General features: G+C 39.5%; 107 protein-coding genes, 2 tRNA genes and 3 pseudogenes (2 of these 112 only partly in view). 62 read left to right on the top strand and 50 right to left on the bottom strand.

All coding sequences use genetic code 11. From position 1 onward, the window contains the following. A protein-coding gene (locus ACRWQN_RS11895; protein ID WP_434937908.1) for a hypothetical protein crosses the window boundary here: on the bottom strand, positions 1 to 154 show its 5' end (the start). It extends 638 nt beyond the left edge of the window; 154 of the gene's 792 nt are visible here — the first part of the coding sequence; its start codon is at positions 152 to 154; its stop codon lies off the left edge, out of view. A gap of 382 nt (positions 155 to 536) precedes the next feature. On the opposite strand from ACRWQN_RS11895, the gene ACRWQN_RS11890 reads away from it, so the two are divergent. The 4 genes from ACRWQN_RS11890 to ACRWQN_RS11875 all read left to right on the top strand — a co-directional run bounded on the left by ACRWQN_RS11890 (position 537) and on the right by ACRWQN_RS11875 (position 3,679). Next, positions 537 to 1,517, top strand: a complete 981-nt coding sequence (locus ACRWQN_RS11890; RefSeq protein ID WP_434926267.1) for a permease — start codon at positions 537 to 539, stop codon at positions 1,515 to 1,517. A gap of 10 nt (positions 1,518 to 1,527) precedes the next feature. Then, positions 1,528 to 1,764: a thioredoxin family protein gene (locus tag ACRWQN_RS11885; protein WP_434937906.1), complete on the top strand. Its 237-nt coding sequence runs from the start codon at positions 1,528 to 1,530 to the stop codon at positions 1,762 to 1,764. Between the two features lie 183 nt (positions 1,765 to 1,947). Continuing rightward, positions 1,948 to 2,913: an alpha/beta fold hydrolase gene (locus ACRWQN_RS11880; protein WP_434937904.1), complete on the top strand. Its 966-nt coding sequence runs from the start codon at positions 1,948 to 1,950 to the stop codon at positions 2,911 to 2,913. Between the two features lie 79 nt (positions 2,914 to 2,992). Continuing rightward, a complete protein-coding gene (locus ACRWQN_RS11875; RefSeq protein ID WP_434937903.1) occupies positions 2,993 to 3,679 on the top strand; it encodes a pseudouridine synthase in 687 nt (228 codons plus the stop codon). A 127-nt stretch (positions 3,680 to 3,806) separates the two neighbouring features. Here ACRWQN_RS11875 and ACRWQN_RS11870 read toward each other — a convergent pair whose 3' ends face one another. Both ACRWQN_RS11870 and ACRWQN_RS11865 read right to left on the bottom strand, forming a co-directional pair. After that, positions 3,807 to 6,047, bottom strand: a complete 2,241-nt coding sequence (locus tag ACRWQN_RS11870; RefSeq protein ID WP_434937901.1) for a peptidase U32 family protein — start codon at positions 6,045 to 6,047, stop codon at positions 3,807 to 3,809. Positions 6,048 to 6,332: 285 nt separating this feature from the next. After that, complete coding sequence (locus ACRWQN_RS11865) at positions 6,333 to 7,922, bottom strand: ABC-F family ATPase (protein WP_434937899.1); 1,590 nt, start codon at positions 7,920 to 7,922, stop codon at positions 6,333 to 6,335. A 381-nt stretch (positions 7,923 to 8,303) separates the two neighbouring features. Between ACRWQN_RS11865 and ACRWQN_RS11860 the strand changes: the two genes are divergently transcribed. Together ACRWQN_RS11860 and ACRWQN_RS11855 are read left to right on the top strand one after the other, a co-directional pair. Beyond that, complete coding sequence (locus tag ACRWQN_RS11860) at positions 8,304 to 8,885, top strand: GNAT family N-acetyltransferase (protein WP_434937897.1); 582 nt, start codon at positions 8,304 to 8,306, stop codon at positions 8,883 to 8,885. Positions 8,886 to 8,945: 60 nt separating this feature from the next. Then, positions 8,946 to 9,188 carry a DUF3624 domain-containing protein gene (locus tag ACRWQN_RS11855; RefSeq protein WP_434937895.1) on the top strand — a complete coding sequence of 81 codons (243 nt, stop codon included), beginning with the start codon at positions 8,946 to 8,948 and terminating at the stop codon, positions 9,186 to 9,188. A gap of 156 nt (positions 9,189 to 9,344) precedes the next feature. On the opposite strand, the gene ACRWQN_RS11850 is transcribed toward ACRWQN_RS11855, so the two are convergent. After that, on the bottom strand, positions 9,345 to 9,848 hold the full coding sequence (locus ACRWQN_RS11850) for a DUF2062 domain-containing protein (RefSeq protein ID WP_434926259.1): 504 nt from the start codon (positions 9,846 to 9,848) through the stop codon (positions 9,345 to 9,347). Positions 9,849 to 9,879: 31 nt separating this feature from the next. On the opposite strand from ACRWQN_RS11850, the gene ACRWQN_RS11845 reads away from it, so the two are divergent. The 6 genes from ACRWQN_RS11845 (at position 9,880) to ACRWQN_RS11820 (ending at position 16,033) form a co-directional block, all read left to right on the top strand. Further along, positions 9,880 to 12,552, top strand: a complete 2,673-nt coding sequence (locus tag ACRWQN_RS11845; protein ID WP_434937894.1) for a ComEC/Rec2 family competence protein — start codon at positions 9,880 to 9,882, stop codon at positions 12,550 to 12,552. 36 nt (positions 12,553 to 12,588) lie between these two features. After that, positions 12,589 to 14,391: a lipid A export permease/ATP-binding protein MsbA gene (msbA, locus tag ACRWQN_RS11840; RefSeq protein WP_434937892.1), complete on the top strand. Its 1,803-nt coding sequence runs from the start codon at positions 12,589 to 12,591 to the stop codon at positions 14,389 to 14,391. Positions 14,392 to 14,403: 12 nt separating this feature from the next. Further along, entirely contained in the window at positions 14,404 to 15,447 is a 1,044-nt protein-coding gene (lpxK, locus tag ACRWQN_RS11835) for a tetraacyldisaccharide 4'-kinase (RefSeq protein WP_434937890.1), read from the top strand. Beyond that, a complete protein-coding gene (locus ACRWQN_RS11830) occupies positions 15,448 to 15,627 on the top strand; it encodes a Trm112 family protein (RefSeq protein WP_434937888.1) in 180 nt (59 codons plus the stop codon). A 226-nt stretch (positions 15,628 to 15,853) separates the two neighbouring features. Next, positions 15,854 to 15,930, top strand: a tRNA-Val gene (locus tag ACRWQN_RS11825). A 26-nt stretch (positions 15,931 to 15,956) separates the two neighbouring features. Further along, positions 15,957 to 16,033, top strand: a tRNA-Val gene (locus tag ACRWQN_RS11820). 153 nt (positions 16,034 to 16,186) lie between these two features. Here the strand turns inward: ACRWQN_RS11820 and ACRWQN_RS11815 are convergent. The 7 genes and pseudogenes from ACRWQN_RS11815 to betI all read right to left on the bottom strand — a co-directional run bounded on the left by ACRWQN_RS11815 (position 16,187) and on the right by betI (position 23,676). Then, positions 16,187 to 16,876, bottom strand: a complete 690-nt coding sequence (locus tag ACRWQN_RS11815) for an RES family NAD+ phosphorylase (protein WP_434937886.1) — start codon at positions 16,874 to 16,876, stop codon at positions 16,187 to 16,189. Beyond that, positions 16,876 to 17,286: an antitoxin Xre-like helix-turn-helix domain-containing protein gene (locus tag ACRWQN_RS11810; protein WP_434937885.1), complete on the bottom strand. Its 411-nt coding sequence runs from the start codon at positions 17,284 to 17,286 to the stop codon at positions 16,876 to 16,878. Before ACRWQN_RS11810 ends, ACRWQN_RS11815 begins: the two co-directional genes overlap by 1 nt. Positions 17,287 to 17,716: 430 nt before the next feature. Continuing rightward, positions 17,717 to 18,425 (bottom strand): annotated as a pseudogene (locus ACRWQN_RS11805) (TorF family putative porin). Positions 18,426 to 18,449: 24 nt separating this feature from the next. Further along, positions 18,450 to 19,667: a BCCT family transporter gene (locus ACRWQN_RS11800; protein WP_434926251.1), complete on the bottom strand. Its 1,218-nt coding sequence runs from the start codon at positions 19,665 to 19,667 to the stop codon at positions 18,450 to 18,452. A 237-nt stretch (positions 19,668 to 19,904) separates the two neighbouring features. Next, positions 19,905 to 21,599, bottom strand: coding sequence for a choline dehydrogenase (gene betA / locus ACRWQN_RS11795; RefSeq protein ID WP_434937883.1), 1,695 nt, complete (start codon positions 21,597 to 21,599; stop codon positions 19,905 to 19,907). 14 nt (positions 21,600 to 21,613) lie between these two features. Next, positions 21,614 to 23,080 (bottom strand): betaine-aldehyde dehydrogenase, encoded by a 1,467-nt coding sequence (betB, locus tag ACRWQN_RS11790; protein ID WP_434937881.1) that lies wholly within the window; start codon positions 23,078 to 23,080, stop codon positions 21,614 to 21,616. Beyond that, positions 23,068 to 23,676, bottom strand: a complete 609-nt coding sequence (betI, locus tag ACRWQN_RS11785) for a transcriptional regulator BetI (protein WP_434937879.1) — start codon at positions 23,674 to 23,676, stop codon at positions 23,068 to 23,070. The genes betB and betI overlap by 13 nt, the downstream gene beginning before the upstream one ends. Before the next feature lie 594 nt (positions 23,677 to 24,270). On the opposite strand from betI, the gene ACRWQN_RS11780 reads away from it, so the two are divergent. Then, positions 24,271 to 24,477 (top strand): hypothetical protein, encoded by a 207-nt coding sequence (locus tag ACRWQN_RS11780; RefSeq protein WP_434937877.1) that lies wholly within the window; start codon positions 24,271 to 24,273, stop codon positions 24,475 to 24,477. A 100-nt stretch (positions 24,478 to 24,577) separates the two neighbouring features. On the opposite strand, the gene ACRWQN_RS11775 is transcribed toward ACRWQN_RS11780, so the two are convergent. Beyond that, positions 24,578 to 25,939, bottom strand: coding sequence for an MATE family efflux transporter (locus ACRWQN_RS11775; protein ID WP_434926247.1), 1,362 nt, complete (start codon positions 25,937 to 25,939; stop codon positions 24,578 to 24,580). Positions 25,940 to 25,970: 31 nt separating this feature from the next. Between ACRWQN_RS11775 and ACRWQN_RS11770 the strand changes: the two genes are divergently transcribed. Beyond that, positions 25,971 to 26,585, top strand: coding sequence for a riboflavin synthase subunit alpha (locus ACRWQN_RS11770; protein ID WP_434937876.1), 615 nt, complete (start codon positions 25,971 to 25,973; stop codon positions 26,583 to 26,585). Positions 26,586 to 26,610: 25 nt separating this feature from the next. Here the strand turns inward: ACRWQN_RS11770 and ACRWQN_RS11765 are convergent, their stop codons facing one another. After that, entirely contained in the window at positions 26,611 to 26,811 is a 201-nt protein-coding gene (locus tag ACRWQN_RS11765; RefSeq protein WP_434926245.1) for a CPXCG motif-containing cysteine-rich protein, read from the bottom strand. 287 nt (positions 26,812 to 27,098) lie between these two features. Between ACRWQN_RS11765 and thrS the strand changes: the two genes are divergently transcribed. The 12 genes and pseudogenes from thrS to rnd all read left to right on the top strand — a co-directional run bounded on the left by thrS (position 27,099) and on the right by rnd (position 39,703). After that, complete coding sequence (gene thrS / locus ACRWQN_RS11760; RefSeq protein ID WP_434926244.1) at positions 27,099 to 29,027, top strand: threonine--tRNA ligase; 1,929 nt, start codon at positions 27,099 to 27,101, stop codon at positions 29,025 to 29,027. 3 nt (positions 29,028 to 29,030) lie between these two features. Further along, entirely contained in the window at positions 29,031 to 29,573 is a 543-nt protein-coding gene (gene infC / locus ACRWQN_RS11755) for a translation initiation factor IF-3 (RefSeq protein ID WP_264177979.1), read from the top strand. An 84-nt stretch (positions 29,574 to 29,657) separates the two neighbouring features. Beyond that, positions 29,658 to 29,852, top strand: coding sequence for a 50S ribosomal protein L35 (gene rpmI, locus ACRWQN_RS11750; RefSeq protein ID WP_055023949.1), 195 nt, complete (start codon positions 29,658 to 29,660; stop codon positions 29,850 to 29,852). A gap of 18 nt (positions 29,853 to 29,870) precedes the next feature. Next, positions 29,871 to 30,231: pseudogene (gene rplT / locus ACRWQN_RS11745) on the top strand (50S ribosomal protein L20). Positions 30,232 to 30,645: 414 nt separating this feature from the next. Next, the gene (locus tag ACRWQN_RS11740) at positions 30,646 to 32,601 is read left to right on the top strand and encodes an ATP-dependent DNA helicase (protein ID WP_434937874.1); all 1,956 of its coding nucleotides are present in this window, start codon (positions 30,646 to 30,648) and stop codon (positions 32,599 to 32,601) included. Between the two features lie 43 nt (positions 32,602 to 32,644). Then, a complete protein-coding gene (gene tsaB / locus ACRWQN_RS11735; protein WP_434937872.1) occupies positions 32,645 to 33,352 on the top strand; it encodes a tRNA (adenosine(37)-N6)-threonylcarbamoyltransferase complex dimerization subunit type 1 TsaB in 708 nt (235 codons plus the stop codon). Positions 33,353 to 33,555: 203 nt separating this feature from the next. Then, complete coding sequence (locus tag ACRWQN_RS11730) at positions 33,556 to 33,996, top strand: hypothetical protein (protein ID WP_434937871.1); 441 nt, start codon at positions 33,556 to 33,558, stop codon at positions 33,994 to 33,996. A 164-nt stretch (positions 33,997 to 34,160) separates the two neighbouring features. After that, positions 34,161 to 34,859, top strand: coding sequence for a M50 family metallopeptidase (locus ACRWQN_RS11725; RefSeq protein ID WP_434931800.1), 699 nt, complete (start codon positions 34,161 to 34,163; stop codon positions 34,857 to 34,859). Continuing rightward, entirely contained in the window at positions 34,856 to 35,704 is an 849-nt protein-coding gene (locus ACRWQN_RS11720) for a class I SAM-dependent methyltransferase (protein ID WP_434937869.1), read from the top strand. Before ACRWQN_RS11725 ends, ACRWQN_RS11720 begins: the two co-directional genes overlap by 4 nt. A gap of 57 nt (positions 35,705 to 35,761) precedes the next feature. Next, positions 35,762 to 36,631, top strand: a complete 870-nt coding sequence (locus tag ACRWQN_RS11715; protein WP_434937867.1) for an alpha/beta hydrolase — start codon at positions 35,762 to 35,764, stop codon at positions 36,629 to 36,631. Positions 36,632 to 36,846: 215 nt separating this feature from the next. Then, positions 36,847 to 38,520 (top strand): long-chain-fatty-acid--CoA ligase FadD, encoded by a 1,674-nt coding sequence (fadD, locus tag ACRWQN_RS11710; protein ID WP_434937865.1) that lies wholly within the window; start codon positions 36,847 to 36,849, stop codon positions 38,518 to 38,520. A 64-nt stretch (positions 38,521 to 38,584) separates the two neighbouring features. Next, entirely contained in the window at positions 38,585 to 39,703 is a 1,119-nt protein-coding gene (gene rnd / locus ACRWQN_RS11705) for a ribonuclease D (protein ID WP_434937864.1), read from the top strand. Between the two features lie 126 nt (positions 39,704 to 39,829). Here rnd and minE read toward each other — a convergent pair whose 3' ends face one another. From minE to minC, 3 genes are read right to left on the bottom strand one after another with little or no spacing between them, the layout of a single operon-like run. Further along, a complete protein-coding gene (gene minE / locus ACRWQN_RS11700; RefSeq protein ID WP_434926236.1) occupies positions 39,830 to 40,090 on the bottom strand; it encodes a cell division topological specificity factor MinE in 261 nt (86 codons plus the stop codon). 2 nt (positions 40,091 to 40,092) lie between these two features. Then, positions 40,093 to 40,902 (bottom strand): septum site-determining protein MinD, encoded by an 810-nt coding sequence (gene minD / locus ACRWQN_RS11695; protein ID WP_226415632.1) that lies wholly within the window; start codon positions 40,900 to 40,902, stop codon positions 40,093 to 40,095. 24 nt (positions 40,903 to 40,926) lie between these two features. Continuing rightward, positions 40,927 to 41,592: a septum site-determining protein MinC gene (minC, locus tag ACRWQN_RS11690; RefSeq protein WP_434926235.1), complete on the bottom strand. Its 666-nt coding sequence runs from the start codon at positions 41,590 to 41,592 to the stop codon at positions 40,927 to 40,929. A 120-nt stretch (positions 41,593 to 41,712) separates the two neighbouring features. Between minC and ACRWQN_RS11685 the strand changes: the two genes are divergently transcribed. Together ACRWQN_RS11685 and ACRWQN_RS11680 are read left to right on the top strand one after the other, a co-directional pair. After that, positions 41,713 to 41,994: a YcgL domain-containing protein gene (locus ACRWQN_RS11685; RefSeq protein WP_434926234.1), complete on the top strand. Its 282-nt coding sequence runs from the start codon at positions 41,713 to 41,715 to the stop codon at positions 41,992 to 41,994. Between the two features lie 71 nt (positions 41,995 to 42,065). Further along, a complete protein-coding gene (locus tag ACRWQN_RS11680; RefSeq protein ID WP_434937862.1) occupies positions 42,066 to 42,506 on the top strand; it encodes a YcgN family cysteine cluster protein in 441 nt (146 codons plus the stop codon). 75 nt (positions 42,507 to 42,581) lie between these two features. On the opposite strand, the gene dsbB is transcribed toward ACRWQN_RS11680, so the two are convergent. Together dsbB and nhaB are read right to left on the bottom strand one after the other, a co-directional pair. Next, on the bottom strand, positions 42,582 to 43,100 hold the full coding sequence (dsbB, locus tag ACRWQN_RS11675) for a disulfide bond formation protein DsbB (protein ID WP_434926232.1): 519 nt from the start codon (positions 43,098 to 43,100) through the stop codon (positions 42,582 to 42,584). A 117-nt stretch (positions 43,101 to 43,217) separates the two neighbouring features. Next, positions 43,218 to 44,807, bottom strand: coding sequence for a sodium/proton antiporter NhaB (nhaB, locus tag ACRWQN_RS11670; protein ID WP_434926231.1), 1,590 nt, complete (start codon positions 44,805 to 44,807; stop codon positions 43,218 to 43,220). Positions 44,808 to 45,289: 482 nt separating this feature from the next. Here nhaB and fadR point away from each other — a divergent pair, with 482 nt between their 5' ends. Next, positions 45,290 to 46,009 carry a fatty acid metabolism transcriptional regulator FadR gene (gene fadR / locus ACRWQN_RS11665; RefSeq protein ID WP_226415640.1) on the top strand — a complete coding sequence of 240 codons (720 nt, stop codon included), beginning with the start codon at positions 45,290 to 45,292 and terminating at the stop codon, positions 46,007 to 46,009. Positions 46,010 to 46,073: 64 nt separating this feature from the next. Here the strand turns inward: fadR and ACRWQN_RS11660 are convergent, their stop codons facing one another. The 4 genes from ACRWQN_RS11660 to ACRWQN_RS11645 form a co-directional block, all read right to left on the bottom strand. After that, the gene (locus ACRWQN_RS11660) at positions 46,074 to 46,268 is read right to left on the bottom strand and encodes a DUF2986 domain-containing protein (protein ID WP_434937861.1); all 195 of its coding nucleotides are present in this window, start codon (positions 46,266 to 46,268) and stop codon (positions 46,074 to 46,076) included. Between the two features lie 89 nt (positions 46,269 to 46,357). Beyond that, a complete protein-coding gene (locus ACRWQN_RS11655) occupies positions 46,358 to 46,807 on the bottom strand; it encodes a hypothetical protein (protein ID WP_434931807.1) in 450 nt (149 codons plus the stop codon). A gap of 77 nt (positions 46,808 to 46,884) precedes the next feature. Further along, positions 46,885 to 47,247, bottom strand: coding sequence for a glutathione S-transferase N-terminal domain-containing protein (locus ACRWQN_RS11650; protein ID WP_434937859.1), 363 nt, complete (start codon positions 47,245 to 47,247; stop codon positions 46,885 to 46,887). A 107-nt stretch (positions 47,248 to 47,354) separates the two neighbouring features. Beyond that, positions 47,355 to 50,387, bottom strand: a complete 3,033-nt coding sequence (locus ACRWQN_RS11645) for a DUF748 domain-containing protein (RefSeq protein ID WP_434937857.1) — start codon at positions 50,385 to 50,387, stop codon at positions 47,355 to 47,357. A gap of 216 nt (positions 50,388 to 50,603) precedes the next feature. Here ACRWQN_RS11645 and ACRWQN_RS11640 point away from each other — a divergent pair, with 216 nt between their 5' ends. The 4 genes from ACRWQN_RS11640 (at position 50,604) to ACRWQN_RS11625 (ending at position 52,418) form a co-directional block, all read left to right on the top strand. Then, positions 50,604 to 50,975, top strand: coding sequence for a GNAT family N-acetyltransferase (locus ACRWQN_RS11640; RefSeq protein WP_434926226.1), 372 nt, complete (start codon positions 50,604 to 50,606; stop codon positions 50,973 to 50,975). Between the two features lie 72 nt (positions 50,976 to 51,047). After that, positions 51,048 to 51,746 carry a DUF445 domain-containing protein gene (locus tag ACRWQN_RS11635; protein ID WP_434937855.1) on the top strand — a complete coding sequence of 233 codons (699 nt, stop codon included), beginning with the start codon at positions 51,048 to 51,050 and terminating at the stop codon, positions 51,744 to 51,746. Between the two features lie 124 nt (positions 51,747 to 51,870). Beyond that, positions 51,871 to 52,218 (top strand): VOC family protein, encoded by a 348-nt coding sequence (locus ACRWQN_RS11630; RefSeq protein ID WP_434937853.1) that lies wholly within the window; start codon positions 51,871 to 51,873, stop codon positions 52,216 to 52,218. Positions 52,219 to 52,223: 5 nt separating this feature from the next. After that, complete coding sequence (locus ACRWQN_RS11625; protein WP_434937851.1) at positions 52,224 to 52,418, top strand: DUF1289 domain-containing protein; 195 nt, start codon at positions 52,224 to 52,226, stop codon at positions 52,416 to 52,418. An 82-nt stretch (positions 52,419 to 52,500) separates the two neighbouring features. On the opposite strand, the gene ACRWQN_RS11620 is transcribed toward ACRWQN_RS11625, so the two are convergent. Beyond that, positions 52,501 to 53,733: a uracil-xanthine permease family protein gene (locus tag ACRWQN_RS11620; protein ID WP_434937849.1), complete on the bottom strand. Its 1,233-nt coding sequence runs from the start codon at positions 53,731 to 53,733 to the stop codon at positions 52,501 to 52,503. Positions 53,734 to 53,904: 171 nt separating this feature from the next. Between ACRWQN_RS11620 and ACRWQN_RS11615 the strand changes: the two genes are divergently transcribed. The 3 genes from ACRWQN_RS11615 to hda all read left to right on the top strand — a co-directional run bounded on the left by ACRWQN_RS11615 (position 53,905) and on the right by hda (position 55,781). Then, the gene (locus ACRWQN_RS11615; protein WP_434937847.1) at positions 53,905 to 54,093 is read left to right on the top strand and encodes a DUF2066 domain-containing protein; all 189 of its coding nucleotides are present in this window, start codon (positions 53,905 to 53,907) and stop codon (positions 54,091 to 54,093) included. Positions 54,094 to 54,100: 7 nt separating this feature from the next. Beyond that, positions 54,101 to 54,994 (top strand): DUF2066 domain-containing protein, encoded by an 894-nt coding sequence (locus ACRWQN_RS11610; RefSeq protein WP_434940648.1) that lies wholly within the window; start codon positions 54,101 to 54,103, stop codon positions 54,992 to 54,994. A gap of 76 nt (positions 54,995 to 55,070) precedes the next feature. Next, a complete protein-coding gene (gene hda, locus ACRWQN_RS11605; RefSeq protein WP_434926220.1) occupies positions 55,071 to 55,781 on the top strand; it encodes a DnaA inactivator Hda in 711 nt (236 codons plus the stop codon). Positions 55,782 to 55,871: 90 nt separating this feature from the next. On the opposite strand, the gene ACRWQN_RS11600 is transcribed toward hda, so the two are convergent. The 4 genes from ACRWQN_RS11600 to ACRWQN_RS11585 all read right to left on the bottom strand — a co-directional run bounded on the left by ACRWQN_RS11600 (position 55,872) and on the right by ACRWQN_RS11585 (position 60,170). After that, positions 55,872 to 57,803, bottom strand: a complete 1,932-nt coding sequence (locus ACRWQN_RS11600; protein ID WP_434937846.1) for a hypothetical protein — start codon at positions 57,801 to 57,803, stop codon at positions 55,872 to 55,874. A 143-nt stretch (positions 57,804 to 57,946) separates the two neighbouring features. Then, on the bottom strand, positions 57,947 to 58,327 hold the full coding sequence (locus ACRWQN_RS11595) for a DUF2069 domain-containing protein (protein ID WP_434931816.1): 381 nt from the start codon (positions 58,325 to 58,327) through the stop codon (positions 57,947 to 57,949). A 7-nt stretch (positions 58,328 to 58,334) separates the two neighbouring features. After that, positions 58,335 to 58,688: an arsenate reductase (glutaredoxin) gene (arsC, locus tag ACRWQN_RS11590; protein WP_434926217.1), complete on the bottom strand. Its 354-nt coding sequence runs from the start codon at positions 58,686 to 58,688 to the stop codon at positions 58,335 to 58,337. A gap of 33 nt (positions 58,689 to 58,721) precedes the next feature. Continuing rightward, positions 58,722 to 60,170, bottom strand: coding sequence for a M48 family metalloprotease (locus ACRWQN_RS11585; protein WP_434940647.1), 1,449 nt, complete (start codon positions 60,168 to 60,170; stop codon positions 58,722 to 58,724). Between the two features lie 158 nt (positions 60,171 to 60,328). Here ACRWQN_RS11585 and ACRWQN_RS11580 point away from each other — a divergent pair, with 158 nt between their 5' ends. Then, positions 60,329 to 60,544 (top strand): sulfurtransferase TusA family protein, encoded by a 216-nt coding sequence (locus ACRWQN_RS11580; protein ID WP_226415655.1) that lies wholly within the window; start codon positions 60,329 to 60,331, stop codon positions 60,542 to 60,544. A gap of 44 nt (positions 60,545 to 60,588) precedes the next feature. Then, entirely contained in the window at positions 60,589 to 61,665 is a 1,077-nt protein-coding gene (locus ACRWQN_RS11575; RefSeq protein WP_226415656.1) for an AI-2E family transporter, read from the top strand. A gap of 24 nt (positions 61,666 to 61,689) precedes the next feature. Here ACRWQN_RS11575 and ACRWQN_RS11570 read toward each other — a convergent pair whose 3' ends face one another. From ACRWQN_RS11570 to ggt, 7 genes are all read right to left on the bottom strand, one after another. Further along, the gene (locus ACRWQN_RS11570; protein WP_226415657.1) at positions 61,690 to 61,953 is read right to left on the bottom strand and encodes a Rho-binding antiterminator; all 264 of its coding nucleotides are present in this window, start codon (positions 61,951 to 61,953) and stop codon (positions 61,690 to 61,692) included. Positions 61,954 to 61,981: 28 nt separating this feature from the next. Beyond that, a complete protein-coding gene (locus ACRWQN_RS11565; protein ID WP_434937844.1) occupies positions 61,982 to 62,563 on the bottom strand; it encodes a histidine phosphatase family protein in 582 nt (193 codons plus the stop codon). Positions 62,564 to 62,830: 267 nt separating this feature from the next. Then, positions 62,831 to 64,885 (bottom strand): bifunctional 2',3'-cyclic-nucleotide 2'-phosphodiesterase/3'-nucleotidase, encoded by a 2,055-nt coding sequence (locus ACRWQN_RS11560; protein WP_434937842.1) that lies wholly within the window; start codon positions 64,883 to 64,885, stop codon positions 62,831 to 62,833. A 374-nt stretch (positions 64,886 to 65,259) separates the two neighbouring features. Continuing rightward, positions 65,260 to 65,655 (bottom strand): phosphate ABC transporter substrate-binding protein, encoded by a 396-nt coding sequence (locus ACRWQN_RS11555; protein WP_434926213.1) that lies wholly within the window; start codon positions 65,653 to 65,655, stop codon positions 65,260 to 65,262. Positions 65,656 to 65,667: 12 nt separating this feature from the next. Further along, positions 65,668 to 66,855, bottom strand: a complete 1,188-nt coding sequence (locus ACRWQN_RS11550; RefSeq protein ID WP_434937841.1) for a hypothetical protein — start codon at positions 66,853 to 66,855, stop codon at positions 65,668 to 65,670. Positions 66,856 to 66,962: 107 nt separating this feature from the next. Then, positions 66,963 to 68,579 carry a methyl-accepting chemotaxis protein gene (locus ACRWQN_RS11545; protein WP_434937839.1) on the bottom strand — a complete coding sequence of 539 codons (1,617 nt, stop codon included), beginning with the start codon at positions 68,577 to 68,579 and terminating at the stop codon, positions 66,963 to 66,965. A 314-nt stretch (positions 68,580 to 68,893) separates the two neighbouring features. After that, positions 68,894 to 70,588 carry a gamma-glutamyltransferase gene (gene ggt / locus ACRWQN_RS11540; protein WP_434940646.1) on the bottom strand — a complete coding sequence of 565 codons (1,695 nt, stop codon included), beginning with the start codon at positions 70,586 to 70,588 and terminating at the stop codon, positions 68,894 to 68,896. A gap of 159 nt (positions 70,589 to 70,747) precedes the next feature. Between ggt and ACRWQN_RS11535 the strand changes: the two genes are divergently transcribed. Then, the gene (locus ACRWQN_RS11535) at positions 70,748 to 71,911 is read left to right on the top strand and encodes a GNAT family N-acetyltransferase (RefSeq protein WP_434937837.1); all 1,164 of its coding nucleotides are present in this window, start codon (positions 70,748 to 70,750) and stop codon (positions 71,909 to 71,911) included. Between the two features lie 5 nt (positions 71,912 to 71,916). On the opposite strand, the gene ACRWQN_RS11530 is transcribed toward ACRWQN_RS11535, so the two are convergent. The 3 genes from ACRWQN_RS11530 to ACRWQN_RS11520 form a co-directional block, all read right to left on the bottom strand. Continuing rightward, entirely contained in the window at positions 71,917 to 72,534 is a 618-nt protein-coding gene (locus tag ACRWQN_RS11530; RefSeq protein WP_434926209.1) for a LysE family translocator, read from the bottom strand. 102 nt (positions 72,535 to 72,636) lie between these two features. Continuing rightward, positions 72,637 to 73,677: a 4-hydroxyphenylpyruvate dioxygenase gene (hppD, locus tag ACRWQN_RS11525; RefSeq protein ID WP_434937836.1), complete on the bottom strand. Its 1,041-nt coding sequence runs from the start codon at positions 73,675 to 73,677 to the stop codon at positions 72,637 to 72,639. Positions 73,678 to 73,756: 79 nt separating this feature from the next. Beyond that, the gene (locus ACRWQN_RS11520) at positions 73,757 to 74,917 is read right to left on the bottom strand and encodes a homogentisate 1,2-dioxygenase (RefSeq protein ID WP_434937834.1); all 1,161 of its coding nucleotides are present in this window, start codon (positions 74,915 to 74,917) and stop codon (positions 73,757 to 73,759) included. Positions 74,918 to 75,151: 234 nt separating this feature from the next. On the opposite strand from ACRWQN_RS11520, the gene ACRWQN_RS11515 reads away from it, so the two are divergent. Beyond that, positions 75,152 to 76,081 (top strand): LysR family transcriptional regulator, encoded by a 930-nt coding sequence (locus ACRWQN_RS11515; protein ID WP_434937832.1) that lies wholly within the window; start codon positions 75,152 to 75,154, stop codon positions 76,079 to 76,081. Between the two features lie 109 nt (positions 76,082 to 76,190). After that, positions 76,191 to 76,946: a TIGR00266 family protein gene (locus ACRWQN_RS11510; RefSeq protein ID WP_434937831.1), complete on the top strand. Its 756-nt coding sequence runs from the start codon at positions 76,191 to 76,193 to the stop codon at positions 76,944 to 76,946. Between the two features lie 156 nt (positions 76,947 to 77,102). Here ACRWQN_RS11510 and ACRWQN_RS11505 read toward each other — a convergent pair whose 3' ends face one another. Beyond that, entirely contained in the window at positions 77,103 to 77,570 is a 468-nt protein-coding gene (locus ACRWQN_RS11505) for an EVE domain-containing protein (protein ID WP_434937829.1), read from the bottom strand. Between the two features lie 141 nt (positions 77,571 to 77,711). Between ACRWQN_RS11505 and ACRWQN_RS11500 the strand changes: the two genes are divergently transcribed. Then, complete coding sequence (locus tag ACRWQN_RS11500) at positions 77,712 to 78,476, top strand: substrate-binding periplasmic protein (protein ID WP_434937827.1); 765 nt, start codon at positions 77,712 to 77,714, stop codon at positions 78,474 to 78,476. Positions 78,477 to 78,478: 2 nt separating this feature from the next. Here ACRWQN_RS11500 and ACRWQN_RS11495 read toward each other — a convergent pair whose 3' ends face one another. Further along, entirely contained in the window at positions 78,479 to 78,892 is a 414-nt protein-coding gene (locus ACRWQN_RS11495; RefSeq protein WP_434937826.1) for a YccF domain-containing protein, read from the bottom strand. A 203-nt stretch (positions 78,893 to 79,095) separates the two neighbouring features. Here ACRWQN_RS11495 and ACRWQN_RS11490 point away from each other — a divergent pair, with 203 nt between their 5' ends. Beyond that, positions 79,096 to 80,073 (top strand): 1-aminocyclopropane-1-carboxylate deaminase/D-cysteine desulfhydrase, encoded by a 978-nt coding sequence (locus ACRWQN_RS11490; RefSeq protein WP_434937825.1) that lies wholly within the window; start codon positions 79,096 to 79,098, stop codon positions 80,071 to 80,073. A 986-nt stretch (positions 80,074 to 81,059) separates the two neighbouring features. Here the strand turns inward: ACRWQN_RS11490 and ACRWQN_RS11485 are convergent. The 3 genes from ACRWQN_RS11485 to ACRWQN_RS11475 all read right to left on the bottom strand — a co-directional run bounded on the left by ACRWQN_RS11485 (position 81,060) and on the right by ACRWQN_RS11475 (position 83,165). Next, on the bottom strand, positions 81,060 to 81,737 hold the full coding sequence (locus tag ACRWQN_RS11485; protein ID WP_434937823.1) for a ChrR family anti-sigma-E factor: 678 nt from the start codon (positions 81,735 to 81,737) through the stop codon (positions 81,060 to 81,062). After that, the gene (locus tag ACRWQN_RS11480; protein WP_434937821.1) at positions 81,730 to 82,380 is read right to left on the bottom strand and encodes a sigma-70 family RNA polymerase sigma factor; all 651 of its coding nucleotides are present in this window, start codon (positions 82,378 to 82,380) and stop codon (positions 81,730 to 81,732) included. Before ACRWQN_RS11480 ends, ACRWQN_RS11485 begins: the two co-directional genes overlap by 8 nt. 197 nt (positions 82,381 to 82,577) lie before the next feature. Then, complete coding sequence (locus tag ACRWQN_RS11475) at positions 82,578 to 83,165, bottom strand: LON peptidase substrate-binding domain-containing protein (protein WP_434926200.1); 588 nt, start codon at positions 83,163 to 83,165, stop codon at positions 82,578 to 82,580. Positions 83,166 to 83,611: 446 nt separating this feature from the next. Here ACRWQN_RS11475 and ACRWQN_RS11470 point away from each other — a divergent pair, with 446 nt between their 5' ends. Beyond that, a complete protein-coding gene (locus tag ACRWQN_RS11470; protein ID WP_434937820.1) occupies positions 83,612 to 84,553 on the top strand; it encodes a chemotaxis protein CheV in 942 nt (313 codons plus the stop codon). Between the two features lie 40 nt (positions 84,554 to 84,593). Here ACRWQN_RS11470 and ACRWQN_RS11465 read toward each other — a convergent pair whose 3' ends face one another. The 3 genes from ACRWQN_RS11465 to ACRWQN_RS11455 form a co-directional block, all read right to left on the bottom strand. Next, positions 84,594 to 84,776, bottom strand: coding sequence for a DUF6435 family protein (locus tag ACRWQN_RS11465; protein ID WP_226415683.1), 183 nt, complete (start codon positions 84,774 to 84,776; stop codon positions 84,594 to 84,596). Positions 84,777 to 84,969: 193 nt separating this feature from the next. Beyond that, positions 84,970 to 85,626 (bottom strand): hypothetical protein, encoded by a 657-nt coding sequence (locus ACRWQN_RS11460; RefSeq protein WP_434926198.1) that lies wholly within the window; start codon positions 85,624 to 85,626, stop codon positions 84,970 to 84,972. 69 nt (positions 85,627 to 85,695) lie between these two features. Beyond that, positions 85,696 to 86,055: a DUF2750 domain-containing protein gene (locus tag ACRWQN_RS11455; RefSeq protein ID WP_226415686.1), complete on the bottom strand. Its 360-nt coding sequence runs from the start codon at positions 86,053 to 86,055 to the stop codon at positions 85,696 to 85,698. Between the two features lie 221 nt (positions 86,056 to 86,276). Between ACRWQN_RS11455 and ACRWQN_RS11450 the strand changes: the two genes are divergently transcribed. The 6 genes from ACRWQN_RS11450 (at position 86,277) to ACRWQN_RS11425 (ending at position 91,807) form a co-directional block, all read left to right on the top strand. Next, positions 86,277 to 87,485, top strand: a complete 1,209-nt coding sequence (locus tag ACRWQN_RS11450) for a lytic murein transglycosylase (RefSeq protein WP_434940645.1) — start codon at positions 86,277 to 86,279, stop codon at positions 87,483 to 87,485. A gap of 90 nt (positions 87,486 to 87,575) precedes the next feature. Continuing rightward, positions 87,576 to 88,058, top strand: coding sequence for an FKBP-type peptidyl-prolyl cis-trans isomerase (locus ACRWQN_RS11445; RefSeq protein ID WP_434937818.1), 483 nt, complete (start codon positions 87,576 to 87,578; stop codon positions 88,056 to 88,058). A gap of 60 nt (positions 88,059 to 88,118) precedes the next feature. Then, positions 88,119 to 88,346, top strand: a complete 228-nt coding sequence (locus tag ACRWQN_RS11440) for a DUF3389 domain-containing protein (RefSeq protein WP_226415690.1) — start codon at positions 88,119 to 88,121, stop codon at positions 88,344 to 88,346. Between the two features lie 39 nt (positions 88,347 to 88,385). After that, positions 88,386 to 89,057: an alpha/beta hydrolase gene (locus ACRWQN_RS11435; protein ID WP_434926196.1), complete on the top strand. Its 672-nt coding sequence runs from the start codon at positions 88,386 to 88,388 to the stop codon at positions 89,055 to 89,057. A gap of 333 nt (positions 89,058 to 89,390) precedes the next feature. Then, entirely contained in the window at positions 89,391 to 91,097 is a 1,707-nt protein-coding gene (gene ushA / locus ACRWQN_RS11430) for a bifunctional UDP-sugar hydrolase/5'-nucleotidase UshA (RefSeq protein ID WP_434926195.1), read from the top strand. A gap of 260 nt (positions 91,098 to 91,357) precedes the next feature. Further along, positions 91,358 to 91,807, top strand: a complete 450-nt coding sequence (locus ACRWQN_RS11425) for an Hsp20 family protein (RefSeq protein WP_226415693.1) — start codon at positions 91,358 to 91,360, stop codon at positions 91,805 to 91,807. 146 nt (positions 91,808 to 91,953) lie between these two features. On the opposite strand, the gene soxR is transcribed toward ACRWQN_RS11425, so the two are convergent. Continuing rightward, positions 91,954 to 92,400, bottom strand: a complete 447-nt coding sequence (gene soxR, locus ACRWQN_RS11420) for a redox-sensitive transcriptional activator SoxR (protein ID WP_434937816.1) — start codon at positions 92,398 to 92,400, stop codon at positions 91,954 to 91,956. A 120-nt stretch (positions 92,401 to 92,520) separates the two neighbouring features. Here soxR and ACRWQN_RS11415 point away from each other — a divergent pair, with 120 nt between their 5' ends. Both ACRWQN_RS11415 and ACRWQN_RS11410 read left to right on the top strand, forming a co-directional pair. Further along, entirely contained in the window at positions 92,521 to 92,940 is a 420-nt protein-coding gene (locus ACRWQN_RS11415; protein ID WP_434929047.1) for a VOC family protein, read from the top strand. A gap of 322 nt (positions 92,941 to 93,262) precedes the next feature. Further along, the gene (locus tag ACRWQN_RS11410; RefSeq protein ID WP_226415696.1) at positions 93,263 to 93,760 is read left to right on the top strand and encodes a fasciclin domain-containing protein; all 498 of its coding nucleotides are present in this window, start codon (positions 93,263 to 93,265) and stop codon (positions 93,758 to 93,760) included. 156 nt (positions 93,761 to 93,916) lie between these two features. Here the strand turns inward: ACRWQN_RS11410 and ACRWQN_RS11405 are convergent, their stop codons facing one another. The 4 genes from ACRWQN_RS11405 to sppA all read right to left on the bottom strand — a co-directional run bounded on the left by ACRWQN_RS11405 (position 93,917) and on the right by sppA (position 98,574). Then, a complete protein-coding gene (locus tag ACRWQN_RS11405; protein WP_434937815.1) occupies positions 93,917 to 94,759 on the bottom strand; it encodes a hypothetical protein in 843 nt (280 codons plus the stop codon). Between the two features lie 292 nt (positions 94,760 to 95,051). Further along, positions 95,052 to 95,303 (bottom strand): TIGR03643 family protein, encoded by a 252-nt coding sequence (locus ACRWQN_RS11400; RefSeq protein ID WP_434937813.1) that lies wholly within the window; start codon positions 95,301 to 95,303, stop codon positions 95,052 to 95,054. Positions 95,304 to 95,593: 290 nt separating this feature from the next. Then, positions 95,594 to 96,607: an asparaginase gene (gene ansA, locus ACRWQN_RS11395; RefSeq protein WP_434937812.1), complete on the bottom strand. Its 1,014-nt coding sequence runs from the start codon at positions 96,605 to 96,607 to the stop codon at positions 95,594 to 95,596. Positions 96,608 to 96,732: 125 nt separating this feature from the next. Further along, complete coding sequence (gene sppA / locus ACRWQN_RS11390; protein ID WP_434937811.1) at positions 96,733 to 98,574, bottom strand: signal peptide peptidase SppA; 1,842 nt, start codon at positions 98,572 to 98,574, stop codon at positions 96,733 to 96,735. 163 nt (positions 98,575 to 98,737) lie between these two features. Here sppA and ACRWQN_RS11385 point away from each other — a divergent pair, with 163 nt between their 5' ends. The 10 genes and pseudogenes from ACRWQN_RS11385 to glgC all read left to right on the top strand — a co-directional run. Beyond that, positions 98,738 to 100,753, top strand: coding sequence for an FAD-dependent oxidoreductase (locus tag ACRWQN_RS11385; RefSeq protein WP_434937810.1), 2,016 nt, complete (start codon positions 98,738 to 98,740; stop codon positions 100,751 to 100,753). A gap of 318 nt (positions 100,754 to 101,071) precedes the next feature. Continuing rightward, positions 101,072 to 102,062: pseudogene (locus ACRWQN_RS11380) on the top strand (transposase). A 426-nt stretch (positions 102,063 to 102,488) separates the two neighbouring features. Beyond that, complete coding sequence (locus ACRWQN_RS11375) at positions 102,489 to 103,019, top strand: hypothetical protein (RefSeq protein ID WP_434937808.1); 531 nt, start codon at positions 102,489 to 102,491, stop codon at positions 103,017 to 103,019. A gap of 57 nt (positions 103,020 to 103,076) precedes the next feature. Next, positions 103,077 to 103,466: a hypothetical protein gene (locus ACRWQN_RS11370; RefSeq protein WP_434937806.1), complete on the top strand. Its 390-nt coding sequence runs from the start codon at positions 103,077 to 103,079 to the stop codon at positions 103,464 to 103,466. A 12-nt stretch (positions 103,467 to 103,478) separates the two neighbouring features. Next, a complete protein-coding gene (locus ACRWQN_RS11365) occupies positions 103,479 to 104,462 on the top strand; it encodes a hypothetical protein (RefSeq protein ID WP_434937804.1) in 984 nt (327 codons plus the stop codon). A gap of 516 nt (positions 104,463 to 104,978) precedes the next feature. Continuing rightward, positions 104,979 to 107,342, top strand: a complete 2,364-nt coding sequence (malQ, locus tag ACRWQN_RS11360) for a 4-alpha-glucanotransferase (RefSeq protein WP_434937802.1) — start codon at positions 104,979 to 104,981, stop codon at positions 107,340 to 107,342. A 60-nt stretch (positions 107,343 to 107,402) separates the two neighbouring features. Next, entirely contained in the window at positions 107,403 to 109,718 is a 2,316-nt protein-coding gene (glgB, locus tag ACRWQN_RS11355; protein WP_434937800.1) for a 1,4-alpha-glucan branching protein GlgB, read from the top strand. A 154-nt stretch (positions 109,719 to 109,872) separates the two neighbouring features. Then, on the top strand, positions 109,873 to 111,981 hold the full coding sequence (gene glgX / locus ACRWQN_RS11350; RefSeq protein WP_434940644.1) for a glycogen debranching protein GlgX: 2,109 nt from the start codon (positions 109,873 to 109,875) through the stop codon (positions 111,979 to 111,981). Beyond that, positions 111,968 to 114,547: a glycogen/starch/alpha-glucan phosphorylase gene (locus ACRWQN_RS11345; RefSeq protein WP_434937798.1), complete on the top strand. Its 2,580-nt coding sequence runs from the start codon at positions 111,968 to 111,970 to the stop codon at positions 114,545 to 114,547. Before glgX ends, ACRWQN_RS11345 begins: the two co-directional genes overlap by 14 nt. 102 nt (positions 114,548 to 114,649) lie before the next feature. Further along, positions 114,650 to 115,343 carry the 5' portion of a glucose-1-phosphate adenylyltransferase gene (gene glgC, locus ACRWQN_RS11340; RefSeq protein ID WP_434931841.1) on the top strand. 572 nt of this gene lie beyond the right edge of the window, so 694 of the gene's 1,266 nt are visible here — the first part of the coding sequence; the start codon lies at positions 114,650 to 114,652; its stop codon lies beyond the right edge, outside the window.

Below are 115,343 nucleotides of genomic sequence, written 5' to 3'. Positions count from 1 at the left end.
AAAGCAGGCCTATTTCATTTTTACTATCAATTACGTAAGGCGGCATATAGTGATAGGTATACAGTGATATATCTTGGCGTGTGTGTTTGCTTGTGGATGTTTCTCCCCACGCACTAAAACAGCTTAATAGTGTTATTAGTAAAATAAGTTTCAATCTGCACTCCTTTCCAGGTTGAGTTATTTACATCAATTTATCATTTCATCACATAAATCAAGCTCAAAAACCAAGCAATCCTATGCCTTGTTTTATACTAGCCTATGGTAACCAAGTTAGCACATTCTAATGTTGTAATTAAACCAAGATATTTTCATAAACAACACTGTTAATCTCTAAAATGCGATCCCTAATACATAATCTATTTAGTATTGTTGCTATATCCAAGTAACAAGATAAGCATAAGTGACTTACTAATAGGCTCATTAGGTCTTATCATTATCAATATTAGTTTCTTTGCATAATAAATGCTCAACATACCAGTGTTTGGTTTAAACGTTTTACGACTGAATTGACCTTTAAATGTGTATTGAGAGGTTTTATGTTATCCCTATTTACCACATTAGCTGATTGGCTAGTATTTTCAGTATTGGGTTTGGTTCCCGGAACTAAACTCGGCGATGCGATTCAGTTTTTTATTGAAGACACCACTAAGATATTCTTCCTGCTAGTATTGATGATTTACGTCATAGCGTTGATCCGTGCTTCACTCAATATTAACCGGGTACGTGATTATTTAGCCTCAAAAAATAAATTTATGGGTTATTTAATGGGTTCAACATTCGGCGCTATCACCCCTTTTTGTTCCTGCTCCAGCATACCGATTTTTCTGGGATTCACCTCCGCAGGAATACCTGTAGGTATTACCATGTCGTTTCTCATCACGTCACCGCTTATAAACGAAGTAGCAGTTCTATTGTTGTTAAGTTTAGTTGGATGGCAAATAACTGTTATTTATATCCTAGTAGGTATGGCAATAGGGATTGCAGCGGGGATGTTTCTTGATCTCATTCGGGCTGAAAAAATGTTACAGCCATTTGCACTTAAGGCATATCAAACCGCAAATCAGCCAGATAGCCCTCAGAAAACTCATACTAAGTTGACGTTTAAAGCACGGCACGATTTTGCCAAAGCGGAGTTGTTAGATATTTTAACTCGGGTATGGAAATGGGTTTTTATTGGGGTAGGATTAGGCGCAGCTTTACATGGTTTTGTCCCTGACTTGTGGTTTGCTGCCAATTTAGGTAGCGGCCAATGGTGGTCTGTGCCCATGGCGGTGTTAGCTGGCATTCCTCTGTATTCAAATGCAACTGGGATTATTCCAGTTATGGAAAGTTTAATCATTAAAGGGCTTCCGCTTGGTACAACATTAGCATTCTGTATGAGTACCGTTGCAGCAAGCTTTCCTGAATTTATCTTGTTAAAGCAAGTCATGACCTGGAAGTTACTGACTATCATTTTTATGCTTTTACTCGTTTCATTCACCCTTGTTGGGTGGATAATTAATGTTATTTATATTTAATGGGGGCCTTATGAAAAAAATAGAAGTGCTTGGCAGCGGATGTGCAAAATGTGTCAAAACGGCAGCATTAATTCAGGCAGTTGCAGATGATTGTGGCGTGACAGTTAGCGTGGTTAAAGAGCCAAGTCTTGAGGTATTACTTAAACATAATGTAATGAGTACGCCCGCGGTTGTAATAGATAATCAATTAGTGCACACAGGGTCTATACCGGATAGAGACGCGGTTCAGAAATGGTTGCTGAAATAGACTCTGGGTAATGGCAGCCATAAATGGATTTACAAAGCTATATGCAGGATTATATCTGACGAATGGGTGAGTTCGTCTCCGTATCAGGCTTAATGTTTTATTTATCTTATACTTGCGTCTTTAATGGTTCCATCAGTAGAATGTCAAATCTACAACGGGTTCATTATTAAGTCGGAGTTTTCATTGAGGTTAATATTAAAATTAGTCAGCAGTCTTTTACTGTTGTTTATCATTTTTTCGACTATTTATTTTTTAGTTAATCGTGTGCCTGACCGTTCTGTCGAGCAACTTAAGCCACAATGGGCACAAACTCCGTCACAGTTTATTGAAATCACCGGTATGCAGGTACACTTGCGGGATGAAGGGCCACGTGATGATGCGATACCCATAGTGTTACTTCATGGTACAAGCTCATCGCTTCACACCTGGGATGGCTGGTCTAATGCGTTAAAAGATCATCATAGAGTTATTCGTTTTGACTTACCCGCCTTTGGGTTAACAGGCCCTGCTTTAGACAGCAATTACAGTATTGAAAGTTATTCCCGTATTGTTATTGAGGTGCTTGATAAGCTCGAGGTCGACCGTGCTATTTTGGTTGGTAATTCTTTAGGAGGGTATGTGTCGTGGGCTACGGCTGTCTTTTATCCTGATCGCGTTGCTCAGTTGGTGTTGATAGATTCCAGTGGATATCCATTTCAACCCGAGTCTATCCCCATAGGCTTTAGAATTGCTAGCACGCCGATTTTAAATAAACTCATGCAACAAGTGCTACCAAGGGGACTTGTCGAAAGCAGTGTTAAAAATGTTTATGGTAATCCTGAGCTGGTCACCCCAGAACTAGTGGAGCGATATTTTGATCTTACTACCCGAGAAGGCAATAGGCAGGCCTTAGCCGAGCTGATGCCAAAACTCCGTTCCGGGCAGCTAGCATCGCGACTATCTGAGCTTAAACTGCCCACTCTGATTATTTGGGGCGAGCAAGATAGGCTTATTCCGCCTGAAATTGCAGACCAATTTCACCACGACATTGTTGGTAGCCAACTAGTGCGCTTTAACGAACTTGGTCATGTTCCTCAGGAAGAAGACCCGCTTAAAACCGTTAATGCTTTCAAAGCCTTTTTAGCGCAACAAACAAAAGTGAATCGTTGAATATAAGTCGTTTTTTCATTTGTTGTTTGTCATGACTATGAATTTAATAATGCATTAATGTTAACAGGGTAGATGTTTTATGCGGCTAGATAAATTTGTACTTAAAAGTACATTATTTACTAAAGCTCAAGTTATAGATCAAATTAGTCTTGGAAATATCAGGGTTAATGGTGTGGTGAATACTGACATGACTAGCCAGGTGCATGAAAATAACCTGATTCAATTAAATGGGCAGACGCTTACCACAAGGCCATTCCGTTATATGTTGATGCATAAACAGGCTGACACCATTTGTTCTAATGCTGATGGCCATTATCCTTCGTTACTTAATAGCATCGATGTTGCCCATAAAGACGAGCTGCATATCGCAGGACGCCTAGATGCCGACACCACAGGGCTTGTGTTGATAACCGATGATGGACGTTGGTCATATAATATTACTCGACCAGAGTGTGTTTGCCGTAAAGTGTATCGAGTGCAGTTAGCTAAACCTATTAACCATGATGCAATAGACTTGTTTAAAATAGGCTTATTGTTGCAAGGTGAAAGTAAACCTACATTACCTGCCGAACTGGTTATTATGAGTGATACTGAGGTGCTGCTATCGATTACAGAAGGGCGATATCATCAAGTTAAAAGGATGTTCTTTGCCATAGGCAATCGCGTTAACGGCTTACATCGTCAACAAGTAGGTGAAGTGATGCTTGATATGCCAGTTGGCCAGTGGCGAGACTTAACAGCAGACGAAGTGAGTTCGTTTCAATAAGAAAATCAAGATAAAATACAGCTAAATAAAATGTTAAAAAGGCTTTACCTGTGGAAGGTAAAGCCTTTTTGTTGAGCGGTGTAGTCATTATCAAATTGAGGTTAATACGAATAATATTAACCGGTTACTATAACCCTTGTTGGTATTGGGCATTGGTTGAAATGGTGACTAACTGCTTAAGGCTCGTTTTCGATTCAGTAATACCTTTCAGCACGTTTTCAAAATGGCTGACTAATTCCACTTTATCTATTTTAGCTTTAGAGCCTGAGCCTATATCGGTTAAGTCGATAAAGAACTCATCAAACAAATGCGATAAGTCTTCAACCGCGTCAATATTTAAAAATTGTTCGTGGTTATAAATACTTGGGTAACCGCCTTTTTGTTTATCAACCGCAAATGAAATGCCTTTTACATTGGTGATCGTAGTGGCTTTTTCACATTTCAGCATACAGCCATCTTCAATACTGGGCTTGTTACAGCCAACCGTTTGCTGGAAAAAGCACTGTCTGCTAGTCATCATCAAAATAGGGTGGTAAATACTGTAAAGCATTTTAAAGTTTTTTGGTCTAGCAATATTCTTAATTTGGTTGCGGTTTATTTCATTTGAAATAAATGCGCCAGCGCAATTCAGTCTTTCTTGTAGGGTTAGCAAAGCATAAGAGTTGGTGGTATTGAGAAACGGCCCAGCAATCCATTCAATCCCCATATTGGTTGCAATAAATGCCACGCCGGTATTGTTACTGACTATGCGTTTAGGTTTTACGGTTTCTAATAATCTAACGGATTCAAGGTAATCCTTACCAATTAATACTGCCGGAAACCACGGAATTAACCTTGGATTACGTAAAAATATATCAATGTACTTATTGTCATTAACTTTAAAGCTTTCAGGCAACTTAAAGTAAATGTCAGCGTCTGTGACATCACACAAATCAACATCTTTTTCATCGCAAATAAGCAATGACAATGTTGGCTGGCTATTTAATTTGGGGTAATGGGTTAATGCCGGTAAGCTTACCGCGCCTATGTATTGTCTTTTTGTCAGCTTGAACAACAGTTGATTTTTCATCTGCGTTAGTTGGCTAAAAGGAATGCTTAAGTCACTCTCTAACCCATCAAAATTAAACGGTAATAACTCAAATTCACTTTGCTTAAGACTTTTAAAGCGTTTTACTATTGCCGCTTCGTCAATACGAGAATCTGTTGCTAATGTCAGTGTTACTGAAGATTGAATTTCAACTGTGGTGTCTTTTGTGACAGCAGTAATGGTTAAGGGCTCGTTTAGCTTACCTGAGAAATGCAGTGACAAGCTGACTTTTTCAATGCTGAGTTGGCTGACCTTATCGGCTACCAGTGAAACGATGGCATCTTTGTCTGATGACAGTGTTTGCTGCGCCTCTTGAATTTGCACCACTGAAATGGCATTACTTTTATCATTGGCATGCTTAAAGCTGTTATCGCGCGGATTGTCGATAAACATGTCTTTAGTCAAGTTGCCCTTCAAAAAAGAGTTAGTAAAGTCGCGGTTAAACACTTTATAAAGATTTGAGTCATCTGACAGCAATTTGCCTGATTCCACAAATCTATCAATTTGCTTACGCCAGCTATCCACTACCGTATGGACATATTGCGCGCCTTTAATACGGCCCTCAATTTTTAATGAGTCAACTCCGGCGTCCACTAACTCAGGCAAGTCAAAATAAGCTGAATTATCTTTGAGGTTTAGTGGAAACTTATTGCCCGCAGCAGTAATGTCATATTCATCACGACACGCTTGGCTACAGCGGCCACGGTTGCCTGAGTTGCCCACACTGACTGAACTTGAATAGCACTGGCCTGAAAATGCAATACATAATGCACCGTGCACGAAGACTTCGGTTAATACATCTAAATCGTGTGCGTATCGGGTGAGGCTTTTTATTTCAGCCAGATTCATTTCGCGCGACAAATTAACCCGTGTTGCGCCCACTTTGGCTAAAAAGCCAATTTGGCCTTCATTGTGAGTGGTTAATTGTGTTGACGCATGGATAAGTAAGCTAGGGAAGTGTTTGTTGACTAGGTGAAACAAAGCCAAATCTTGAACAATAATGCCATCTATGCCGGTATTAACCAGTTGATTCAGTAATTTAACCAAAGTCGGTATTTCATTTTCAAGGATCACGACATTCATGGTCAAAAAAACTTCGCATTGATATCGATGGGCTAGGGAAATAACACCAAGAAGATCATCAAACGTAAGGTTAGCGGCGCGATTTCGTGCGTTAAAGGTTTCTAAACCACAATATACCGCGTTCGCGCCAGCAATGATTGCTGCTTTAATTGCGTCAACATCGCCGCCTGGTGCGAGTAATTCGATTTTTCTAGTCATGATACTTTCGCTATTTGGGTTAATGTTGCTTAAAAGAAACAGGCGTTAAAGCCAAATTAGGTGCCGACTCTTTTTATTCTTTATTGATTTTGTTGGTCTTGTTCTGCCTACAGCAAAACGGTTAATCAATATGAATCATCAATACGAGTAGGTATTCAGTGTTTACTTATCAAAACGGGAAGACTAAACGTTAGGGTAAATAAAAAGGCCTTCATTAATATTGTGATTCTTATCCCATAGCTGGATATCACAATGAAGGCCTTAATTTACGGTGTCAATTCCTGCTTACAACGGCGGTTGACTTGCAAGGTACTCATCAAATGTACCGTGGAAGTTAACCAATTTTTTATCTTTTACGTCAATAATGCGTGTTGCAAGTGATGACACAAACTCACGGTCATGGCTGACAAATATCAATGTGCCTTCAAATAATTTCAACGCTTGGTTCAGCGCTTCAATTGCTTCCATATCCATGTGGTTAGTTGGCTCGTCCATGATCAATACGTTAACGTCCATCATCATTAACTTACCGAATAACAGACGATTTTTTTCACCACCAGAACAGTTGCGCACTTTCTTGTTCGCGTCATCTTCAGTGAATAATAAACGACCCAACATGCCACGTACCATAAGGTCGTTGTGCTTAGGTGTACGCCATAATGACATCCAGTCAAATAAAGTCATGTCATTGTCAAAATCTGCGCTACTGTCCTGCGGACAATAACCAATGGCAGCATTTTCTGACCATTTAATCCGGCCATGGTTATGTTTAATTTCTTCAACTAAACAACGCAGTAGTGTTGTTTTACCCACGCCGTTTTCACCAATAATAGCCAGTTTTGAACCTGCGTCTAAAATAAGATCGCCATGTTCAAATAATACCTCATCAAAACCGTGCCCAAGCTCTTCTAACACTAATGCTTGGCGATGTAGTTTTTTACATTCAGTAAAGCGTATAGACGGGGTAATACGGCTTGATGATTTAACATCATCAAGTTTAATTTTGTCCATTTTCTTAGCGCGAGAACTGGCTTGTTTGGCTTTGGAAGCATTAGCGCCAAAGCGGTTAACGAAGTCCTGTAACTCTTCAATCTCAGCGCTCTTTTTCGCATTACCAGCCAGAAGCTGTTCACGCAATAAACTTGATTGTGCGAGGAAGTACTCATAATTACCAGGGTAAATCCGCATTTCGCCATAATCGATGTCTGCCATGTGGGTACAAACAGAGTTTAAAAAGTGTCTGTCATGGGAAATAATAATCATGGTGCATTTGCGTTTGTTTAATTCGTTAGCAAGCCAACTAATGGTATGAATGTCCAAGTTGTTGGTGGGTTCGTCAAGTAGCAGTATGTCGGGGTTGGCAAATAATGCTTGTGCTAATAACACTCGCAATTTCCAACCTGGGGCAACCTGTGCCATCAAGCCATAGTGAAACGACTCTTCAATGCCTGCTTCTAACAGGATTTCGCCAGCGCGACTTTCAGCGCTATAACCGTCCATTTCTGCAAATTGGCTTTCTAAGTCACCGACGCGCATGCCGTCTTCATCACTCATTTCTGCCTGGGAATAAATGCTGTCACGTTCTTGTTTCACTTTCCAAAGTGCCACATCGCCCATGATAACCGCGTCAACCACGCTAAAGTTTTCGAAAGCGAATTGGTTCTGGTTCAAGGTGCCTACTTTTAAGCCTGGCGAAATTGAAACATTGCCTGATGTTGGAGCCAGTTCACCACTGAGAATTTTCATGAATGTGGATTTGCCACAACCATTAGCACCAATCAAGCCATAACGATTGCCGTGGCCAAATTGCGCCGAAATGTTTTCAAACAACGGCTCTGGGCCAAACTGCATAGTAATATTTGCGGTAGAAATCAAAACATGTATCCAATTGAGTAATTACAGAATATTGATCGACAAAAAAGCGATAATCGGCTTTAGTGAGAATAAGACTGACTTGGGTGTATTAGTAGGCGCCGAATTATACAGGGAAGTAGTCAATTGTCGATTTATAATGCGATCTAGTTTGCATTATGAGGATGTGTTTTGCGGTTTATTTGTTTTATTGAATAATATATTTGCGATAAATTAACAATGGTTGAACTATCAGCTGAATACTTAGAGGTAACCTAGTTAAACAAAGCCGGATGTTACTGATTAATAATGCCGTGTGATTCAATATTTATAGTGAGATTAATCCATTTCTGTTAGCGTTTAATCTTGTACAATTTAACCTCAAATAAGCCTAAGTAGCACGTCATGTCTAAAAATACCTTGCCTAAATCAGTCATTGCTAAGATTAGTGCCCCAAGTCTTTTATCTGAACGCTTTGTTATCCGCTGCTTCATAACGTCTGATTTAGTGGTTTTTTCTGAATATCGAAATGTTGTCGACATCGCCAAATATCAAAGTTGGACTGCATACAGTTTAGATGATGCTAAGCAGCTACTAGCACAAACGGATTACACTGATTTCGCTGTGCCAGGTAATTGGTATCAATTGGCGATTGCTGATCCATTAACCGATCAAATACTGGGTGACTTAGCGGTACATTTCATTGATGAACGACAAGTTGAAGTGGGCTTTACCGTTGCGCCACAACACCAGAACCAAGGTTTGGCAACACAAGCATTACAGGGGTTACTAGAGTATTTATTTACTGAGTTGAGGCTACATCGTGTTATTGCAATTACTGATTGTTTAAATAAAGCCAGTATAGCAGTGTTAGAAAAAGCTAATTTTCGACAAGAAGGCCATTTTAAGCAAAATGTGATGTTTAAAGGGAAGTGGGGCGATGAATACCTATATGCCATGCTAGCAAGTGAATTTAGTCATTGTTAAGAAAATTGGGTTATTATCTTCTTTTGGGCTCATTAACAGAATCACTTAATAAGAAATAACATGGCTTGCAATCAATGTGATGAATCAATTTTTATACAAAAACTGGGGCGATGCTTCAGGTGCATGGCACAGTTAACGTCACTATCTGTGATCGGCTGGCCGTTATGGTGGTGGTTTTATGCAGAACAGCCAACTAAGGTAGAATCGATAGGGTTACTTTTTTTCTGTTCAGCTTTCAGTGCGTTATTGCTACTGCATCTTCTTTTTCTAGCTTACTATGAAATTAAAAAGCGCATCACGTGAATTGCTGATAAATAGGCTTAAAAGCTGGTAATATTGGATGTTTGCTTGTGTCATCATATCAGCTTGATATCTGTTTTTAACTCAGCTTATTGCAATAGAAAATGTCAATAACTCAGTACTAAAAGTAAACTCAAAAATAAAATGGCAATGTAAAGCTTATTTGCGTTTTTGCCATTTAAATAGTATCGAATATTTCCATAAACTATTAATAATCAAATAACCAATTGCAGCAAAAACCACGCCTAATACAAAGCAGCCGAGTAAAAAGGGTGGGCCAATTGTCGATATCGATGTTTCTACCCATTGCCAACTTGCTTCAAATTCAAAGGGCAACTTTTCAACCCCGAGTAATTTCACGCCTAATAAATAAGCCATATAGAACATAAATGGCATGGTGATAGGGTTAGTTATCCATACTAATGCCACTGCTAACGGAATATTAACGTTAAATAAAATGGCTAACCCAGCAGCAGCAACCATTTGAAATGGCATAGGCATCCAGCCAATAAATAACCCTACCGCAAAAGCCCCTGGGGCTGATTTACGATTTAATACCCACAAATTGGGTTTATCCAATAATTTACCAAACACCCGCAAATATTTATGCTTTTTCAGTGTTTTTGGATCAGGCATAAATTTTTGTATGAATTTTTTTGGCATCTTAAGTGATTACTGTCTTTACTAGTACCCTATGAATCGATTTATTTTCGGCTTCTGTATCAGTAGCCTCATTGGATTACTTTGGCCTGTAATCCCATCGCTATGGTGTTTACCTATTTGGTTACTCTTGGCTTTGGTCTGCCTTTTCAAAGCACCTAGATTAAGTGGTGCTTTTTTTGCTATTTTTTGGATAAGTATCTATTTCTATTCGTTAGACTTTCAGCCAGAAGTTACACCAAAAACTAACAAAACCTTTACAGCGGAGATAGTATCACTAGTAAATCATAACCGCGACTGGATAAGCATTGATGTGCGTGTAATTGAACCAAAATTAACCAATATTAATATATCTGGTTTATTTAAAACCATAACAGGCGATCAAATTTACCGTTTAACTTGGCAACAAGCGCCAAAAGTAGAGCTAGGTCAAATATGGCAGTTTGATTCAAAATTAAAGCCTATTACCAGCATAGCTAATCAAGGCGGTTTTAATCAGCAAAGGTATTATATTAATCGCCATATTGTCGCAAAAGGGCGAGTTAAACAGGCTGATTTGTTATCGTATCAGCCGTCTTTGCGCCAGCGTTGGTTAACTGAGTTTGCAGCCATTACCCCCAAGATAGCCAATGGTGATCTGCTACTGGCACTACTGTTTGGTGATAAAAGCCAAATATCTGATCAGCGGTGGCAGCAATTACGTCAAACGGGTACCGGCCATTTAATTGCCATTTCTGGATTACACCTGTCAGTGGTGTTTGGTTTAATATTCGGCTTGTGCTTTGTAATACTAACCCGGGTTAAGCTGGCGCAAATAGCTATGGCCAAAGTTAACTTGCAGTTCGGTATGTTCGCTGTTTATTTAGCATTAACTTTGGCAGTATTGTCAGCATTGGGTTACGCCTATCTTGCCGGCTTCGCTGTTGCCACTCAGCGGGCTTTGTTTATGCTGATATTCTTGGTACTGTTTAGCCTGTTAAAACAGCATCACAGTGTCTGGCAACGACTAATGTATGCCTTGGCAGGAGTGTTGTTTATTGACCCTTTATCAATGCTTAGCGCAGGTTTTTGGCTATCTTTTATTGCACTGGCCATTATCTTGCGCTTTGTTGATACCTCAGTAAGTCATGCTAAAAAAGTATCCACAGATCATCATTGGCGACAAAAAGTGACAGGCTATATTGGGTCCCTGTGGTCAATTCAGTGGCGATTAGCCTTAGGTCTAGGGTTATTGCAAGCACTGTTATTTGGCACGTTATCGATTCACAGTATCTGGATAAACCTCATTGTTGTGCCCTGGTTTAGTATATTGGTGATCCCCATTGTATTGGGTAGTTTTATAGTCTGGTTGGTGTTGAGCCCCTTAATACATTCCGGCGGTCTAGCGAGTCTATTTCAGTTTTCAAGCGCCAATGAACTTAGCTTCGATAGTGTTTTATTTATTGTAGCAGACAAACTACTCGCCCCTTTTAGTCAGCTATTAACTTGGTCTAGTGACTTTAGTCATAATGTTGTTTACGTCAGTGAGTCATGGGTTGTGGCGGGTATGTTTAGTTTGCTGGGATGGACATTACTGCTGACATTTCGCTGGTCATTTAGCCATTTACTTACTCATTCATTTAATGGCAGTAAATCAATATTCAATCAACCCGGTCAATCAAATAAGATGGCTAAAATTAATCATCATGGGATCATATTACTCACCGCTTTAGTAATGAACTTGCCATTAATACAATTGGCTATTAGCAAAATGTCGCAGATGGATAATAAAGGCGATCAAAGTCAGGTTTTTACCTTAAATGGACCAATTTATCTTCATGTACTAGATGTAGCACAAGGTTCTGCCATCGTACTTCAACAACAACACCGAGCCATGATTTATGATACCGGCGCAGCCTTTGGTGACTTTAGTTATGCTGAACGGGCAATATTGCCTTTTCTACAGGCCAGGGGCATTACCCAGTTAGATTATATTGTCATAAGCCACCATGATAATGACCACAGTGGCGGGTTAATACCGATGATAAGGGCATTTCCCAACACCCACTTGATTGCTGATAATGGCAAGGCATTAATCAATCGAGCGGCTGACCTGGTTAACATTAATATCAGTGATTGCCATTCAGCATCATGGCAATGGGGAAGGGTACAAATATCCACTTTGTCAGATCATTTAGGCTCAGATAAAGATAACAATCAATCCTGCGTAATCATGCTAAATATCGAATTTGAGAATGATCACCTTCAAACTGTTGAACAAGGTGCAGACCATCTTGGTAAAGGTGAACTAATGAATATACTTCTACCCGAATTAACCGCGAAGGCTTTTGCTGTATTGCTGACGGGTGATATTGAGGCGAAAAGAGAGCAAAGTTTAATATCAAACAAGCAACAGATAGATGCTGATATTGTGTTTGTGCCGCACCATGGCAGCCGTACTTCATCTACCGACACTTTTATTGATGCCGTGTCACCACAATTAGCCATAGTGAATGCGGGTTTTAATAATCAATACGGATTTCCTAAATCTGATGTGATGGCGCGTTATCAACAGCGGGGGATAAAGACTCTTATCAGCGGAGAACAGGGACAAATTAGTATCAAGTTTAAACACACTGGTTATCAAATAAGCACTTATCGCAACGATTTAGCGCCATTTTGGTATAACCGTTTGTTTAGATTTGGCCAGATAGTTAAAGCAGAGTAGAATGTCGCTTATGTTTGTCAGTTAAGAATTATATAAATGTCGTCATACTCTGATAATGAAATGTGGAGCGTTTTTAAACGCTTAATGATTTATGTTTTACCGATGAAAGCTATGTTTATTATGGCGGTATTGGCCTTGCTTACCTATGGCGCGGTTGATGCTGGTTTTATTGCGTTTATTAAACCTTTTATTGACCAAGGTTTTGCCTCATCAGCGACTACCGCCGCCGGAGTTGAAATACCCTCCCACGGTGGTTTTAATACCGACAATGACATTATGCGAATGGCACCTTTTGTGGTGATCGGCATGTTTACTTTGCGCGGTTTGGCTAACTTTGTGTCGACCTATTGTGTGTCTTACATGAGCGCTCAACTTATCATGGACATGCGTCAACAGGTTTTTGAGCACTACCTACATTTACCAGTCAGTTACATTGACCGCGAAAACAGTGGCAACCTTATTTCTCGTGTCACCTTTGATACCGAGCAAATTGCCAGAGCATCAGGCAGTGCGCTTATTTCGATTGTTCGAGACTCAATGACAGTTATCGGCATGTTAGCCATCATGTTTTATTTCTCGTGGAAATTGTCTCTGTGTATCTTGGTAATTGGCCCCGTTATGGGCATTGTTATCAGTGTGGTCAGTAAACGTTTTCGTAAAGTGTCTAAGCAAATTCAATCCGCAATGGGCGGAGTAACAGCCACAACCGAACAAATGATCAAAGGCCATAAAAACGTGCTGTCATTTGGTGGTCAAAAAACTGAAATGGCGCGTTTCTTTAAAGTGAATGACAGTAATCGTCATCAAAATATGAAGCTAGCAGTGGCGCAGTCAGTTAGCCAACCGTTAATTATGGTCATTGGCTCATTCGCATTAGCATTTGTGTTGTATGCTGCCAGTTGGGACAGCATGAAGGCAGAGCTAACGGCCGGTACCTTCACCGCCATTTTAGGTGCAATGATGGCCATGTTACAGCCAATTAAAAACTTAACCCGCGTCAATGCTGAATTTCAGCGTGGTATTGCAGCCTGTACCACCATTTTTGAATTATTAGATACCCCAGTAGAACCCGATACCGGCACCCATAGCGTTGATCGTGTTAAAGGACATTTACAATTTAATAGCGTCAGCTTTAGCTACCCAGAACAAGACAGAAAAGCCCTAGATCAAATTGAGTTTGATGTTAAACCGGGCAAAACCGTCGCTCTAGTTGGCCGTTCTGGTTCTGGTAAATCGACTATCGCTAATTTGATCACCCGTTTTTATGGCGGTTTATCAAATGGTGATATTTTACTCGATGGCACCAGCATTTATGATTACCAATTAAAAAGTCTTCGTAATCAAGTGGCATTGGTGTCTCAGCAAGTCACTTTATTCAATGACACAATAGCTAACAATATAGCCTATGCCTACCCTGGTGAAGCTACCCGTGAGCAAATAGAACAAGCTGCAGAGCTTGCTTACGCCATGGAGTTTATCAACACCTTGCCCGATGGGTTAGATACTCAGGTAGGGGAGAATGGGGTGTTGTTATCTGGCGGTCAGCGTCAGCGTATCGCTATTGCCCGTGCCATGTTACGTGATGCACCGGTATTGATTTTAGATGAAGCAACCTCGGCGTTGGACACTGAATCAGAAAAAGCGATTCAAAAAGGTTTAGATAACTTACGCCATAACCGAACCTCAGTGGTTATCGCGCATCGTTTATCAACCATTGAATCGGCCGATGAAATATTGGTTATCGATCAAGGTAAAGTTATCGAGCGTGGCGTACATAAAGATTTGATTACCCAAAACGGGGTGTATGCCAACTTGTATCAAATGCAATTTAGCAGCTAGGTTTTTACCTCAATGCAAAAATGGATAAATCAAATTTGGTATCAAGGCCACTGGGCAAGGTGGCTTTTACTGCCGTTGTCGGCGTTGTTTGCTGTTATTAGCCATATGAGACGCTCGCTGTTCACATTTAGCATCAAAAAAGTCACCCAACTGCCAGTGCCTGTCATTGTTGTTGGTAATATTACTGCTGGTGGTAGTGGTAAAACCCCAACAGTGATTTATCTAATTAACTTACTACGAGCCAATGGTTTAAAACCTGGCGTTGTAAGTCGTGGTTACGGGGCGAGTATTGATGGTGTAATCAGTGTCACTCAGTCAAGCAAAGCCGTTGATGTGGGTGATGAGCCATTAATGATTGTCAATCGTACCCATGTACCTATGGTGGTTGGCAGTCAACGCGTGTTAGCTGCGCAAACGTTATTAGCTGACTTTGATGTTGATGTGATCATTTGTGATGATGGCTTGCAGCATTACGCATTAGGGCGTGATATTGAAATCGCCCTAGTAGATGGTGCACGTCGTTATGGTAATCAATGTTTACTGCCAGCAGGACCATTAAGAGAAGGCTTGTGGCGTTTAGATAATATCGACTGGATTATCAATAATGGTGGTCCGCTATTAGCAAAGACTCAAGGGCCTGAAGAACAGCTGATGCAATTAGTGCCAGCGCCATTATGTAGGGTTAAACCACAGTCGTTTGATAAAGCCTTAGTCCCATACTTGTTTGATACAGAGGCATCAATCATTGAACAACCTATTGTGGCCATAGCAGGTATTGGTAATCCACAACGTTTTTTTGATAGTTTGATTCAACAAGGTTATCAACTTAGGCAGACAGTGGCTTTTGCCGACCATCAAGCTTACGATCAACAACAGCTGATTGAGCTATCAACACAAACCCCCTTGCTAATGACCGAAAAAGATGCGGTTAAATGTCGCGATTTTGCATTACAAAACTGGTGGTATTTACCGGTAAATGCGAAGCTAAGTGAACAATTTGATATTCAGTTTATGAGTCGAGTGACTCAACTTATTCAACTTAAAAAGGAAATCTAAATGGCTTTTGATAAAAAGTTACTTGATATTGTCGCTTGCCCTGTGTGCAAAGGTAAACTGGAATTTGACAAAGAAGACCAACAGCTAATTTGTAAGTTTGATAAAATTGCCTATCCGATTAATGATGGTATTCCAGTTTTACTGGAGAATCGTGCTACGCCATTGGTGGCAATAGATTAAACTTGATATTAGATTTAATCATTTACTCCCCAATATGATCGCTGAGTTTTAACATTTAGATAAAAAGTCCAGGGGGAGCTAGGTTCACATGGCTAGGACTTTTTGTCATTAAATCGGCAAGTTGCACAGCAAATCACCATTTAGCCATGTTATGGTAATTTTTACTTGCAAGCGTTAGCCAACGCCCTTACTATGGCGACCGCTTTGTTAGGAAATCAAAGTCAGTACACCCGTAGCTCAGTTGGTTAGAGCACTACCTTGACATGGTAGGGGTCGGTGGTTCGAGTCCACTCGGGTGTACCAATTTAATCTTATCCAATTTCCAATATACACCCGTAGCTCAGTTGGTTAGAGCACTACCTTGACATGGTAGGGGTCGGTGGTTCGAGTCCACTCGGGTGTACCATATCTTGTTTATCCTTTCCTCTCTATCTGTAATAAAGTCCCTTGTTTTAAACTATACCAATAGTTTGTTACCACTTTTAAGCGTTATGTTTTTTATGCTGCAACTTTCGATGTGATTATTTATTTGCCACTTAACTCTAGTCATTCAAAGTGATTAAGGCGCGGATATTAGTCTCACTGCGTCGATCGATGAACCGCCCCAAACGTATTCGTAATGTGATGATTGTACAATCTCTTCGACGCATCTTGGAGTGAATAGCGCGTAGCAAGCCGTTAATGGGTTTCTTACCGGCGTATAATGAATGCCTTCAATTGCAGATTTTCGCTGCTGTGCTCCAAACTGCTGTGCTTCGCTATAATTTGTTTGGTGGTAAATCGACGACTTTGACATGGCTTCTAAACTTATCACTGTGCTGTCAGTTAATTCGGCGCTAAATACACAACGTAAGCCTCGCATGATAATCGTGTCATAATGAACCCCTTTGATAGCCATTAGCATCTTTTGTTGATGATATTTGGTTTCTGCAATTGCTGTGTCCATATCATCGGCAAGATAAAGTACCCCGAACGAACCATTAGAGAAACGACTGCCATCTTTATTGATGTGGGTAAAAGGGGCTGTGGCGTATGAGCAGCCATTAATACCAAAAGGTATATCTGCTTTGTTAACCAAATCAATATGGCCAAGCTGAACCAGTAACCTTGGGTTGGTTAGACTTTGTAATGTAAAAATAGTATCAAAATCTTCCACAGAAGCGACATCATCAAACATCGAAATGGGTGGGAATTTTGAATTGATAAGTCTATATGCAACCTGATGCTCAACGGTTGATATTGTAGTCATTACCAACCACCACTTCGCATGCTATCGACACGGCTAAAGACTTCATGCAGTTCAGGAAAGCCTCCACCTTTTATTATATCCAGCGGTCTACGCCCCTCAAAATAGGGATTGGCGTTTTCCATCTGCATAAAGCCATATACGTTTTCAGGATTGGAGAAATACATTCTAAGTGCTGCGTGAATGTTCAGTATGTAACTAATGCGTGTTAGCTGATCTTTGTCGAGCACGAATTTCGCCTCTGGTTTTTTAAATGCAAAGTAAGAAGAGCGAGGTAAACGTAAAATATTGAGCATATCTTTTGGTGCACAGCCCCATTTTTCTAGAATAGTTACAGCGGCACTAAAACCCACTTTTGAGGTCTTTGCCTCTGCAAAATCAATGTTTGATGTATTGGTATTGTGTGCAGTCATAACAATTACTCTCCGTTTTACATTTAAGCTAGAGTGATAACAGGTTTTAATGTTAGCTATATTAGTATTGCATGGGTCTTATTTTAGACCTAAATAGATTTTTAGTCCAATTTGAGACCGAGGTTGTTATTGGCAAGTATCCTGATGCGATTGAGTTTGTAGAGTCTAAATGAGGTGAACACTGGTAAAAATGGCCCTAGGGAAGAAATTTTTTGTAAAAGAGTCGTAGATGGTACTAAAGCCCGTATAAACAAACTTGAACATGTGCTTGAAGGCAGAGAAGTTGAATGGGCATATAAGATAATTAAGGTAGAATTATGACTTACTGATACTTAATTGATATTTATGTATCTGATAAATATAAAAAAGCAGAATAATGTCATAAACATTATTCTGCTAACTATGATGTTAGCTAAGTCGTATTAAAGACTTATAGCGCGAAAGTACGTGATACAGAGATCACTGCGCGGGTATCACTTGCATCACTATCTAGGCTGGTATCTTCTACTGCTAGGTTAAAGTCGAAACCTTCCCAGCTTGTCATGTATTCTGCACGATAATGGTTGTAAGAAGCATCGTTAGCCCCATGCCCATTTGTCTTCATCTTGCGATGTTGAACGGTCAAAGCTGACACGAATATCATGACCTTCAGCAACTGTAAAAGTATGCGCCGCCATTATGATGTAATGACCTGCATCAACACCAAAATAATCCCATGTGTACCAAAAGTTTAATTCACTTTGCCCCAGCGATGATGCATAACCAAACTTGGTATATAGCTCTGGGTAGTAATATTCATCAGAGGCGTCATCACCATGATAGGTGTAATAAGCAAGACCAGCATCGATAGATAATTTATCTGTTAGCTCGTAATATTTACCTGCGTAAAAATCAAGTTCTAACCAAGTGTCATCCGCGTCACCAAAGTCTACATTTGATGCCCAAGAACCCACATACCAACCATCATCCGCTGCATAGTCTAGGCTAGCTTGCAATGCCGGGCCGCTATCCGTTTGGCTAACACCGTTAAAAGTATAATCAGACGTTGCATTAACTGTGGTGCTTAACTCTCCAGCCATTACTGAGGTTGGTAAAGCGAATAAACTTAATAGTGCTAATTTTTTTATTGTGGTGTTCATCATCATTCCTTTTTCATTATTGATTTAGTCTAACAACTCGATCTTATTGAAATCGATTTTATTATCTTTTGGAGAGAGTTCTATTGCTCCTACTTTGCGGTAGTTAGATTTTAAGATGTAAAGGAAACAGCTTAGTATTAAGCCTATGGCAAGCGCGCCTACCCATTGGATCTCTAAAAAGTCTAGTTTGAATAGTAAGGTTAAGCAACTTAGCAGCACAATATTTCCGATGATGTAAGTCAGTTTACCAAAACGCTCAACCGTTAGGTTTAAGTTGTCTGTATATAATCGGACTAGCGAATCGAGTGAGTTGATCACAAATGTGATGCCCACAATTACCATAGCAAGGTTGTAGAAGCCTGATGTATCGATTCCGTTAGAGCTGTAGTAGTAAAGCACTGTGAACCAAATTGCGATGGGTATTGAAGGGAATACCATCATAGCAATTAATACTTGATAGGTTTTCATTCCACCAACAAAACGTGAAGTAAATTGGCCAATCATGATGCTCCATGCAAACCACCAAAACAGGTAGAACTCATGGTAGTCATTAAACGGCAGCACAAAGTGATGTATGTTACCGAAGTAGTCGCCAATTAATGCAAAGGTGGTAAAGAATTCACCCACACTTGAGTCATCTGATAAAAAGGCGCCAGACCACATCACGGCAATCAAACCAAAGAATAACCAAGTGCTAGCTAGGCTAAGGTAACGAACATATCGGATGCTGGTGCTAGAATAAACTGCTGCAGCGATAACCAAAAATACGATGAGATAGAAGCTGCTTACAATGGATTCACCGTCACCTAATTGTGGTAAATACCAAGGTAAATTGGTCAATAATAAGTAGGCAGTAAAGGCACAAGTCCCGATAATGACAAGGTTATTGATAAATTTAATCAGCGGAATTTCAAAATATTTTACTCTTGGCTCAATTACGCAAAAGTAAAAACAGGTTAAAAAGTAAAAAGCCCAAATCAAGCAGGCCCAAAAACCAAACTCAATTGCCAGCGGATTACTAAAACTATATTCCGGACTAGTGGCTAAATCGGCATATCCTGCAAACTCAGTTAACGGGAACATGATTAAGCCAACATCAAGCCCTGAGGTGAATAAAATCGCAATAAAGGTAAATTTTCGCACCGGCGTGACACCAATGCACTGCATGTTACCCCAACGATAAATCACAAACGCGATAGCGGCAAAAGTAAATAAAATGCCTATTGATAACCAGGTCGTCATTATTTGACTCCTGAATAAAGGGTGTGTGCAAACATAGTGTTGGCTCCTTGTTGTATGTTTTTAATGCCATAGAACAATTTTTAAAGGCTAAATGCCCTCAAGCCTTAAGTATCGTACTGACGATAGTTAAACCCTGATAGATTGATCTTGGCTAAATTGGCCATTTACAAAAAACGTAGGTTGGCCATCAACCTGTTATAGGTGGTCATTAATTCATACCCATTAACTTAATAAGTATTAATTAATTGGCCGCTTAGGTGCTTGTAAGCGTTGTGATGTTTGCCACTTTTCGGCTAGCGTCACTTTTGCCATACTTGGTGCCAGTGGCGTGTTGCCTAAAATCAAATCGGCAGCACGCTCGGCAACCATGATGGTCGGTGAGTTCAAATTCCCATTAGGAATGGTTGGGAAAATAGATGAGTCAACGACTCTTAAACCGTTAATACCGTGAACTTTTGTTTCTGAATCAACCACGGCCATCTCATCTTCGCCCATTTTGCATGAGCAAGAAGGGTGGTAGGCACTTTCAACTGAACGTCTGACAAAACGGTCAATTTCTTCATCGGTCTGTATTGCAAGGCCTGGTTGGATTTCTTCACCACGGTATTCATCTAAGCCCGGTTGGTTAATAATCTCACGGGTTAAGCGAACGCATGCTCTAAAGCCTTCTATATCATCTTGATGTGATAAGTAATTGAACTGAATTTGTGGTGCAACCTTGGCATCATTTGATACCACGGTTACCGCGCCAAGGCTTTTAGGCTTGTTGTGACCGATATGTACTTGGAAACCATGACCTGCAAAGGCTTCTTTACCGTCGTAGCGCATAGCTGCGGGTAAGAAATGATATTGTAGATCCGGCCACTCTAAACCGGCTTTTGAGCGGATAAATCCACACGATTCAAAATGGTTAGTAGCACCTAAACCCGATTTATTTAAAATCCAACGAGCACCAATAAACAGTTTGTTTAACGGATCAATTTTGCCATTAAGCGTAATCGGCTTTAAGCACTTAAATTGGAAGTAAAACTCTAAGTGATCCTGCAGGTTTTGACCTACACCGGGTAATTGATGAACTTGCTCAATACCTGCACTGGCTAAAGTACTTGCATCGCCAATACCGGACAGTTGCAAAATATGCGGTGAACCAATTGAACCTGCCGATAACACCACTTCTTTATTGCAGTTAACATCAATTAACTCGCCTTTACGTTCGTAACGCACGCCGACAGCGGTTTTACCTTGCATAATCACTTTATGCACAAGCGCATGAGTGATCACGGTTAAATTCGGGCGTTTCATTGCTGGGCGAAGGTACGCATTTGCCGTAGACCAACGTACGCCGTTTTTAACTGTCATGTGCATTGGGCCAAAGCCTTCTTGCTGACTGGCATTGTAATCACTCGTCGCTAGGTAGCCGGCATCGACACCTGCATCCACAAACGCTTGATATAACGGGTTTTTCATTTCATTACCGTTATTAACCGCTAATGGGCCTTTATCACCGCGATAAACATTACCGCCAAAAGACCATGTTTCAGCTTTTTTAAAGTAAGGCAGACAGTGAGCGTAATCCCAGTCTTTTGCACCTTGTTGTTGCCACTCGTCAAAGTCACGAGCATGACCACGTACGTAAACCATGCCATTAATTGATGATGAACCGCCTAACACTTTACCACGCGGGCAATGCATGCGGCGATTATCTAAATGGGGCTCAGCTTGTGTTTCAAACTGCCATGCATACTTTTTAGTATTCATCGGAATTGAAAGGGCGGTTGGCATTTGGATAAAAATGCTTTTGTCGCTACCACCGGTTTCAAGTATCAGGACTTTATTGGCTGGATTTTCCGTTAAGCGGTTGGCTAATACACAACCTGCGCTACCGGCACCAACAATAATATAATCGTATTCGTGAGATATTTGCGTAGACATTAATTGGGTCACTCCTAAAATGGGCTTTCAAGTGACTGCATACCAACGTAAACAGCTTTAATTTGGGTGTATGCTTTTAATGTTTCAGAGCCATTCTCACGACCAATACCAGACATCTTGTAACCACCAACCGGCATTTCTGCAGGAGAAGCACCATAAGCATTTATCCAACAAATACCGGCTTGCATTTGATGAATAACCCGATGTGCACGGGTAATGTCTTGCGTAAATACACCTGCCGCTAAGCCTAGGTGAGTGCTATTGGCACGTTTAACGACTTCATCTTCATCAGCAAAGGTAAAGACTGACATCACAGGGCCAAATATTTCTTCTTTTGAAATCGTCATCTCATCAGTGCAATCTGTAAATACAGTCGGCGCCACAAAGAAACCATTCGGTGCATTGTCAGGTGTTAATGCTGTTCCGCCTGTTAATAAGGTGGCACCTTCTTTTTTGCCGATTTCAATGTAGTCGAGTACTTTTTGTTGATGATCGCGTGAAATCAATGCACCAAAATTGGTGTCAGGGTGCATTGGGTCACCGCAAATGATGTTTTGCTCAGTACGTTCTTTTAAGCGTTGGATAAAGCGCGGATAAATATCTTGCTGCACAAATACGCGAGTACCGTTGGTACACACTTCACCTTGAGTATAAAAGTTAGCTAACATCGCGGCTGATACCGCATTTTCAACATCGGCATCATTAAAGATAATCAATGGCGATTTTCCGCCAAGCTCCATGGTCACTTCTTTTAGTGAGCCTGCCGCAGCGGCCATGACTTTTTTACCGGTACCTACTTCACCGGTAAATGACACTTTAGCGATATCTTCATTGGTGGTTAGCCATGCGCCAACATTACCGTCACCTTGAACTACGTTAAACACGCCATCTGGCACACCCGCTTGAGTGAATATTTCAGCTAAACGCATTGCGCCGCGAGGTGTTTCTTCTGAAGGTTTGAAAATCATTACATTGCCGCATGCAAGTGCCGGGGCTGCTTTCCAACAAGCAATTTGTAACGGGTAGTTCCATGCGCCAATACCAGCACAAATACCTAATGGCTCACGGCGAGTATAATAAAAATCCGCTCCAACAGGCTGTTGATTGCCTTCAATACTTGGGGCGAGACCTGCAAAAAACTCTATAGAGTCGGCGCCAGTGACGATATCGACAACCGAAGCTTCTTGCCATGGTTTACCTGTATCCAATACTTCGCCTGCAGCAAGTTCATCATTGTGCTCACGTAGTAGGGCAACGGCTTTTAATAAAATACGGCTACGTTCTATAGGCGTCATCGCCGACCAAACAGCAAAACCTGCTTTGGCACTTTCTATAGCAGCTTTTTGCACAGACTCGGTTGCCACTTCAACTAAATAACTGACTTCGCCAGTAGCAGGGTTGATAACCTGGAAGGTTTCGCCACTGCCATTTGCAATGTACTTACCGTGAACATAATTTTGATAGGTGATTAACGCTGACATTCAATTTCTCCGTGTTGCACGATCACAGCCTCGATAAAGGCTTTAGATAAAATTTGGGCTTGTTTAAAATCTTCTGTAGGGGTGTGGCTTAGCGCGCTGCGTAACCAAAAACCGTCAATAATTGCTGCGGTTTGCTTTGCTGCATTAATGGCTGCCATATTTGGCAATAATTGTTTGAACGAAAAAAGCAGGTTGCTATATAAGCGTTGGCTATTAATGTGTTGAAGTCTTGCCAGTCCCGGATCGTGCATTGCTTGAGACCAAAAGCTTAACCATGTTTTTGCCGCGGCGTTTGAACGTTGTAAATCGGTGAAATTGGCTTCAACTATCATTAATAATCTTGCCGTTGGGGTTAAGGTTTTACCTGATGTCCTTGCCAGTAATGATTGCTTTAACTCTTCAAGTAAGAATTTTTGAGTTGCTTCAATCAACCCTTGTTTACCACCAAAGTAATGGCTAATAATGCCTGATGACATTCCAGCTATGCCACTAATGGTATTAATGGTGGTTTTTTGCAATCCAAAACGTTCAACCGACATTAATGTCGCTTCAATTAGCTGTTGTTGTCGCGCACTTTTCATAACAGGTCTTGGCATTAATGATTTCCTTTTTTAATCCAGCTAATCATTGATTGAACGTTCAATTAATAACGATCCTAATGATTAGAGCACTAACTATCAAGTTTTTATTTGATTTAGATCACATTAAACTATTTGATCTGTCGTTAGGTTTTTAGTTATTTTTTTATATAGGCTGTTGTTATTGATAAAGTAAATTTTCACATCTGACATGTGATTGACTAATTTACGTCAATGATAAAAGATTTGTACTGAAAGCATTGTTGATGATGAATTTAAGTGGTATCTGCTATTCGAATTGATTTCTAGTTAAATTGATAACCTGAACTAATAACATTGCAATAATCGTAAAAGCGCGACAAAGACAGCTAACCATAGATTGCAGAGGTATGTTTTTGACAGTATTGCTTCGATAAAATACGTAGAGCAACTTGAAAGGTGAAATTTTGAATGCTTGGGATAAATTATGTGATCACATTAAAGTGAATTACGTCTTTTAAATATCAGCTATCGCGACAATTGAAATATTATGTTGATTATTGAACAAGCAAAACCTGTAGACCCGAACTCGGATAAACACATTCACCAAAATAAGATAACCAGGATAATAAGATGGGTAGTGATGCAATGATCATGTGGAGCGTATTATTTGGTGCGATTGGAATGGGGTATTTTGTTTATGGTAAACGCCAACAAGCAATTGTTCCGTTATGTATGGGTATGGCTTTAATGGTCTATCCGTTCTTTGTTGCCAGTGTGACGAGCTTAGTTATAGTCGGTATGGTGTTAGTTGCAATACCGTTTTTTGTGCGCCGCTAATTTTATATATTCATAGGCTAATGAAGATAAAATTTATTATTTCTTTACGCCGTTCACTCGAACAGGTTGAATGAGCGGCGTAGATTTATTCGTTTTAAACTTAATCTATTTCAACAAAAATAATGCCTTTTCGTTGAATGTAACTCAATCGCCAGCCAAAGAGAATAGCGGCAGAGGTAAGCCCTGCAATCAGTCCAATCCAGAATCCATGCGCACCTATCGCGGGAACAATATAGTCGGTATAGGCTAATACATATCCTAATGTCATGCCGATAAACCAATATGAAAAAAGGGTAATGTAGAAGGCACTGCGAGTGTCTTTGTAACCCCGTAGTGCTCCCGCCGCCACAACCTGAATAGAGTCCGATATTTGGTATAAGGCTGCCATTAACATCAAGCTTCCGGCTAACGCGACAACTTCAGGATTATCATTATATAGTAGAGCTATTTCGTGTCTAAATACGACGGTTGAAATAGCGGTTAACAGCGCGAGAGATAAGGACAGTCCTAAGGCGACATAAGTGACTAGTTGCGCTATATCGGTTCTTTCTCGACCAAGATAATACCCAATGCGAATAGATGCAGCGATACCAATCGACAAAGGCAACATGAATACTATAGATGAAAAATTTAACGCTATTTGATGACTTGCTACTACATTAGCGCCCATTGGCGCTAAAAATAATGCAATAACCGCGAATAGGCTTACTTCAAAGAACAACGCCATTGCAATTGGGAATCCCAATTTAGTCATTGACTTCATGGTGGACCATTTAGGGGCATAAAACTGTTTAAAGGGGGCAATATCAATAAACTTTTTATCAACAAGCATATAGATGGTCATAGCAATTAACATTGCCCAAAATACCATAGCGGTTGCTATTCCACAGCCAGCACCACCCATTGCTGGAATGCCAAAGCCTCCATAAATAAAGATATAGTTTGCTGGAATGTTGACCGCCAAGCCAACAAAGCCAATCACCATAGTCGGTAAAGTATAAGATATGCCTTCACTGCAACCGCGAAGCACTTGATATAACGCAAATGCAGGTGCGCCCCAGAGAATGCCATCAATATATCCGACCGTTAAGCGATGCAGCTGTGGTTCTAAATCCATTAGGTCTAATATATAGCTAGAAGAGGCTAAAAATAACATCACACCTAGGGCACCTATTATGGCAATATAGCCAGCTTGAAACAGTAAGTTTGGGATTACCTTTTGGTTATCGGCGCCATGATGCTGTGAAAATACCGGTGTGAAGGCCATTAATAGGCCTTGAACAAATAAGATGGCCGGTAGCCATAAACTGGTGCCGACTGCAACAGCCGCCATATCAACCGCGCTGACTCGTCCTGCCATGACTGTATCAATAAAACCCATCATAGTTTGAGTCACTTGGGCGATTAATATCGGCAAGGCGAGTTGTATTAAGCGCTTGGCTTGAAAGCCGGTGTTGTTCATATTAAGCCTATTAATAAACGAGAGTTACTTTATGTTTACAGGAATTGTACAAGCCACATGTGAAGTGGTATCGGTTCAACAGCAAGCTGGATTGAAACGTTTTGAAATTGCGTTAAAGCCTGAATTGCTTACCGGATTACAAACAGGAGCCAGTGTTGCAACCAATGGTGTTTGTTTAACGGTTACTAAGATATCGAATGATAAGGTTTTTTTTGATGTAATGGAAGAATCATTAGGCCTAACTAATCTAGATAAAGTACAGCGGGGCGACCTAGTTAACATTGAGCGCTCGTTAACCTTTGGCAGTGAAATTGGCGGGCACATTTTATCGGGCCATATTCATACGCAAGCTGAAGTGGTATCTGTTAGTGATACCGCCGAGCATTATGATATTGAGTTAGCGTTAGATGCAAAGTGGAAAAACTATGTGTTTTATAAAGGCTTTGTCGCGGTTAATGGCTGTAGCTTAACAGTAGGGCAATTGACTGAGCGTGGTTTTAAATTGCACCTTATTCCAGAAACACTGAGATTAACTAATATCAAAGCCCACCAAGTCGGCGATAAAATGAATATTGAAATTGACAGTCAAACTCAAGTTATTGTTGATACGGTTGAGCGCATTTTAGCTAAAAAGCAACAGGGTTAGTTTCGTGCGACAACCAAGCCAAGTACTAATAAATTTGCTCATCATCTGAATCAATAAATAATTGAATGGTCCGCCTGCTGTCATCTAAATGCATTTTAATATGGATAGGGTTACAGCAGATTCGACAATCATCATAATATTCTTGATCGCCACAACTCGTATCAATGGTTACATGTTGATGCTGACCACAATGTGGACAGCTTATTAAACGTGACAACAATCTCATATCTTGTACTCCAGTGATGGAATTTAACGCATTTACTGTGCTTGATTAAATATAGCCCTATTTTAGTTATACCGCATTGAGTGTAATGCATGAGTTTATTCAGTTTTGGCAGTATAGAAAGCCGTTAAAGGTTGATCCATTACTATGTTGTCACATACAATCGAGCGCTACATTTTTGGGTAACTAAGACTCTTGTACTGTCTTTATTTCAAAAATGTGTTCATAACTTTTATTCACTATTTACCAAGTGGCCCTACGTGTGGGTCACCACTGGACAAGGAATTTTCATGCCTATTATTACATTGCCTGATGGCAGCAAACGTGAGTTTGCTAATCCCGTATCTACCCTTGATGTTGCTGCAGACATCGGCCCAGGTTTAGCAAAAGCCTGTATCGCTGGCCGTGTTAACGGTGAACTAAAAGATGCTTGCGATTTAATTTTTACCGATGCGGATTTATCTATCATCACGGCTAAAGATGAAGAAGGTGTTGAAATTCTTCGCCATTCTTGTGCGCATTTATTAGGTCATGCTATCAAGCAACTGTGGCCTCAAACCAAAATGGCCATTGGTCCTGTTATCGATAACGGTTTTTACTATGATATCGATTTAGAGCACAAGCTTACCCAAGATGATATAGATGCGTTAGAAAAACGTATGCTGGAATTAGCAAAAACAAACTATGACGTGGTAAAGCGTGTAGTGTCTTGGCAAGAAGCCCGTGATGCATTCAGTGCGCGTGGTGAAGAATACAAAATTGCCATCTTAGATGAAAACATCAGCAAAGATGCTACGCCTGCACTTTATGATCATGAAGAATACATCGACATGTGTCGTGGTCCGCACGTGCCGAACATGCGTTTTTGTCAACACTTTAAGTTAATGAGTGTTGCTGGTGCTTATTGGCGCGGTAATTCTGATAACAAGATGTTACAACGCGTTTACGGTACGGCCTGGGCAGATAAAAAAGCCCTTAAAACGCACCTTACACGATTAGAAGAAGCGGCTAAACGCGACCACCGTAAAATCGGTAAGCAATTAGATCTTTACCATATGCAAGAAGAAGCGCCAGGCATGGTGTTTTGGCACAATGATGGTTGGAGCATATTTTTAGAACTCGAAAAGTTTATCCGTCAAAAGCTAGGTCAATACACTTATCAAGAAGTGAAAGGCCCACTAATGATGGATCGCGTGTTATGGGAGCGTTCAGGCCACTGGGATAAATACTCAGAAGCTATGTTTACGACTAATAGCGAAAGTCGTGAATATGCCATTAAGCCGATGAACTGTCCTGGTCACGTGCAAATTTTTAATCAAGGCTTAAAGTCATACCGTGACTTGCCATTGCGTATGGCTGAGTTTGGTTGTTGTCATCGTAATGAACCATCGGGTTCACTGCATGGCTTGATGCGCGTGCGAGGCTTTACCCAAGATGATGCCCATGTGTTCTGTACTGACGATCAAGTGCAAACAGAAGTGAGTGCATGTATTCAAATGGTATATGACACATATGGCACATTTGGTTTTGAAAATATTGTCGTCAAATTATCCACTCGCCCTGAAAAGCGTATTGGTGATGACGATATGTGGGATCGTGCTGAAGAAGCGTTAAAGCAAGCGCTTAAAGCTAATAATATCAAATATGAGATATTACCAGGCGAAGGTGCTTTCTACGGTCCTAAGATTGAATTTACTTTACATGATTGTTTAGATCGCGCTTGGCAGTGTGGTACTGTACAATTAGATTATGCGTTACCGACTCGTTTAGGCGCAACATATGTTGCAGAAGACAATAGTCGCCAAACGCCGGTAATGATACATCGTGCCATTCTTGGCTCATTAGAACGTTTCATCGGTATCTTGATTGAAGAGTATGCTGGTAAATTCCCAACATGGCTTGCACCTATGCAAGTAGTTGTGATGAATATTACTGACAAACAGTCTGAATATGCAGAAGAAATTGTAAAAAACTTCAAAAAACAGGGCATTCGTGCATCTTTTGACTTGAGGAATGAGAAGATAGGCTTTAAAATACGCGAACACACCTTAAGACGTGTGCCTTATTTGTTGGTCGTAGGTGATCAAGAAGTTGAGAATAAGGAAGTTGCGGTGCGTACACGTGATGGTATTGATTTAGGTAAGCTTAAAATCGAAGATTTTGCTACCATGATACATCAACAGATTTCGCTCCGTAGTCTAAAATTGTTGGAGGAATAGGTCATAAAGATCAAAAGAACAGCAGGGCGACAACCAGCGCCTAATAGAATCAATGATGAAATCACCGGTGTTCCTGAAGTCCGTTTATCGGACATAGATGGTGAGCCCATTGGTATCGTTAGCATTAAAGAAGCTCAAAGCGTCGCGGATGAAGCAGGGGTAGACCTTGTTGAAATCAGTCCAAACGCTGAGCCTCCAGTTTGTCGCATAATGGACTACGGTAAGTTCCTTTTTGATAAAGCGAAAGCGCAAAAGGAACAAAAGAAGAAGCAGAAGCAGGTTCAGGTTAAGGAAATAAAATTCCGTCCTGGAACTGATATAAACGACTATCAGGTAAAACTACGCAACCTGATTCGTTTTCTAGAAGATGGGGACAAAGCGAAAATTACGCTGCGTTTCCGTGGTCGCGAAATGGCACACCAAAACCTAGGTATGGATCTTTTGAACCGTATCAAGGCTGATTTGGAAGAGTATGCGGTTGTTGAATCTTTCCCGAAAATGGAAGGTAGACAAGCAATTATGGTGCTAGCACCTAAAAAGAAATAGTAGGGCAAACTAAAAGTAGCAAAAGTCTCTTGAGGCTTTTGCTCGCCTTACGTTTATTAAATATCCCAATGCGGAGTTTTAGAAATGCCTAAAATGAAAACAGACAAGGGTGTGCAAAAGCGCTTCAGAAAAACCGCTAATGGTTTCAAGCGCAAACAAGCACACTTACGTCATATTTTGACCAAGAAGAGCACTAAGCGTAAACGTCACTTACGTGCAAAATGTTTAGTCGCCAAGTCTGATGTGCCAGCAATTGCACGTCAACTACCATACGCTTAATTAAAGGAGCAATGAACAATGCCTAGAGTTAAGCGTGGTGTAACCGCTCGTGCTCGTCACAAGAAAGTACTTAAACTAGCTAAAGGTTATTATGGCGCTCGTAGCCGTACTTTCCGTGTTGCTGTTCAAGCAGTAACTAAAGCTGGTCAATATGCTTACCGTGACCGCTCGTCAAAAGAAACGTCAATTCCGTCAATTATGGATTGCACGTATCAATGCGGCTTCTCGTCAAAATGGTCTGTCTTATAGCCGTTTCATTAACGGTTTGAAAAAGGCGTCTATCGAAATCGATCGTAAGATTTTGGCTGACATCGCTGTATTCGACAAAGTTGTTTTTACAATTTTAGTTGAAAAAGCAAAAGAAGCTTTAACTAAGTAATTAGTTAATCGGCTTTGAAAAAGGAACCTTAGGGTTCCTTTTTTTATGATTTTTTTTGATAAGATTTAGAATCATTGATATAAATTAGCCAATAATTTAGTTATCGATTGTGAAAAAAGGGACCGCTAGTTGCATTGTTTATACTCCAGCAGAGTTAATTGGTTGGATTAATCATTATTTATCAGCATAATAGTCAAGTCTGTAAACAGTGTTATTTAAAGCTTTCAGACCATCTTATTTGTCGTTTATCCAGTTAATTTTCTATTCACTGAAGCTTAGTCAACTATACGCCGTAATTGCTAAATCTTGGGTCGGTATTAATAGATTAAATATGTATCATGGCTGGGTTGACCATCTGCTTGCTAGATTTGATGTATTTAAACTAAAATTACACTATGAGTAACTACTAAAACTGTGAAATCGAACACGTCTCAAATTCCGCATAAGCTAGCGAGTCTAACCACATTGGTTGCCGCTGAATTTAGTGTAGGCGGTTCATTATCCCGTCATGTGCATCAGTACCGAAGCCGTCAAACCCAGACTGATATGGCGATAGCTGTAAGTGAAGCTATCGCAAAAAAAATCAACTTAATTTTGGAGGCTGGCACTGGCGTTGGGAAAACCTTTGCTTATCTTATTCCTGCGTTATTAAGTGGCAAACAAGTCGTTGTAAGCACTGGCAGTAAAAACCTGCAAGAACAACTATTTTTAAAAGATCTTCCTGCATTGTTAACTATGTTAGATATTCAACCAAGAATTGCTTTGCTTAAGGGCCGCAATAACTACTTATGTCAATTACGCTTAGATAACCAAATGCAGCATGCCAGTCAGTATCGGGAGCAGGCTTTAGATGACTTACTTAAAATAAATCAGTGGGCGGTACTCAGTAAAGATGGTGATATAGGTAATCTAACGTCAGTGTCTGAAAATTCAACCATGATCTCAAGCATTGTCAGTACCAAAGAAAGCTGTACCGGCAAGAAGTGTCATTTTTATGACGTGTGTTTTACCCGCAAAGCACGTGTAAAAGCCATGGAAGCAAAGCTGGTCGTGGTAAATCATCATTTATTTTTTGCCGACAGATTACTCAAAGATACTGGTTTTGCTGAGCTGCTTCCAGATCCTGATGTTGTCATCTTTGACGAAGCTCATTTAGTGCCCGATATTTGTATCAGTTATTTTGGTAGTCATATCAGTAGCCGTGAAATCGATAAGCTGTTAAACAGTTTAGTCACTATACACAAACAAAAAATTCGTGACAGCATTCAGATTGAACACTTTGCTAACCGCTCAATCATGCAACTAGCTCAGTGGCATAATGAGATGTTTGACAGTGGTAAAACTGATTGGCGTCAGGTGTTATCGACTAAAGCACTTATTGTTAGTGCTTGGGCATTACATCAATCATTAACCGAATTAAGTGAATTGCTGAGACACCACTTAGGCCGCGATGATGATTTAGATAATGCTTTTGAACAAATCCACGAATTGAATGATAGATTAAAAATATTTTTCGAATGCCAAGATACCCAAGCGGCTTACAGTGTTGAATATGGGCCACGGTTTATCTCACTTCGATCGTCGCCTATTAATGTCGCTAAACAATGTGAGCAATTATTTGACCCTAAGACGAGTTGGATTTTTACCTCGGCAACATTACAAGTTAACCGTCAGTTATCTCATTTTGCAAAAGAACTCGGGCTACAGAAAGCGACTCAGGTTATTTTAGACAGTCCATTTGATTATCCAAACCAAGCGATGTTCTGTGTGCCACGGCATTTGGGCAAAGTAGGGCAAACTCAGCATAGCGCCAAACAATTGGTAGAAGTGTGTGTTAAAGCCATTAATGCTGCGCAAGGGCGCACCTTTATTTTGTTCACCAGTCACAGCATGTTAGAACAAGTTGCTAGTTTATTGCGTAGCCAAGTGAGTTACCCATTACTGGTACAAGGCCAGGGCAGTAAGCAAAGCTTATTGAATAAATTCCGTCAATTGGGTAATGCTGTGCTACTCGGTACCGGCAGTTTTTGGGAAGGAGTTGATGTTCGAGGTAAATTGCTGAGCTGCGTAATCATCGATAAGTTGCCTTTTGTGTCGCCTGATGATGCTTTATATCGAGCAAGAGCCGCTAGCGCAGAACGACAAGGACTTGATCCTTTTACGACTATTTCATTACCCCAAGCTGTTATTGCATTAAAGCAAGGTGTCGGCCGGCTTATTCGTGATGAGAAAGACCATGGTGTGTTGATTTTATGTGATAATCGCATTGTTAATCGCCCTTATGGACAAGCTTTTATTAATTCATTGCCGCCAATGCATCGTACCCGTGATTTAGATACCGCATTGCACTTTTTAAAACAAATCCCATAAGTTATCATAGCGACCTAATTTCTGTTCCACATTGGTTGTAAACATGACATTTCACACTCCACTGCGTGTTCTTGCGCTTGATACCTGCACCGAGTCTTGCTCTGCAGCATTGACTATTGATGGTAAGGTTTACGCTCGCACAGTCGATGCACCGCGTGAGCACAGTCAACGTATATTGCCAATGGTAGATGAATTACTAAAAGAAGCTCAAGTGAAGCTGGCCGATATTGATGTCATTGCTTATGGTCGTGGACCTGGCAGTTTTACCGGCATTCGTATTTGTACCAGTATGACCCAAGGTTTAGCCCTGGGAACCGATTTACCGGTTATCGGTATTTCGACATTAGCTGCCATGGCACAAATGGCAATTACGACTTTTCATGCTGAGCAAGTATTTTGTACTATTGATGCACGTATGAACGAAGTGTACGTGGGGCAATTTGTTGCAAAAGAGGGCATAGCGACCTTGGTTGGTATTGAGCATGTTTGTTCACCGCAAGAGGTTGAGCTGCATTTGGACGGCAGTAAAGCGATTGTCGCCTGTGGAACTGGTTTTGAAGTGTATCCTGCGTTACTTAAGTTAGCAGATAATATTCAATTGCAAGATGAGCTTAAATACCCTGATGCCAAAGCAATGCTCACTTTAGCTGAATATGGCGTTAGCCAACATCAACATACTAGTGTGGATGAACTTGCCCCAGTGTATATCCGAGATAAAGTGACCTGGAAGAAGCTACCGGGTAGAGAGTAATATTAAAAATGATCCTAATGGCATAAAGTAATAACTTTGCTAAACTGTTTAATGCTAAAAGCAGTTTAAGTTTTATGAAAAGTTTGCCATTGGCAATAACTTGTTGGCTAAGTTATAGTCGATTATATTTTATTTTAATGTTAAGTATTATACTACACTGTAGCTAAGCATTGCAGATATAAGTACTGTCGAGATAAGCATAAATGCAGATAAATCAGTCATCGGTTCATCAAACAGCAAGTCAACAAGGCTTTAAAACGTCTTTGAGTCAGGCCGTTGCCGGTAATCGTCCGCTAGAGTCAGTGACTGATATTAACTCAATCAATTCCAGTCAAACCGTTAAAAATAATATCCTTTTAGGCCAACCCTCAGCCAATGACATCCAAATTGATGTCGAAGCATCTGCATTAAGTCAGCAAGAAAGAGAACAAACAGTTGAGAATTCAGGCTTGTTTGAGTTTAAAGGCAATACGCAGCTTTTTGACCATACAACCATTTCTGTGTCTAATAGCCAACAAAATAAAGTCGAATATGATGCTGATAAACAGACTAATCGTAGTGCAATAAATGTCTATCTGATGACCCAGCATTCAGCAAAACGAGATGAAATTCAACAGATGGTAGGTATTGATCTTTACGCTTAATTTATCTATTGGTGTTGATCTATTTGATTATTATTTTAGCTCTTTCCTACTTCTTTTAGTGTCTTATTACGACAACATTGTATCTTAATGTTTTACAAGCATTCCCTCCTGCTGACAATTCTGATTTACTAACGTCAATTATTCTATAAATAATCTCAATATTAATGACCCATTTTAATCATAATAGCTTATCAGCTTCATCATCTGGCATTCCTAGTCGAGGCCGTTTTGTGCTGGAACTGATAGTTGCCTTTTTATTAACAAGGCTGCCCTTTATTAGCGTGCCGTTTAAATGGTTTGAAAGTTATTTCCATGAATTGTCGCACGGGATAGCGACCATAATGTCGGGTGGGATGGTCAACTCTATTCAGCTTTTTCCTAATGGCGCAGGTCTTTGCTATAGCCAAGGAGGTAATGCGATATTTATTGCATTTGCAGGCTATTTGGGTGCGGCGCTTTGGGGTTACTTGATTTTCTTACTAGCCACATGGCGAGATGGCATCAGATTTACTTTGTCTTTATTGGCCTTTACTATTTTAGCGTCAATTATATTGTGGGCGAGGGACTTGTTGAGCATTGCTATTTTATTATGTTTAACTGGACTTATTTTGTTACCACTTAAATTAAAAAATAGTCGTCCTTTAAATAGTTTACTGCGTATATTAGGATTGATGATAATCCTCAATGCCATGGCAAGTCCCATGGTGTTATTTGGTTTGGCAGGTCAGGGCGATGCAGCAGCATTAGCGCAAATGACTTGGATCCCCGCTTGGATTTGGGTTGTTATTTGGTTAGTGGTGAGCTGTGGTATGTTATGGCTCAGTTGGCAAAAAGTTGATTCAATAAAAAGGAATGTGAAATGAAACGTAAAATAGCACTCGCGATAGCGATTAGCTTTGCAACTGTTGGAATGTATTCAACCGTATTGGTTACTCCAGCACAGGCAGAAGAAGTTAAAGTGAATGATGCCTTGGCCGCTGCGGTATCAAGTGATTTTAGAACAGCGTCCAATAAGTTAAGAGATAGCGCCCGTAACCCAGCTGAAACACTTGCTTTTTTTGATGTAAAAGCTGATCAAACTGTTATTGAACTTTGGCCCGGTGGTGGTTGGTATGCTGAGATCCTTGCGCCTTACTTAGCCAAAAATGGTCAGTACGTTGCAGCCAACTTTGAAACAAAACCTGCGGAAGAAAATCGTCAGACTGAATATTATAAATCAGCGGGTTTAAAGTTTGAAAAGTGGGTAGCAGATAATAAAGCATCTGTCGGTAATGTGCAGTTTGTGACGTTAAGCCCGCCTGAAAAATTTAACTTAGGTAAAGATAATTCAGCTGATCATGTGCTGACATTCAGAAACCTACATAACTGGGCAATGAAAGGGCAATTAGAAGGTGTGTTTAATGCAGCTTATGCTGTGTTAAAAGACGGCGGCACTTTCGGCGTGGTTGAGCATAGAGCTAATGTTGGTATGGCAGCGGAAAGTGGCTATATGGAACAAAATCAAATGGTTGAATTAGCTAAAAAATCGGGTTTTGAATTGCTAGCAAGTTCAGAAATAAATGCTAATGCCAAAGACACAAAAGATTATCCTAAAGGGGTGTGGACATTACCCCCACGTCTTGCAATGGGTGATGAAGATAAGCAAAAATATATCGATATCGGTGAAAGTGACCGTATGACATTAAAGTTTATTAAAAAAGCGAAGTAAATTATGTCATTAAATGAGCCAAAGTGCTGTTTCAGAGCAGTGGAGCAAGGTCAGCCAATGACATTCGCTTTGGCCCATTTAACCTTATCGGCTATGCGATATGGCCATGCTGACAAGCCAATTATTTTGGCCTGCCACGGTTGGTTAGATAATTTAAACAGTTTTATACCCTTGGCAGAGTCTTTTTTACAATCAGATTTAGCCATTCATTACCAACTTATTACTTTTGATTGGCCTGGACACGGCTTTTCAGACCACCGTCCAGGGCTATATCCGTTACATTGGATTGACTATTTGTATGATTTGCATGCGCTTATTAATTTTATTCAGCCTGATCCAAATCAATCAATAATTCTTTTAGGTCATTCCCTTGGCGGTATTGTTGCAAGTGCCTACAACGCCAGTTTTCCCCAGCGTATATCCCAATTAATTCTTATCGAAGCACTTTCCCCTTTATTTGAAGATGTTAATAATAACGCATCAAGAATAAGTCGTAGTTTCAGTCAACATACTCATTTACTGACTAAGCCATTTCAAGCTAACACAAAAGGATATTCGTCAATTGACATCGTGGTGAAAGCGAGACAACAACTGACCGGGATGGACCCAGTTTGGTGTCAACTTATTGCAAAAAGAAATCTCGAGTTTATTGATGAACTTTACTATTGGCGAAGTGATCCGCGGTTAAAATTAGATTCTGTGTATAGAATGAGTTTTGAACAAGTCGATGCATTAATGAGCCAAAGCACTACTGATACCTTGTTAGTGCTAGGGAAAACTGGTTTTAAGCAGTTAAAATCAGCTCAAGTGCAGGCTAAAAAATGGTTTAAGCATCTTGAAATCGCAGAAATAGACGGCGATCATCATCTGCATATGGGTAATGCTGTTGGATTATGCTTATTAATTCGAGCATTTATTCTAAAATAAATGTTAATGAAGCTTAAAGCGCTATTATTTTTGTGCCAATTATGTGATTATGTTCAAAATTAAAACGCTTGTATGATTTTAGGTATAGGCGATAACAATAACAACGCGTTGACTGATTATTGCCATATCATAACAATAGCCAATAACAGGAAAACGTTTTTAGCCACTGACGGGGAATGCACGTCTTAGCACAGTGGCCATTATAGGAGACACACGTGGACCAGCCTTGGATTAATCACCTCCCAGCCAATGTACCGGCTGAGATAGACCCGGATCAATTTCCTTCATTGGTTGCCATGTTTGAAAGCGCTGTAGCGAAATACGCTGATCAGCCTGCTTTTATTAACATGGGTGCAACCATGACTTATCGAAAGCTTGAAGAAAGAAGTCGCGCTTTTGCCGCTTATTTACAAAATGAACTGAAGCTTGAAAAAGGCGATCGAGTGGCATTAATGATGCCAAATCTACTCCAATACCCGATAGCACTATTTGGTGTATTGCGTGCTGGTATGGTAGTAGTTAATGTTAATCCTCTTTACACTCCAAGAGAACTTAAGCACCAATTAATAGATTCTGGTGCTAAAGCCATCGTTGTTGTATCTAACTTTGCCAAAACGCTAGAAGAAGTTGTTGATCAAACTGCAGTGGAGTCTGTGATAATTACTGGCTTAGGCGACCAACTTAGTGCGCCAAAACGGACTTTAGTTAATTTTGTAGTCAAGTATATTAAAAAAATGGTGCCTAAGTATCATTTACCACACGCACTTTCATTTCGAGACAGCTTATCTAAAGGGCGGCGATTACAATACGTCAAACCAGGTGTTAGCGGTGATGATTTAGCCTTTTTACAATATACCGGTGGCACAACTGGGGTATCTAAAGGTGCAATGTTAAGCCACCGAAATGTTGTTGCTAACGTTTTACAGGCAAATGGCGCATACTCGCCGGCATTAGATGATGGTAAAGAGTTTGTTGTTACTGCTTTACCGCTTTATCATATTTTTGCATTAACGGTAAATTGCTTATTATTTTTACATAAAGGCAGTCAAAATTTATTAATCACCAACCCAAGAGATATTCCAGCATTTGTTGGTGAGCTTAAAAAATATCCCTTTACGGCATTAACTGGCGTTAACACCTTATTTAATGCCTTAGTTAATAATGACGACTTCAAAAACTTAGATTTTAGCGGCCTAAAACTGTCAATTGGCGGTGGTATGGCGGTACAAAGAGCCGTTGCTGACAAATGGCAAGCGATTACCAAAACTCGTTTACTGGAAGGATATGGATTAACGGAAGCTTCACCTCTAGTGACTTGTTGTCCGTATAACTTAGAAGGTTATAACGGCTCCATTGGTTTTCCTGCGCCATCGACATTTATTCAAGTGCGTGACGATGATGGTAAAGTATTAGCTCAAGGTCAAACCGGTGAGCTTTTTGCTAAAGGGCCGCAAGTGATGCAAGGTTACTGGCAGCGTCCTGAAGAGACCGCCAAAGTAATTGATAAAGACGGTTGGTTAGCTACTGGCGATATTGGTTATATGGATGAAAAGGGCTTTTTCTTCATAGTCGATCGTAAAAAAGACATGATTTTAGTCTCTGGCTTTAACGTATTTCCAAATGAGATTGAAGAGGTTGTAGCACTTCATCCAAAAGTACTTGAAGTTGCTGCTGTCGGTGTTGCCAATGATGCTAGCGGTGAATTAGTCAAAATATACGTGGTTGCAAAAGATAAGTCATTGTCTGAAAAAGAGCTGATTGAACATTGCCGCCATCATTTAACGGGATATAAAGTACCAAAACTGGTAGAATTCCGAGACGAATTACCAAAGACCAATGTGGGTAAGATTTTACGCAGACAGCTTCGAGACGAAGCCAATAAAGCGTAAATTTGAAAAACCGGCATCTAGCCGGTTTTTTGTTTTTAAGCCCATAAAATAAATGGAGTAAGCTGTGTTTGCGTTCGAGTATATAAGTAATGATGATGCGTTAGCCTCGTTAGTAAAGCAATATGAGCAAGCTAGCTTGCTAGTGTTAGACACAGAATTTGTTCGCACCCGTACTTACTATGCACATCTAGGCTTAATTCAAGCTTATGATGGCAAAACACTAGCATTGATTGATCCTGTCGCTATCAAAGATTTATCGTCATTTTGGTCATTATTAACCAATGAAAATATTATTAAGGTACTTCACTCTTGTAGTGAAGATCTTGAAGTCTTCGCCCATTATGGGGACTGTCAACCTAAGCCATTATTTGATAGTCAAATTGCGGCTAGTTTAGCGGGTATGGGGCATGGTTTAGGCTATGCTAAATTAGTTGAGCATTGCTTAGGTATTGAACTAGACAAAGGTGAGTCACGCACCGATTGGATGAAACGGCCTTTAAGTGATGCTCAGCTTCAATACGCAGCTAATGATGTATCTTACTTATATCAGATATACCCGCAAATTCTACAAAAACTGACTGAGCAAAATCGTCTAGATTGGTTATATGAAGAAGGCGAACGGATAACCCAAGGTCGCTTAAGTGGTGTTGATCCTGATGAAGCTTATTTGAAAGTTAAGAATGCTTTCCAATTGACTCGCCCGCAACTTGCAATCTTAAAAGTCATGGCAGCATGGCGCCTTGAAAAAGCGGTCAATCGAAATTTAGCTCTTGGGTTTGTTGTTAAAGATCATGCACTCATTGCACTCGCTAAAAAAGCGCCTACAAGTTTGGCTGAGTTAAATCAGCTAAATGACTTAACTGATCAAGAAAAGCGTTTTCATGGAAAGGACTTATTAAAAGTCATCGCAAATGCAGACATGGATAACCCGCCAGAAGAAGTCGATGTTATTGCTTTAAAGTCAGGTTATAAGTCATCTTTTAAATTGATTAAAACGTGTTTAACTGACATTAGTGAGCAACAGTCTGTACCGCTTGAGTTTATTGGTTCGAAGCGTTTAATTCATCAATTCTTAGTTTGGTTATTCGAGGGTAAGCAGGGCGATAAGCCATTAATTTTACAAGGTTGGCGTGGTGCGTTAGTGGGCAATAAGCTAGATAGTATTGCCTTTGATGGTGAATAGTTTTAGCGTTAATTGTTGGTTCCCATAACAAATGTAGCAATTAAAGTTAAAAAGGATATGAATTCATCATATCCTTTTTACTTTTTGATTAGGTAGATAAATCATTAAAATAAAAGATTTATCACACTACTTAGTCTCTGGTAAAGTCACGTTCAACTCTAGAACAGATAAATTATCATCATTTTGTTCTAATTGAACCGTGACCTGATCATCAGATATTTGCACGTATTTACGGATCACTTCGATGATTTCTTGCTTCATTCTTGGCAAGTAGTCAGGCGCACCGCGTTCACCACGCTGATGGGCTACAATGATTTGCAAACGCTCTTTGGCTAAAGAGGCCGTATTAGGTTTTTTAGTACTTCTGAAATAATCAAGTATGGACATAATTAGCTACCGAATATCCTTTTTAGGAAACCTTTCTTTTCTTCTGTTATGAAACGAATGGCTACATCTTCACCTAAAAGGCGGGCAACCGTATCGCTATATGCTAGGCCTGCATCACTTTCTTGATCAATGATAACAGGTACACCAGAGTTAGATGCTTTCAACACAGCTTGTGACTCAGGAATTACCCCTAAAAGTTCAATTGCTAGGATCTCTTTAACATCTTCAACACTCAGCATTTCACCAGTTTTAACACGCGCAGGAGAGTAACGTGTTAATAATAAGTATTCTTTTATTGGTTCAAGATTCTCTTCTGCACGGCGTGAGCGACTTTGTAACATACCTAAAATACGGTCAGAGTCACGTACTGAACTGACTTCTGGGTTGGTCGTTACAATGGCAATATCGGCAAAGTAAAGCGCCATCATGGCACCTTGCTCAATCCCTGCAGGGGAGTCACAAACAATATAATCAAAATCTTTAGATAAATCATCTAGCACCTTGCCCACACCTTCTTTAGTCAGGGCATCTTTATCACGAGTTTGTGAAGCTGGCAAAATGAACAACTTATCACAACGCTTATCTTTAATCATAGCCTGATTTAAGTTAGCCTCACCATTGATTACATTTACAAAATCATAAACTACACGGCGTTCACAGCCCATAATTAAGTCTAGATTACGTAAACCGATATCAAAATCGATAACGACGGTTTTTTTACCTTTTAGTGCTAGGCCAGTTGCAATAGCTGCACTTGAGGTTGTTTTACCCACACCGCCTTTTCCTGAAGTGACAACAATAATTTGTGCCATGTGTATTTTTTCCTTAAATTTGCCTTATTGTGGCAATATTTCAACAGTGAGAGACTCGCCATCTAGGCGAACACAACCTCTTTGTGCATGGCAATGTTGTTGCAGGTTTTCTGCGATCCAATATTGCCCAGCAACGGAAACAAGTTCGGCTTCAAGCGAGCTCGCTATGATAACACTTTGTGTATCACCGCCAGCGCCAGCCATTGCCTTACCGCGTAAAGCGCCATATACATGAATGCTACCATCTGCTATGACCTCAGCGCCATTGCCAACAGCACCAAAAATGACTAAATCCGCATCTTTTGCATATATCTGTTGGCCAGAGCGAATATTTTGTTTAACTATTTTAGTTCCACGAGGTGGAATTGTAGCGGCTGTAGCTTGTTTACCCGATCGAACGACAGCTAATCCTAAGTCCTTAGCTTGTACAGAAAAGGGAATAGAAGCTTCAGTTATCCCTACAATAACCAACTGACGCTGATTCAACAGTGCTTTTAATGCTGCTAAATCAATTGGGGTATCATCTAAGGCACTTAGATTTAAAATTAATGGTGCACCTAGAAAAAATTGTGGCGCCTCAGCTAATTTTTTATCAAGCTCTAAAGCAACAACATCTAAATTACTATTATTAATATAAAGTACCGATAGAGTAAAAGATGTGGCTTTTAACTCGAGATTTTGTTTAGCCATCTCGTCGCTAGTCTCCAAATTTCTATGCTTGTAAATCAATTTACAATTATTTTATTGGACACCATGTTATAGTGTGCGTTGTGGACTATCAAGTTTGAAACAGCGGAAAATTACACTAAAATGATTTGTGCAGTATATAAAAGCAGTCTAAAGGTCGAAACATACCTTTTTGTCGAGAAACGTGATGTTTTTGATGCAGTTCCTGATGCATTGATGAAAATGTTTGGCGCCCCAAAATTAGTAATGCTAGTGCCTTTGTCTAAAAGGGAATCATTAGCGTTAGCGGATATCGAAAAAGTGAAAAGTGAATTACTCGCTAAAGGCTATTATTTGCAAGTTCCGCCTCCCAAAGAGAATTTACTTGAACAACATAAAGCCAGTCTAAATTTCGATAGTAAATAGTTTCATCAGTCGACTGAGATTACATTTTGTAAAGTATCACTTATTGTGATTGAGTAAGAGATAAACGGAACATGAATTTTTGGCAAACCACTGCATTAGAAGATATGACAAACGCACAATGGGAATCCCTTTGTGATGGTTGTGGTAAATGCTGTTTAAATAAAATCATAGACGATGAAACAGAGGCGCTTTATTACACTAATGCCGCTTGTCATTTATTAGATGATGAGAGTTGTCAGTGTAAACGCTATAGTGATCGCTTTAAATATGTACCAGAGTGTACAGCAATTAATTTAGCTAATTTACCTGAACTCACTTGGTTACCAGAAAGCTGTGCCTATAGACGGTTATATTTGGGTCGTGATTTACCCAATTGGCATCCATTGATTACAGGTAATAAAGATGAGATGCATAAATTAGGGATATCAGTTAAAGGCAAAACTGTGAATGAAATGAAAGTAAGGTACCTTGAAGACAATATCGTTTTATGGCCCTTACAAGATTTTGATTAGAGAATACTCAGTCATAAAAAAACAGACCAGATGGTCTGTTTTTTTATGATTATTGAATACCGACAGTTAATAGTGCTATTTGCTACTGCGCTTAGGTGTTAATGCAGGTAATAGCATTATGAACCATATAACACCATAAACGACAAAGCCTATTATCGTCCACTGTACCATGCTAACCGACATAAATGACCAGACTGATTCACCGCACATCCCTGTTGGAGAGAACACTTGCGGTAACCACTTGTCTAGTGGCATAAATGCTGGGAATTCAGGAAAAAAAGAGCATGTGGCAAAAGGAGAGGGGTTTACTTGCATATCATTAAGCTCAAATGCCAGTTTGGCTCCCCAAACAGCAGAAACTATCCAGCCAGCCATGCCAATCAGCCTCAGCACCCAGAACTTGGGATTAACTAAACCAACCAGAGCAGATAGCATTATCCCTAAAATGGCAACACGAATGTATACACACATTACACACGGGTCATATTCCATGACGTACTGAAAATACAACGCAGCACCTTCAAGACCTAAACCAGATAGAAATAGAATCGCCCATGATATGCGATGGTGGCAAAAAAGTTGTAATGCGGTCAAAATATTATCCTGTAAATTTTAAAGAAAAACACCCTCTATGAGGGTGTTGATATTATTGATAGACCATAAAATATTTACAGATTATTGTCTATGTTAAGATTTGCTCATTAACAGATATTAATGACCTGAAATCGCGCCACCAATATCTTTTGCCGAATGGTGAATTAACCACTGACTATCATAAAAGTAACTGGTCATTTCGACTAAAAAGCCTGATTCAATCATCATTATGCCAACGATCGATAATACGATGGTATAAGGTAACGCCATCCAAACCATACGACCATATGATAGACGAATGAGTGGTGCGAGGGCTGATGTTAATAAGAATAAGAATGCGGCTTGACCATTAGGCGTCGCAACAGAGGGTAAGTTAGTACCAGTGTTAATCGCTACGGCTAATAAGTCGAATTGGTCGCGGGTAATTTGACCTGAAATTAAGGCTGCTTTCACTTCGTTAATATACACAGTGCCGACAAAGACGTTATCACTGACCATAGACAATAAACCATTAGCAATATAGAAAATCACTAACTGCGTATTACCTTCATAGCTTAACGCCCAGTGGATCACTGGAGCGAATAAATGTTGATCTATTATTACCGCAACAATGGCGAAGAAAACTGCCAGTAGTGCAGTAAAGGGCAGTGCTTCTTCAAACGCTTTACCAATTTGATGTTCATCAGTAATACCATTAAAAGCAGTCGTAATAATAATAACGGATAGGCCAATCAAGCCAACGGATGCCAAATGCAATGCTAAACCGGCAATCAACCACACGCCGACTAAAGCTTGAATAATCAGTTTTGCTTTATCCTGTTTAGTGCGATGTTCATCCTCATAATTAGAATAGTCGGTTAAAATTTGATGAACAGCATCAGGAAGTTGCGCACCGTAACCGAACCACTTTAATTTTTCAACCAGGTAACAGGTAAAAAGCCCTGCAATTAAAACAGGCATAGTAACCGGAGACATGCGAATGAAAAATTCACCGAAATTCCAGTGAGCTTGTGCTGCAATAATCAGGTTTTGAGGCTCGCCGACCATGGTACAAACGCCACCAAGCGCGGTACCTACACCTGAATGCATCAGTAGATTACGTAAAAAGGCACGGAAATCTTCTAATTCATCATGATTGAGTTGTGGGCTTGCATCTTCGTTGGTGTGGTCATGGCTTGAGTTAAAGTTTTTACCTGAAGCGACTTTGTGGTAAATCGAGTAAAAGCCTACTGCAACAGAGATAATTACAGCAATTACGGTTAACGCGTCTAAGAAAGCAGACAAAAATGCTGATGCTGCACAAAACATCAATGACACAATAATTTTTGAGCGAACCTTAGTGATCATTTTAGTAAAAGCAAAAAGTAATAATTGCTTCATAAAATAAATGCCCGCTACCATAAAGATTAGCAGTAACAATACTTCTAAATTGGCTTCAATTTCATGTAGCACCTGGCTTGGGGATGTCATCCCTATCATCACAGCCTGAATGGCCAACAAGCCCCCTGGTTGAAGTGGATAACACTTAAGCGCCATAGCGAGGGTGAAAATGAATTCAATAACTAAAACCCAACCAGCAATGAATGGGCTAACAAAAAAGAATAATAATGGGTTAATTACAAGAAATGCCACAATTGCAAGTTTGTACCATTTAGGTGAGTTACCTAAAAAGTTACTAAACATTGCCTCAGCTTGGGTTGCAGGCATAATAGCCACTCCGATAATGTTACGTTACCAATCAAATAGCCAAATTAAGTGCCAATATCATATAAGTTAGTTGCAATGTCTAAAATGGCTGTTTGTTTTCGAACACACGAGTCATGTTTAAAACATAAATTAACAGAGATTAATTTGACTAATATCTGCTCAGCTTGTAAAAGACGATGTTTGCTTACTAATTATTTGATTTTAAGAATATTATTATTAAATTAATTATATTCCCACTCGTTTTGACGTTGTATTTTTCGTTAGTTTAGCTTAATTGATCCTTAAATGTAATTATTAAGCATGTGCTACATCATAAAAATGAATGATTTAATGAGATAAAATAAATTTACTGTGGTGATAAATTGACCACTAAAGTTATTGTGAATAAACAATAGTTTTTATTTACTGCTTCTCTGGTATGATCAGTATTAATTTAAGTAGCAATAATTGCTATTACCGCTAAGTATAGGAAATCTAGGCTGATGATTATCAATGCCAAAGGTCCTGCAAGTTTTGCAGAGAAATACATTGTTCGTTCAATTTGGGACAACAAATTTCCACCAGGGTCTATCTTACCTGCTGAACGTGAGCTTTCGGAACTTATCGGTGTCACACGCACGACATTAAGAGAAGTACTGCAACGATTAGCAAGAGATGGCTGGTTGAAAATTCAGCATGGCAAGCCGACTCAAGTGAATAACTATTGGGAAACTTCTGGTCTTAACATTCTTGAAACAATAGCCGACTTAAATCCTGATGGTTTTCCGCTATTGGTCGATCAACTTATGTCTGCTCGTGCTAGTGTAAGCACCATTTACTTCAGGGCCTCATTTAGACAAAACCCAGATAAAGCTGCGGACATTTTAGCTAAAATTCATCAATTAGAAGATGATGCAGATACCTATGCAGAATTTGACTATCGACTTCATCATACTTTAGCGTTTGCTTCTGGTAATCCGTTATATGTGCTGATATTAAATGGTTTCAAAGGGCTTTATAGTCGAGTGGGTCGCTACTATTTTTCAAGTAAAGAGGCTAGAAAGTTGGCATTTAATTTTTATATTGAGCTTGAAAAATTGGCTAAAGATAAAAGTTATCAAGCAATTCCTGGTTTAATGCGAACAAATGCAATTGAAAGTGGCAAGATTTGGCAGAAGTTACGAGATGATATGCCTGCTGAAATCGCCCATGACAATAGCTAATCTATACTAGAAAATTAAACATAAAAAAACGCCAATCATTTGATTGGCGTTTTTTTATGTTTAATTACTCTGCCGAAGTGGCTGATTCTATTGTTGGTTCAGTGACTGATTGTTCCTGCTCTAAAGCCATTTTTGCACGTTCTGCTTTTGATATATAACGTTCTTTCACTTTAGTACTTGGATTATCTGGAACAACTTTATTTTGTCGTGCTTTAGCACGTTTAGCCAGTTTCTTAATCATCACTTGTTTTTTGTTCATAATAAATCTTCAGTATGCAGGTTTTCGATTATTGGGTAACAATCATAAAAAAATAATAATCCTATTTTATCCTATATTGAGCGAAAACCCTAGCGACCAAATTTACTGATATCTTCAGCTGTTGCCCCATCATTACATTCCCCGCGAATTTCCCCGCGTTCATTCTCAATATAACGGCTTAATTCAATATAACCTTGTTTACAGTAACCGGTCATTACAATAGTTTTGTCTAAACCGACTTGCACTTGTTGGGTCCACAGCTCAAGAAACTCTTCTTTTTCACGCATCTCTTCAGCATAGCTTCGCGCATCTTGCATCCGTCGATCGATACGTTGTTGATGAGCAGGTTTATCACTGATATTTCTATCGGAGGCGGTTGCAAGCTTAGCTTGATAAACAAACAATTTAATCCCATCGCCTTTGATTTGAGTGTTAAATTTATCTTTGAATTGACCAGCAAACTCCATAGGGTCAATCGCTTTAGCACTGCAACCCGCCAGTAAAATGAATAGTATATTGAATGCGATAGATTTAATCACTTGAAACCCTTTGTACAAATGGAATGTAGCATTAATTTATTTGAATTTAATTAATACTCAATAGGCGTATTATCCGGTTATGCTTTTGCATAATTGTCATTGAGGTAATTCATTATTGCCTTAGACTCATACAACCATTCGGTTTTGCCATCGTTATTAATTTTCAAACAAGGTACTTGTAATTTACCACCTTGAATCAATAACGCTTGTTTGTTGCTGTCCTGTTTAGCATCAATTAAGGCGATATTTAAGTTTTGACGACGCATTTCTCGGCGTACTTTTACACAAAAAGGGCAGGCATTATACTGATATAGAGATAAATTTTGTGTTTGCATATCAATTTTAGCTTGTTCAGATTCAGGGCGTTGACGTTTTTTAGGGCTAAAAATAAAATTTAACAATAGAATTATCCGACCTAAAATCCAGCGAACTACAAACATAATTACCTCTTCATTATTGAAATATAAATTTACTGATTTTCAGTAAACGCCAATACTACTTTATCTCATGCTGCTTATAAACAATTGTGTAAGCTATCATGCGCTATTTAGTTTGCTTGTAACTCAAGTTGCACTTCTGCTAGTTTTTGTTTTGAATTAATTCTACTTTCCATCACATACACCCTAGTAGCTTCAATGTTTGCCTGCTCAACCAAGAATGATTTAACCGTTTTAGCCCTAAGTTGAGCGAGTTTGCCTAATTCACTAGGTGCTACAACATGGGCACTTTTGATTGTGTTGTATAAAACAATATGCAAACGGGTATTGAGGTCGTTTTCTAACAAGGGAGTATCTGGGTATTGGGCTGCATATTCATCAATAATGGACTGCTTAATTGCCATAGAATCTTGTGCTAACTCTTGTTCAAAAAGTGTATAAAGTGCTTCTGTAATTGGCCCTGATAGTGGAAATTGGCTGGCTGATAAATCAGCTGGTAATTGGTCAATGGGGATCTGCGCTGTATTTGCCAGTTTTAGATGCAGGGCTTGTTTGGCCAGTGCTTGGCTATCATTAATAGCATCAACCTCACCTTTAACATTAACAATCAGTAACGGCCTGTCTAATAATGCATCAGCCAATGTCATTAAGTGTTTAGTCTGTGTATTGCTTAGTTCAGCATTACCATAATCAAAACTGACTTTATTCAACGGTTCGTCTGAGCCAATCAAATTCGCAAGTAAACTAAAAGGAGCCGTAACGGCTTTAGTAATGATATTACCCAAAGCACCCCAAATAACGCTACCAAAACTAAAACTGGGTGAGCTTAAATCACCTTTTACATCAACGCCTAAATCAATAACGCCGTGGCGATCTTGAAGTAAAGCAACAGCTAATGTTATTGGTAAACTAGTAGCAAGATCGCTGTTACTCGGTTTACCCAGTTGGAGTTGGTTGATAACGACGTGATTAGAACCCACTAAGACATTATTTTTTAATTGATAGTTTAAATCTAATGAGATTTGACCTTTATCGATATAGTAACCCGCATAAGTGCCTGAATAAGGGTTAACAGAGGTTAGCTCTACATTTTTAAAAATGAGATTAAGGTCAAGATAAGGATTTTCTAGTAATGGGTTAATTTCACCTTTTAATATTACTGGAGCATATTTATCTATTTTTCCCGCTAAATTTACCGATGCAATCGTTTGTGGATTATTAGATAGTTGGTTAATTCGACCATTTAACAATTCAATTCCAGATGCAAAATTTGGAGTTAACGAATTATCGGCAAAAAATGCTGAGCTGTCTTTTAGTGTAATATGTTTAATGGCAATTTGTGGACTAATACTGTTTTCTTGTGCAAGTTCTACTTGCTGTTGGTTTTGTTCAATCTCTTTATCATTACTATCCGCTTGAAGCGTAACAGTGGGTATTTTTAGTAGATTTGAAATATTGGTGCTTCTGTCTTTTGCAATAATGATACGAGAATACAATTGCTCAAATAGAATTTCATCAATATCAATTTTACTTTGTTGTCTATCAAACTCTAATTGATTAATTGACATTTTATGCCAGCTAACCAAGGTCTTTTGATGTAAATTGTCTTTAATATCAAGGTTATCAATCCAAGCCTGACCACTGTAGTTTAATTGTTTTTCAGTGTCTAAACTCAACCGCCCAGTGGTATTGAAAGTGCCGTCTTCGATGGTAATGTTGATAAATTTTTCGACATAAGGTTGCAGAGAGGTTAACGAGACATTTTGATAACTAAAGTCTGCATTTAATGTTTGGTCTACTAAGTTAAATACACCGACAGATCCAAGTTCGCTTTTTTGGTTAATTTTAGCCGAAAATTGGTAGTCTAATGGAATGGACAAGTCAGATTTAATTTGACCTGTTTTGATATTAATTTGGCCTATTTGCCATAAAACAACCTGATCGCTAGCGACAGATTCGCCTAAGTTTATATCATAATTAGCAATGTCGGCGGCGTTGAGGTTGATTATCCAAGAAGGGCTAGCTTTCTCAATTGAGGGTTCAAGATTGCTATTGTCGATATCAGTGAGGTTTTTGGGCATTAATAGTTTCATTAAATCTGCTCCTGTTGGAGAGATATTCAGAGCCACTTTACCTGATTTTGTTTGAAAACTGTCTATGTTAACTAGCTGAGTTGCACTATCGACTTGAATGTCATTGAGGTTTATCGCGTCAATAACGATCTTTTCTTCATTGGCATGTGAAGCAATAATGCTATTAATATTGATTTCAGTATCGGTAAGTGTAAATTTGACAGGGGTATCCTGTTTAGGGTCAATATTAAGGATGATTTTACTGTTGATATTCAATTTCCCTTGGGTTAGCTGAATATCAAAGTGCTCATCAACAAACTGCCAATATTTAGCAATATTAAATTCAGACAAGGCAACATTCACTTCTAATACGAAGGGAAATAGCTGCAGTTGTCCAAAAAGTTGCAGCTTACTGCTGTATTCATCTGTGAGAGTTAAATCATACTGATTATGAATACTAGTTGCTTGATGTTTGATTTTAGCAATAGAATCAAAATGATCGAAAGCTAAATTGATTTGCGGATACACCACCTGGCTATTACTGACAGCATCTTTAATTGAGATAGCACCCTGCTCGATAGCTATTTTAGTAATACGTATTTCAATAGGTTTGTCGATAGACTCCTCATTTTGGGCCTCAGGATCAGAAACTGATTGAAATAAGGCAATAATATCAGAGTAATTATAACTATCTTTAGTCAGCCGCTCTATATTAATTGTGGGCTTTGTAATAGACACTTCTTCAAAAATAATGGCGAGATTGGCTAACGATTCCAGTGGTGAGATATTGATATATAGTTGTTCAAACCCGATAAAAGTTTGTGTCGGTTTACTTTCAGAGACAATCAAATGTTCTACTGATAGTTCAAAGGTAAATGGATTAAAGTGAATACTTTCAATTTGAGTTTCACGGCCCAACTTGTCAGAGACTAAAGGTGCCAGGTGTTGTTTTGCGATAAAAGGCATAATAATGCCGAAAATAAAACAAAACAGTCCATAAACGATAAATAGGCTAATAAGAATTCTTTTAAGAAGAGGGCTAGATGCGAATTTTTTTAATGAGCTTGCCATACGATACTCTTAGGCATAAAAACGAATAAGATTATTTTAACTAAAAAGTAGCTTAATTGAGAGGTTTTTATTGGCTATTTTATATATGGTTAGTAAATAGACTTTTAGAATATTAGTGTGTAAGGTTTTATAGTTAATTGTGTTACTTTTTTACAAGAACTATGATTAATCTTGTTTTTAATCATGAGTTTTATGCTGGTAATTCAAGGATGAAATATGCAAATACGTCTTGCCTCAAATATAGATTTACAGACACTTAGCCATCTTTTCGATCTATACCGTCAGTCTTGTGAACAGCTCAGTGATATAAATGGTTGTTATTCATTTTTAAGTCAGCGCCTATCAGAAAATGATTCGATTATTTTTGTCGCATTAGAAGAGGAGCATTTGCTCGGTTTTATTCAATTGTACCCCTCATTTTCTTCATTAATGTTACAGCCAGTGTGGTTTTTTGATGATGCTTTTGTATTACCACAATACCGTAATAGAGGTATTGCCAGCCAGATGATAGCCAGAGCCAGAGTGTTAGCAAAAAGTGCACAAGTTGCACTAGTCAATAGACACATTGAACAAGATTTAAAGGTATAGGTTCTAATCCTTATGACCCGCAGTATTTTACTGTTAAAATATTGCGGGTTTATTGTATTTGGAGAAGTAAGATTGAATAAAAGTCTTTTTACAAACTTAATTGCAACCTTGTTTGTGTTAGTTGGCTACTTAATGGTTCAGCCCATTATATTAACAATCGGACTGTTTGCCTTGTCTGGTGCGATCACCAACTGGCTAGCAGTGTATATGCTATTTGAGAAAGTGCCTGGTTTATATGGTTCAGGTGTTGTACCAAATCGTTTTGAAGAGTTTAAAGCAGGCATTAAACATCTGATGATGGAGCAGTTTTTCACTCAAGAAAATATTGACCGTTTTCTGACCGTTAGTGACAGTAAAAGTATCGATTTAACCCCTGTAATAGAAAAAGTTGATTTAACGCCATCGTTTGATGCGCTTGTGTCAACTGTTGAAAAGTCATCTCTTGGTGGAATGCTCGCCATGTTTGGCGGAGTAGAGGCTTTAATGCCCCTAAAAGAGCCTTTTATTGATAAAATGAAACAGTCATTAATTGAAATGTCTCAAAGTGATCAATTTAATCAAATTTTAGTTAACGAATTAGAACAACCGAATGTGATTGCTGATATTCAAGCTAAGGTCGCTAATATTGTTGACCAGCGTTTGGATGAACTAACACCTGACTTAGTTAAGCACATTATTCAAGATATGATTAAAAAACATCTTGGTTGGTTAGTGGTTTGGGGTGGTGTTTTAGGTGGAGTGATTGGTGCTATCGCCGCGTTAATTCACTAAGCTCAAATTAGATAAGTTAGTATTTTGACCCAAGGTTTTCTCTGATAAACATTGGGTCAAAATGGTTATTTGCAATTATTTCGTTATACTCAAAATATCCTTCAATCACTATTAAAAGCAAAGCATGTCACATCATCAGATTAGTTATTTAGAAATACCGGTTAAAAATATTACTTCTACTAAGGATTTTTTTAAGCATGTATTTGGATGGCATTTTAAAGACTACGGTCCGCAATATAGCTGCTTTATAAATGTGGGCATTGATGGTGGCTTCTTTGAATCTGACAGTCATTTCACTACCACAATAGGTGCGCCTTTAATTGTTTTGTACAGTCAGTCGTTAGAGGAGACCCAAAGCAAGGTCACTCAATATGGTGGAGTCGTTAATAAATCCGTATTTGCTTTCCCTGGTGGTAGACGATTCCACTTCCTCGATGTCAATGGCAATGAATTTGCCGTATGGTCTGAGTAATAACTATGGACGATATCCCTAGTGTTGAATGCCCATGCATTAGGCAGTGTAGTTTAGACGAGCAAGATATTTGTTTGGGTTGTCATCGTACTTTAGATGAGATTTTAGAGTGGCACTCTATGAATAATGCACAAAAGCTTAATTTAATTAATAAGTTAAATTTTCGAGCCGCTGCCAGAAAACGCAGTTATGATTTTTAAATTATTGTTGTTCTAAGGTGAATAAAAAAGCCATCAAAAATATGATGGCTTTTTAGTATTTGTTTCCCATTCTGAAATAAGATTAATGTTCAGCTTGATGATTTTTATCAGTTTTAGGCAAAATCATATTCATTAATATGGCGATTATACCGCATAAACTAATACCAGTGAGACTGAAAGAACCTATACCAAATGCCATTCCGCCAATACCAAATACCAAGGTGACAGCGACGATACTTAAGTTTCGCGGCTCTGTTAAGTCGACTTGATTTCTAATTAAGGTATTCAAGCCCACTGCGGCAATTGATCCAAATAGCAAGCACATAATGCCACCCATTACTGGAACAGGAATTGTTTGTAATAAGGCGCCTAATTTACCCACAAAAGCTAAAATGATGGCGGTAATCGCGGTCCAAGTCATTATGCGAGGATCAAAACTTTTGGTTAAGGTAATCGCGCCAGTGACTTCTGAGTAGGTGGTGTTTGGAGGCCCACCAAATGCCGATGCTGCCATTGTTGCGATGCCGTCACCGGCTAAGGTGCGATGCAAGCCGGGCTTTTTTATATAGTCTTTACCGGTTACGTTAGATATCGCTAAGATATCTCCAATATGCTCAACGGCCGGTGCTATGGCAACGGGGATCATAAAGAGTATGGGTTGCCAATGAAACTCGGGGGCGACAAAGTTGGGCATAGATAACCATGCTGCTTGTTGTACAGGCGTGAAGTCCACCACATCAAAAAATAGACTTAAACTATAGCCCACTATAATACCTGCCAAAATAGGCATCAATCGGGCAACACTTTTTGCAAAAGTCGCGACTAGAATGGTGGTTGATAGTGAGGCAAGTGAAATAATTAACGCGGTGTTGGTATTAATTAATTGGACAGAACCATCGCCCGTTTTGCCTAAAGCCATATTAACAGCCATTGGTGCTAACCCTAAGCCGATAATCATAATGACCGGACCAACCACCACAGGCGGGAGGAGTTGATGAATAAACCCTACGCCACGTATTTTGACTGTTGCTCCCAATAGTACATAAATTAATCCTGAAACCATCAGCCCGCCCATAGTTGCAGGTATTCCCCATGTTTGTACACCATAAAGTATCGGGGCTATGAATGCGAAAGATGACGCTAAGAAAATAGGCACTTGACGCTTTGTGACGAGTTGAAAAAGTAGTGTGCCAATACCTGCAGTAAAGAGCGCTACACTGGTATCTAGCCCAGTAATTAAAGGCATTAATACGAGTGCACCAAAGGCCACAAATAACATTTGTGCTCCTTGGAGCGGAATTGAAAAGCGTTGCATTAGATTAACTCCATTATTTTTATTATGTCTTTGAATCGGTACAGTTAGCATGTTTTCTGCTTATGTTTAAATAGTGCGTTCACATAAAAAAGAGTGTGATTAGACCATACTCGATAGATCTTTATTATGTTACACTTTGGTCACTTATTTTGATTGCGTTTATAACTCCCAATGCTAAAAAAATTACTCAATATTACCGTGCTTTCACTGGCTATTTTCCATGTTCAGCTATCTGCTGTCGAGGTGACGAAGCTAGATCAAGCAGATATCATAGTTGATTCTCGCGCTAACAGTGCTCGTTCGGCTGCACTTAAACAAGCGTTAGCCAGTGTTTTTTTAAAAAAACTCTGGCAGCCCTAGCGTCGTGATGCACCCTACGGTTAAAGCACAAATTGACAATCCTGAAGCATTACTCATTCAGTATGGTTATAGCCAGGCTGATAGTGATTTATTATTGACAGCAAGTTTTGATCATCAACGCGTAATCAGCACTTTGCGCCAGGCTGATTTACCTGTTTGGGGGGCTCAACGTCCTTTAACCTTATTATGGGTAACAATTGCAGATGCTAATGATACAGTTATTTTATCTGACTCAAGCGAGAGCGCTTTACGATCTGATTTAATCGCTGAGTCAAATAATAAAGGTATTCCAGTATTGTTACCTTTGATGGATCTTGATGATCTTATGGCGGTATCGCCAACAGATGTAAAAGGCATGTTTCTAAGTCCTGTCAATATCGCATCTGCTCGTTACCAAACGGATTATTTTGCTATTGCAGATATTTCAGAGACCACGAGTGCAGTAACATTTACTTTGTCTTTATTCGATAAAACACAAACGGGTTCCACACTTCAACCCTTAATTAAACAACAAGGTGAGGCAGTCGATACAGCTGCGGCATCTAAACGCATAATGGCTTTATTAGCTGATTATTATATTAGCCAATATGCTATTGCATCTTCAGGTAATAACCTTGAAACGCATGTGAGTTTTACCGGTGTGACACAAATGACACAACTGGTAGAAATTGAAAAGTATTTGCAGCAACTCAGTGCAGTGAAAGAGATTTCAATCAGCCAATTCCAAAATGAAACAGTGACTTACCAGTTGTCATTATTCAGTAGTGTTGAAGACCTACAACGATTATTAAGTATTGATAATCGTTTAAGCAAAATAGATACAATGGGGAATGTAAATTCCTACCTTGAGCCGAAATCGAACGATAAGTCAACGTTAACCTATCAATGGCAGGGGCAATAACCCCAGTGATATTTTACCCGAAGGGCGCTTGTGTTATAGTAGCGTCCGCTTTATGTTTATTTTTGAGAATGTTTGAGTGACCCTATCTTCTCCGCGCCAATTATCTTTGCCCGTTTATTTACCGGATGATGAAACGTTTAATAGTTATTATCCTGCATCGGGTAATGATGAACTTATTCAAAAACTTCAGTCTTGTGCTGAAGGGAGCATGACTTCGTCTATTTATTTGTATGGTCCGCAAAAATCAGGCCGTACCCACCTAATGCATGCTGCATGTGCACATGCAAGTGATTTAGACCGTCGTACTTTATACATACCTCTAGGTATTCATGCCAGTATTTCGCCCGCTTTATTTGAAGGTGTTGAGTCTTTAAATTTAATTTGCATTGATGATATCGATGCCATAGCAGGTCATCCTGTCTGGGAAGAAGCTTTATTTCATTTGTATAATCGTATTGCTGAACAACAAGACTGTCGTTTAATTGTCAGCGCAAGTGCATCACCATCTGAAGCCCGTTTTGCTTTACCTGATTTGGTTTCCCGTATGCAGTGGGGGTTAATATACCAATTGCAAGCTATGGCTGATGATGAAAAACTGTTAGCGTTACAACGCAGAGCCGCTATGCGTGGTCTGCAATTGTCTGATGAAGTAGGGCGTTTCTTACTGACGAGAATGGCACGAGATTTACGCACACTGTTTGATGTATTAGACAAGTTAGATAAAGCATCTATGGTGCATCAACGTAAATTAACCATACCTTTTATCAAAGAAATGCTTAAGTTATAGCTGCTTATAAATTGCCCTAGCTTTAAGGCCAGGGCAAAAATTAAAAATCTGCGTTTGTCTAAGTCTATTTGATGTATCAGCTGAATCCTATTATCTATGTTGCTCGCCACTTAATTCTAAGGGCCTATCCTCTAATGCTTTTATCTCGGTTGATTGGCTCACCTTTTGCGGTGAACTCGCACCCGCTGGATTAACTACTAAGTTTTCTGTCCACGATTTACCGGGGGTTAATTGCAACGGTTTCGATAGACTGTTAATAAGGTTTTGACTTGCCACTTCTGGCATTATTTCATCAATAACATATTGTGCACGTATTTTAATATTGGCTTCGCCAATACGACCGCGTTGACCCCAATCGACAGTAATATTAGAACCCGTTGCATTTTCTGGTTTGTCAGTAACGGCGACATCTCTCAACATATTATAGCGATAGCTCATAAAAGCTTCTTCAAACAGCATAGCTGCATCTTCTCGATTTGAGGAATAGTTGTAATAGTCGGATGCATTGTCTTGACTAAAGAAGGTGGTAATATCGCTTGGTAGGTATGATTTTTGAATGTCATTAGCGGTTTGGCCCTTAAAGCTTACAGTACCTAGTGAATACATTTCGCTACTTTGTAATGGAAAGCGTATTGCGAGTTGATCAGACACCAAAGCATTACTACTCGAACGTCTGTTGAAATCCTCTAATAAAGTTGGCCCTTGAAGTGTGCTGTGTGTACTGCGGGGGAAAAAGTCATTAGCGTGGGCTAACTCGTGATATAGCAACGAGGAAAGTCTAGGGGTAAAGTCAGCAACTGAGCGGTTTGTTCGGGTTTCATATGGGTAAGATGCATAGGCATACTGATTATTTTTCACATATCGCCATGGCATTAAAAACTGTAAACTATTACCAAAATTACTTCGGTAATCTGGTGCCTCATTAATGGTATCTCGCTCAGCAGCTGTTAACCAAAGATTGTCGGGATCTAGGTATATCGCGCCGGTAACTACCCAATAAAAAGAGGGGCGCACATCATAACTAATGATAATAGCGGTAACAGATTGTAATAATGTAATGAAGTCACTATTAGGGTCTTGCTGCTGCAAAAACTGCTCAAAATTCTTCCCCATCCAATCGTGAGATACCACAACTCTGTCCATGATATTAGCAATAGAGGGGGCACTTGTTTGCTGTCCAATTAAAGGTAGTTGATTAATACGGCAACTACTATCAAGTTTATTTGAGTAAACACATTTAGGTAAAACAGCAGCATATGATGAATTAGGCTTATAGGCATAGGTGCGAGAAACGGGCTGTTCAAAATAGGGAGAAGTGATCCCAGCTTCATTGGTAATTAAGATGTGGACATCATCGGTTAATGTTTGCCCATTCAGTTCGGCTGTAGCCCTAAGAGATACAATGCTGTCTTTGTTGACAATAGGAGCAATGAATAATGGTCGTTCAGTTTTTGTTAGGTCTAAACTAATCGGATTATCTGAGTAAGCACACCATTTTACATTAGTCGGCATTTGACCATTAATGGACGCTAATCTCACGCTAACACCATTACCCTCAACGACTTGATGATCAGTATTTACAGATAATGATATTTGTTGAACATTCGTGACATTAATGGTAATCAATTGATTAATATCAATACCAGAACCTGAAATTGTCACTTTAAATTGGTATTCACCGGTATTGGACGGTGTAAAATTAAGGATGGGAGAGGAGTTATTGGCTAGAGATAAATCTGTACCTGCCATTTGCTGCCATTTAAAAACTAAGCCACTTGAGTCTTTATTCGTTAGTTTAGCAATAATTGCCCCTGGTTGGTTTACTTGGTAACTTGTCTCAAGCAAAAACTCCAGGTTATCTGTACCTGTTACAGTGCTCAACTCTAAAGGCTGACTACAGGCTGTAACAGGCAGTGTATTGTCGGGGACCACAGGCGTCGGTGCTGAGTCGCTGCTACCTCCACATCCGGTTATTATGCTAGTTGAAATAAGAAGCGTAAGAATACTGCGACTGAAAGCCATTATTTAATCCCTTCTGCAATTATTTACTGACTATATCATGTGTTTTTTGCATGCGAAAGAATAAAAAAAGCGCCAATTGGCGCTTTTAAAAATGAAACATTTATTGATAATAATAAGCAATAAAATTAATTTAAATCAGATTGTTAATCTTCTTGTTGTGATTTTTTCTTTAAGCCCAGGCCCAGTTCTCTGCCTCTTATTCTGGCATAAAATGGAAAGCCAATTAGCAAGGCACAAATAAGCGCAGACTCTATAATTGCAAACACAAGCGCGTCTTCAGTCACATAGACTAAGGTTAATCCGTGAAGCAGATACAGACACAGAATAAAACTCGCCCAGGCGTAAGTGTATGGATTACCTTGAATAACACCTTTTAATGGCATCAATAGCGGGATGATCCACATTAGATTAAATATTAATGAATAAGATCCTTGCACACCTTGTTGTACAAACCATCCAGTAAGCAATAATACCAGTGCAATATAACCTATACGGCAAAGCTGAAATAAGCTGTTAGTTTTCATTAATAATTTACTCTATGATTGCCAAAACATTTTCAGGAGGTCGACCAATAGCCGCTTTGCCATTGCATAGCACAATAGGTCGCTCAATTAATTTTGGCGTTTTTACCATGGCTGCAATAAGTTGCACTTCCGTGAGATTGACATTATTTAAGCCTAATTCTTTATACTCACTTTCTTTAGTACGCATCAATTGACGAGCGCTTAAACTAAGTTGCGATAGTATGTTACTGATTTCATCTGCTGAGGGGGTATTTTTTAAATACTCAATCACATTTATTTCATTAGACCTAGCTTGAAGTAATGCTAGGGTTTCACGGCTTTTTGAACAACGTGGATTATGTAAAATAGTAATTTTAGTCATAGTATTAGCTTTCTTTTTATTTCAGTATAAAAGTTATTTGAATTGCTCTAGATTTCGTTCAGCATCTCTAAATTGACGTATTCTGGCTTCAATTCTGGCAATTTGCAGCGGCTGACCTTCAGAGTATCTATATGCGTAGTTTAATTGATCAATCGCGCCAGGGTAATCCGCCACTAATGCCATTACCTCTGCATTAGCATAATATTCTAGTGCTTTGTTGCCCATTTTTTTATAAGCATCATTTAACAATTGATAGGAAAGTATATTTTGCTTATCGAAAAAAATGAGATCTTCCAACAAAGGGATTGCTAGCTTGGGCGCTCCTGACTCAACATAAATGTGGGCCAAATTAGTATTAATAACCTGAGAGGTCGGCTTTAATTTACGCTGGTCTTGCAATAGTATAATAGCTTCATCAAAGGCTTTACGTTCGGCTAGTAAATCGGTTTTTGTATCGATATAAAATAAATTATTGACATCTGTTTGGCGTAACTCATCAATTATGGCCTCTGCTTCAGCAAATTTTTTCAAGCGAAACAGTGCCAAAGCTTTGCCATATAAAGCAGCTTCTTTAAAAGTGTAAGAGCGTTTCTTTAACTGGACATTAAATAAAGATAAAGCCGCTTCATCGTTATAGCTGGAAAATCGAACCTGGATACGCGCTTTGGCGAGTTGGTAATTTAAGTTATCTGCAATATAACGATTTGGATATTGTGCTGCCCGATTACGTGCATCGGTAATGCGTGATTCAGGTAATGGATGAGTGAGCAGCATTTGAGGTGGCGTTGTGGTAAAGCGGTAGCGAGTGGCCAGTTCCGCAAAGAAATTAGCAGCGCCATTCTGGTCAAATCCAGCTTCAACCAATATTTGCATGCCTATCCGATCAGCTTCCTTTTCATGCAAACGTGTGTAATTAATTTTAGCTTGAGTTGCTAAAGCCTGAGTTGTTGCTAATGCCGCCATACCAGCTTGTGGCGCAGCAATAGTCAGTAATATAGCCCCTAGTAAACCGGCAATCGTTGCGGTGGAGCTTTTTTCTTGTGCTTCCAATGAACGGGCTAAATGGCGTTGGGTAACGTGGGTGATTTCATGGGCCAGTACTGAAGCGAGCTCACTTTCGGTATCTGCATTTAAAAATAACCCAGTATGAACACCAACATGACCGCCAAAAAAAGCAAATGCGTTAATTTCATCATTGCGCAGCAAGAAAAAATAGAATGGCGTTTTAACGCCTGTGGCGTGAGCAACTAATTTATTACCTAACTCAGATAAATACTGGCTTAGAACGGGATCAGTCAATAGCGGTGCTGATGAGCGTATGACTCGCATGTAAGCATCGCCATAAACCATTTCTTTTTCAAGACTGAAGGTATTGACCGCGGCAGTACCAAGATCGGGTAAGTCGTTATTGGCAAAACTGCTGGTAATATTTGCTGTGAATAGAGTAGCTGCAACACTGCCGGCGATGAAAGTTTTGCTCATTTTGCTGAATGATTTGGTGGTGAAAGTAATTTTAGCCAAACGACACCCTTTAATCTGATTAATTAGTAGAGAAAAACGCGTAAGAGTTTACTCTGTTAGCTTGTGGTTTACTATGCAACTAAGGATAATAGCTTTAGTTTATTTAACGTAAATTCCCTATGAAACTGATAGATTTAACCGCTTATCGATGCCCATATCCATTAGTGCAGATAAAACTGTTATTGAAGCAATTACCGCAAGGTGAAACGTTAAAGGTTTTACTGTCTGACCCAGGTTCCTGCAAAGATGTTCCCACATGGGCTAAAAAAAGTGGATATCAGGTCAGTCTATTGCAACAAGATAAAAGCATTATGGCAATTAATATCACTAAATAGCGCGGTATTAGGTTAATTTTCTTTCATTTATACAAGGTTTTGCAATGTTATCGTTTTTAAAAGATTGGTACCAAACTCGTTTTAGTGACCCACAAGCAATAACATTAGTGTTTATTTTGATGGGTATTGCGCTGACAATATATTTTGGCGCGGAACTATTGGCGCCTTTACTTGTTGCATTGGTATTAGCATTTTTACTAGAGTGGCCTGTGGCTCAAATGTCAAAGCTGGGCATTAATCGTACCGCTGGGGCTTCAATTGTGTTGGTGGCGTTTTTAGGGCTAATGATGCTGACATTGTTAGTACTGATGCCGAGTATTTGGCGCCAAGGGGTCAGTTTAGTCACTGATTTACCTAGCATGCTGGACAAGGGGATGATTGTCGTTAAAGACTTAAGCGATAAGTATCCGCAGTTTATTAGTGCTGAACAAATAGATGCTTCACTTAACGAATTCAAAAAATTGCTCGATACTGAACATTTATTGGATTTTGCTAAACAAATACTGGGTATTTCAGCATCTGTATTAGTATTAATGGTTTACGTTATCCTAGTCCCTTTGCTTGTGTTTTTCTTTTTAAAGGATAAAGAGGAACTGATTGCCAGTAGTAAACGATTTTTCCCTGCTAATCGTGGTTTAGCAAGTAAAGTATGGTACGAAATGGATCAGCAGATATTTAATTATATCCGTGGCAAAGTGATCGAAATTATCATCGTTGGTGTTGCCAGCTATGTGTTTTTTGCGCTAATGGGTCTGAGATATTCTGCTTTGTTAGGTGTGTTAACGGGCTTGTCTGTGTTGATCCCTTATGTTGGCGCAACATTGGTGACATTACCCATAGCACTTGTGGCCTTTGTGCAATGGGGTATAGGTCCTGAGTTTGGATATTTAATGTTGGGTTACGGTATCATCCAGGCGCTAGATGGCAATGTATTGGTTCCAATTTTGTTCAGTGATGCGGTAGATTTACATCCGGTGATGATTATTGCCGCAGTTTTGGTCTTTGGTGGCTTATGGGGCGTGTGGGGTGTTTTCTTTGCTATTCCTTTAGCATCCTTGGTGAAGGCAGTGATTAATGCCTGGCCAAATAATGATAATAAGTCAGTATTCGATCCCGAATAATCTTCGACATACTTTATTAACTCTTTAAAAATGCACAATATTAAATTGTGCATTTTTAGTTAATACTGTCACTGTTTTAATGTCAGTTAACACTAAGGTTAAATCAACACCATTATCATCCTTACCACGAATGACCTCTTGCTTAGCGGTCGATTGACCAATAAAGCCGGTTGAGTCAAATTTTCCCGTAATGAGTTTACCGTTGTTGAGCGTAATCTGCACTTCATACTGATATAGGCACATTACCTCAATATAATCATGCAGATTGCAAGCAAGTATTTTAGTCATATCGTTCAGTTTCCATTGTTAAGATAAATTAATAACTGAAACGATACATTGAATTTAACCGTCTTCCATTAACGATGTTCACTTCAATCAAATATAAACGGTCAAAGTCTTCAGTATGTTCTGTATGGCTATCTTCTGAGGTTTGATTTAATTTGTCAGCCAAAAGCGCGGTAGTATTACTGTGGCCTACTATCAAATAATTGCCTGGATGCATCAGTAATTGTTGGCTGAAACTGTCAAGATCACTTGGGTCGTATGACGTTATAGGCAAATGATGGCTTATAGCAGTTGGCTGGGCAGTTAGCTGAGTGCGTTGGTAATCGGTTGAGTACACTTTATCTAATGGGATATGTTGTAGCATCTGAGCAAGCCGTTCAGCACGTTCAGTACCTTGTTTCGTTAATTGTGGATCGTCACCAGGTTGCTTTTCACCATGGCGAACTAATATAAAAGTCCATTTTTGAGCCGTCTGTAATTGAGCATTTCCATTGATGGCAGTTTCCCTCTGGTCTATTACCTGCTGAGTAAACCCAAGTGAACAGAAAAGCGTTAAACACAATAGAGTAAGGCAAATTGTTGTTTGGTATAAAGCACTAGATGCAGCTCGCATTGGGGAGTTCCGCAGATATTAAATAGCGTTAATACTAACATTAGTTGCTAAAGCTGGCGAAAATAAAACCAGATATAGTAAGCGTTTATTTTGAATAGCATTTGCAGTTATACTGCTCCGAGGCAGTAAATTTGATAAACCTCTTATAGAATTTTTTATGATCTATTTTGGGGGGAGTTAAAAAATTACATTGAAAAAAGCCCTGAGTAAACAGGGCTTTGAATTAGGGATTTACGCCCTGATTAATTATTCGCATCATGTAGTAGATCAGTTCTGTAAATCAATGCTGTAAACAGCAAAACCAAACTCATCTACTACATTATTGAGTTTGATCATCTTACGTTGTTGGTACTTAGAAACAAAAGCATCAGCCAAGGCACTATCTTGAGTTTCAAAGCGGACATCAAGAGCAACAGTTGTGCTAATCGTAGCAAAGTCCCAGTTGTTGTCGGCAGATGGATTCACTTCGCCGTAGGTTTCAGTTTCAGCAGTAATATACTGTGCTAGTGCTTCACGGTTTGAATCTGGCAATTCCATTACAACGTAATCAGAACCCGTACCAGCGAATTTACCACCAAAAGCACGATAGTTATTTGATGCAATAATGAACTCTTTTTCAGCAAATTCAGCACCAATAAACACAGTACCTTCTTTGTCTGTATAGGATAAACCGACAATTCGATGTGCATTGGCATCGACTAATTTACAGTCGCCATCAAAGCGGGTTGGCTGAGTTACATCGATTTGATAGTTAACACCATCAATAACATCATAATTGTAAGTTCTATGTGTACTCCAATTAATCAAGTATTGAGGTGTTGTTGCTGTAGGATTAATTTGATTAAATTGATTTGCACTGCATTCCAACCAATCTTGTACCTGGGCTCCGGTGACTTTTACAGCAACCATGGTGTTAGGGTAAAGATATAAATCGGCCGCATTTTTGTAAGTTAACTCACCAGCGGCAACTTGGACATAGCTCTCTGTATCTGCAGTAGTGCTGTGACGACCACCTGCTTTAAAGGGCGCTGATGCAGACAGAACCGGTATATCTTTTAATGCTGGGGGTAAATTTTGCTGCACTTTTGCTATCTGAGCATCTGAAACGATTTGAACAGTAGGATCATCTTGCAATAAACTGAGGAAGCTATACATATCTGATGATGCTTTACCAATTGGCTGGTCAACGTAAGTTTTAGTATCGTCATGCTCTTTAGCAACAGCATCTCGAATACCAAAATCTGGCTGGACTAACTCCGGGGTGTTAGCGTTTTTATCATAAATGGGCATCGATTTAGCCGTACTATCGACAATCACCCATTTACCATCTTTCATTGCAAGTTTGAAATCGACTATGCCTAAGTTGTCACCCCAACGGCCAGGCATAACGGCAGCGACACCGTTAATAGTGCCTTTTTCAAGATCCGCATTTTCTAACCCTGCAAAAGTACTTGATGGAAATACAGAATGACTATGGCCAAAGGTAATAGCGTCAATACCAGCAACTTTTGATAATGCCCAAGTGGCATTCTCGTCATCAATATCGACAGGATTAGTCGAAGATCCAACACCAGAATGCGGAATCGCAATAATAATGTCAGCACCTTCTGCTTTCATCATTGGAACAAATTTTTCAGCAGACTCCACAATCCCCATGACGGTGACTTTGCCTGTTAAATTTTGTTTGTCCCATAATAGAATTTGTGGCGGTACAAATCCGATATAGCCAATTTTAATTACTTGCTGATCGCCATTACTATCTAGCACTGTTTTTTCTTCAATGAGGTAAGGTTTAAATAAATTATCGCCTTTTTGTTTACCTTCCCAACAATCGGCTTCACATAATACATTGGCGTTGATATACGGAAAGTTTGCTCCAGAAATAGACTCATAAAGAAAATCTAAACCATAATTGAATTCATGATTACCTATATTGCCGACAGAATAACCGAGCGTATTCATAGCTTTATAAGCTGGGTGGGTACCACCAATAGTGCTATCTTGCTTGAAGTTGTTGGCGATATAGTCACCCATAGGGCTACCTTGTAATAAATCACCATTATCTACTAAGACAAAGTTATCAGCGTCTGCACCATGACGTTTAATTAAACTTGCGGTGCGGGCTAGGCCGATAGTGGCATCGTACTTAGATTTATAGTAATCGTAATCCATAATATTGGCATGAAGGTCTGATGTTTCCAGAACGCGAAGATTAACTTCAATTGGTTTAACCTCAGGTTGTTTATCATCATCTGAGCTACCACATGCGGACAAGCCTAGTGAACTTGCGATCAATACCGCAAGTAACTTTTTATTGTACATATTCATATTTCCTTTATGACCCCGGAGCGAACTTGCCCCTGTTTAAAACAACAAACCTATGATTAGTATTTGGTTTTTTATGTTGAAAACGTTTGGATTATAATGAAAACCAATGAAGGTATTGTGACTTCTGCTGGATTTTGCTGTATCAATTTGTGGCATTAAGATAGTTTGCCGATTAATTGATCAAAACTTATGATTTTGCGGTTTTGGATATATCAATTATGTTGTGGCGTTATGAATGGCTATTGATCAAATAGACTTGTTGAGTTTTTGAATCTTATTTACAACAAAAGGAGATGTGACACATATGTGCTACATCTCCTTTTTAAAGCTTATACTTAGAAGATTTTCTTAACCTTTTAAGTTAGGAACTATGGTTTTAAGATAACTTTAACTGTGCCATCAACATCAGCTTCATCAATGTACCCAATTGCACTTGGATTTGATGCTACAGCTGCTTTCATAGCCGTTGCTGAAGATACTGTGGCAGGTGGATTACCTTTTCCAGTAAACACTTGTTTAGACCAAAATGCCTTTAACTGTGCATCTGATTTACCCGTAACAGTACTGTGAAATTCAGAGCGAGTGCTATTACCTTCATCTAATTCATAAACAACCAGTGAGCTATCACCCTTGCCTAAAAATGCTTTTTTAGCATCGGCAGCTGACATATCACCAGCTGCATTATTACCAATAACAACAACACCAGCAGAAGCGGTAAATGCAACACCCAAACTGAGCGTTAATACGCATAGTAACTTTTTCATATCATCGCTCCTTTAAAATACTGCATCGAATTTAACGGTGTAGACTAATGTATCATCAAATAAGAATTGCTTAGTCAATGGGTTAACAACCGCATTACCACCTAAACCACCAGAAGTATCTCCAAAGTCTGTTGCATAGGTTAAGTCAAATTTGATCGCTACGTTATCAATGGCATCCCAGCGAACACCTGCGCTATAAGCAGTTCGTTCTTCGTTCAATCCTAACCCTAATGGTATTGCTAATTGAGGCGGTAAAGCTGATCTCACATCATCGTCAGTCGTTTTAGCATATGCCACAGTAACATAAGGCGTAAATGCCTTAATTCTATAGCCTAAAGTCACATAAGCTGATTCATGATCAGCTAGTAAGCCTTCTATCTCAACTGTGGTCCATTCTGTGATAGCAATGAATGAGCCATTGTCGTAACTACCACCTAAGCCTGTAAACTGTGCTTGCTCACCGTCGATAACCAATGCGCCACCAGAAGCTGAACCGTCAAGGTCTGTTTGACCATATACAGCACGCAATGTCCAAGTTAGATCAGTCCAAGAAGCGTTAACCCCCATGATGTTTGATAAATCTAGGCTTGTTGCTTCACCACTTACATCAGATTCACCGCCAAAACCTTGCAAGGTTAAGGTTGAGTCTTCAAATTCAAAATCATAAGCAATGTCGCCACCGGTATATGATGAGAAGGGCACTTGGTCATAAACTTCGCCAGGTGGGCGAGCAAATGGCTGTGCATAACCCACATCTAAATAGTCAGAATACATAAATAAGGGCACGCGTAACTTACCACCACGCACTTTTACGCCATTATCAAAACGGTGAGATAAATAAGCCCATTCAGCCTCAACATCCCAATCATTTTCACCTTTCATCATGAGCTGAAGAACTGCCTGAGTTTGGTTACTGATGTTAAACGTTGCTTGTAGCCCCATTTTACTGTCTTGCGTAAAATCTGCGCTGCTAGTAGCATTGTTATAGCCCGCATCGTTATCCGAACTGATATATGCACCGCTAATAAATCCGTTAAAATTGAATTTATCAGTCAGATTTTTGGTTTGTTGAGCTTGTAGCGCCTGAACTTGTTGTTCTAGCTGAGCTACTTTTGCATCGGTTGCTTCGTCAGCAAAAGCTGCGGCAGGAACTAATGCTACAGAAATCGCTAACGGAAGCGCTTTCAAGTAAAATTTCATAGTGTTACTCCTTTCTCATCACTCATCGTACCCATCGGGTTTATTTTTATATTGCTCTATTTATATAGCTAACATTCACGTAACTAACCAATTTGTAAGCGAATTATTTACACTTTAAATTGGTTAGTTATGATTTGGAGCTGTTTACTGACATTTTGGATATCAAAACTGATCCCGCCCATGTCTTCGGTAGTGGTTTTGACTTTCTGAGCGTTTTGCTGAATATCAGCAACATATTGCTGGATCAACACTGAGGTATTGTGTTGCTCCTCTGTTGCGGCGGCAATCTGTTCATTTACAACACTAATTGCACTGACTTTTTCAGTAATACTTGTCAAGGTTTTGCCGGCAAGCATAGTTGACTCAACTCCTTCGTCGGCTGTTTCAACACCATGCTGCATAGCCTGAACCGCTTTTTTAGAAGAGGTTCTTAATTCTTGCAGTACTTGTTGAATTTCTTGCGTTGACGCCTGTGTTCTAGAAGCAAGGGTTCTTACTTCATCTGCCACAACGGCAAAGCCCCGTCCTTGTTCTCCTGCTCTAGCAGCCTCAATAGCAGCGTTTAGCGCAAGAAGATTTGTTTGATCAGCAATACCCCTGATCGTATCTAAAATAGAATTAACATTATTGGTGAAAGCATCTAATTGGTTGACTAAAGTGGCTGTGGTTCTAACTTCTTCCGCTAGCCTTTTAATGGTAGAGACTGCTGTATTAACCACTTGAGTACCTTTAGTGGCTTCTTTATTTGCGTTGTCTGCCTCGCTAGCCGCGTTTGCAGCATATTCAGCAATATGAGTCACACTGATAAACATCTCACCCATTGCTTGGGAAATTAGTTCAATAGCAGCGGTTTGTTCTTTGACTGTAAGCTCACTGACTTTACTGCCGTTTAATAATGTTTTTGATACAGCACTTAAGCTTTCTGTTGTTTGTTTAGTGTCTGCTATTGAAGATTGAAGTTTAGAGACGAATTGATTAAACCAATAGACTAAATCGGCTATTTCATCTTTGCCATCATATTGAATACGCGAGCGTAAATCACCTTCACCTTCAGAAATATTACGTAATGAATTAGTGACATTAGAAAGGGTAGTAATAATTGAACTATTAACTAATAAGCCAAGAATCACCATTAATATGGTAGCGACAATACCTATCATTAAGACTGAGGTTTGTGCACTGTTCGCATCTGTGATGGTAGACTCGATACTGTTGGTAAATTGCGATTCAAAATCGGCTTGATTAGTTTTGAAATTCTTAACTAGATTTTGGTATCTTGCAGCATTGTCAGCCGCTTGAGTTTTTATTGCGTTAAAATCGATATCGTCGGCTAAAAAAGCCATCACCAGTGTTTTAGCATTTTGATGATAAGTAGTGATATCACTTTTTAATCGCTGCATATCACTTGATTCACTTGGTAATAATTGACCAATTTCATCTAAGTTTCTTATGATGGTTTTCACCATGGCGTCAACCGTTTGTAGGTTTTCTTCTTCGCCAGTCGTCACCGCAGATTGGATAATTTGTTCCAATTGGATTAACAGTCCGTCATTAACTGTCGCTAAGCTTAGCACTGGGTAGAGCCTGTTCTGTAAATTACTTAAACGATCAGTGTTGCTTGTGGTTGTGACACTGTTGATAGCGATTGAAATAATAAATGAAGCTAAAGCAACAAAAGTGAGTATTGCTATACGGTGTTTAATTTTCAGGCTAGATAGCTTCATGGCAACCCTTTTGTAGTAATTGTTTCAATTCAGTTACTTATTTTAACACATGCCATACGTATAGGCATATATTGATTATATAGATCTGTCTATCGGCAGTAAGATTAATTAGCTTTAGTTATTGTTTCATTAAAGTTTTGTTAGAAAGTGTGTGGGATAATCTTTGAGAGATAAGTAAAAGTAATATTAGTAGGTTAACTATAGTGTATAAAAAATAATAAGCCCAAGCTATGGCGTTACGTTTTATGTTAAGTGTATTAAAAACATTCAGAAGATGTAAGTTTGAGCATCTTCTGAATGGCGAGTATTGATTTTTAGTAGCCTACGGCAGCAGAACCTGCTCTGCGGGGATCTGACGCCCCATATTTACCTTGTTCCGTGACCATTATTGACTGGGTACTACCAATAGATTGTTGAATTTTTACCTGATGACCTTTTGCTTCTAACAATGAAATTGTGTCTTGATTCAAGCTTCGTTCCACCCATAAAAAGTCAGGTAACCATTGATGATGCACTCGTGCAGCTGCGCTGGCTTCAGCAATGTTTAATTGATGATCAATCACATTCATGATGATCTGCAGGGTGATATTTATAATTCTAGAACCACCTGGGCTACCGGTAACAATAAAAGGTTTACCGTCTTTCATTACAATTGTTGGACTCATTGAGCTCAGTGGACGCTTATTACCTTTTACAGAATTTGCTTCGCCTCCTATCAGTCCGTAACCGTTTGGCACGCCAGCTTTGACGGAGAAATCATCCATTTCATTATTGAGTAATATTCCAGTTCCTGATGCCACCAGCCCAGATCCATAACTAAAATTCAAAGTATAGGTATTAGATACAGCATTACCCCATTTATCGACTACAGAATAATGTGTCGTTTGCGGGCTTTCATATCCACCAACTTTCCCGGGCAGAATTTCACTGCTAGGGGTCGTTTTGTTTAGGGCTATTTTACTTGCAATCGTATGAGCATAATCTTTATTGATTAAATGACTTGTCGGTACTTTAACGAAATCAGGATCGCCTAAAAACTCACTGCGATCGGCATAGGCATATTTCATTGTTTCAGTCATAACATGGATTGTTTGTGCGGTGTTGTGACCAAATTTGTCTATGGGGAATTGCTCTAATACGTTGAGCATTTCAATAATATGAATTCCGCCAGAAGAGGGCGCTGGCATTGAAATAACTTCATAACCTCGATATGTACCTCGAACTGGTTCACGTTCGACTGCTTTATAATGGGCTAAGTCGGCTAATGTCATTACACCACCAGCTTGCTGAACAGCATTGACTATTTTTTCTGCTGTCTCACCTTGATAAAAACCTTTACTACCCAATTTAGACACTAAGGTGAGTGAATGGGCTAACTCTGGTTGATATAATATATGACCGACATCAAAATTACTGCCATCAGCTTGATAAAAGATAGCTTTTGAGCTTGGCCATTGGCTAATACGGCTGCGTGTGCCTGCCAAAGAATTGGCTAAATCTGATGTGATAATAATGCCATCTTTTGCCAGTTTAATTGCTGGTTTTAACACCTGTTCAAGTGACATTGTCCCGTATTGCTTTAAAGCTAACTCCATTCCCATAACGGTACCAGGCACTCCGACAGCTAAACCGTGTTCACGACTTAATTTATCAACCGCGTTACCTTTTTCATCTAGAAAGATATCTTTGTGGGCTTTACTGGGTGCCGTTTCACGGTAATCAATCGCAATGGTTTTATTATCTTCGGCAAGATGAACTAGCATAAAGCCTCCGCCTCCAATATTTCCTGCTCGAGGTAGTGTTACTGCTAATGCAAAGCCAACGGCAACAGCGGCATCTACTGCATTACCGCCTTGTTTGAGAATTTCTACACCAATTTGACTTGCTATGGCTTCCTGGCTAGCAACCATACCGTGTTTAGCAAAAATAGGTTGTGCGGTAGCCATTTCACTGAATATTGCGTCATCATTCGCCCATGTGTAGGTTGAATGTAACGCAGCTGATGACATGCTAATACCAATCAAAGTCGATAATAACAGTGGAGTGAATTTTATTGTTAGGGACACGAATAATCCTTAGAGAGTTACCAGAATGATCTGACTGTGCCATAGCTGTCATTAAATTGGTATGCTATATAAGTAAATTGATTAAATAATAAGGGCTACACATTGCCATCTGCGTATGCATTTTCACATGTTTCGAGTATTGAAGAGATTGGTCAAGATAGATGGACTCAATGTTTTGGCGAGTCCAACCCCTTTATGCGGTATGCATTTTTACATCAGCTAGAACGTTCGGCTTGTATAGGGGATGGAACCGGCTGGCAAACGAATCACCTTGTTATTTCTGACAAGTTAACCGCAGAAATAGCTGCAATCGTGCCTTTGTATCTGAAAACACATTCATGGGGAGAGTATGTTTTTGATTGGGCCTGGGCTGAGGCTTATGGGCGTAATCAATTAGAATATTATCCTAAGCTAGTGACCAGTGTGCCTTTTATTCCAGCTTCTGGACAAAGAATAGGGTTTAACTTAGCTATAACCGAAGATGTTAAACAAAGCCTGTTACTGAGTTTGTGTGAGTATTTGCGCGATATAATGGCTCAACAAGACTACTCATCATGGCACGGTTTATTTATTAGCGAACAAGAACATGCCCTATGGCCTAAAAACGCGGCCATAACACGGGTAGGGACTCAATTTCATTGGCGTAATAAAAATTACACTGATTTTAGTGATTTTTTAGCATCTATGACGTCAAGAAAACGTAAAAATATCAGCAAAGAAAGACAGTTAGTTGCCAATTATCAATTAAGTTTTCGCTTTGTTGTTGGTGCTGAAGCATCGCTTGAACAGTGGCAGCATTTTATTAAATGTTATCAAATGACCTATCAAAAGCGTTCAGGTCATCAAGGATATTTAACAGCAGCTTTCTTTCTAGGGCTGCAACAAACTATGGGGGAGGTGATTCGATTATTGATTGTCACCGATGTGAATGGCCAAATGATCGCATCTGCGTTATTTTTTGTATCTGATACGCATTTATATGGTCGATACTGGGGCACATTAACTGAACTTGATGGTTTACATTTTGAAAGCTGCTATTACCAAGGGATTGACTACGCAATAGCTCATAATCTCTCAATATTTGATGCTGGAGCCCAAGGTGAGCATAAAGTATCGAGAGGGTTTGAGCCTAGATTAACGTATTCAAAACACATTATTATTCACCCAGCATTTAATGATGCTATTAGTCATTATTGCCAGCAAGAACGTGAACAGATGAATTTATACATGGTACAAGTTGCACAACAATTACCGTTTAAAAACTAATACAATTATCCTAATGCCAACCAAATCCCCACCAGTATCATTAAACTGCCGGCGATACGATTCATCCAACGAATATTATCGCCGCGGGATAAAAATAATCGTAAACTTTTACCACCACTGGCATAAGCCAACATAGATGCAGATTCTGTTACCATTATGATACCCAATAAGACAACTAATTGAGTTGCCACTGGCTTATCTACATTAATAAATGGCGGCAGCAGCGAAATCATAAATGCCCAACCTTTTGGATTGGCAATGGCGGTAATAAAGCCCTGACTGATCAAACTTAATCGACGAGTGTTCGTTGGTTGGCCATCAATAACAGCCATTTTCCCTTTCGAGCGCCACATATTGACACCGATGTAGACAAGATAAGCCCCACCCAGCCATTTTAATATTTCAAATATCTGTGGATAGTTCAGCATGATACTGGCGACACCTAGCACAGCTGCTATGGCTACAATCGCTACACCAACGAGTTCACCTATCATCATCCACAAGGTACGCCTTACGCCGATGCTCATACCTAGGGTCATTGCCAAGGTCATGCACATGCCTGGAGTGATAGATACAAAGAAGAATGTCGGGATAAAAACCGCAAGTACTGCGTAATCAGGCATATAAAATATTCTTAGTGATAAAATTAATTCGATTATAATGCTTAGATAAACAAAAACCAGCACTAGGCTGGTTTTGTTTAGTTTGAATCAGCTAAATAAACGTTACAGTACGCCACGTTTAATTTGGTCACGCTCTATAGATTCAAATAATGCTTTGAAATTACCTTCACCAAAACCTAAGTTATTTTTACGTTGAATGATTTCGATAAAAATAGGACCGAATAAATTCTTAGTGAAAATTTGTAATAAATAACCGTCTTCATCACCGTCGATCAAGATCTGATGATGCTTGATTTTTTCTCTGTCTTCAGTAACCTGTGGCAATTTATCAAAAATGGTTTCATAGTACTCAGGAATGATATCTAAGGTTTTGATTGCAGTTCCTTCCATTGCATCTAATGAGGCCACAATATCACGGCTTCTAAAGGCTAGATGCTGCACGCCAGGACCATTGTATTCACCTAAATATTCATCAATTTGGTTTTTATCGTTGCCTTTCCCTTCATTGATTGGAATACAGAAGCTACCATCGGGTGAGCGTAATGCATAGGATACTAACGCGGTTTGTGACCCTTTAATGTCAAAGTAGCGCACTTCGGTAAAACCAAAAATGTCTTTGTAAAAGTTTGCCCACTTCTCCATAGTGCCTTTGTAGACATTATTAGTTAAGTGGTCAACTTCCATAAAGCCTTTTTCAGGTGTATTAATTGGCTCATCTAAATCAACGAAATCAGTCTCATAAATATTATTATCAGCGCCGAAGGTATCGATAAAATAAATTAAGCTGTCACCAATACCGTAAATAGCTGGATATGGCATATCTTTTTCAGCTTCTGCCGCAGCTTTTGCGCCGCGTTCTACCGCAAGTTTGAACGCTAATTCTGCATCTTCAACACGCCAACCCATTGAACAAATTGCCGGTCCGTGTGATTTAGCAAACTCTGCTGAGAATCCTGCACGGCTTTTATTTAATAGAAAATTAATGTCATTTTGCTTGTAGTAGGTAATGTCATGATTTTTTGCTTTTTTCAACATAGAAAAACCAAAATCAATAAATACTTGATGCATAAACTCAGTGTCTGGGCTGGCAAATTCAGTAAATTCTATGCCTAAAAGTCCCAGTGGATTTTGTTCGCTTGCCATGTTGTTATTCCTCGTTATATTCAACTCAGCATCACGTTAAAGTGATGCAGTTAGAAGGTATTTTATATCGACTTATGGTTTAGTCTTCTAACCAAGAGCGGTTGTAGTCTTCATTCATGCAATTTTTTACATGTGAAGTAAGATTCAGTGGGGCGAAAGTATCTACCATCACCGCATATTCATAGGTTTCTTTTTTACCAATTGACGCTTCGGTTCGTCCTGGTTGTGGCCCGTGTGGCACACCTTTTTGATGTAAGGTCATGTAACCCGCTTCAATACCGGTGCGGCTCATAAAATCACCGTCGACATAATATAAAACTTCATCGCTATCAATGTTGTTATGGTAATAAGGTGCAGGGATTGACTTAGGATGGAAATCATATGGGCGCGGGACAAAGTTACACACCACAAAATTGTGTGCGGTAAACACTAAATGCTCTGATGGAGGTAAATGAATTTTACCTACCTTAGGTGCATATTCAGCAATATTGAACGCCCAAGGGTAAACACAGCCATCCCAGCCGACTAAATCAAATGGATGCCATTCGAGTGTCATTTGTTGATACTTGTCACCAAATTTACATATTAATTGAAATTCACCTTTCTCAACGATCGCATCTGCAAGTTCTGGGGTACGTAAGTCCCGCTCACAATAGGGAGCAGACTCTAATAATTGGCCGTACTCATTGCGAAAATGTTTAGGTACTTCAACCATTGAAAACGATTCAATGACAAACAAACGAACATTGCTGTAATCATTAAAAGTTAATTGATAAGTGGTGCCGCGGGGGATAACCAGGTAATCCCACTTTTTAACGTCAATAACACCATATTCACTTAACAGCTGTCCTTCACCTTCATGAACAAACACAATTTCATCCGCATAAGCATTACGATAGAACTCGTTTGTGCTGTGGGTTACCTTAGCGGTATAAAGGGCAACATCGCTGTTATAGAAAATTTTATTGCGGCTGCTGAAAAAATTACCGTCACAATCTGCTTTACGCGAATCCAGTTTGTAGTTTTGAATTAATGAGTCTTGCCATTCTTGACCATGTTCAACCGCGTATGGCACCACATTAATCGCCTTAGTCGGCATATTATGGTGATATTTATTAGAATAAATATTTGAAAAACCATGGGTTGAAAACAGCTCTTCACGGTAAAGTTCGCCATTTTCTTTTTCAAATGCGATATGACGCTTTGTGGGGATTTCACCTTGTTTTACATAAAATGGCATATCAGCTTCCTTAACCGGGTATTTACAGCACTTAGTTTGTTCATCTAGCTCATTTTATCAATGAGTAGTGTGACCTCTGCCGCATAGATAGATTCAATTTAGTTGCTTAGATGAACAAAAAAAAGAATAATAAACAGCTAGACTCCATCTATTTTTTAGATTGTATTGTTATCGGTACATTTCTGGCAGCTAATCGATACAAAAGCACAAATTTACCTCACAAAGGAGTGATAAATGCGCATAGATGTTGATGCATTTAAGGTTTTACAAGTATTAGTCGAAGAGGGAAGTTTCGCTAAAGCATCTGAGCGTTTACATAAAGCGCAATCTGCGGTGAGTTACCAAGTCAAAAAGTTAGAGCAACATTTGGGGGTAAGTTTATTTAATCGCGATCAATACCGTGCAGAGCTAACCCCTGAAGGCCGAGTTATTTTGGCTGAGGGGCAACGTTTATTGCAACATTTGGCCAATATTGAGCATCTTGCTAGCCGTTTTAGTGAAGGCTGGGAGCCCAAACTTGAACTGGTGATCGACGGGGCGTTGCCGATGGAACCTATCATGACGGCGCTCAAACGTATGGCTGAACATAAAGTACCGACTAAAATTCAACTAAATATGGAATTTTTAGGCGGTGTGCAGCATAGGTTTGAGCGAGATGGCGCCGATTTAATGTTAGTAAAAGACTATTTGACAGGGCCAAATTATCATCCTAAAGCCTTACCCACTATTACCAGTGTACTTGTTGCTAGTTGCCATCACCCCTTAGTTAAGCAAAGTCAGATAAGTTTAACTGAGCTACAACAGCATGTGGAATTGACCATTGAAGATTCGTCCCCACAGCGTTTAGTGCGTGATGAAATGCAATTTGGTGGCGACAAGGTGTTTTATCTATCAGGGTTTATCATGAAAAAAAATGCTTTACTGAAAGGCCTTGGCTTTGGTTGGATGCCAGCATTTTTGATTCATGAAGAGTTAAATTCAGGCGAATTAAGATCGGTCGATTTTGTTGGCGGTAATACATTCAGCTTTACGCCTCAATTAGTGTCAACCTTAGAAAGACCATTAGGGCGAGCAGGGCAACTATTTACCGAGTTGATTTTAGATGAGTTTACTCGTTTTGAATTGCACACTTCCAAAGAGATTAATACCACAGGGCTTGGATAATATTGTCTATAAACGATTAATGTGCCAACAGAGATTTGATAGAGTCGGTCATTACTTTTATGCTAAATTCATTGAGAATGAGATTAACTAACAGTCCAAGGAGTGACAAATGACCAAGCGATGCCACGAAGTAGATTATGAAATAATCGGCTCAAGTATGCAATTAGTCGAGGTGGAGCTCGATCCACATGAAACTGTGATAGCAGAAGCGGGCGCGATGAATTACATGGAACAAGATATCACTTTTGAGGCTAAAATGGGCGACGGCTCTGAACCTGAGTCTGGATTTTTCGGTAGGTTACTTGGCGCTGGTAAGCGGGCGTTTTCCGGTGAAAGTATTTTCATGACTCACTTTACTAATGATGGGCACAGTAAGCGTAAAGTGGCTTTTGCAGCTCCTTATCCAGGTAGTGTTTTAGCAGTGGATTTATCTCAGCATAATGGTGAGCTTATCTGTCAAAAAGACAGTTTTTTAGCTGCAGCACTGGGCACAAACGTTACCATGAAATTTAATCGTCGTTTAGGAGCAGGTTTTTTCGGCGGGGAAGGTTTCATATTACAAAGTTTGAAAGGTGATGGTATGGTATTCATTCATGCAGGTGGCACCTTAATTAGAAAAGAGCTTCATGGAGAGTCATTGAGGGTTGATACTGGATGTATAGTCGCGTTTTCTCCTGGAATTGATTACGACATTCAACGAGCTGGTTCGCTTAAGTCTATGGTATTTGGCGGTGAAGGGTTGTTTTTAGCTACCCTACAGGGGCACGGAACCGTTTGGCTACAATCGTTACCATTCTCTCGTATGGCTGATCGTATAATTGCCCATGCACCTACTACAGGTGGTACATCAAAAGGTGAAGATTAATAATCTATTATTTAATCAATTCTATAGTGTTTAAAAATATCAATTATTCAAGATTATTCGTAAATTGAAGTAAGAATGCTTACTCAATATAAGGTAAGCATTTTGATTTTTATAAAGGTAAAACTTTATGAGTAATAATCTGAATATATTTACTCTTCAAGGCCTACTACAAAGTGATAATATGTATTTGAATTCAGATTCTTTGACTGGTTGAACACTTAATCTTGCACCTTTTGCCACTAACACCATATCAGCTAATTCCATGTCAGCTTTGAGTTTTTTCAGGCTTATCTGATTAACAAACTTCTCAATAAATGATATTTCAACCTCAACCCAGCGAGGTTTCAAAGGATCAGATTTAGGATCAAAATACGGTGATGAGCTATCAAAAGCACTTAGATCAGGCTGTGAAGATTGGCTTACTTTAACGAGTCCTACAATTGCAGGCTCTTTGCAGCTTGAATGATAAAAGAGCACTAAATCATTGACGCGTACTTGATCTCGTAGGAAATTCCTGGCTTGATAATTTCTAATCCCTTGCCAAGCTGATTTTTGTCCACTGCACCTTTGTAAATCATCTATACTGAAGTCATCAGGTTCAGACTTCATTAACCAATATTTCATATATCACACCAAGTAGTCATTTTGTACTATTATCAGAACAAGAATATATATAAATAAGACTCTGATGGTAGCTTTTTGATACCACTATCGACAAGGTTTTCTATATGATTTTTATCTCAAGAGTAACGTGATGGAGATGGAGTGATGTTAATGTTGTCTAATGGCATAAGAAACCAGCATTTATACATATTTTTGTCGCTATTTATATCTAGTGCTGTTGTATCAGACACTCTTGAACTATCAACGCTAGACTGGCCACCGTTTAGTGGAGCTGAGTTGACTGAAAAAGGTATTGCCACTCGTATAGTTAAACATGCTATTGCTTATGACAACCATCAATTGAAAGTCACAGTTGTTCCTTGGGTTCGTGCTATTAGAATGGCAAAAATGGGCGCTAAAATAGGCTATTTCCCTGAATACATTAATGTTACAAATGAGTTTATTTTTTCTCAGTCTTTAGGTGCAAGTCCGATAGGTTTATTGGAGCTTAAAAGTAACCCGATTGTTTGGGATACATTTACTGATTTAAATAAATATGTATTAGGCGTGGTAAAAGGGTATGTAAACACAGACGAGATAGACACTATGATTGCTAATGGTGAGCAAAAATACGAAGAGGCCATGAATGAAAAGCAGAATATATTAAAATTAGCTGCAGGACGTATTGATACAATTGTTATCGATTTAAATGTTTATCAATACTTAAAAAGTGATCCAAAAATTGAACAAATATCACATCTACTGCAAATCAATAATAAAATTCTTGACTCTAAGAGCTTGCATGTTGCATTAGCAAATAATAAAGAGGGTGAAAGGTGGCTTAAAATAATTAACGATGGCTTATCAAAATTTGAACCTCAAATAATGCTGGATGCTTATTTACAAGAAACAAATAAGCATCCCTAATGTTAATACTGTTCGTTTGGTACCACAGTTTGGCCGATAGGGGTTAGACTTAATAATGCCAGTTTAAGGTGCTGAATGCCAAATGGAATACCAATAATCGTCACAAAACACGCTAGCGCATGAGCTAAATGACCTATCGCTAACCAAATTCCAAAAAACACAAACCAAACAATATTACCGATTAATCCTATGGTACCAGTTCCTAGATCTTCAACACCCGTTAAGTGTTTTCGGTTGACACTTTGCTGGCCGAATGGCCAAAACGCCATCTCACCAATGACGAAACAAGCCCGTCCAAAGGGAATACCAATAATACTAATAAAACATAGTAGCCCCGCAAGCCACCAGGCTACACCCATTATAAACCCACCTAAAATAAACCATGCAATATTAAAAACTAGTCTAAAAATAGCCATATCTTTTTCCTTTTACAACTGAAATATGAGATTAATATTCATATCTAAGCAGGGAATGTGCCAAGGTTTAAGATATTGATCTAAATGGTTAAATTGATTTTTATTTGGATGAAGTAAACTAAGAATTAAGATTTAGACTAAAAATGAGTGATTTTAACCAATTTTAGTTACAATGACCCTAATCAATTTTAATGGTGTTATAAATGCTAAGTCATAGTCCAACAGATACAATTAATTTTGCAGGAAGACAAATATTCGTCAAGCGCGATGATCAATTACACCCTGATTTTAGTGGTAATAAAGCCCGAAAATTTTATCATTTCCTTATCAATGACTTTCCTAAAGTGACACGAATAGTGGGATCGGGTTCGGCTCAAGCAAATTCATTATATTCGCTATCGGTATTGGCAAAAATGAAAGGCTGGCAGCTAGATTATTATGTAAGTCATATTAGTGCTTATATACAGTCACAATTACAAGCTACGCCTGCTATTGTGTCAAATTTTACTCAAGCCCATCATAACGGAGCCAATATTATCCAAGTTGATTGGGACCAAGCTGAACTCAGTGGCTGCAAGCATTTGGATGAGGTAATAAACATATTTAGGCCTGAATACCTAAATCGATATTCTGAACAACAAATACTTTTTATTCCTGAGGGGGGCAGATGTGAATATGCTAAAACGGGTATCTACCAGCTTGGTTGTGAAATTATAGATTGGGCTAAAGGACAAAATATATCCGCTCTTTCAGTATTTCTTCCATCTGGCACAGGTACGACAGCAGTTTTTCTGCAACAGTATTTTATAAAAAAATGCCAAAAGGAAATAATTGATATTAAGGTGTTAACTTGCAGCACTGTTGGCGGTGATACATATTTAGCAAATCAATTTTGTGAATTAAACCCAAATAAAAGCCAGCATCCCACTATTATTAATGATGGCAATAAGTATCACTTTGGTAAGTTGTATTTGCCCTTATTTGAGTTGTGGAACGATGTGCTAGAAACAAGTGGAATAGAGTTTGATTTATTATACGACCCTATTGGCTTGAGCGTGTTGAAGCGCTACATAGAAGCGAATCAATGCCAAGATAGGCAAGTTTTATATATTCATCAAGGCGGTTTGTTAGGGAATGCAACTATGCTACCCAGATATAAACGTAAGCTTGCTAATAGATAACTGATTGCTATATGCAGTATGTGTAGAGGGATTAATATTGAATATATATTTTATAGAATCACACTCCATCTACAACTGAATTGCAACATAATAATGTCGTTATACAGAGATATAAAAGTTAACTTCATTAATTGAAGTTGTGGATAAGAGTTTTTTGAATGTGTGATAAAGAGGTTATATCAGTTTGCCCTGTTGTTAATAAACGCCCGGTAAATGAGAGGAGAATACCGTTAGCCAGGTTTATTAAATAACAGAGCAAATGATTTACGCCTAAGCGTAGGGGATGTACTTATTACTTATTCGAACTAATCAGCCATTTCATAAAGTTTACGGCTTCAATGCGTTTTGAAAAAGTAGTTTTGTTTTTACCTTGTGAATCGGTAAAAGCAATTGAGTTTTTGTTTGATGAAATTGAATTAACAGGAAAGTTAACTGTAATTTCGTGTCCGTTAAATTGGTATGACATTATCATACTCCTTATAATTTATGCTCACCCTTGGGTGATGTAAGTTTTAACAATATAATTCCCTTAATATATTTCGTGTTGCGAAAGATTTAAGTTACTAGATTAAGTTACCTCATCAATCTTACACTAATCAAGTTTTTGTGTGAGAAGTATGTAAAAAATTTAATTATTTATTAAAGATTTTTTCACAATTCACTCAATTATTTAATGTGTAGATAATACATCAAATTCTTGACAGTGATAGTTGACCATAGGTTTATGACAAGCCCATTACAGTGAGAATAAATATGTTCAATAATACAAATTATGTATCAACATAGATAAAATCAAAGACGCTTGTGGTGGTTTACAAAGGAAGTTGAGCAGACTTACGATAGGTAAACAGATAAACAAAGTAATTAAACTTTCATCATAATATAGATAAAAAATCTGTTTGGCAATAGATATTATTTATTTTTCACCAAACAGATACACAGTATTTATCTGTAACAAGTATCAAAGTTAAGCTCAACACCCCACCTTAATAAATCAACTCACCAATAGGGTTTAACAGTTTGCTAAAACCTTTAGTAAAATACAATGGTGCGTCAACTATGGTGTAGCATAAACAACCTGACATTGTTTTAGGAGAATGTTCATGGTTCTCATCAAGTAGCATGAAGTCTCCTGGCTTATAACTGTTGAACTTATCACTAAATTCACCTGCTAATAATAACGTTAGCTCAGAACCTTTATGGGTATGTTCAGGTATTTCACCGTCTGCAGCTATGTGTAATAAGCTGGCCCTAGCTTTTTCTTCACCTGTATTTAAGCGCAGACGGCTGACTTTACCAATACCCTGCCACTGAGCGTTAATCTGATGTCTAAATGCTCTTGGTAAAGTATAAGACTCACCTTTAACTGATACTTCAAACGTACCCTTGTCTACTGGGCGGTGTGGTGTTGAATCAAGTTCATCCAGTGTGCTATCCAACATTTTTTCTAACAACAAATCCATGTCTATATCTGTTGTCGAATCGTTGCTGAAACTATCAATGTTAAACGCTTCAACGGTTTGCTCATTGGTTAATAGTGATAAAGATTTCTGGCAAATATCACAAAGTTCGGCATGGGCTGAAACCGCCAATGACATTGATAACGGTAGCTCCCCTTTGATATGAAGTAGTAGTAATTGTTCGTTAGGATGATAATTAATCATAATGTTTCTCCATAAAGCCTTTTAACTTCTCTAAACCTAAGCGTAATCTTGATTTAACTGTACCTATAGGTATCTCGAGCTTGTCTGCCAATTCTTGCTGTGTCATTTCTTGCATGTATATGCCCTGTACAACTTCACGTTGTAAAGGAGGTAATTCGTTAACGTGAAGTAACAGAGTGCCTGTAAGCTTAAAATCGTCTTCGTTATTTTCAGCATCATCTGACTCGAAAAGTGGCCAAATGTCATCACCAAATGAATCTTCCCGGTTATGCTGCACTTTTCTGAGCATATCGAAGCATTGGTTACGCATGATTGTAAAAATCCAGGTGCTAACAGCGGCTTTATCGGGATTGTATAAATGCGCTTTAGTCCAGACTCTGGTCATAGTTTCTTGAACCAAATCCATTGCTAATCCCTGCTGATGTAATCGTTGATTACCAAAAGCATTAATTTTTGAGCCAAAGTGGCTGAATAACTTAGCAAATGATGCTTTACACCGCACGTTAGCCACTTTTAACATCAACTCTGCTAACTGTTCCGCATCGTGTTCTTTACTATTAGACAAATTTATTACACCGTTTCGTTTTGCAATACTTGCCTTATCATAACGATTTTGTGCACTTTGTGATTGAAAATTTTCCATTATCTTCACTCGCGTCTTTTTTGTGGGCCGGTTATATTCTTTTATACGCTCGATAAATGAATTGGATCACTTTTAAACCCAATAAATAAAAAAATAGTTTTCTATGTGTAACATGCAATTACAACACATTTATAATAACTCGAATCAATTCTTAACAGATTAAATAGACCTATTGATCAATTCGCACAGTAATAAGGTTAACTGATTATATCTGCAAGAAATGTTTGTGCCATATGATGGTCGTGACTATTGATACAGCGGTACTTTTCTGCAGCACTTATGGGAATTATTTCTAACCATCGCTGACAGACCCATGATATATCTTGAAAATTTTCTTGCTGATAGTGGGCTAAGTGAGCAGGGTATTCTCTAAGTATATCTTTAAGAGTGTCACTGAGTATCTTGTCACGCTGCTGAAGCTTATCTGGCTTGTTTTTCGAATTTAATGCATTAATTTGTGACTCAGGCCAATCTTCAATGAGTGAAACCTTAGCGCGTTTCAATCCATCTTGTTCGACGCTAACATCTTTAATAATAAATTTTTGCTCACCGCGGATACTTATACCCAAAAGACCATCATTGAGTGTTTCAAAGTCAATGATTTTGCATAACGTGCCTATAGGAAGTATCTCCTTTTTATCATCACTGAGCATGCATAATCCAAATCCCACTCCTGTTTTGAGCGACTCGGTGACTAAACGTTTGTATCGAGCTTCAAAAATGCGCAACTGACTATACCCTTGAGGTAATATACAGATCGGCAAAGGAAAAATTGGAATTATCATAACCAGCCTTTATATGAACAATGTAAACTGACAATTAATACGAACTTAATAGGTAATTGATCACATTCGTTTTGCCGTTTTATTCAAATTTGACAGACGTTAACAGTGTGAATAGGCTCGTTGTGTGTCTGCAGCAGGTTTTCTTGATGAGCATTAGTCGTTTTCTAATTATCATGTTGGCATCTTTTAGCTTTAATGTTTTGCACGCTTGATTTTACACCTTTAAAAACAGAAAGCTTTTGCCATTTGTTGATAATATTTTTGTTAAATTTTAATTAAACAGAAGTGAGCTATAATCTCATTATTAGGAAAAAAATAGCTTAGATACTAAATCTAGTCATCAGAGAGTCATCTTTTTGCTGATTTATGTTTATAATGATAAATATGATGTGCAGTGCCTAGCATAATTAGTCACGACTTGTATTTATAGATTGGTGGTAGGTTTAATGAAGAAAGTGCTCGATAGTGTTGATCAACGTACTAATCTAGTGGGTGAGAACCGCTTGGAGTTATTGCTGTTTCGAATTAACTCAACTCAGCTATTTGCAATTAACGTATTTAAAGTCAAAGAAGTCGTCAAAGTGCCATCGTTAAGCGCTCTTCCTGGCAGTAATAACAGTATCGCTGGAGTTGCTAACATTAGAGGCACTTCTATACCTGTGATTAATTTACGTGGCGCTATTGGTTTTTCTCCCTTACCAATTACCGATGACTGTAATTTAATTATTACTGAGTATAATCGCAGTATACAAGGTTTCTTGGTTGGTAAAGTGGAACATATTGTTAACTTGACCTGGGGTGACATTATGCCACCGCCTAAAATGGCAGGTAAAAACAATTATCTAACTGCAATAACTCGGTTAGAGGACCAAGGTCAATCCCGCTTAGTATCGATTATTGATGTAGAGAAAGTCCTCGCTGAAATCATTAACTATGATATTCGGTTATCGGATGGTGTTTTGGATGAGGCTTTAGCCCCGCAAATGCCTGGTCGTAAAATATTAATTGTTGATGATTCAAGTACTGCCAGAAGACAGGTCAGAGAAACACTCAGTCAGCTGGGCATTGAAATCATTGAAGCGTCAGACGGGTTGCAGGCATTGAATTTACTTAAGTCATGGGCGGATAATGGCCAAAACGTTGCAACTGATTTATTAATGATGATAACCGATGCCGAAATGCCAGAGATGGATGGCTACAAGCTCACTTCTGAAGTGCGTGCAGATCCTCGAATGGCTTCGTTATTTATCACATTAAATACGTCTTTGAGCGGCAGCTTTAATAATGCAATGGTTGAAAAGGTTGGCTGCGATGCCTTTATTTCGAAATTTCAGCCTGACTTATTAGTAACAGGTGTTCAAAATAGGTTAAGAGATATTCTGGGGTAAGCTTTCAAATGGCTCATTACGAGCCTATGAGTAATATAGTTTAAAGAGGCTTTTTCTGATTTTCTAATGCACTAATCTCAGCCTCTATCAGTGCAGCTTCTGCTGTAATCATAGAGTAAGATTTAATATCACCATTGCGCTGTGCGTGCATCGCTTTTTCAAGTTTTGACTCATAAAGTTTAGTGAGTTTTTTTATCGGGTCTTGTCTGAATAATGAGAACATTTTAATCACTTGTATGTGGATGATACTCACTTATACGATAGAACATTGTTTTTGGTTTCGTTGGATTTAAGATTATTTCCCATAACGAGAAGCTTCGGCTATTTTACGGCAAATTATTAGTGCTAACTATTGGTTTTTATCTTGAAACGACGTTTATAGTAAGTCAAATTCTGCGAAACTGTTAGTCTGTAATTTAACGGTCTAAATCTTCAAGTAGTTCTTGTAGAATTTTTTGTTGCATACTTTTAGTCACGCCAATATTAAGTCTGGCGAGCTTGATTGCATGACCAAATTGATCTTTACCTAAATAAGTCACCAACTGCTTTAAAAACTCTTCATCTAACGCCAATACTTGACAGTAATGCTTAATGCCTTGATTTAGGTTGTTGAATTGTAAGCCATCAAATTCAAAGCCTAAGGTATTAGTTCCTGCAAACAAGGGGTCATCTTCAAAGTGATTATCATCAATACTTAGCGCCCAGCCCAAAGCATTGATTCTTTTTTGAGCAATCTTGAACATCATCCAAGCGCTCTTTTTAAAGCCCCCAAAAATTCTACAATCAAATTCAGATTCTGCTAATTCTTGTTCGGTCCAATTAATGCCAATTGCCAAATCCTTATGGTATCGCTTCATTAACTGATCTTTAACCGCTTCACGACAATCCCAGATAGAGGTTAATAAGTGCTTTTGTGCCAGCAACTTACATTCTTGACATGCTGGGACGGTTAATGATGGGTGAGGAGTATGCGCCATACGCCAATAAGGCAACTCTGCATGGCAGGGTTCATCACAAAACCAACACATGTGGCGTTTATCGAAAGGAATGTCGACCATAGTAGGGTTTGTCATATTGGATACTTAAGCAAAAGGTAATGGGCAAATGCACTGAGATGAATATCCCAGTGCAAGTAACAATAATTAATCTTTTTCGATATCAACTAAACTTTTTGCTAATACAATAGGGTCTATTTCAAAACATTCTTGATCGCTTTCCCAGTTAACACCCACTAAAACGCCATCATCATTTAAGTCGCCAACCCAATACTCAAGAAAGTCGACCAAAGTGATACTAACCGCTGTGTATTCAGCCCATTCTTCGGTGCAATGACTTTTAGCAGTAGCTTCTGAAGACCACAGTGGCATAACATCAGTTTCTTCAAACTCAGATGAATCACACACAACCCATCCTTCGCCTGTTTCGTCCTGAAGACCCCAAACGATTTGGTGTTTTTTTACACTTTCGATGAAGCTAGTTAACGTCGGGTTTTGTTCGGTCATGATCATTCTCATTAAGTGAAGTTAAAAACGGTTTCATTATACTGAATACCTACTTTAGCTCAAGTTGGTTATGCCTAATGCTGATGGCTATTTCAGCTAACACACTTTTTATATCGTAAATCGGTCTTTTTAAGGTTATTAAGCGCTTGTGAAGTTGATAGCAATCAGTCACGATATTCACACAATCTTATTTGTTATTATTTGGGTGCCACTTGAATCTTATGCGCGTTAATTTATCCATTACAGCATTATTATTAAGCGTCAGTTTCTCTCATTCAGCTATAGCCAGTGCTGATTTTGCACAATGTGTGAGTCAATTACAGTTAAAAGCAAAGCAACAGGGTATTTCACAGCAAACAATTGATACTACGGTGGCTAACTTAAGCTTCATTCCTAGGGTGATTGAGCTCGATAACCAGCAGCCTGAGTTTACCACCACATTTAAAGATTATTATGACAAGCGTGTAACCGATTGGCGCATCAAAGAGGGACGTAAACTCTATGCCCAGCACGGCCAGTTATTGAGGCAGTTAACCACTAAATATGGTGTTCCGGGTCAGTATATTGTTGCCTTCTGGGGGCTTGAAACTAACTATGGAAGCTATAAAGGGAATATGTCAGTGCTTAACTCATTAGCTACTTTGGCATGCGACCCTCGACGCAGCGAATATTTTACCCAGGAGTTGATGCAAGCTTTAACCTTAAAAGAGCGCTATCAATTTGCTGATAAAGATATGGTTGGATCATGGGCGGGGGCAATGGGGCATACCCAGTTTATGCCAACTAATTATCTTAAGTATGCAGTTGATGGCGATGGCGATGGCAGAGCAGATTTATGGAATAGTACCGCAGATGCATTAACCTCTGCGGCCAACTTTCTGCAACAATTAGGTTGGAAAGCTAATGAGCGTTGGGGACGGGAAGTACAGTTACCGAAAAATTATGATTTTGCCTATATGGGCAGTAAGGATACAAAATTATTGATTGATTGGGCTGGGCTAAACATAAAGCAAACAAGTGGCAAGCCGTTATCAATACCTGACATGCAAGCGGCATTATATGTGCCTGCAGGCCATACAGGACCAGCCTTTTTAGGTTATGAAAACTTTAATGTGATAATGCGCTGGAATCGTTCTGAATTTTACGCTATTGCGGTGGGTAAACTAGCCGATCAAATTAATGGTGGCGCTGGTATTTCTCATCCTTTACCAAATCATCCCCGTTTAAACCGAGAAATGGTTCAACAGTTGCAACAAAAACTGACTGATGAGGGTTTTGATGTGGGTAAACCAGATGGTATTTTAGGTCGAAACTCTGTAATAGGATTACAAGCTTATCAGCGTAAACATGGTTTAATAGCGGATGGTTATCCAGATAATGCTACATTTGAGAAGTTAGGCATAAGCTTAAACAAATTGCCGACCCCATAAGCATTTGTTAAGCTCTTGCGACTTTTTTAATAGCCGTTAACTGTATAATCGACAGTTGACGCAAATACAGATTAATTTTGAGGATACGTAATGAGCATTAAAGACAATATGGTTGTGCAGTTTAATTACACGCTGCGCGATGAAAAAGGCGAAGTGCTTGAATCAAATGAAGGCCGCGATCCGATAGCTTACCTTCATGGCAACGATAACATGATGCCTGGTATTGAAGATGCTATTACCGGTAAAGCAATTGGTGACAAGTTTACTATCACGCCCCCGGCAGCTGATACCTATGGTGAACGTCAAGAAGGAGCTGAGCAACGCGTCTCTATTAAGCATTTATCAGGTGCTAAAGTATGGAAGCCAGGTATGGCTGCAATAGTTAATTCTGATCAAGGTCAACGTCAAGTGACTATAGTTAAAGTCGGTAAGTTTATGGCCACAGTGGATGTTAATCATCCATTAGCGGGCCGTGAATTAACCTTTGATATTGAAGTCGTTGGTGCACGCGATGCAACTGATGAAGAAATCGCCCATGGTCATGCCCATGGCGCCGGTGGTCATCAGCATTAATTAGCCGATTTTCTCCCAAGCCTTCAATAGACTTGGGAGAAACTTTTATTAAGTACCCATATGATCCTCGAATTCTCCCAAGGTAAGCTCATCATTACCCCTAATGAAATACAATGTCGTCTTTTTGAAAATCATATTATTCTCAGCGCAGTTGTCGATGATATAAGTTGTTTTCATCATGGATTAGTCATAGCGGCTGATGCTGGTACGGTGAAATGGACAATTAAACTGGATAATCCACAACAGTTTGAACAATTGTTACAAGAAACCGGTATTCACGCTCAATAATATTCAAAGTACACCACATACAAATAGATAAGGAATCACATGACTCAATCATCTCTAGAAGCCATTGTCGTTGAACCTAGCAATAAGGCTTCATCTTGTGTTATCTGGTTACATGGTTTAGGTGATTCAGGTGCCGGTTTTGCTCCTGTCGTACCTGTTTTAGGGTTACCTGGCGATCATGCTATTCGGTTTGTTTTCCCACATGCACCAGAACAAGCGGTAACCATTAATGGGGGTTATATCATGCGTTCATGGTATGACATCAAAAGCATGGACTTACATGATCGTGCAGATATCGCAGGTGTGCAGGCATCAGAGCTACAAATAAAACGTCTCATTGAGCAACAGATTGCAGCAGGTATTCCAGCAAACAAAATAGTGTTGGCTGGTTTTAGCCAAGGTGGTGTGATGAGTTTGTTCACTGGGTTACGCTTTGAGCAATCTTTAGCCGGAATTATGGCTTTATCCTGTTATTTACCCGGTGGCGAGCATTTACCGGAACAACTTGCCCAGGCAAATAAACACACACCAATCTTGCAAAATCATGGTGAACAAGATGAAGTAGTGCCATTATTTGCTGGCAAAATGGCATACGATGCCTTGAATAATGCGGGTTATAATAGCGTTTGGAAAACCTATTCAATGGCGCACAGTGTTTTGCCTACACAGTTATCTGAAATAGGTCAATGGTTGAAAAAAGTATTGAATTAATCTTTACCACACAACTGCCAGAACTGTTCTCTGTGCGGGACAATGGTGCGTTGTTGGGTTGTATATAAAATAATCTTTGTTTATAAAGGCTTAACTTCATTATTGGGTTAAGCCTTTATTGTTTACTGCATAGGTATAAATCTGATAGGGTTTCCCTGTTCTTTATTTACGACAGTTTTTCATGTAACTCATTGTTAAGATTGCACTAAATGTCATTGTTTTGTCATAAAGTTGTCACGTGTATCCCTCATTGTTTGCTATCATTTTAAGGTGAATTTAAAGTTCGCTTATTTATACAAATAAATACAAGATAAATAATAAATGGGGTTACATATGTCTAAAGTGTTAATAAAAGGAATGCTGGCATCAGCTGTGTTAGTTGCATTAATGGGCTGTAATAGTGACGACGATGCAAAAGTGCCTACCACCTGCGCAGAAGCTGGAGCAGATTGTAAAATATTTACCGTTCTTCATACCAATGATAACCATGGTCGCTTCTGGGAAAATACTAGTGGTGAATACGGTATGGCAGCGCGCAAAGCCTTAATCGATCAAATTCGTGCTGAAGTGAGTGCTAATGGCGGTGAAAGTATACTGTTATCTGGCGGCGATATTAACACCGGCGTACCTGAATCAGACTTACAAGATGCCGTTCCTGATTTTATTGGCATGAACGAAATTCGTTATGACGCCATGGCAGTGGGTAATCATGAATTTGATAACCCATTAGCAGTATTAGATTCACAACGCTCTATCGCTAACTTTCCAATGCTAGCGGCCAATATCTATCATGCTGATGGCACTACACGTTATTTTGAACCCTACAAAATATTCGACGTTAATGGCGTACGCATTGCCGTTATTGGTTTAACAACTAAAGATACTGAGAAGTTAGGTAACCCAGAATACATTCAGGATATCAAGTTTACCGATCCAACCACAGAAGTTGCAAAAGTCATTGCTGAAATTAAAGCGAACGATAGTGCAGATTTAATTTTTGCCACTACCCATATGGGACATTATGCCGATGGCAAACATGGCAGCAACGCCCCAGGTGATGTTGAAATGGCAAGAGCACTTGCTGCAGGTGATTTACAGGCGGTAATTGGTGGGCATTCACAAAACCCAGTGTGTATGGAACCTGGCACGAATGAATACGCTGATTTCAAACCTGGCGATGACTGTGCGCCTGATATGCAAAATGGCACTTACATCATGCAAGCTCACGAATGGGGCAAGTATGTGGGACGTGCAGATTTTGAATACTTCAATGGTAAATTAAACCTTGCTAGCTATAAGTTGATCCCAGTTAACTTGAAGAAAACAGTTGAAGATGCTGAAGGTAAAAAAACCACAGTATTTATTGGTGAAGAAATTGTACCTGATGCAGATTTAAAGCAATTACTGTCTTATTATCAAGCAAAAGGTCAAGGTCAATTAGGCGAAGTGATTGCTGAAACGGACGCTAAACTTGAAGGCGATCGCGCTATTGTACGTGGTGAGCAAACTAACCTAGGTCGTTTAATTGCAGAAGCACAGCGTACTAAAGTTAATGCCGATTTTTCTGTAATGAACTCAGGCGGTGTACGTGCATCAATTGCAGCGGGTGAAATCTCGTATCGTGACGTATTAACCGTACAGCCGTTTGGCAATATGGTTACCTTAAACACACTCACAGGTGCACAAGTTTCTGAATACTTAGCTACAGTGGCGACATTCCAACGTGGTTCAGGTGCTTATGCACAAATTACTGGCGTTAAAATGACTGTTGACTGTGCAGCAAGCAGTGTTGATATCAGTGAAATCAATGGTGAAACGTATGCTGCCGATGGTAGCTACACCTTCACTGTACCAAGCTATAATGCTGCAGGTGGTGATGGTTATCCAAAACTTGAGTCAGTACAAACAGGCTATGTTGATGCTGAGGTGCTTTATACTTACTTTAAAGATAAAAGCATGATTGTTGCTGCTGATTTCGCACCAGTAGGTGATATTGTTTACACTAACTCTAATAGTGTTTTAGGTTGTCAGTTAAACTAATTCTCAACAGACATTAACATTTGCAAGATGAAATTGTTAATGCATAAAAGACAGCTAAGTTAGCTGTCTTTTTTTTAGTATTTTTTATTTTCCCCTTGAATTAACCAATCCCATCCCTATATCTTATTTGTAACAAGATGAAAGTTAAAAACGCTCAACAGAGGTTTTGATATTTTGTTATCCATTGTGCCGAAAGGGCAATGAAAACTCGCCAATAATGGCTTATTTTTTTACATATTGCTTTAGACAAGGATATGATTATGCGTAATTTTTCTATTTCTCCAGATTTAACCCCACTATACCGTAGCGCTATTGGCTTTGACCGTTTAGCCCAGCTTGCGGAACATGCCGCAGCGAACAATGGCAACAATGGCTATCCTCCATACAACATCGAATTGCTCGGTGAAAACCTTTATCGCATTACCATGGCTGTTGCTGGTTTCAACATGACTGAACTTGATATCACTAGTGAAGGTGAAAAGTTATTAGTTAAAGGCAATAAAGCTAACACAAAAGATGAACGTAAATATCTTCATCAGGGCATTGCTGAACGAGGTTTTGAACGGGTATTCCAGCTTGCAGATCATGTCAGAGTCGTCGGCGCTGAGTTAGAAAATGGATTGCTGAATATTGATTTGGAACGTGAGATCCCAGAGGCGATGAAAGCCCGTAAAATTGAAATTACTCGCTCTCGTATACTCGAAGAGTAACCCTTAATTCATAACACGTTTCATTGTTCTCAATTTCCTCCCAAATTAGATGAATAGTTTCATCAGGGCTTAGTCGAAGTGACTAGGCCCTTTTTAGTTTTTATGGTGTGAACAATATGGCTTAAATTGCTATCAGTAAGCTTTTTTTAATTGGTTACATCCAATAATACAGCCCCATTACCTTTAGTGGCCAAGGTATCGTTCGGGTTATAAATAGGGCAGCTAGTCATCGACAGGCAACCACAACCAATACATCCTTCAAGTGAATCCCTCAAATCTTCTAATGCTGCAATTTGTTTATTTAATTGCGTTTTCCACGTTTGCGACAGTTGAGTCCAATCATCTTTGTTTGGGGTTCTTTGATCAGGTAAATGACTAAACGCGGTTTGAATATCCTGCAGGCTAATCCCGAACTGTTGAGCCGCTTTAATCACAGATACCCGTCGTAACACATCACGTTGATAACGACGCTGATTACCTTGATTACGCAATGATTTAATTAGCCCTTTTTGCTCATAAAAATGCAATGTCGATACCTTAACACCACAACGTTTTGCCACTTGTCCCACAGATAGATCGTACTCGTTCAACATATATAAGCCACACACAAAAATTAAGATAACTAAAATAACGAAAAAAATGCTTTACCTCAAGTTAACTTGAGGTTTTATGCTGTGTCTAGTTAATTTAATTGGGATTAAAAATAAGGACATATCATGCATTTAGAACATGTAAATATCGTTGTAAAAGATTTAGATCAAACATTAGCTTTTTATCGTGCTGCCATGCCTCATTGGCGGATAAGGGGAGGCGGCGAGTCAACGTGGTATGGCGTTCCACGTAAATGGGTACATTTTGGTGATGACAAACAGTACTTATCTTTTAATGATTCCGGAACCGGCAAAGTGCGAGAACTAGCCTCTAATGAAATGGGTGTAGCCCACTTTGCTTATGTAGTTGCTGATTTAAACAGTTTAATAGCACGTTTAAACAATGCAGGGTTTGAGGTGCGTATTTGGGGTGGAAATGAGCCCCATGCTAAAAGTGTGTATTTTATTGACCCTAATGGTTTTGAAGTTGAGTTTGTTCAGTACCTAAGCGACTTGCCGTTGGAGCGTAATATCTATCAATAACAAGGAAGTAATATTGTAGTGGCTTAGGTTTAGCGTTGTTTAAGCAGTAAAAATTTTAGTGTGCTTGTTATCATGAAAGTTATCAGACTGTTACCGATAGGGATTTGCGTAGTTGTTAATAACCCATTTTAAGCTGTAAGAAATTGATTAATATATTATTAATAAGGTGGCGCTCTGTTGTTAGATCTGATTTTTATTGGTGATGAACCTGTCAAAAGTAATTGATATGTAAATTGAGTGATCTTTATCCTGTAATGCTTCGTAAAATACGGTGACAACAAAACTTAACTCTCTACAAAAACTCTCTAAAAAGGAAAATACAATGTTAAAGAAAGCAATTACAACACTATCGATTATCCTTGCCAGCTTTGCGTTTGTGACCACTTCTTATGCAGAACATCATGGTATGAAAAAAGACATTGTTGATGTCGCTGCTGAAAATGGATCTTTTAACACTTTAGTCGCTGCAGTAAAAGCGGCAGGGTTAGTTGAGACGCTTAAGGGAGAAGGTCCGTTTACAGTGTTTGCACCAACGGATGAAGCTTTTGCAAATCTTCCGGCCGGTACTGTTGAAATGTTACTAAAACCAGAAAACAAAGATAAGCTAGTCGCTGTATTAACATACCATGTAGTATCAGGAAAGGTATTGGCGGCAGATGTGGCTAAAATTGATAGTGCTGCAACCGTTCAAGGTGAAATGGTGATGGTAAAAGTTACTGACGGTAGCGTCATGATAAACAATGCTAAAGTTATTATGGCTGATGTTGCTGCAAGTAACGGTGTAATACATGTAATTGATACAGTATTACTGCCTAAGTAACACATTCGAAGTCAATCCGTTATAAATATTCCTAATCTGGGCGTTGATGATAGATAACACCCAGATTAGTATTTCTTTTTGCTGTTACACAGAATCTTTTACAGGCTTGTTTTACAGGCATATATCGACGCTAATCAAACAGAGTGAAAATAGTATTTAACGCCAATCGCTGTCCAACCAATTAAACATCGTCAGGCTATAGTTAATTGAAACTAATAATTGTTTTGTTTGATCTGGCAAATCATTTTTTAGCCAAATTTTAGGCTTACCAACAAAAGATAAAGCACCAACTTGTTCTTTATTATCAAAAAACTCAAGTCCTGAGCTTAATGATCGCCATGGGGCTGAATGTCTCTGCTCAATAATATCCCCCTTTTTTACTAAACTTACATTCTGTGAAATATCTTCGACTTGATAAGACCGATCATCGCTTTTAACTTGAACTATTGTTGTTTGATTTTGATAAGATTTTAATGTCAGCTGCCAAAGTTTTTGATTGTGTGTGATAGCACATACTAGGTATGTTTTTAACCGGGTATTATGACTAGAATGAGAACTTGGACTAGAAAATTCAATATCATTTGCTTCTGTCTCTTTAGTCAAAGACTGCGAAAAAATTTCACATTTTGATATAGAAACATTTTCATTATTTTGTTGAAGGGTGAAAGAAAACCTTTGTGTATCATCAACTTCATATTCTGCGCTAATGAATGAAAGAGCATCATCAAAAAGTATATAATTGATAAAACTTATATCTTTCTTTCTATCGACTAAGTTTTTTTGTGAGCTTTTCCAGGATGTTTCTGCGTTTACAACGGAATATATACCCAAATCATTGTTATAAACTGAATCAGGGATCCTAAAGCTAGGATTGTCCAGAATGATGACTGTCGAACTAGTCTGAAACTCATTAGAAAGAGGAATTGTTTGATCTATTGTAGATACACAGGATGTTAATAGTGGCAAGGAAAGCGCTATTTTAAGCAAATTTTTAGTCATATATTTATCTTCAAATGATCCTAAACTATCACTCAACAAGGAAGGGAAGTTGTTTTGAGTATTTAACTCAGATTGATGAATAGTATTAATAATTCAACACTTTGCCTTTTAAATACCCGTTTTGCAAAGCTTTAATCAGAGAAAGGATAAGTTTACTGCTAGGGTGGGAGACTTTGCATGGTTATGTTTTGGTGAGGTTTAGTGGGCAATTATTGATTCTGGATTAGACCGACCTTATATTGTGTAAACTGCAGGTCGGAATAGAAGATGTATCTAATTATAATCGCTCGCATTAACGCTGTTTATATTGGGTTGGGCAATAACCTCTGCTTATTTCAGGGTTTCTGAGCTTTAAATGCTTTGTGTTGCGGCCACTGACTCTTTCACGCCACAGTTTGAAACTTTTAGGTTTAAGGCGACCGCGCATAAATTTAATCACTAAAGGTTCATTCATTCCGAACTGCAGCTCTATTGCTTCAAAAGGCGTTCTGTCTTCCCAAGCCATTTCTATAATTCTTGATTCTTCGCTTAATGAAAATGACATGGCATTACCTTGGATCAGTTAATTAATTCTATAAATACTGTAACGCCAAGGAAGAAGATCAATTTATACAGTAAATTGAGCATAATTTTCTACTTTGTATACCTAAGTTGATGTGGTTGATAATTAACTTAGGCCGCAGAGGAGGATTGTCAGCTATCAATTTAATTGATGTTAAATATAAAAACTCGCTACTAAATTAAGATAATGACTTTAGTGCACCTATTTCGCAAATATGACCATTAATCTTGTAAGCGAGTTTTTATCAGTTTATCGTTGGATATGAGTATTGGTTAGTCTGCTGACAGCTCACCAATCAAGTTCATTTGCATCGATTTCTTAATTTCTTCTCGTGTCAAATTTATTGAAAGTAAATAGTGTAATTTTGCTAATGCTGCTTCAATAGTCATATCCATACCACTTATTACGCCAGCCTTAGCTAATGAATTGCCTGTGGCGTAACCGCGCATATTGACTTTGCCCTGAAAACATTGAGTAAGGTTCACTAGGACTATGCCACGCTCATCGGCCTGTTTTAATGCCTGTAAAAGCAGTGGGTCCTGTGGTGCATTACCCACGCCAAAGGTAAGCATGATTAATGCTTTAACCGGTTGCTGTAAAATATTGTTAAATATCTGGGTTGAAATTCCGGGATATAAAGTCACTACCCCAATAGGCTGCGGTTTGATATTAATTACATTTAAAGGCGAGTTTGTCGGCTGAGTTATTTTGCCTTCTTTGATATTAATCTTAATACCCGCCTCAAGTAGTAGCGGGAAGTTAGGTGAGGCAAATGCATCAAAGCCATCGGCATGGGCCTTAGTTGAACGATTACCTCTAAACAATTTATTGTTAAAAAATAAACAGACTTCTGCTATTGGGTAATTGGCAGCGATATACAATGAGTTTAATAAGTTTGTTTGACCGTCAGAACGAAGCTGCGCTAAAGGAATTTGAGAGCCGGTCACAATGACAGGTTTTGATAGCCCTTGTAGCATAAATGACAATGCTGAAGCGGTATAAGCCATAGTGTCGGTGCCATGTAATATGACAAAACCATCGTATTTTTCATAATTAGCTTTTATGTCATTAGCGATGAGTTGCCAATCCGTAGGCGCCATATTTGAAGAGTCAATTAATGGGCTGTATTCCTGGATCACAAAGCTTGGCATTTCTTCATGATAAAACTCAGGCATAGACTGAACGCAATCGGTTAAAAAGCCAGAAACAGGTGCAAAACCATTAGCGGTTTTTTGCATACCTATTGTTCCGCCCGTATAGGCAACGTAAATAGCGCGTTTAGTCATGGATTAGCTCAAATTAGATTAATTTTACATAATGTGTAAATTATACGAGTTATATTGACGAATCGATATAAAAAAAGCCTGCTAAGCAGGCTTTTTTTACATATTTAATAATTCTATGCTAAAAGCTAGAAGTCACATTGCTCGCAGTAAAGGTACACTCCCTGCGGGTCATCAAACTTAGCAAAGTCTTCAATCACGCCACTCCACTGAGCTAACATAGTTTCGAGTATGGATGATTTATGCGCAGATACTGGTATATAAGCCGCTGAGGCGCCTATTAACTGTTGAATAAACTGTTGTTCAGTAGTCAATTCCTGTTCAATTAATTTGGTATCAAACTTATTCATTTCAGCCAGTTCTGCAGCTTTTGTGATAGCTTGTTTCATGTCGCCAATTTCATCAACAAGGCCTAGTTCAAGTGCACGGTTACCGGTCCAAACTCGGCCCTGGGCAATATTATCGACTTGTTCAAGTGTCATATTACGCTCGGAGGCAACAAGAGAAATAAACTCATGGTAACCACGTTCTATATGACGTTGAATAACGGCTTTTACATTGGGACTTAAACTGCGAGTAGGTGAGAGACCAGCCCAATCTGATGTTGCCACACCGTCTGAATTAACACCCAAATGGCTTAGGGTATCTTCAAAGGTGGCAAACATGCCAAAAATACCAATTGAACCGGTAAGCGTCGTCGGAGTTGCATAAATATAATCAGCACTTGCTGAAATCCAGTAACCGCCAGACGCGGCTAAACTTCCCATACTCACAACAACGGGTTTACCTGCATTTTTAAGTGCCAGCACTTCTTGGCGTATTTGCTCAGAAGCAAATGCACTGCCACCAGGGCTATCTACCCGTAACACCACAGCTTTCACTTTATCGTTTAGGCGAGCTTTACGCAGGTATTCAGACGTGGTTTCACCGCCAATTTGTCCAGCGGGCTGGGCGCCATTAAGAATGTTACCTTTTGCGACAATAATGCCTACTGAATCATTTTCAATAAACTGAGGTAGCGGTGCGGTGAGTGATAGGTAATCATTGAAACCTATTTGACGGTATGAATTACCTTCTTTATTGCTACCGACAAGTTCTATCATGGCGAGGCGAAATTGCTCAGCAGAAACAAGCTCATCAACCCAACCCATATTCATTGCCATCAATGCACTGTCACCGTTTGCTTTATCTAACTGAGCTAAATAAGCATCGGTATCAAGCACTAATTGATCAGGGCTAATGCCGCGGTTTTTAGCAACAATAGTTGAATAGCTTTGCCAAATATCGCCCAGCAATTCATCACTCGCAGCTTTGTCAGCGTCAGACATGTCATCACGAATAAAAGGTTCTACCGCTGACTTGAAAGTACCAACACGAAAAACATGGGTATTAATTTTAAGCTTTTCTAGTGCAGACTTATAGTAAAGGCGATAACGGCTTAATCCGTCAAGACTAACCATGCCTTTAGAGTTTAAAAATAAGGTGTCTGCATAACTCGCAAGGAAGTACTGGTTTTGACTGTAACCATCCTCCATTGCAATCACTTTTTTACCGGCAGCTTTAAACTCAGTTAACGCATCGCCAATATTAGTCATTTTGCTTACACCTGCCGAGCGTAAGTTACTTAAATTAAGTACTATGGTGCTAATTCGTGTATCTAGGGTGGCGTTGTTAATCACATAAAGCACATCTGCTAACAGAATTTCAGCATCGGGATTATCATTGCCCTGTGCTAACACGGCTTCAAAGGGATCAACAAAGCGTTTTTGATCGACTATGTGACCCGATAAGTCCAGCACTAAGGCTGTTTGATTGTCGAGCACAATTTCATCTTCTGAAGTCATGACCGCAATAATGATGACTGCTAATATGCTGAAAAAAACAAAATTGATAATTAATTTTCTTATAGTGTTCACTGTATTCCATAATAAGGTGAACAACCTTTTTAAAAACGGGGGTTTAGTGGACATTTACCACTCCTATAACATTCTAATAATGTCATCCTAACTGAAAATGGATTTAAATGGTAAATTCAATTGTAAACGTTTTTGACAATCCGCTGTGTCAATGATTGAGCTTTATCAAAGTTAAGGTTATGCTGGTTTCAATCACTTGTTTAAAAAGGATGTTTGAATGTCGTTTCCACACATACTAGAACCTTTAGATTTAGGCTTCACGCAGTTGAAAAACCGCGTGTTAATGGGCTCTATGCACACAGGCTTAGAAGAAGAAAAAGGCGGATTTGAGAAACTGGCAGCGTTTTATAAAGAACGAGCCGCTGGCGGAGTAGGATTAATTGTTACTGGCGGTATCGCGCCTAATATGCGTGGACGTCTTGCGCCACATGCATGCCAATTAAGCTTTCCTTGGCAAGTCAGTAAACACAAAATTGTTACCGATGCAGTGCATGACGCTGGCGGTAAAATCTGTATGCAAATTTTGCATGCGGGTCGTTACAGCTATCATCCTTTTAGCTTGGCGCCGAGTAAAGTGAAATCACCGATCACGCCTTTTACCCCTTCGGCTATGTCATCAAGACAAGTTAATAATACCATTAAAGATTATGCCAGCAGCGCTAAACTAGCCCGTAAAGCAGGTTACGATGGTGTTGAAGTGATGGGATCAGAAGGGTACTTGATTAATCAATTTATCAGTTCTCGTACCAATAAAAGAACCGATGAATGGGGCGGCAGTTATCAAAACCGGGTTAAGTTTCCTTTAGAAATAGTCAAAGCTATCCGTGACAAAGTCGGTAAAGATTTCATTATCATTTTCCGTTTATCTATGTTGGACTTAGTCGATAATGGATCAAGCTGGGATGAAGTAGTTGAACTGGCGAAATCATTAGAAGCCGTCGGCGTGAGTATTATTAATACCGGTATTGGTTGGCATGAAGCGCGAGTACCGACTATTGCTACCAGTGTCCCAAGGGGCGGTTTTGCATGGGTGACTGAAAGATTAAAATCGGAAGTTAGCATACCTTTAGTTGCTACAAACCGTATTAATACCCCCGAAATTGCCGAACATATTATTGCCTCTGGTCAAGCGGATATGGTGTCTATGGCACGGCCATTTTTAGCTGATGCTGAATTTGTTAATAAAGCAGCGGCTAATCAAAGCGAGTTAATTAATACCTGTATTGGCTGTAATCAGGCTTGCCTTGATCATACCTTCTCGATGAAGCGCGCCACTTGTTTAGTGAATCCGCGTGCGTGTTATGAAACAGAAATTAACTTTACCCCAACCCAGGCGAAGAAACGCATTGCCGTGATGGGCGCAGGTCCTGCTGGCATGGCGTTTTCGGTCTATGCAGCAACTCGCGGCCATGATGTGGTGTTGTTTGAAGCGAAAAGTGAAGTGGGCGGCCAGTTCAACTTGGCGCGTAAAATCCCTGGTAAGGAAGAGTTTAATGAAACCATTCGCTACTTTACCAATCAGATTAAACTGCTGAAAGTCGATTTACGTTTAAATACTAAGTTAGATGCCCAAGTATTGAAGCAAGAACACTTTGATGAAGTGGTTATTTCTTCAGGTGTAGTGCCGCGTAATCTTAAGCTAGAAGGCTTTGATGATCCCCGTGTAGTTGATTATCAAAAGGTGCTTAATGGCGAAGTTGAAATTGGTCAAAAAGTCGCATTAATCGGTGCAGGTGGTATTGGTTTTGATATGGCGCATTTTTTATGTGAAAAAGAGTCTTCTACATTGCAACCCGATAAATGGTTAAAGCAGTGGGGCATTGATAAAGAGTATCAGAATCGTGGTGGACTGACAGAAGAAGCGGAGCATCACCCAAGCCGTGAAATCTATTTGCTACAACGCAAAACCACTAAAATGGGCAAAGGCCTAGGCAAAACGACTGGTTGGATCCATCGCTCAGTGCTTAAACAGCATGAAGTTAATATGATGACCGGAGTCAGTTATGAAAAATTTGACTCACAAGGGCTGCATATTAAAGTCGGCGATGTATCTCAAATTCTTGCGGTTGATAATGTCGTGCTATGTGCGGGACAAGAATCAAATCGCACCTTAGTGGATGAAATGAAAGCGACAGGGCTACCGGTTCATCTTATTGGTGGTGTTGATGTTGCCGCTGAGTTAGATGCTAAACGTGCGATAAGACAAGGTGCTGAATTGGCTATGTCAATTTAGATCTTGGATGAGGCAAGTCGCTATTTTAAAAGCCTAACATTCTGTGTTAGGCTTTTTATTTATCCTTAAACACAGTTTCTGGTACTAAAGGCAGTGGCCACGGGTATAGCTAAATTCAACTAGCAATATACAGTTTGTCGTCTGGCCTTAAACCTATATAGGTTTATTCAATTACATCATAATTCTACCAAAAAAGAGACTATAAGCGGGCGTTTACGTCATACCTCCCATCATTAGCATCATGGCCACCCATTCCTGCTGGCTAAATATTAACCGCTCAACTACGCTTTATGTACCCTTCCTAAATGGTATTTGAAGATGGCCAGACCAACACAAACTATCGTTAGCTTAGAAGATACACCTTACTATCACTGTTGTTCGCGGGTCGTGCGTAAGGCTTTTTTGTGTGGTTTTGATAACTCAACAGGCGAAAACTTTGAGCATCGACGAGAATGGGTTGATGCCCGTATTCTTGAATTAGCGACAATTTTCGCCATTGATATTTGTGCCTATGCATTCTTTGTAATGAACAGGGAGTAATCATTTACATGTAGTGGTTAAAGTGGATGCTGACAAAGCAAAACAATGGTCAGATAAAGAAGTGCTAATTCAATGGCACAAAGGCTTTAAAGGTACTTTACTGACACATAAGTTCGTAAAAGGTGAAGAGCTGAATGAATTTGAATTAAAGACGGTAAACGACAGTATCATTCAATATCGCCAACGTTTGATTGATATCAGCTGGTTTATGCGCTCACTTAGTGAGCCAATAGCCAGAATGGCCAATAAAGAAGATAAATGTACAGGTCGCTTCTGGGAAGGTAGGTTTAAATCACAAGCATTATTAGATGAAGCAGCAGTATTAGCTTGTATGGCCTATGTCGATTTAAACCCCATTCGTGCAAAGATGGCCACTACACCCGAAACCTCAGACTACACCAGCATTCAACGTCGAATAAATTCAGCGATAAAAGGTGAGCAACCAACAGAATTGTTGCCTTTTGTGGGTAATGAGCGTTTGAACATGCCTAATGGGTTATTGTTCAGCGTAAAAGACTACATAGTACTGGTTGAAGATACTGGCAGGATAATTCGACAGGATAAGCGCGGTGCCATTAGCGCAAGTAGTCAGGATATTCTCAATCGATTAAATATACCTGCTGAAAACTGGTTAAAAATCACTACCGAGTTTGGCGCATTATTCAAAGGTGCGGTAGGAGCTTTACCTGCATTAACTGACTATTGTGAACATTTAGACCGAAAACAACGACAAGGCGCAGCGAACTGTCAGCGCTGGTTGTGCGCTTAAATAATCATTATTAATTATAAAAACCATTTACCGCTTGATTGATATCAAGTATTTCTGCTGTGCTTAATATGTTGAATATCTCTATGTATAGCCATTAGTCATCAATTTTCATGCACTATGTCACTTAGGTTTTCTGTTTTAAATACCACAAGAGCTAATCGAAATTAACATAAAAAAGAGTTATGTTGCTGTGTTCAATTATGGGTGGCATTGTTTTTATTGTTTATCTTAAAAATGGGTGGCTATGTTTTAATTAGTCATCAATTTTCATGCACTATGTCACTTAGGTTTTCTGTTTTAAATACCACAAGAGCTAATCGAAATTAACATAAAAAAGAGTTATGTTGCTATGATCAATTATGGGTGGCATTGTTTGTAAAAACGAGTAATTCTACAGGCTTGTTATAAGGCAGCAAAGGTTTAAGTATGAGCTTTAAATTAAATGTGGATGACTTTGAAGGACAATCAATACAATCAGTTGTGACGATTGTTGATAATGCCTTCAAAAAACCATTATCGGAAGTATTGCTTTATGATTTACTGCTAAATGAAACAACTGACAAAGCTCTTAGGCATGGCGTTTATATGTATTTTAATGACAAAAATGAATGTGTTTATGTGGGCATGTGTAGCTCAAGTCATTTCGCTCATAGAATTGGCGGTCATTTTGGTATGTCGCCAAAATATGGAATGAATACATTTTTAAAACGTACCGTAAAGATGTTAGGTTTTCAAACTGATAAATATGAGAGTTATGTAGAGGCCTTACCTAAAATATCAAATTATGGGCTTCTCATAATCAATGCGAATACGAAAGGTAAAAGCTTTATTACAAAACTTGAGAAACTATTTCACATTGCATATAAACCAGAACTAAATTTTCCGAAAGGCTTTCCAAAAAAATATATGCCGTTGGCTTACGATGAAGATTTCATGACGTCATTGAGTTCAATATAAGACCTCATAACCAACGGCTGCACCGGACAATTTTTTGCTCGGTGAGCCGGGCGTTATATGCACTGTTCAATTATGGGTGGCATTGTTTTTCGGCTGCCATTTAAAGAACTGATAAAAAATGGCGCTAACAATGGCGCAGACTTATTCGCCATCGATGCCAAAAGTCCCATCATTTGGTTGGTGGAAGTGAAATCCAGTATCCGTGATCGCTTTCCCGATCCTAGTAAGCTAAACCTCGAAAAAAGAGGCTGGGACTGGATTGAAGCAGCGGCTAACTCAGGTAAGATCGCCGGTAAGACGGTCGAGCCGGAAGGGATAGCCTATGCGCAAAAACTGCTGGATTTAAGGCTTCAGGGATATGTGATTAAGCCTATGTTGGCTAAGGTGTCTGTGCCTGCCGCGGGTAGCTCTGGGGTGGCGCGAGTCACTATCACAGCGGCAAAATAATGGGAGTCAAGCATGCTCGATAAATTTTTACGTAAGAAAAAAGCCGCCCGCAACGATTTGGTTAAATATCAAGATGTGTATCACTATAACCAAGGAAAGTTACAAGCTTATGTCGCTACAGGCAAGGTAGAGTCAGCAGTTGCCCTACCCAATGGCTGGTTTCCATGGGAGCAGCTCCATGTGCTAACCATTCCAGAATTTAATTGGGTAAAAGCCGCCGAAGTCACTTTTATCCAGTCGGCACGGGTCGATTACCCATTGTTAATGCGCTCATTGGCCTATGGGTATATTCAGACCGCCTTGGATTATTATCAGTTACACCATTTTTTCGCCCGCTTCGGCCGTGAAATGGATGGTGCTATAGCGGCGCATTCCATTTTTCGCCTCTGCCTCGCTGAGTTAGCTGGGCTAGATAAGGAGGCGCGTCAGCTGTATCAGGTCTTTAGCACTGGCTACAAGCGGGACTGGTTTATTCGCTCTAATAGCCATATTGGCGATGTATTACTGCTTATCTATTCTCGCTATCTTGAAAAACGGCATCTTGAAAAAAAGCGCCTTGAAAATCTAGACTTGGAAAAGCGAGGCCTTGAGAGACCGGAGTATGGGGAAACACTCGAACCTAGGGTGGATGATTTTTCCTACCCCGATGTGTTAGCCCATTGGGATAGCACAGATCTCAAGCAAGTGACCGCCGTGCTGCAACGCTTGTGTGACGAGCAGGTGGCCCAGGCCGCCTCGCCACCGAGTAAGTTTTTCACAGAGTTTAAAACCGGTAATTGGTGCTACATTCCTTATTCCGCCTTGTTTGTGCTCAAGCTTAGGCAAAATTTGGGGCTTGCTAACCCTAGCTTTTCTCACCCAGGCTTTGGTGAATTGACCGCCTTAATGCCGACGGGGCCGATGAACATGATGGTGGATGAGTTTCTCGAGGGCGCCCTAACTAGGCTCAGGAGTCAAGGTTTTGACGAGCAAGCCTTCTTTGCTTTACGCCGATAAAGGCCGAAGACTTAGTGTGAGGTTCGCTAAGCTTAGCCTATTGTTCTGCTCAATCTTGCTGGCAATTATGTGGGGTCAGTGTAAACTTTACTTAATTACCCCACATTTACTAATCCCACGACCTACCTTTAGACCCTTTGCAATAAGTCATTTCTGTCCAGAAGTGAGCTTGAAGCTCACCAAGCTTTATCATTATCGCTCGGCGATGAACGTCGCATGTATGTTATCGATGCTAATTAACCTCATAGGTAATTTGTGCGGCTTGTTTTGTTACTTGCGCTACTACCTCCTTTGCTACCTCATCTATTATTTGCGCTGTTATCGAACATTTATCGCCCCACTTTTGTGCATTTAAACAACTGTTTTAATGGGTGCTAAATAAGCCAAATATTCTTATTTATTCATAACGCACTGTAATTAAATAATATTGTCTGTCTTATTATTGTCATTAATCTGTCTTCTTACTGTTACTTAACACTGGCATGGTAGCTGCTATTACTTGTTATGGTGCAGAGCATGGAGACAAATATGGGGCTAGAGAAGTTACTGTATTTGCAGGGCGTTGGGGCAGAGTTTATTGACTGCTTTGGCAGGCATGTAAAAATTGATCAACACGATAGGCTAGGGATAGTAAAGGCGATGTTGGCACCAAATGGCCATGAGCCATTATCAGCATCCTTAAGTAAGCATCTGCCAGTTAATAGCAGTATTAATAAAAGCATTAACAATAGTATCAGTCACGATGAACCTTTAAGTGTTTCTATCGTTGAAGAGACTGTTTATACGTTAGATGCAAAGCCATGGTTATCGATATTACCTTCTTTTCAATACAGTTATGTATCAATGGCTGCTGCACACATTCATTTACCTGAACAAGATGCTGTGGTTAGGGTTGAAATCATTTTTGATCAAATGAGTCGCCGTCCTATAGATTCACCTAGCAGCACTGTATTTACTTGTCATACGAGTGACATGGCCATTATTGGTGAGTATTACTACCAAGGTGTTCGTTATTGCCGCTATCAATTTACCCTCAATCAATTTACTGAATTTGCTATTCCTGATGGTTATCATCATATATCGGTAGAAATTGAGTCTGCAGCGAATATAAACACGGTTTCTTCTGCCTCAGCAACTTTACTTATTGCCCCTAATCATTGTTTTGATGCTGGGCTGGTTAAGCAAAACCAACAAAAATTGTGGGGAATAAGTGTCCAACTTTATAGTTTAAAAAAGGGCGGCGAGGGTTTTGATGCAATAGGGGACTTTAGCAGCTTAAAAAAAATGATTGAATATAGTGCCTCTATGGGGGCTGATTTTGTCATGCTTAATCCTTTACATGCACTTGATATTGCTAATCCTGACAATTGTAGTCCCTATAGTCCAACAGACAGAAGACGACTGAACCCGCTCTATATCGATCTTGAAGAGATGCACAATCTGTTAACTAAAGACGGTAATACTTATGTTGATATGAAACATAATGATTTTGATGTGAAAATAAATCATTTAAAAAATATCAGTTACAAAAAGGTTTTTGACTATAAATATCGCTCATTTGTAATTATGTATGAATTATTTTCTGCTAATAGTAAGGCTGTAAATTCAAGTTATTATCAACAGTTTCGCCAATTTGTTGAGCAAGAAGGTCAGTCACTGCAGCAGTTTTGTGCAGATCAGGTATGTCAATCTCCCCAATGGCTAACTATGCCAGAAGAGTTTTATGCCTATTTGCAGTTTATCGCGGTAGAGCAACTTAAGGCATGCCAAGCATATTGCACATCCCTTGATATGAAAATCGGCCTGATTGGTGATTTAGCCATAGGCGCCTTACTTAGTGGTAATGAAGTACAAAGCAATATTGGTCAGTTTTGTACACAAGCCAGTATTGGTGCGCCGCCAGATCCTTTTTCGGCAAGTGGCCAAAATTGGGGGTTAACGCCATTAGACCCCGTTAAGCTGAAACAGGCTGACTATCAACATTTTATTGATTTGCTTCGCACCAATATGCGCTTTTATGGTGCAATTAGAATTGATCATGTTATGGGATTACTCAGACTCTGGTGGTGGCCTGTCAATAAACACTGGGGCAACGGCGCCTATGTTTATTACCCATTAGAGACTCTACTCGCCATTGTTTGTATTGAGAGCCATCGCGCTAATTGCGTTGTTATTGGTGAAGACTTAGGCACGGTTCCGCCTGAAATTATCGATGCTATGGCTCAGCGCCATATTTTATCGAATCAATTATTTTATTTTACTACACAACAACATCAGTTCTGTCCGCCTGATTCACACAAAACCAATAGTTTAATGATGTTGGCTAATCACGATGTCGCACCATTAAAAGCCTGGTGGCAAGGTGAAGATTTATTGATCCGTCAGCGCTTAGCGCAATATGAGTCAGAACAGGATTTTATCACCGAAGCTGAGCAACGTGACGTTGATAAATGGCACCTTATTGATTGGCTAGTTATCGGGCTTGGCCAAGTTAAATCTGGTGGCCTGCATTTGCCTGATGACGTCAGTTTGTTACTTGCAGAATTACAAACCTTGTTAAGCCAATATCATCAGATACCTGTCGACAAACGTGCATCTCACATGGGCTTAAAAAAAGCTTTATCTGAATTAGTTTTCAATCGGTTACTTAATGCTTGGCTGATTGTGGCGTCAACAAGTCAATCGACATTATTTTGTGTCCAGCTTGCTGATTTGATGGCTGATAACCACTGCGTCAATATTCCGGGAACCTGGAAAGAGTTTCCTAATTGGCAACGCCGATTACCGATGACCTTGACGCAACTGTTTCAAGATAAGGCCATTCAGCAACGATGCCAATTAGTCTTGGCGAGCAGAAATCACCACAACCAAAATGAATAGCCAGAACAACTTAATACCGTTAGGCCAGCAAACGACAAAAATTACCTTATGGAAGCCATTATGATGATAACAAGTGCCACCAATATTTATGCTTCAGTGCTTAGTCAGATAAGTGTGGGTCAATTTAACGATGTGTTCTCGCAACTTGGAATGCATTATGTTGAAGAGTTTAAATCACTTGTTGTAAATTGCTTTTTACCAGAGGCAAGTCAGGTTGAGGTGATTGATTTAAAAAGTGGTCGTAAAGTGGCAACACTGACTGCGGTTGATGCTGGTTTTTTTAGTGGCAAAATTCCCCGTCGTAAAAATAAGTTTCAATATCTATTGCGAGTCAGTTACCCGCTCAGTGTGGTTGAGATTATTGACCCTTACCAATTTGATAGCCTACTTGATGATAAAGATGTTTATTTATTCAACGAGGGCTCACAGTTACAAGCTTATTTATTTCAAGGCGCTAATTGGCAAAACCATCAAGGTATTAAAGGGGTTCACTTTTGCGTGTGGGCGCCTAATGCACAAAATGTTGCGCTTGTTGGCGATATGAACCATTGGGATCCGCGCCGTCATATATTAAGACGACATCCAGCAAGTGGCTTGTGGGACATTTTTATCGCTGATGTTGATGTCGGCATGCATTATAAGTTTAGTATTGATGATGCGCAGGGCAATAGGCTTGAAAAGTCAGATCCCTACGCCAAAATGATGCAGGCTGCACCGGGGAATGCATCTATTGTGGCTGATGTTGATGCTTATCAATGGCAAGATGCTAACTGGATGACACAAAGGATAGCTAACGCACAACAATCTAGTCGTCAAAGTTGCAATCAACCGATGGCAATATATGAGGTGCAACTAGCCTCATGGCGCCGCAAAGGGGACACAGGCGAATGCTTTTATCACTATCAGCAATTAATCGATGAACTTATTCCCTATGTCAAAAAAATGGGTTTTACACATCTGCAATTAATGCCGATCAGTGAATATCCATTTGATGGTTCGTGGGGTTATCAACCCGTAGGCTTGTATGCACCGACCTATCGTTTTGGCAAACCAGAAGGCTTAAAAGCCTTTATCGACAGTTGTCACCAACATGACCTAGCAGTGTTGCTTGATTGGGTACCGGCACATTTTCCTAAAGACCCACACGGCCTGGCTCGTTTTGATGGTTCATGTCTTTATGAACATGCCGATCCACGCCAGGGAGAGCATCCAGATTGGGATACCCTTATTTATAACTATGGCCGAGCGGAAGTTAACAGTTTCTTGTTAAGTAATGCTTATTACTGGTTAAGTGAGTTTCATTTTGACGGCCTTAGATTAGATGCCGTGTCGTCAATGTTGTATTTAGATTATTCAAGAGCGCAAGACCAATGGTTACCCAATGAGCACGGAGGCCGTGAGAACTTAGCCGCGATAAGTTTTCTAAAACGACTGAATATCGAAATGTATCAAGCTTTTCCGGGCATAGATATGGTCGCTGAAGAATCTACCGCTTGGGGCGGAGTGACTCAAAGTACCGAGCATCAAGGCTTAGGTTTTGGTTATAAGTGGAATATGGGCTGGATGAATGACTCGCTTAGTTATTTAAAGCGCGATCCGCTTTATCGCTCTCACCACCACAATGAACTGACATTTGGTTTAGTGTATGCCTATACAGAGCAATTCATACTGTCGGTTAGTCACGATGAAGTGGTGCACGGTAAAGGTTCGCTCATTAATAAGATCCCCGGAGATGACTGGCAAAAATTTGCTACTTTACGGGCCTACTTTGGTTTTATGTGGGCTCATCCAGGCAAGAAGCTGTTATTTATGGGGTGCGAATTTGCACAGCGAAACGAATGGAATCATAACCTAAGTTTAGATTGGCATTTACTAGAGTATCAAGCTCATCAGCAAATACAGCACTGGGTCCAAGACCTTAACGCACTTTACCTGCACACCCCGGCATTATATGCACTTGATACTAATCCGGCGGGGTTTAGTTGGCTTGATTGCCATAACGAGGCCAATAGCATTCTAGTGTTTGCTCGATTTGGCAAACAGTCTAATGAGCATGTGGTGATTGTGATCAATATGACACCAACAGTGCACCATGATTTTCGCATCGGTTTACCTCAACATACAGCTTATCAGCAAGCGTTAAACAGTGATGATGCCCGCTATGGCGGATCGCACCTGATTAATGAGCATGCTATCGATGCTGAAGTTCAAGCATGGCAAGGGCAAGATTACAGTGCGCTGATAACAGTGCCGCCATTGTCCTGTGTGATTTTTACGCCAGTCATTAAATCGTCTGTAAAAACACTCTCGCAACCTAAAACAAAAGCAAAGACTGAGCTTAAAGCTAAATCAAAGCCGAAGACATCTAAAACCTAAGGGTAATCGATAAAAACTGGCTAAGTCCGTTTATTGTTTTTGTGCGTGTGGTAAAGGAGTGGTGAGTATGGTTAATCAAACTGAAAGTAATGATAAGGTTGAGTATAAACCGTCAATTGTCGCAGGCGTTAATCACCTAATACTCGATGAAGGTATGCCTTATCCTTTAGGGGCAAATCTAACCGAGAATGGGGTGAATTTTTCACTGTTTTCAGCCAATGCCACCAAAGTCATATTGTGTATATTTGATCCCATTTCACAGCTTGAAATTGCCCAATACATATTGACCCATAAAACCCATCATATTTGGCATGGTGAGTTAACCGGTGCAAAAGACGGGTTACTTTATGGTTATCGAGTGTTTGGACCGTATCAGCCTGAACTCGGACATCGATTTAATCATCACAAGCTTCATCTTGACCCCTATGCACGAAAGCTGGTTGGTGAATTGCAGCATAGTCATGCCCTTTATGGATACGATGTTGATGACGCCAGTGCAGATTTGTCGTTTAGTCAGCAAGATAATGCCGCCTTTATGCCCAAATGTGCAGTGGTTGATATTGAGCGCATTAAGGCGATACCTATAGCGCCGATAAGGCGCGAGCTTAACCACAGTATCATTTACGAAACCCATGTTAAGGGATTTACCAAACTGCATCCAGATTTACCAAGTGAAATGTGCGGTACATTCTCAGGCCTATCTCATCCCGCAGTTGTAGAGTATTTAACTCAACTTGGGATCACGGCAATTGAGTTACTTCCTGTACATGCATTTTTTGACGAACCTTTTTTGGTAGAGAAAAAACTTAATAATTATTGGGGATATAACACAGCAGGATTTTTTGCACCGCATCCACAATATCTGGCATCAGATGATATTGCTGAGTTTAGGCACATGGTGTCAAAGATGCACCAGGCCGGTGTCGAGGTTATTTTAGATGTGGTTTATAACCATACTGCAGAAGGTAATCATTTAGGCCCAAGTTATCATTTTAAAGGCATAGATAACGCAAGCTATTACCGTTTAATGCCTAATGAACCTCGCTTTTATATTAATGATACTGGCTGTGGTAATACCCTTAATGTTAACCATCCTCAGGTTTTAATGTTAATCATGGACTCATTACGGTACTGGGTTGAAGTGATGGGAGTAGATGGTTTTCGCTTTGACCTTGCTAGCTGTTTAGGCCGTGAAAATTATGGCTTTGACCCAGGCAGTGGATTTTTTGATGCGTTAATGCAAGACCCAACATTGTGCCGGGTTAAATTAATTGTTGAGCCATGGGATATTGGCCCCGGTGGATATCAACTAGGTAATTATCCTGTGGTATTCAGTGAATGGAATGACAGATACCGTGACACCATGCGCCGATTTTGGCGTGGAGATAATGGCATATTGTCTGAGTTTGCCAAGCGCTTCCATGGCTCAAGTGATTTCTTTGAACACAATGGCCGTGGCCCTGCGGCAAGTATTAACTTTATTACCAGTCATGATGGTTACACTCTGCATGATTTGGTGTCTTATCAAGCTAAACACAACTTGGCTAATAACGAAGATAATAGAGACGGTCATCAAGAAAACTTCAGTTGCCATTATGGGGTAGAAGGCGAAACAGATAGCAGCAACATAAATACTGTGCGCAGCCGTCAAAAACGTAATTTTTTAGCGACTTTATTGCTATCTCAAGGCGTACCTATGTTGTTAAGTGGCGATGAAGCTGGCCACACCCAACAAGGAAATAATAATGCCTACTGCCAAGATACGCCTGATAATTGGTTCAACTGGCAAGCCATTGACTGGGATTTGGTTCATTTCACCCAAGAATTGATCAAATTGCGCAAGCATTACCCTTTGCTATGTCATAAAGAGTTTATCCACCAGCCTGAAGCCTTATTTGATAATGGCATTGCCTGGTTCAATAAACTAGGTGAGCCAATGACCAAAACGCTGTGGAGTGAACATCACTGCCGCACATTAACCGTTATTGTTACTGGCAATTTGCTTGAAGCTGAAGTCGGCGCCATTCCCGAAAATACCCAAGCGTTAATGCTATTTATTAACGCTGATGAACAACAGCAAATCTTCCATCAGCCTAACTTAATCCATTTTGAACATTGGTCCTGTGTGTTGCATACCCAAAGCGATACCCAGATAGATGTTGCACAAACTCAAGCTAATCTTGATGGGAAATTTTACCTTCAACCCCGTAGTTTGATGATATTTCATAGCCATTTTCAAGGAGTGGAACATGACCGCAGCTAAAACTGTTAGTGCGAATAAATCGACAAACAAAAAGCCAGCTAAGCCCAAGAGTCACACTAAATCAGAGTCGGAGTCAGAATCTAGCGCAAAGAGTACATCCTTAGCCAGTAATGCGTTAACTGATCAAGTGTTAGCCAAATCTGAACCTTGCGAACCCTGTGATTCATTGGCAGCAAGTGTTGCAAGGCAAATTCGTTATGGGTTATGCAACAGTGAGCACCAAGACTCATCGCTGTTTGATGCTTTAGCATTAGGTGTCAAAGAGCAAATGCTGGATAAGTGGCGATCTACTCGTATTAAAGATAATCAATTTGATCAAAAACAAATTGCCTATTTGTCACTTGAGTTTTTAATGGGACGTGCTTTAGGTAATGCTTTACTGAGTTTAGAGTTAACTGACGAGACCCGTAAACTGCTCACTGACTATGCTATTCAGCTAGAAGTCATTGAAGAATATGAGCATGACGCAGGCCTTGGCAATGGTGGACTGGGGCGACTCGCTGCATGTTTTTTAGATAGCTGTGCCAGCCTTGACTTAGCCGTGACGGGTTATGGTATTCGTTATCAATATGGCATGTTTGCCCAAAAAATAGTCAATGGATATCAAGTAGAAAAGCCCGATCGCTGGTTACGCCAAGGTAACCCCTGGGAAGTGAGAATGCCCCACAGGATTGTGTCAGTACCCTTTTTTGGCCACTGCACAACCTATCAAGATAAGGCCGGTAATACTCAGCATGTTTGGCAAGATTGTCGCTCAGTGCTGGCTGTGCCCTACGACATGCCAGTACCAGGTTACCGTAATGGACGTATAAATACCCTAAGGCTTTGGAAAGCAGAAGCCAATGATGATTTCGATTTAGCAGAATTTAATGATGGCGATTATGCCGAAGCGGTGGCCGATAAAAACTTAGCAGAACAAATTACTATGGTGTTGTACCCCAATGATGCCAGCGAGAATGGTAAAGAATTACGCTTAAGACAACAGTACTTTTTAAGTTCAGCAAGTTTACAGGACTTATTGGCCCGATATGTGGCGATATACGGTGAAGACTTTAGCCAGTTCAGTGCTAAAAATGCGATTCAGCTTAACGATACTCACCCAAGTATTGCCGCGCCAGAATTAATGCGCCTATTGATGGATGAATACGGCCTAGGTTGGGACAATGCTTGGTCTATCACCTCACAAACCTTAGCATACACTAATCATACTTTATTACCGGAAGCGCTTGAGCGCTGGCCGGTACCATTAATGCAGCATATGTTGCCACGCATTATGCAAATTATATTTGAGATCAACGCTCGATTCCTTGAACAGGTTGCCCATCAATGGCCGGGGGATGTGACCAAGTTAGCTGCGATGTCGATTATTGAAGAAGGGCCAGTGCAACATGTTCGTATGGCTTACTTAGCCATTGTGGCCAGTTTTTCGGTCAACGGTGTAGCAGGTTTACATACGCAGTTATTAAAAGCAGGCTTATTTAATGATTTTTACCAATTATGGCCAACTAAATTCAATAACCGTACTAACGGTGTCACACCAAGACGTTGGTTAGTGAATTGTAATCCTTTATTAACCGATTTGATCAATAGCAAACTTGGAGATGCCTGGATTAACGATTTGTCGCATTTAACTGCGCTAAATGCGTTTACCTCTGATAAAAAGTTCGTCAAACAGTGGGCCGAAGTGAAACATGCCAATAAGCAAGTGTTGGCAACCTTTGTGTTGGCAGAAAGTGGTGTGCAGTTTGATACTAGTATGATGTTTGATGTGCAGGTAAAGCGTATCCATGAGTACAAACGTCAGTTACTCAACATCATGCACGTTATTCACCTGTATCAGAGAATACTAGCTGGCGATACTCAAGACATGGTTCCGCGCTGTGTGTTGATTGGTGGTAAAGCAGCACCAGGTTATGCGATGGCCAAACAAATTATCAAGTTAATCAATAATGTGGCGCATATGGTTAACAATGACCCAGCTGTTACACCGTATTTACGGCTTGCCTTTTTGCCTAATTATAATGTCAGTGCAATGGAGAAAATCTGCCCAGGTACCGATTTATCAGAACAAATATCAACCGCAGGTAAAGAAGCCTCTGGCACCGGCAATATGAAGTTTATGATGAATGGCGCGCTAACAATTGGCACCTTAGATGGCGCGAATGTTGAAATGTTAGCGGAGGTCGGCCAGGAAAACTTTTTCTTGTTCGGCTTAACCGCAGAGCAAGTCCAATCACTCAAACCCCATTATCAGCCACAAAAGTATATTAACGCCTCCCCAGCGCTACAAGGGGTACTTGATATGTTAGCTGGTGGCCATTTCAATTTAGTTGAACCCGGCATATTCGACAGCATCATCAATGCGATTAAAGATCCCCACGATCAATGGATGCTAGCAGCAGACTTTGATGAGTACTGCGGTGCGCAATCAGCCGTGGCCAAACTTTATAGCGATCAAACCTTGTGGCAGCAAACCAGTATTCGTAACACTGCTGCCAGTGGCCGATTTTCAAGTGATAAAACCATCGCCGGCTATCGTGATGATATTTGGCTCAAACATGTGTGATGTCTAGGTTTTGAAAGTAATCAAAGTAATGTCAGTTAAAAAGTAATAACAGGGATGTTAACGCCCATTTAAACCTAATTGTTTTGTCTATGGAGTGAATGTATGAATAAAAGTGTACGGTATATTAGTAATTTAACGCGTGATACTTATGCAATTATTCTCGCCGGTGGTCGTGGTTCTCGCTTGCATGAGCTGACCGACTGGCGTGCAAAGCCTGCGTTGTACTTTGGGGGTAAATATAGAATTATCGATTTTCCTTTATCAAATTGCATCAACTCTGGCATTAGACGGGTTGGGGTGGTGACACAGTATAAATCCCATTCGTTGATCCGACATGTTACAAGGGGCTGGGGTCATTTTAAGAAGGAACTGGGTGAATCAGTTGAAATATTACCTGCATCACAGCAGACCTCAGGTAATTGGTATGAAGGCACCGCAGATGCTGTGTTTCAAAATATTGATATTATCCGCCATGAAACGACCAAGTATGTGATGATTTTATCTGGCGATCATATTTATCGCATGGATTATGCCGGTCTGTTGGCGGATCACGCTGAGTCTAATGCCGATATGACGGTTTGTTGTTTAGAAGTACCTTTAGAAGAGGCCGCTGGTGCATTCGGGGTTGTTGAAGTTGATGAAAATAATCGTATTATTGGCTTTGAAGAAAAGCCAGCACACCCAAAGCCTATTCCAGGTAAACCTGATAAATGCTTAGCATCTATGGGCAACTATGTTTTTAATACCAAGTTTTTATTTGATCAATTGAAAAAAGATTCGGTCAATGAACACTCTG

The sequence above is a fragment of the Shewanella sp. HL-SH8 genome (genome assembly GCF_051165765.1).
In the GTDB taxonomy this organism is placed as follows: domain Bacteria; phylum Pseudomonadota; class Gammaproteobacteria; order Enterobacterales; family Shewanellaceae; genus Shewanella; species Shewanella glacialimarina.
Note: the sequence above shows the minus strand (reverse complement) of the source record. Positions and strands in the feature narration are given on the sequence as shown.

Excerpts from the sequence above, each read along its gene's own strand:
- malQ (WP_434937802.1), top strand. The coding sequence starts at position 104,979 with ATGGAGACAAATATGGGGCTAGAGAAGTTACTGTATTTGCAGGGCGTT.
- tsaB (WP_434937872.1), top strand. The coding sequence starts at position 32,645 with ATGACATTTCACACTCCACTGCGTGTTCTTGCGCTTGATACCTGCACC.
- minE (WP_434926236.1), bottom strand. The coding sequence starts at position 40,090 with ATGTCCATACTTGATTATTTCAGAAGTACTAAAAAACCTAATACGGCC.
- ACRWQN_RS11680 (WP_434937862.1), top strand. The coding sequence starts at position 42,066 with ATGAATTTTTGGCAAACCACTGCATTAGAAGATATGACAAACGCACAA.
- ACRWQN_RS11845 (WP_434937894.1), top strand. The coding sequence starts at position 9,880 with ATGAATCGATTTATTTTCGGCTTCTGTATCAGTAGCCTCATTGGATTA.
- ACRWQN_RS11615 (WP_434937847.1), top strand. The coding sequence starts at position 53,905 with ATGCTAAAAAAATTACTCAATATTACCGTGCTTTCACTGGCTATTTTC.
- ACRWQN_RS11630 (WP_434937853.1), top strand. The coding sequence starts at position 51,871 with ATGTCACATCATCAGATTAGTTATTTAGAAATACCGGTTAAAAATATT.
- ACRWQN_RS11435 (WP_434926196.1), top strand. The coding sequence starts at position 88,386 with ATGACTCAATCATCTCTAGAAGCCATTGTCGTTGAACCTAGCAATAAG.
- ACRWQN_RS11560 (WP_434937842.1), bottom strand. The coding sequence starts at position 64,885 with ATGTACAATAAAAAGTTACTTGCGGTATTGATCGCAAGTTCACTAGGC.
- ACRWQN_RS11475 (WP_434926200.1), bottom strand. The coding sequence starts at position 83,165 with ATGATAATTCCAATTTTTCCTTTGCCGATCTGTATATTACCTCAAGGG.
- glgB (WP_434937800.1), top strand. The coding sequence starts at position 107,403 with ATGATGATAACAAGTGCCACCAATATTTATGCTTCAGTGCTTAGTCAG.
- ACRWQN_RS11620 (WP_434937849.1), bottom strand. The coding sequence starts at position 53,733 with ATGCAACGCTTTTCAATTCCGCTCCAAGGAGCACAAATGTTATTTGTG.
- nhaB (WP_434926231.1), bottom strand. The coding sequence starts at position 44,807 with ATGCCTGCAACCCAAGCTGAGGCAATGTTTAGTAACTTTTTAGGTAAC.
- ACRWQN_RS11510 (WP_434937831.1), top strand. The coding sequence starts at position 76,191 with ATGACCAAGCGATGCCACGAAGTAGATTATGAAATAATCGGCTCAAGT.
- ggt (WP_434940646.1), bottom strand. The coding sequence starts at position 70,588 with ATGTCATCAGCTGCGTTACATTCAACCTACACATGGGCGAATGATGAC.
- ACRWQN_RS11640 (WP_434926226.1), top strand. The coding sequence starts at position 50,604 with ATGCAAATACGTCTTGCCTCAAATATAGATTTACAGACACTTAGCCAT.
- hppD (WP_434937836.1), bottom strand. The coding sequence starts at position 73,677 with ATGGCAAGCGAACAAAATCCACTGGGACTTTTAGGCATAGAATTTACT.
- ACRWQN_RS11550 (WP_434937841.1), bottom strand. The coding sequence starts at position 66,855 with ATGAAATTTTACTTGAAAGCGCTTCCGTTAGCGATTTCTGTAGCATTA.
- ACRWQN_RS11515 (WP_434937832.1), top strand. The coding sequence starts at position 75,152 with ATGCGCATAGATGTTGATGCATTTAAGGTTTTACAAGTATTAGTCGAA.
- ACRWQN_RS11625 (WP_434937851.1), top strand. The coding sequence starts at position 52,224 with ATGGACGATATCCCTAGTGTTGAATGCCCATGCATTAGGCAGTGTAGT.
- minC (WP_434926235.1), bottom strand. The coding sequence starts at position 41,592 with ATGGCTAAACAAAATCTCGAGTTAAAAGCCACATCTTTTACTCTATCG.
- ACRWQN_RS11850 (WP_434926259.1), bottom strand. The coding sequence starts at position 9,848 with ATGCCAAAAAAATTCATACAAAAATTTATGCCTGATCCAAAAACACTG.
- ACRWQN_RS11555 (WP_434926213.1), bottom strand. The coding sequence starts at position 65,655 with ATGAAAAAGTTACTATGCGTATTAACGCTCAGTTTGGGTGTTGCATTT.
- ACRWQN_RS11890 (WP_434926267.1), top strand. The coding sequence starts at position 537 with ATGTTATCCCTATTTACCACATTAGCTGATTGGCTAGTATTTTCAGTA.
- ACRWQN_RS11830 (WP_434937888.1), top strand. The coding sequence starts at position 15,448 with ATGGCTTTTGATAAAAAGTTACTTGATATTGTCGCTTGCCCTGTGTGC.
- betB (WP_434937881.1), bottom strand. The coding sequence starts at position 23,080 with ATGTCAGCGTTAATCACCTATCAAAATTATGTTCACGGTAAGTACATT.
- ACRWQN_RS11815 (WP_434937886.1), bottom strand. The coding sequence starts at position 16,876 with ATGACTACAATATCAACCGTTGAGCATCAGGTTGCATATAGACTTATC.
- ACRWQN_RS11855 (WP_434937895.1), top strand. The coding sequence starts at position 8,946 with ATGGCTTGCAATCAATGTGATGAATCAATTTTTATACAAAAACTGGGG.
- ACRWQN_RS11460 (WP_434926198.1), bottom strand. The coding sequence starts at position 85,626 with ATGACAAACCCTACTATGGTCGACATTCCTTTCGATAAACGCCACATG.
- ACRWQN_RS11570 (WP_226415657.1), bottom strand. The coding sequence starts at position 61,953 with ATGACTAAAATACTTGCTTGCAATCTGCATGATTATATTGAGGTAATG.
- ACRWQN_RS11800 (WP_434926251.1), bottom strand. The coding sequence starts at position 19,667 with ATGACGACCTGGTTATCAATAGGCATTTTATTTACTTTTGCCGCTATC.
- rpmI (WP_055023949.1), top strand. The coding sequence starts at position 29,658 with ATGCCTAAAATGAAAACAGACAAGGGTGTGCAAAAGCGCTTCAGAAAA.
- msbA (WP_434937892.1), top strand. The coding sequence starts at position 12,589 with ATGTCGTCATACTCTGATAATGAAATGTGGAGCGTTTTTAAACGCTTA.
- ACRWQN_RS11465 (WP_226415683.1), bottom strand. The coding sequence starts at position 84,776 with ATGTTCTCATTATTCAGACAAGACCCGATAAAAAAACTCACTAAACTT.
- ACRWQN_RS11495 (WP_434937826.1), bottom strand. The coding sequence starts at position 78,892 with ATGGCTATTTTTAGACTAGTTTTTAATATTGCATGGTTTATTTTAGGT.
- ACRWQN_RS11450 (WP_434940645.1), top strand. The coding sequence starts at position 86,277 with ATGCGCGTTAATTTATCCATTACAGCATTATTATTAAGCGTCAGTTTC.
- fadR (WP_226415640.1), top strand. The coding sequence starts at position 45,290 with ATGATTATCAATGCCAAAGGTCCTGCAAGTTTTGCAGAGAAATACATT.
- ACRWQN_RS11875 (WP_434937903.1), top strand. The coding sequence starts at position 2,993 with ATGCGGCTAGATAAATTTGTACTTAAAAGTACATTATTTACTAAAGCT.
- ACRWQN_RS11440 (WP_226415690.1), top strand. The coding sequence starts at position 88,119 with ATGATCCTCGAATTCTCCCAAGGTAAGCTCATCATTACCCCTAATGAA.
- ACRWQN_RS11385 (WP_434937810.1), top strand. The coding sequence starts at position 98,738 with ATGTCGTTTCCACACATACTAGAACCTTTAGATTTAGGCTTCACGCAG.
- ACRWQN_RS11650 (WP_434937859.1), bottom strand. The coding sequence starts at position 47,247 with ATGTTTGTAGTTCGCTGGATTTTAGGTCGGATAATTCTATTGTTAAAT.
- ACRWQN_RS11400 (WP_434937813.1), bottom strand. The coding sequence starts at position 95,303 with ATGTCATTTTCATTAAGCGAAGAATCAAGAATTATAGAAATGGCTTGG.
- ACRWQN_RS11530 (WP_434926209.1), bottom strand. The coding sequence starts at position 72,534 with ATGCCTGATTACGCAGTACTTGCGGTTTTTATCCCGACATTCTTCTTT.
- ACRWQN_RS11410 (WP_226415696.1), top strand. The coding sequence starts at position 93,263 with ATGTTAAAGAAAGCAATTACAACACTATCGATTATCCTTGCCAGCTTT.
- ACRWQN_RS11730 (WP_434937871.1), top strand. The coding sequence starts at position 33,556 with ATGCAGATAAATCAGTCATCGGTTCATCAAACAGCAAGTCAACAAGGC.
- ACRWQN_RS11715 (WP_434937867.1), top strand. The coding sequence starts at position 35,762 with ATGACATTCGCTTTGGCCCATTTAACCTTATCGGCTATGCGATATGGC.
- glgX (WP_434940644.1), top strand. The coding sequence starts at position 109,873 with ATGCCTTATCCTTTAGGGGCAAATCTAACCGAGAATGGGGTGAATTTT.
- ACRWQN_RS11765 (WP_434926245.1), bottom strand. The coding sequence starts at position 26,811 with ATGAGATTGTTGTCACGTTTAATAAGCTGTCCACATTGTGGTCAGCAT.
- ACRWQN_RS11425 (WP_226415693.1), top strand. The coding sequence starts at position 91,358 with ATGCGTAATTTTTCTATTTCTCCAGATTTAACCCCACTATACCGTAGC.
- ACRWQN_RS11775 (WP_434926247.1), bottom strand. The coding sequence starts at position 25,939 with ATGAACAACACCGGCTTTCAAGCCAAGCGCTTAATACAACTCGCCTTG.
- ushA (WP_434926195.1), top strand. The coding sequence starts at position 89,391 with ATGTCTAAAGTGTTAATAAAAGGAATGCTGGCATCAGCTGTGTTAGTT.
- ACRWQN_RS11860 (WP_434937897.1), top strand. The coding sequence starts at position 8,304 with ATGTCTAAAAATACCTTGCCTAAATCAGTCATTGCTAAGATTAGTGCC.
- arsC (WP_434926217.1), bottom strand. The coding sequence starts at position 58,688 with ATGACTAAAATTACTATTTTACATAATCCACGTTGTTCAAAAAGCCGT.
- sppA (WP_434937811.1), bottom strand. The coding sequence starts at position 98,574 with ATGTCCACTAAACCCCCGTTTTTAAAAAGGTTGTTCACCTTATTATGG.
- ACRWQN_RS11565 (WP_434937844.1), bottom strand. The coding sequence starts at position 62,563 with ATGCGAGCTGCATCTAGTGCTTTATACCAAACAACAATTTGCCTTACT.
- ACRWQN_RS11600 (WP_434937846.1), bottom strand. The coding sequence starts at position 57,803 with ATGGCTTTCAGTCGCAGTATTCTTACGCTTCTTATTTCAACTAGCATA.
- ACRWQN_RS11545 (WP_434937839.1), bottom strand. The coding sequence starts at position 68,579 with ATGAAGCTATCTAGCCTGAAAATTAAACACCGTATAGCAATACTCACT.
- ACRWQN_RS11870 (WP_434937901.1), bottom strand. The coding sequence starts at position 6,047 with ATGACTAGAAAAATCGAATTACTCGCACCAGGCGGCGATGTTGACGCA.
- ACRWQN_RS11345 (WP_434937798.1), top strand. The coding sequence starts at position 111,968 with ATGACCGCAGCTAAAACTGTTAGTGCGAATAAATCGACAAACAAAAAG.
- ACRWQN_RS11485 (WP_434937823.1), bottom strand. The coding sequence starts at position 81,737 with ATGATTAATTATCATCCTAACGAACAATTACTACTACTTCATATCAAA.
- ACRWQN_RS11660 (WP_434937861.1), bottom strand. The coding sequence starts at position 46,268 with ATGAACAAAAAACAAGTGATGATTAAGAAACTGGCTAAACGTGCTAAA.
- ACRWQN_RS11505 (WP_434937829.1), bottom strand. The coding sequence starts at position 77,570 with ATGAAATATTGGTTAATGAAGTCTGAACCTGATGACTTCAGTATAGAT.
- ACRWQN_RS11810 (WP_434937885.1), bottom strand. The coding sequence starts at position 17,286 with ATGACTGCACACAATACCAATACATCAAACATTGATTTTGCAGAGGCA.
- ACRWQN_RS11480 (WP_434937821.1), bottom strand. The coding sequence starts at position 82,380 with ATGGAAAATTTTCAATCACAAAGTGCACAAAATCGTTATGATAAGGCA.
- ACRWQN_RS11885 (WP_434937906.1), top strand. The coding sequence starts at position 1,528 with ATGAAAAAAATAGAAGTGCTTGGCAGCGGATGTGCAAAATGTGTCAAA.
- ACRWQN_RS11725 (WP_434931800.1), top strand. The coding sequence starts at position 34,161 with ATGACCCATTTTAATCATAATAGCTTATCAGCTTCATCATCTGGCATT.
- ACRWQN_RS11370 (WP_434937806.1), top strand. The coding sequence starts at position 103,077 with ATGCACTGTTCAATTATGGGTGGCATTGTTTTTCGGCTGCCATTTAAA.
- ACRWQN_RS11455 (WP_226415686.1), bottom strand. The coding sequence starts at position 86,055 with ATGACCGAACAAAACCCGACGTTAACTAGCTTCATCGAAAGTGTAAAA.
- ACRWQN_RS11610 (WP_434940648.1), top strand. The coding sequence starts at position 54,101 with ATGCACCCTACGGTTAAAGCACAAATTGACAATCCTGAAGCATTACTC.
- minD (WP_226415632.1), bottom strand. The coding sequence starts at position 40,902 with ATGGCACAAATTATTGTTGTCACTTCAGGAAAAGGCGGTGTGGGTAAA.
- betI (WP_434937879.1), bottom strand. The coding sequence starts at position 23,676 with ATGCCAAGACCTGTTATGAAAAGTGCGCGACAACAACAGCTAATTGAA.
- ACRWQN_RS11780 (WP_434937877.1), top strand. The coding sequence starts at position 24,271 with ATGGGTAGTGATGCAATGATCATGTGGAGCGTATTATTTGGTGCGATT.
- betA (WP_434937883.1), bottom strand. The coding sequence starts at position 21,599 with ATGTCTACGCAAATATCTCACGAATACGATTATATTATTGTTGGTGCC.
- ACRWQN_RS11365 (WP_434937804.1), top strand. The coding sequence starts at position 103,479 with ATGCTCGATAAATTTTTACGTAAGAAAAAAGCCGCCCGCAACGATTTG.
- ACRWQN_RS11405 (WP_434937815.1), bottom strand. The coding sequence starts at position 94,759 with ATGACTAAAAATTTGCTTAAAATAGCGCTTTCCTTGCCACTATTAACA.
- ACRWQN_RS11720 (WP_434937869.1), top strand. The coding sequence starts at position 34,856 with ATGAAACGTAAAATAGCACTCGCGATAGCGATTAGCTTTGCAACTGTT.
- ACRWQN_RS11580 (WP_226415655.1), top strand. The coding sequence starts at position 60,329 with ATGAAACTGATAGATTTAACCGCTTATCGATGCCCATATCCATTAGTG.
- ACRWQN_RS11375 (WP_434937808.1), top strand. The coding sequence starts at position 102,489 with ATGAGCTTTAAATTAAATGTGGATGACTTTGAAGGACAATCAATACAA.
- lpxK (WP_434937890.1), top strand. The coding sequence starts at position 14,404 with ATGCAAAAATGGATAAATCAAATTTGGTATCAAGGCCACTGGGCAAGG.
- soxR (WP_434937816.1), bottom strand. The coding sequence starts at position 92,400 with ATGTTGAACGAGTACGATCTATCTGTGGGACAAGTGGCAAAACGTTGT.
- ACRWQN_RS11445 (WP_434937818.1), top strand. The coding sequence starts at position 87,576 with ATGAGCATTAAAGACAATATGGTTGTGCAGTTTAATTACACGCTGCGC.
- ACRWQN_RS11595 (WP_434931816.1), bottom strand. The coding sequence starts at position 58,327 with ATGAAAACTAACAGCTTATTTCAGCTTTGCCGTATAGGTTATATTGCA.
- ACRWQN_RS11645 (WP_434937857.1), bottom strand. The coding sequence starts at position 50,387 with ATGGCAAGCTCATTAAAAAAATTCGCATCTAGCCCTCTTCTTAAAAGA.
- ACRWQN_RS11490 (WP_434937825.1), top strand. The coding sequence starts at position 79,096 with ATGCTAAGTCATAGTCCAACAGATACAATTAATTTTGCAGGAAGACAA.
- ACRWQN_RS11770 (WP_434937876.1), top strand. The coding sequence starts at position 25,971 with ATGTTTACAGGAATTGTACAAGCCACATGTGAAGTGGTATCGGTTCAA.
- ACRWQN_RS11685 (WP_434926234.1), top strand. The coding sequence starts at position 41,713 with ATGATTTGTGCAGTATATAAAAGCAGTCTAAAGGTCGAAACATACCTT.
- ACRWQN_RS11575 (WP_226415656.1), top strand. The coding sequence starts at position 60,589 with ATGTTATCGTTTTTAAAAGATTGGTACCAAACTCGTTTTAGTGACCCA.
- ACRWQN_RS11470 (WP_434937820.1), top strand. The coding sequence starts at position 83,612 with ATGAAGAAAGTGCTCGATAGTGTTGATCAACGTACTAATCTAGTGGGT.
- ansA (WP_434937812.1), bottom strand. The coding sequence starts at position 96,607 with ATGACTAAACGCGCTATTTACGTTGCCTATACGGGCGGAACAATAGGT.
- ACRWQN_RS11520 (WP_434937834.1), bottom strand. The coding sequence starts at position 74,917 with ATGCCATTTTATGTAAAACAAGGTGAAATCCCCACAAAGCGTCATATC.
- ACRWQN_RS11585 (WP_434940647.1), bottom strand. The coding sequence starts at position 60,170 with ATGAGCAAAACTTTCATCGCCGGCAGTGTTGCAGCTACTCTATTCACA.
- thrS (WP_434926244.1), top strand. The coding sequence starts at position 27,099 with ATGCCTATTATTACATTGCCTGATGGCAGCAAACGTGAGTTTGCTAAT.